Annotated in this window: 100 protein-coding genes and 2 tRNA genes (2 of these 102 only partly in view); 35 read left to right on the top strand and 67 right to left on the bottom strand. The window is 54.0% G+C overall.

The annotated features are described in order from the left end of the window. From Q334_RS0110865 to Q334_RS20615, 9 genes are all read right to left on the bottom strand, one after another. Positions 1–734: the 5' end (the start) of an AAA family ATPase gene (locus Q334_RS0110865; RefSeq protein ID WP_027313228.1), read on the bottom strand. Its footprint begins 2668 nt before the window's first position; only the first 734 of its 3402 coding nucleotides appear in the window; its start codon is at positions 732–734; the stop codon falls past the left edge of the window. Beyond that, a complete protein-coding gene (gene sbcD, locus Q334_RS0110860) occupies positions 725–1969 on the bottom strand; it encodes an exonuclease subunit SbcD (protein ID WP_027313227.1) in 1245 nt (414 codons plus the stop codon). The genes Q334_RS0110865 and sbcD overlap by 10 nt, the downstream gene beginning before the upstream one ends. A 9-nt stretch (positions 1970–1978) precedes the next feature. After that, on the bottom strand, positions 1979–2446 hold the full coding sequence (gene bfr, locus Q334_RS0110855; protein WP_027313226.1) for a bacterioferritin: 468 nt from the start codon (positions 2444–2446) through the stop codon (positions 1979–1981). Positions 2447–2455: 9 nt separating this feature from the next. Continuing rightward, a complete protein-coding gene (locus Q334_RS0110850) occupies positions 2456–3700 on the bottom strand; it encodes a multidrug effflux MFS transporter (RefSeq protein WP_081414425.1) in 1245 nt (414 codons plus the stop codon). Between the two features lie 88 nt (positions 3701–3788). Next, positions 3789–5066 (bottom strand): serine--tRNA ligase, encoded by a 1278-nt coding sequence (gene serS, locus Q334_RS0110845; RefSeq protein ID WP_027313224.1) that lies wholly within the window; start codon positions 5064–5066, stop codon positions 3789–3791. A 15-nt stretch (positions 5067–5081) separates the two neighbouring features. After that, entirely contained in the window at positions 5082–5459 is a 378-nt protein-coding gene (gene crcB / locus Q334_RS0110840) for a fluoride efflux transporter CrcB (RefSeq protein WP_027313223.1), read from the bottom strand. Further along, positions 5456–6814 carry a replication-associated recombination protein A gene (locus Q334_RS0110835; RefSeq protein WP_027313222.1) on the bottom strand — a complete coding sequence of 453 codons (1359 nt, stop codon included), beginning with the start codon at positions 6812–6814 and terminating at the stop codon, positions 5456–5458. Before Q334_RS0110835 ends, crcB begins: the two co-directional genes overlap by 4 nt. Before the next feature lie 7 nt (positions 6815–6821). Further along, positions 6822–7445 carry an outer membrane lipoprotein chaperone LolA gene (gene lolA, locus Q334_RS0110830; protein ID WP_051527722.1) on the bottom strand — a complete coding sequence of 208 codons (624 nt, stop codon included), beginning with the start codon at positions 7443–7445 and terminating at the stop codon, positions 6822–6824. 9 nt (positions 7446–7454) lie between these two features. Further along, positions 7455–10175 (bottom strand): DNA translocase FtsK, encoded by a 2721-nt coding sequence (locus Q334_RS20615; RefSeq protein ID WP_051527721.1) that lies wholly within the window; start codon positions 10173–10175, stop codon positions 7455–7457. Between the two features lie 116 nt (positions 10176–10291). Between Q334_RS20615 and aat the strand changes: the two genes are divergently transcribed. The 3 genes from aat (at position 10292) to infA (ending at position 12031) form a co-directional block, all read left to right on the top strand. Further along, a complete protein-coding gene (gene aat / locus Q334_RS18850; protein WP_081414424.1) occupies positions 10292–11023 on the top strand; it encodes a leucyl/phenylalanyl-tRNA--protein transferase in 732 nt (243 codons plus the stop codon). Then, positions 11013–11717, top strand: a complete 705-nt coding sequence (locus Q334_RS0110815; protein ID WP_035461331.1) for an arginyltransferase — start codon at positions 11013–11015, stop codon at positions 11715–11717. Before aat ends, Q334_RS0110815 begins: the two co-directional genes overlap by 11 nt. Before the next feature lie 95 nt (positions 11718–11812). Next, complete coding sequence (gene infA / locus Q334_RS0110810) at positions 11813–12031, top strand: translation initiation factor IF-1 (RefSeq protein ID WP_027313218.1); 219 nt, start codon at positions 11813–11815, stop codon at positions 12029–12031. Between the two features lie 31 nt (positions 12032–12062). Here the strand turns inward: infA and clpA are convergent, their stop codons facing one another. Then, a complete protein-coding gene (gene clpA / locus Q334_RS0110805) occupies positions 12063–14309 on the bottom strand; it encodes an ATP-dependent Clp protease ATP-binding subunit ClpA (protein WP_027313217.1) in 2247 nt (748 codons plus the stop codon). A gap of 21 nt (positions 14310–14330) precedes the next feature. Then, positions 14331–14678, bottom strand: coding sequence for an ATP-dependent Clp protease adapter ClpS (gene clpS / locus Q334_RS0110800; protein WP_051527720.1), 348 nt, complete (start codon positions 14676–14678; stop codon positions 14331–14333). Between the two features lie 227 nt (positions 14679–14905). On the opposite strand from clpS, the gene Q334_RS0110795 reads away from it, so the two are divergent. Continuing rightward, the gene (locus Q334_RS0110795; RefSeq protein ID WP_342667461.1) at positions 14906–15202 is read left to right on the top strand and encodes a cold shock domain-containing protein; all 297 of its coding nucleotides are present in this window, start codon (positions 14906–14908) and stop codon (positions 15200–15202) included. Positions 15203–15429: 227 nt separating this feature from the next. On the opposite strand, the gene icd is transcribed toward Q334_RS0110795, so the two are convergent. Beyond that, positions 15430–16686: an NADP-dependent isocitrate dehydrogenase gene (gene icd / locus Q334_RS0110790; RefSeq protein WP_027313214.1), complete on the bottom strand. Its 1257-nt coding sequence runs from the start codon at positions 16684–16686 to the stop codon at positions 15430–15432. A gap of 128 nt (positions 16687–16814) precedes the next feature. On the opposite strand from icd, the gene Q334_RS18845 reads away from it, so the two are divergent. The 10 genes from Q334_RS18845 (at position 16815) to Q334_RS0110735 (ending at position 28891) form a co-directional block, all read left to right on the top strand. Continuing rightward, complete coding sequence (locus tag Q334_RS18845; RefSeq protein ID WP_051527719.1) at positions 16815–17528, top strand: pseudouridine synthase; 714 nt, start codon at positions 16815–16817, stop codon at positions 17526–17528. After that, on the top strand, positions 17521–17928 hold the full coding sequence (locus Q334_RS0110780; RefSeq protein WP_245593679.1) for an NUDIX domain-containing protein: 408 nt from the start codon (positions 17521–17523) through the stop codon (positions 17926–17928). The genes Q334_RS18845 and Q334_RS0110780 overlap by 8 nt, the downstream gene beginning before the upstream one ends. Positions 17929–17992: 64 nt before the next feature. Beyond that, a complete protein-coding gene (mnmA, locus tag Q334_RS0110775) occupies positions 17993–19060 on the top strand; it encodes a tRNA 2-thiouridine(34) synthase MnmA (protein WP_245593685.1) in 1068 nt (355 codons plus the stop codon). Between the two features lie 2 nt (positions 19061–19062). Then, positions 19063–19719 (top strand): high frequency lysogenization protein HflD, encoded by a 657-nt coding sequence (gene hflD, locus Q334_RS0110770; RefSeq protein ID WP_027313211.1) that lies wholly within the window; start codon positions 19063–19065, stop codon positions 19717–19719. Between the two features lie 98 nt (positions 19720–19817). Continuing rightward, positions 19818–21185 carry an adenylosuccinate lyase gene (purB, locus tag Q334_RS0110765; RefSeq protein WP_027313210.1) on the top strand — a complete coding sequence of 456 codons (1368 nt, stop codon included), beginning with the start codon at positions 19818–19820 and terminating at the stop codon, positions 21183–21185. Between the two features lie 118 nt (positions 21186–21303). Then, a complete protein-coding gene (locus Q334_RS0110760) occupies positions 21304–22482 on the top strand; it encodes a putative manganese transporter (protein WP_027313209.1) in 1179 nt (392 codons plus the stop codon). A 114-nt stretch (positions 22483–22596) separates the two neighbouring features. After that, a complete protein-coding gene (locus Q334_RS0110755) occupies positions 22597–23769 on the top strand; it encodes a cupin domain-containing protein (RefSeq protein WP_027313208.1) in 1173 nt (390 codons plus the stop codon). A 474-nt stretch (positions 23770–24243) separates the two neighbouring features. After that, on the top strand, positions 24244–25866 hold the full coding sequence (locus Q334_RS18840) for an aldolase/citrate lyase/malate synthase family protein (RefSeq protein ID WP_051527718.1): 1623 nt from the start codon (positions 24244–24246) through the stop codon (positions 25864–25866). Positions 25867–26452: 586 nt separating this feature from the next. Further along, the gene (locus Q334_RS20040) at positions 26453–28507 is read left to right on the top strand and encodes a mechanosensitive ion channel domain-containing protein (protein WP_051527717.1); all 2055 of its coding nucleotides are present in this window, start codon (positions 26453–26455) and stop codon (positions 28505–28507) included. A 63-nt stretch (positions 28508–28570) separates the two neighbouring features. Next, positions 28571–28891 carry a hypothetical protein gene (locus Q334_RS0110735; protein ID WP_027313207.1) on the top strand — a complete coding sequence of 107 codons (321 nt, stop codon included), beginning with the start codon at positions 28571–28573 and terminating at the stop codon, positions 28889–28891. A 54-nt stretch (positions 28892–28945) separates the two neighbouring features. Here the strand turns inward: Q334_RS0110735 and Q334_RS0110730 are convergent, their stop codons facing one another. Together Q334_RS0110730 and Q334_RS0110725 are read right to left on the bottom strand one after the other, a co-directional pair. Then, the gene (locus Q334_RS0110730) at positions 28946–29875 is read right to left on the bottom strand and encodes an electron transfer flavoprotein subunit alpha/FixB family protein (protein ID WP_027313206.1); all 930 of its coding nucleotides are present in this window, start codon (positions 29873–29875) and stop codon (positions 28946–28948) included. After that, the gene (locus tag Q334_RS0110725) at positions 29875–30624 is read right to left on the bottom strand and encodes an electron transfer flavoprotein subunit beta/FixA family protein (RefSeq protein WP_027313205.1); all 750 of its coding nucleotides are present in this window, start codon (positions 30622–30624) and stop codon (positions 29875–29877) included. The genes Q334_RS0110730 and Q334_RS0110725 overlap by 1 nt, the downstream gene beginning before the upstream one ends. A gap of 326 nt (positions 30625–30950) precedes the next feature. Here Q334_RS0110725 and Q334_RS0110720 point away from each other — a divergent pair, with 326 nt between their 5' ends. After that, positions 30951–32588: an electron transfer flavoprotein-ubiquinone oxidoreductase gene (locus Q334_RS0110720; protein ID WP_211249539.1), complete on the top strand. Its 1638-nt coding sequence runs from the start codon at positions 30951–30953 to the stop codon at positions 32586–32588. Between the two features lie 135 nt (positions 32589–32723). Here the strand turns inward: Q334_RS0110720 and Q334_RS0110715 are convergent, their stop codons facing one another. Both Q334_RS0110715 and Q334_RS0110710 read right to left on the bottom strand, forming a co-directional pair. Then, positions 32724–33956, bottom strand: a complete 1233-nt coding sequence (locus Q334_RS0110715; RefSeq protein WP_027313203.1) for a diaminopropionate ammonia-lyase — start codon at positions 33954–33956, stop codon at positions 32724–32726. 22 nt (positions 33957–33978) lie between these two features. Then, complete coding sequence (locus Q334_RS0110710; RefSeq protein WP_027313202.1) at positions 33979–35250, bottom strand: Zn-dependent hydrolase; 1272 nt, start codon at positions 35248–35250, stop codon at positions 33979–33981. A 130-nt stretch (positions 35251–35380) separates the two neighbouring features. Here Q334_RS0110710 and Q334_RS0110705 point away from each other — a divergent pair, with 130 nt between their 5' ends. Then, a complete protein-coding gene (locus tag Q334_RS0110705) occupies positions 35381–35863 on the top strand; it encodes an Lrp/AsnC family transcriptional regulator (protein ID WP_027313201.1) in 483 nt (160 codons plus the stop codon). A gap of 35 nt (positions 35864–35898) precedes the next feature. Here Q334_RS0110705 and Q334_RS0110700 read toward each other — a convergent pair whose 3' ends face one another. The 11 genes from Q334_RS0110700 to Q334_RS0110645 all read right to left on the bottom strand — a co-directional run bounded on the left by Q334_RS0110700 (position 35899) and on the right by Q334_RS0110645 (position 46124). Then, the gene (locus Q334_RS0110700) at positions 35899–36357 is read right to left on the bottom strand and encodes a hypothetical protein (protein WP_027313200.1); all 459 of its coding nucleotides are present in this window, start codon (positions 36355–36357) and stop codon (positions 35899–35901) included. Between the two features lie 86 nt (positions 36358–36443). Beyond that, the gene (locus Q334_RS0110695) at positions 36444–36824 is read right to left on the bottom strand and encodes an immunity protein Imm33 domain-containing protein (protein WP_035461328.1); all 381 of its coding nucleotides are present in this window, start codon (positions 36822–36824) and stop codon (positions 36444–36446) included. Positions 36825–36917: 93 nt separating this feature from the next. Beyond that, positions 36918–36994 (bottom strand) — tRNA-Pro (locus Q334_RS0110690). A 76-nt stretch (positions 36995–37070) separates the two neighbouring features. Continuing rightward, a tRNA-Pro gene (locus Q334_RS0110685) sits at positions 37071–37147 on the bottom strand. Positions 37148–37313: 166 nt separating this feature from the next. After that, positions 37314–38693 carry a class II fumarate hydratase gene (locus tag Q334_RS0110680; RefSeq protein ID WP_027313198.1) on the bottom strand — a complete coding sequence of 460 codons (1380 nt, stop codon included), beginning with the start codon at positions 38691–38693 and terminating at the stop codon, positions 37314–37316. Beyond that, a complete protein-coding gene (locus Q334_RS0110675; RefSeq protein WP_027313197.1) occupies positions 38674–39069 on the bottom strand; it encodes a hypothetical protein in 396 nt (131 codons plus the stop codon). Before Q334_RS0110675 ends, Q334_RS0110680 begins: the two co-directional genes overlap by 20 nt. Positions 39070–39389: 320 nt before the next feature. Beyond that, a complete protein-coding gene (gene prpF / locus Q334_RS0110665; RefSeq protein WP_027313196.1) occupies positions 39390–40583 on the bottom strand; it encodes a 2-methylaconitate cis-trans isomerase PrpF in 1194 nt (397 codons plus the stop codon). 64 nt (positions 40584–40647) lie between these two features. Then, positions 40648–43254 (bottom strand): Fe/S-dependent 2-methylisocitrate dehydratase AcnD, encoded by a 2607-nt coding sequence (acnD, locus tag Q334_RS0110660; RefSeq protein WP_027313195.1) that lies wholly within the window; start codon positions 43252–43254, stop codon positions 40648–40650. Between the two features lie 103 nt (positions 43255–43357). Continuing rightward, on the bottom strand, positions 43358–44488 hold the full coding sequence (gene prpC / locus Q334_RS0110655) for a bifunctional 2-methylcitrate synthase/citrate synthase (protein ID WP_027313194.1): 1131 nt from the start codon (positions 44486–44488) through the stop codon (positions 43358–43360). 54 nt (positions 44489–44542) lie between these two features. Beyond that, positions 44543–45436, bottom strand: coding sequence for a methylisocitrate lyase (gene prpB / locus Q334_RS0110650; RefSeq protein WP_027313193.1), 894 nt, complete (start codon positions 45434–45436; stop codon positions 44543–44545). Positions 45437–45455: 19 nt separating this feature from the next. Next, on the bottom strand, positions 45456–46124 hold the full coding sequence (locus Q334_RS0110645; protein WP_081414445.1) for a GntR family transcriptional regulator: 669 nt from the start codon (positions 46122–46124) through the stop codon (positions 45456–45458). Positions 46125–46656: 532 nt separating this feature from the next. Between Q334_RS0110645 and megL the strand changes: the two genes are divergently transcribed. Beyond that, entirely contained in the window at positions 46657–47853 is a 1197-nt protein-coding gene (gene megL / locus Q334_RS0110640; RefSeq protein WP_027313191.1) for a methionine gamma-lyase, read from the top strand. A 72-nt stretch (positions 47854–47925) separates the two neighbouring features. Here the strand turns inward: megL and Q334_RS0110635 are convergent, their stop codons facing one another. Further along, the gene (locus tag Q334_RS0110635; protein ID WP_027313190.1) at positions 47926–48846 is read right to left on the bottom strand and encodes a DMT family transporter; all 921 of its coding nucleotides are present in this window, start codon (positions 48844–48846) and stop codon (positions 47926–47928) included. Positions 48847–49007: 161 nt separating this feature from the next. Here Q334_RS0110635 and tcdA point away from each other — a divergent pair, with 161 nt between their 5' ends. After that, positions 49008–49784 (top strand): tRNA cyclic N6-threonylcarbamoyladenosine(37) synthase TcdA, encoded by a 777-nt coding sequence (tcdA, locus tag Q334_RS0110630; protein ID WP_027313189.1) that lies wholly within the window; start codon positions 49008–49010, stop codon positions 49782–49784. Here tcdA and Q334_RS0110625 read toward each other — a convergent pair. The 6 genes from Q334_RS0110625 to Q334_RS0110600 are packed head-to-tail and all read right to left on the bottom strand — an operon-like array spanning position 49770 to position 53883. Further along, entirely contained in the window at positions 49770–50243 is a 474-nt protein-coding gene (locus tag Q334_RS0110625; RefSeq protein ID WP_051527716.1) for a SufE family protein, read from the bottom strand. The genes tcdA and Q334_RS0110625 overlap by 15 nt on opposite strands. After that, a complete protein-coding gene (locus Q334_RS0110620; protein ID WP_081414423.1) occupies positions 50244–51485 on the bottom strand; it encodes an aminotransferase class V-fold PLP-dependent enzyme in 1242 nt (413 codons plus the stop codon). A 44-nt stretch (positions 51486–51529) separates the two neighbouring features. After that, positions 51530–51835, bottom strand: coding sequence for a GIY-YIG nuclease family protein (locus tag Q334_RS18830; protein ID WP_081414422.1), 306 nt, complete (start codon positions 51833–51835; stop codon positions 51530–51532). A gap of 10 nt (positions 51836–51845) precedes the next feature. Beyond that, complete coding sequence (ltaE, locus tag Q334_RS0110610; protein WP_027313186.1) at positions 51846–52892, bottom strand: low-specificity L-threonine aldolase; 1047 nt, start codon at positions 52890–52892, stop codon at positions 51846–51848. Between the two features lie 46 nt (positions 52893–52938). Then, entirely contained in the window at positions 52939–53382 is a 444-nt protein-coding gene (locus Q334_RS0110605; RefSeq protein WP_027313185.1) for a GNAT family N-acetyltransferase, read from the bottom strand. After that, positions 53383–53883, bottom strand: coding sequence for a MarR family winged helix-turn-helix transcriptional regulator (locus tag Q334_RS0110600; protein ID WP_035461326.1), 501 nt, complete (start codon positions 53881–53883; stop codon positions 53383–53385). Between the two features lie 85 nt (positions 53884–53968). On the opposite strand from Q334_RS0110600, the gene Q334_RS18825 reads away from it, so the two are divergent. Then, complete coding sequence (locus Q334_RS18825; RefSeq protein ID WP_035461324.1) at positions 53969–54883, top strand: EamA family transporter; 915 nt, start codon at positions 53969–53971, stop codon at positions 54881–54883. On the opposite strand, the gene Q334_RS18820 is transcribed toward Q334_RS18825, so the two are convergent. Both Q334_RS18820 and nhaC read right to left on the bottom strand, forming a co-directional pair. Next, a complete protein-coding gene (locus Q334_RS18820; RefSeq protein WP_035461322.1) occupies positions 54865–55656 on the bottom strand; it encodes a YiiX/YebB-like N1pC/P60 family cysteine hydrolase in 792 nt (263 codons plus the stop codon). The genes Q334_RS18825 and Q334_RS18820 overlap by 19 nt on opposite strands. 174 nt (positions 55657–55830) lie before the next feature. Further along, positions 55831–57330: a Na+/H+ antiporter NhaC gene (nhaC, locus tag Q334_RS0110585; RefSeq protein WP_027313183.1), complete on the bottom strand. Its 1500-nt coding sequence runs from the start codon at positions 57328–57330 to the stop codon at positions 55831–55833. Positions 57331–57708: 378 nt separating this feature from the next. On the opposite strand from nhaC, the gene Q334_RS0110580 reads away from it, so the two are divergent. From Q334_RS0110580 to Q334_RS0110565, 4 genes are all read left to right on the top strand, one after another. Beyond that, entirely contained in the window at positions 57709–58812 is a 1104-nt protein-coding gene (locus Q334_RS0110580) for a branched-chain amino acid ABC transporter substrate-binding protein (protein WP_027313182.1), read from the top strand. A 146-nt stretch (positions 58813–58958) separates the two neighbouring features. After that, positions 58959–61793 (top strand): EAL domain-containing protein, encoded by a 2835-nt coding sequence (locus tag Q334_RS0110575; RefSeq protein ID WP_027313181.1) that lies wholly within the window; start codon positions 58959–58961, stop codon positions 61791–61793. 9 nt (positions 61794–61802) lie between these two features. Then, positions 61803–62543: a DUF4344 domain-containing metallopeptidase gene (locus tag Q334_RS0110570; protein WP_027313180.1), complete on the top strand. Its 741-nt coding sequence runs from the start codon at positions 61803–61805 to the stop codon at positions 62541–62543. After that, positions 62536–63531 (top strand): amidohydrolase family protein, encoded by a 996-nt coding sequence (locus Q334_RS0110565; protein WP_027313179.1) that lies wholly within the window; start codon positions 62536–62538, stop codon positions 63529–63531. Before Q334_RS0110570 ends, Q334_RS0110565 begins: the two co-directional genes overlap by 8 nt. 59 nt (positions 63532–63590) lie before the next feature. On the opposite strand, the gene hutH is transcribed toward Q334_RS0110565, so the two are convergent. Genes hutH through hutI form a run of 4 tightly spaced genes read right to left on the bottom strand, consistent with a single transcriptional unit; the run spans position 63591 to position 69097 of the window. Beyond that, positions 63591–65123, bottom strand: coding sequence for a histidine ammonia-lyase (hutH, locus tag Q334_RS0110560; RefSeq protein ID WP_027313178.1), 1533 nt, complete (start codon positions 65121–65123; stop codon positions 63591–63593). 52 nt (positions 65124–65175) lie between these two features. Further along, positions 65176–66855 (bottom strand): urocanate hydratase, encoded by a 1680-nt coding sequence (hutU, locus tag Q334_RS0110555; RefSeq protein ID WP_027313177.1) that lies wholly within the window; start codon positions 66853–66855, stop codon positions 65176–65178. A 21-nt stretch (positions 66856–66876) separates the two neighbouring features. After that, entirely contained in the window at positions 66877–67863 is a 987-nt protein-coding gene (gene hutG / locus Q334_RS0110550; RefSeq protein ID WP_027313176.1) for a formimidoylglutamase, read from the bottom strand. Then, positions 67856–69097 carry an imidazolonepropionase gene (gene hutI / locus Q334_RS0110545; RefSeq protein ID WP_027313175.1) on the bottom strand — a complete coding sequence of 414 codons (1242 nt, stop codon included), beginning with the start codon at positions 69095–69097 and terminating at the stop codon, positions 67856–67858. The genes hutG and hutI overlap by 8 nt, the downstream gene beginning before the upstream one ends. A gap of 382 nt (positions 69098–69479) precedes the next feature. Between hutI and Q334_RS18815 the strand changes: the two genes are divergently transcribed. Next, entirely contained in the window at positions 69480–70247 is a 768-nt protein-coding gene (locus tag Q334_RS18815; RefSeq protein WP_035461320.1) for a DUF2927 domain-containing protein, read from the top strand. Positions 70248–70251: 4 nt separating this feature from the next. Here Q334_RS18815 and Q334_RS18810 read toward each other — a convergent pair whose 3' ends face one another. The 3 genes from Q334_RS18810 to Q334_RS0110525 form a co-directional block, all read right to left on the bottom strand. Continuing rightward, positions 70252–71196, bottom strand: a complete 945-nt coding sequence (locus tag Q334_RS18810; protein WP_051527714.1) for a LysR substrate-binding domain-containing protein — start codon at positions 71194–71196, stop codon at positions 70252–70254. A gap of 118 nt (positions 71197–71314) precedes the next feature. After that, entirely contained in the window at positions 71315–71545 is a 231-nt protein-coding gene (locus Q334_RS0110530; RefSeq protein WP_027313174.1) for a YdcH family protein, read from the bottom strand. Between the two features lie 90 nt (positions 71546–71635). Next, positions 71636–71950 (bottom strand): BolA family protein, encoded by a 315-nt coding sequence (locus tag Q334_RS0110525; protein ID WP_027313173.1) that lies wholly within the window; start codon positions 71948–71950, stop codon positions 71636–71638. 237 nt (positions 71951–72187) lie between these two features. Here Q334_RS0110525 and Q334_RS0110520 point away from each other — a divergent pair, with 237 nt between their 5' ends. Further along, positions 72188–73240, top strand: coding sequence for a succinylglutamate desuccinylase/aspartoacylase family protein (locus Q334_RS0110520; protein ID WP_027313172.1), 1053 nt, complete (start codon positions 72188–72190; stop codon positions 73238–73240). Positions 73241–73286: 46 nt separating this feature from the next. Here Q334_RS0110520 and Q334_RS0110515 read toward each other — a convergent pair whose 3' ends face one another. The 3 genes from Q334_RS0110515 to Q334_RS0110505 all read right to left on the bottom strand — a co-directional run bounded on the left by Q334_RS0110515 (position 73287) and on the right by Q334_RS0110505 (position 76887). Continuing rightward, entirely contained in the window at positions 73287–74231 is a 945-nt protein-coding gene (locus Q334_RS0110515) for an ion transporter (RefSeq protein WP_027313171.1), read from the bottom strand. Between the two features lie 61 nt (positions 74232–74292). Beyond that, on the bottom strand, positions 74293–75870 hold the full coding sequence (locus Q334_RS0110510; RefSeq protein WP_027313170.1) for a methyl-accepting chemotaxis protein: 1578 nt from the start codon (positions 75868–75870) through the stop codon (positions 74293–74295). A gap of 267 nt (positions 75871–76137) precedes the next feature. Next, positions 76138–76887, bottom strand: a complete 750-nt coding sequence (locus Q334_RS0110505) for a TIGR00266 family protein (protein ID WP_027313169.1) — start codon at positions 76885–76887, stop codon at positions 76138–76140. Between the two features lie 196 nt (positions 76888–77083). On the opposite strand from Q334_RS0110505, the gene cydP reads away from it, so the two are divergent. Genes cydP through cydX form a run of 4 tightly spaced genes read left to right on the top strand, consistent with a single transcriptional unit; the run spans position 77084 to position 80091 of the window. Next, entirely contained in the window at positions 77084–77299 is a 216-nt protein-coding gene (gene cydP, locus Q334_RS0110500) for a cytochrome oxidase putative small subunit CydP (protein ID WP_027313168.1), read from the top strand. Continuing rightward, positions 77292–78854, top strand: a complete 1563-nt coding sequence (locus Q334_RS0110495; RefSeq protein ID WP_027313167.1) for a cytochrome ubiquinol oxidase subunit I — start codon at positions 77292–77294, stop codon at positions 78852–78854. The genes cydP and Q334_RS0110495 overlap by 8 nt, the downstream gene beginning before the upstream one ends. Then, complete coding sequence (gene cydB, locus Q334_RS0110490; protein ID WP_027313166.1) at positions 78847–79965, top strand: cytochrome d ubiquinol oxidase subunit II; 1119 nt, start codon at positions 78847–78849, stop codon at positions 79963–79965. The genes Q334_RS0110495 and cydB overlap by 8 nt, the downstream gene beginning before the upstream one ends. 15 nt (positions 79966–79980) lie before the next feature. Beyond that, positions 79981–80091 (top strand): cytochrome bd-I oxidase subunit CydX, encoded by a 111-nt coding sequence (gene cydX / locus Q334_RS20300; RefSeq protein ID WP_027313165.1) that lies wholly within the window; start codon positions 79981–79983, stop codon positions 80089–80091. On the opposite strand, the gene Q334_RS0110480 is transcribed toward cydX, so the two are convergent. Beyond that, positions 80082–81083 carry an arginine deiminase-related protein gene (locus Q334_RS0110480; protein ID WP_051527713.1) on the bottom strand — a complete coding sequence of 334 codons (1002 nt, stop codon included), beginning with the start codon at positions 81081–81083 and terminating at the stop codon, positions 80082–80084. The genes cydX and Q334_RS0110480 overlap by 10 nt on opposite strands. Positions 81084–81188: 105 nt before the next feature. Between Q334_RS0110480 and Q334_RS0110475 the strand changes: the two genes are divergently transcribed. Further along, a complete protein-coding gene (locus tag Q334_RS0110475) occupies positions 81189–82091 on the top strand; it encodes a LysR family transcriptional regulator (protein ID WP_027313163.1) in 903 nt (300 codons plus the stop codon). Here the strand turns inward: Q334_RS0110475 and Q334_RS0110470 are convergent. From Q334_RS0110470 to Q334_RS0110435, 8 genes are all read right to left on the bottom strand, one after another. After that, positions 82042–82794, bottom strand: coding sequence for an RES family NAD+ phosphorylase (locus Q334_RS0110470; RefSeq protein WP_027313162.1), 753 nt, complete (start codon positions 82792–82794; stop codon positions 82042–82044). The genes Q334_RS0110475 and Q334_RS0110470 overlap by 50 nt on opposite strands. Further along, complete coding sequence (locus Q334_RS0110465) at positions 82791–83162, bottom strand: MbcA/ParS/Xre antitoxin family protein (protein WP_027313161.1); 372 nt, start codon at positions 83160–83162, stop codon at positions 82791–82793. The genes Q334_RS0110470 and Q334_RS0110465 overlap by 4 nt, the downstream gene beginning before the upstream one ends. A gap of 227 nt (positions 83163–83389) precedes the next feature. Next, positions 83390–83719 carry a nitrite reductase small subunit NirD gene (gene nirD, locus Q334_RS0110460; protein ID WP_027313160.1) on the bottom strand — a complete coding sequence of 110 codons (330 nt, stop codon included), beginning with the start codon at positions 83717–83719 and terminating at the stop codon, positions 83390–83392. A gap of 10 nt (positions 83720–83729) precedes the next feature. Then, a complete protein-coding gene (gene nirB / locus Q334_RS0110455) occupies positions 83730–86270 on the bottom strand; it encodes a nitrite reductase large subunit NirB (protein WP_027313159.1) in 2541 nt (846 codons plus the stop codon). Beyond that, entirely contained in the window at positions 86267–87499 is a 1233-nt protein-coding gene (locus tag Q334_RS18805) for an NAD(P)/FAD-dependent oxidoreductase (RefSeq protein ID WP_051527712.1), read from the bottom strand. The genes nirB and Q334_RS18805 overlap by 4 nt, the downstream gene beginning before the upstream one ends. A 675-nt stretch (positions 87500–88174) precedes the next feature. Further along, entirely contained in the window at positions 88175–89896 is a 1722-nt protein-coding gene (locus Q334_RS18800) for a bifunctional protein-serine/threonine kinase/phosphatase (RefSeq protein ID WP_051527711.1), read from the bottom strand. A 15-nt stretch (positions 89897–89911) separates the two neighbouring features. Next, complete coding sequence (locus Q334_RS0110440) at positions 89912–91381, bottom strand: NarK family nitrate/nitrite MFS transporter (protein ID WP_027313158.1); 1470 nt, start codon at positions 91379–91381, stop codon at positions 89912–89914. A gap of 285 nt (positions 91382–91666) precedes the next feature. After that, positions 91667–92140 carry a VOC family protein gene (locus tag Q334_RS0110435; RefSeq protein ID WP_027313157.1) on the bottom strand — a complete coding sequence of 158 codons (474 nt, stop codon included), beginning with the start codon at positions 92138–92140 and terminating at the stop codon, positions 91667–91669. 123 nt (positions 92141–92263) lie between these two features. On the opposite strand from Q334_RS0110435, the gene Q334_RS0110430 reads away from it, so the two are divergent. Beyond that, positions 92264–93070 carry a hypothetical protein gene (locus Q334_RS0110430; RefSeq protein WP_027313156.1) on the top strand — a complete coding sequence of 269 codons (807 nt, stop codon included), beginning with the start codon at positions 92264–92266 and terminating at the stop codon, positions 93068–93070. 62 nt (positions 93071–93132) lie between these two features. Here the strand turns inward: Q334_RS0110430 and Q334_RS18795 are convergent, their stop codons facing one another. Next, positions 93133–95292 carry an NAD(P)-binding protein gene (locus tag Q334_RS18795; RefSeq protein WP_035461317.1) on the bottom strand — a complete coding sequence of 720 codons (2160 nt, stop codon included), beginning with the start codon at positions 95290–95292 and terminating at the stop codon, positions 93133–93135. A gap of 106 nt (positions 95293–95398) precedes the next feature. Here Q334_RS18795 and Q334_RS18790 point away from each other — a divergent pair, with 106 nt between their 5' ends. Further along, the gene (locus Q334_RS18790) at positions 95399–102163 is read left to right on the top strand and encodes a response regulator (protein ID WP_051527710.1); all 6765 of its coding nucleotides are present in this window, start codon (positions 95399–95401) and stop codon (positions 102161–102163) included. Positions 102164–102216: 53 nt separating this feature from the next. After that, a complete protein-coding gene (locus tag Q334_RS0110415; RefSeq protein ID WP_051527709.1) occupies positions 102217–103158 on the top strand; it encodes a diguanylate cyclase domain-containing protein in 942 nt (313 codons plus the stop codon). On the opposite strand, the gene Q334_RS18785 is transcribed toward Q334_RS0110415, so the two are convergent. From Q334_RS18785 to Q334_RS0110390, 5 genes are all read right to left on the bottom strand, one after another. After that, a complete protein-coding gene (locus tag Q334_RS18785; RefSeq protein ID WP_035461316.1) occupies positions 103155–103811 on the bottom strand; it encodes an HAD family hydrolase in 657 nt (218 codons plus the stop codon). The genes Q334_RS0110415 and Q334_RS18785 overlap by 4 nt on opposite strands. An 88-nt stretch (positions 103812–103899) precedes the next feature. After that, the gene (locus Q334_RS0110405; protein WP_027313154.1) at positions 103900–104694 is read right to left on the bottom strand and encodes an ABC transporter ATP-binding protein; all 795 of its coding nucleotides are present in this window, start codon (positions 104692–104694) and stop codon (positions 103900–103902) included. Positions 104695–104719: 25 nt separating this feature from the next. After that, on the bottom strand, positions 104720–105640 hold the full coding sequence (ntrB, locus tag Q334_RS18780; RefSeq protein WP_081414420.1) for a nitrate ABC transporter permease: 921 nt from the start codon (positions 105638–105640) through the stop codon (positions 104720–104722). 118 nt (positions 105641–105758) lie between these two features. Next, a complete protein-coding gene (locus Q334_RS0110395; protein ID WP_027313153.1) occupies positions 105759–107156 on the bottom strand; it encodes a CmpA/NrtA family ABC transporter substrate-binding protein in 1398 nt (465 codons plus the stop codon). Positions 107157–107303: 147 nt separating this feature from the next. Beyond that, on the bottom strand, positions 107304–107906 hold the full coding sequence (locus tag Q334_RS0110390) for an ANTAR domain-containing response regulator (RefSeq protein WP_027313152.1): 603 nt from the start codon (positions 107904–107906) through the stop codon (positions 107304–107306). Between the two features lie 383 nt (positions 107907–108289). Between Q334_RS0110390 and Q334_RS0110385 the strand changes: the two genes are divergently transcribed. Both Q334_RS0110385 and Q334_RS0110380 read left to right on the top strand, forming a co-directional pair. Then, positions 108290–109447, top strand: a complete 1158-nt coding sequence (locus Q334_RS0110385; RefSeq protein WP_081414419.1) for a methyl-accepting chemotaxis protein — start codon at positions 108290–108292, stop codon at positions 109445–109447. A 1-nt stretch (position 109448) separates the two neighbouring features. After that, positions 109449–110285, top strand: coding sequence for a hypothetical protein (locus tag Q334_RS0110380; protein ID WP_027313150.1), 837 nt, complete (start codon positions 109449–109451; stop codon positions 110283–110285). 58 nt (positions 110286–110343) lie between these two features. Here Q334_RS0110380 and pyrF read toward each other — a convergent pair whose 3' ends face one another. From pyrF to cmk, 6 genes are all read right to left on the bottom strand, one after another. Further along, positions 110344–111045 carry an orotidine-5'-phosphate decarboxylase gene (pyrF, locus tag Q334_RS0110375; protein WP_027313149.1) on the bottom strand — a complete coding sequence of 234 codons (702 nt, stop codon included), beginning with the start codon at positions 111043–111045 and terminating at the stop codon, positions 110344–110346. 64 nt (positions 111046–111109) lie between these two features. Further along, positions 111110–112291, bottom strand: a complete 1182-nt coding sequence (lapB, locus tag Q334_RS0110370; protein ID WP_027313148.1) for a lipopolysaccharide assembly protein LapB — start codon at positions 112289–112291, stop codon at positions 111110–111112. Positions 112292–112299: 8 nt separating this feature from the next. Continuing rightward, positions 112300–112605, bottom strand: coding sequence for a lipopolysaccharide assembly protein LapA domain-containing protein (locus tag Q334_RS0110365; protein ID WP_027313147.1), 306 nt, complete (start codon positions 112603–112605; stop codon positions 112300–112302). A gap of 91 nt (positions 112606–112696) precedes the next feature. Next, positions 112697–112990 (bottom strand): integration host factor subunit beta, encoded by a 294-nt coding sequence (gene ihfB, locus Q334_RS0110360; RefSeq protein WP_027313146.1) that lies wholly within the window; start codon positions 112988–112990, stop codon positions 112697–112699. A 125-nt stretch (positions 112991–113115) separates the two neighbouring features. Continuing rightward, entirely contained in the window at positions 113116–114795 is a 1680-nt protein-coding gene (gene rpsA, locus Q334_RS0110355; RefSeq protein ID WP_027313145.1) for a 30S ribosomal protein S1, read from the bottom strand. A 123-nt stretch (positions 114796–114918) separates the two neighbouring features. Then, a protein-coding gene (gene cmk / locus Q334_RS0110350; protein WP_027313144.1) for a (d)CMP kinase crosses the window boundary here: on the bottom strand, positions 114919–115343 show its 3' portion. Its footprint extends 265 nt past the window's final position; 425 of the gene's 690 nt are visible here — the last part of the coding sequence; its start codon lies off the right edge, out of view; its stop codon occupies positions 114919–114921.

Genomic DNA, 115343 nt, shown 5'->3' with positions numbered 1-115343 from the left:
TATTGCTGTTCCAGCTGACGTTGCTGCTGGCTAAGCTGTTGGCGCTGTTGCAGACATTCGGCTACCCGGGCTTGGCGCTGCTGCCGTTCTTCCTCACTTAACAGGGCCAGGGTGCGGAGTTGGGCATCCAGGGTATCGAGTTGTTGGCGCCAGTAACGCTGCTTATCAAAAGCACGTTGGGACAGCTGGGCGTAAATCTCGGTGCCGGTCAGTTCTTCCAATAGCGCTGCCCGTTCATTGGCATCCGCATGCAGGAAGGCGGCAAAGCCCCCCTGGGCAAGTAGCATGGATTTGGTAAAGCGGCCAAAGTCGAGACCTGTTAGCTCTTCGGTCAGGCGCAGCTTATCTTGCACCTTATCCGCCAGGAGCTGGCCATCGGCGCGGGCCAGTTCCACCTGTGGCGGTTGCAGATTGCCATCGGCTTTGCCCCGTGCCCGGCGCTGGCTCCACAGCGCCCGATAACCCTGCCCCTTTACTTCGAACTCGACCTCCGCCAAGCAATCGGCGCTGTGGCGCGTCATCAGTTCATTACTGCTCTGTGACAGGGTGCGCATGCGTGGCGTTTGGTGATAGAGCGCCAGGCAAATCGCATCCAGCAAGGTGGTTTTGCCTGCACCGGTCGGGCCGGTAATGGCAAAGAGACCTGCATCACGCAATGGCGGTTGATCGAAGGCGATTTTCCATTCACCCCGCAGGGCATTGAGATTACGCAAACGCAGACTGATTATGCGCATGGGGACTCGTTCTCGGCGGTACTGGCATCCTGCTCTTCACTGACTTCCTGCAGCAGCTGACAGAACAGCGTGGTTAAACTGGCTTGGCGCTCTGCACTGAGGGTCTCCTGCTGCAAACGCTGGGTAAATACCTGCAGGGGGCTGAGCTCTTGCAAATTCAGTTGGAGGTCCTGGCTAATGCCCCGCTGTTGTTGCTGCACCCGGCGTAGGCGGAGCAGTTCTAGCGGGTATGGGGCGAGGATTTCCTCTACCCGACTGGCGAGGTCACTGAGGTAGTGTTGATCTTCTATTTGCAGATCAAGCCAGGTCAGGGGCTGACTGGGCCAGTCCACTGCAGCCAAGGCCTGGGGGAGCTGTTGCAGGTCACCACGCCAGCTCCATAGAGGCTGCCAGCAGGGAATGGGAATTAGCTCCGCTGCTTGAGGCTGACCCTCCTGCCAGCACTGTAACACCATGGATTTGGTTTGCCGGGCCTCATCAAAACTCAGTGCCAGGGGGGAGCCGCTATAGCGAAAGTGTGGCTTGTCGCCAACTTGCTGAGGGCGATGAATATGGCCAAGAGCAAGGTAATCAAAAGGTGGAAAATGACCAGCATCAAAGGCTTCCAGTGAGCCGATGTAGATATCCCGCACCGAGTCTGAGCGCTGGCTGTTCAGCGTGGTGAGGTGACCTGTGGCAATGATGGGGAGCGGTCGTTTGCTCTGTTCCCGCAGCAGGCAGGCTTGCTGATAGAGCTGCTGGTAATGCTGCGCGATGGCCTGCGCCAGGTTTTGCGCCTTGCTCTCCAGGGATTCACCGGCCTGGCGAACTAACAGGTCGCGGGGGCGCAGGTATGGGATAGCGCAAAGGATGGCGGCCTCTTCGCCCTGACGATTACGCAGGGTAAAGAGCTGCTGGTCAGGTTCGCTTTGGGCCTTGGCAATCACCAGAGTGCCAAAGCTGCGCAGCAGCTGTTGGCTTTCTTCCAGTACTGCTACCGAGTCATGGTTACCCGCCAGAATCACCAGGGTCGTATTGCGTTCCGCCATCCCCTGAACGAGGCGATAGTACAGCTCCCGCGCGTAGCTGGGGGGCGTGGCACTATCAAAAATATCTCCGGCGAGAATGAGGGCATCGACCTGGTGTTGACTGACCTGCTGTAGAGTCCAGTCGATCAGGGCAGCATGTTCAGCTGCCCTGCTCTTACCATAAAAATGCTGGCCCAGGTGCCAGTCAGAGGTATGCAGAATGCGCATAGTGAACAGTTACAACTGGCTTTGCAGGTAGTTCTCCAACCCCATTAGCTTGATTAGCCCCAGTTGTTGCTCCAGCCAATGGGCATGATCTTCTTCGGTGTCTTCCAGCAGCTGGCAGAGCTGATCACGGGTCTGGTAGTCACGTACCTGTTCGCACAGGGCGATGGCATCCTTGAGGGCCTCCCCTACTTCCTGTTCCAGCAACAGGTCATTAGCCAGCATGCTGGGCACGTCCTGGCCAATGCGCAGAGCATCGCGCTGGGCAACGTTGGGCATCCCCTGCAGGAACAGAATGCGCTTGATCAGGATGTCGGCATGGCCTTTTTCATCATCCATTTCATGGCCGATCCGCTCATACAGCTTGGTCAGGCCCCAGTCTTCATACATGCGGGAGTGAATAAAATACTGATCCACTGCGCTCAGTTCGCTTGCCAACAGGCGGTTGAGGGCGGCGATAACATCAGGATGACCTTGCATAAGCTGTCCTTAGTGTTGTTCAGAAGTGTGCAGATGCCAGAGCAGCAGGGCTCCGGCCAGAGTGGCGAGGATGGCATTGCCAACCGCCAGGGGCAAGACAGAACCATCAAAATGCTGACCTATGGCAAAGCCAAGGACGGCCCCGCCGGTGGTGGTCATAAAACCAATGCAGGAGGACGCTGTGCCCGCCAGATGTCCCAGGGGGTCCATCGCTAAGCTATTGAAATTGGAGCCGATAAAACCAAACAGAAACAGGCTAAGCCCCTGGATCAGCATAAAGCCAGGCAGGCTGATCAGACTATTGGCGGCCAGCAGCACAAACACCAGATTAACCAGCCAAAAACCAGCCAGGGCGCCATGGGACAGGCGCTGCAGCCCCAGGCGCACCACCAGGCGGGAGTTCACAAAGGCAGCAATCGACATGCATAGTGCAATCAAGGCAAATAACAGGGTGAAGGTCTCTTTTTGCTCAAACACCTCGACAAAGATTTGCTGGGCGCTGGATAAGAAACCAAACAGGCTGCCGGTGATAGCGGCCATCGCCAGGGTATAAACCATGCTTTGCCGATGTTTGAGTACTTCGGCGTAGCCTGTAGCAATGACGTTAAGGCGGAATGAACGGCGATGTGCCGGGCGCAGGGTTTCCGGAATGCGCCAGTGAGTCCACAGCAGTAACAGCATGCCCGCCAGTAATAACACGATAAACAGGGTGCGCCAGGGGGCAATCCATAAAATCAACTGACCCAGGCTTGGGGCCAGAATCGGGATGGCCATAAAAATCATCAAGGCCAGCGACATCACCTTGCCCATATAGGCACCCCGATAGGAGTCCCGCACCATGGAAATGGTCAATACCCGTGGTGCCCCTGCCCCTATGCCCTGAAGTAAACGGGCCAGCAGCATCAGGGTGAAGTTTTCCGTCAGTGTACAAATCAGGGTAGCTAATAGGAAAATACTGAGTCCGGCCAGCATCACTGGTTTGCGGCCCAAGGCATCGGCCAGGGGGCCAAACAGTAATTGCGACACCCCCACCCCAAGCAGGTAGACAATGATGATGGCCTGGGTGTGGTTGGCATCACTGACTGCCAGTGCCTGGCCAATGTCGGGCAAGGCCGGCAGCATGATGTCAATGGCCAGCGCGTTGATCGCCATGCAGAAAGCGATGTAGATCACAAACTCACGAAAGGACACGCCTGGGTGAGGTGTGCTTTCCAGTGGAGTGGCTGAAGCGGTTTCGCTGCTACTACTCGACATGGCATCCATTCCTTAGCTAGCGGGTGGGTAGAGCAACAAAAGGAGCCGGCGGCTCCTTTTGTCAGAGACGAGGCAAGCGGTGGCTAATTTAAGCCGGCTTGAGCTCGGTCAAACCGCCCATGTAGGGCTGTAATACTTCAGGGATACGCACACTGCCATCCAACTGTTGGTAGTTTTCCAAGATGGCAACCAGAGTGCGCCCCACCGCCAGACCTGAGCCATTCAGGGTATGGAGTAGCTCTGGCTTGCCGCTGACGCTGCTACGGTAGCGCGCTTGCATGCGACGTGCCTGGAAGTCCGTCATATTGGAGCAGGATGAAATCTCCCGGTACTTGTTTTGCCCAGGTAGCCAGACCTCAATGTCATATGTCTTGGCGGAGCCAAAGGTCATATCCCCGCCGCAGAGCACGATCACCCGATAGGGTAAGCCCAGCAATTGCAGGATTTTCTCGGCGTGGCCGGTCATTTCCTCCAGGGCGGCAAAGGACTGCTCGGGGTGAACCATCTGCACCATTTCGACTTTCTCGAACTGGTGCTGGCGGATCATGCCACGGGTATCCTTGCCGTAGGCGCCAGCCTCACTGCGGAAACAGGGGGTATGGGCGGTATAGCGTAGCGGTAACTTGGCTTCGTCAATAATTTCATCACGGACGAAGTTAGTAACGGGCACTTCCGCCGTGGGGATCAGGTAGTACTCCTGGTCACCCTGTAGCTTGAACAGGTCTTCGGCAAACTTGGGCAGCTGGCCGGTGCCATACAGGGAGTCGCTGTTGACCATGTAGGGTACATAGACTTCGGTGTAGCCATGCTCACCGGTATGGGTGTTGAGCATGAACTGAATCAGCGCGCGGTGCAGGCGTGCCAGGGGGCCTTGCAGGGTGGCAAAGCGGGAGCCGGTCAGCTTGACGGCGGTAGCAAAATCGAGCCCCAGACGCTCCCCTAACTCAACATGGTCACGAGGCTCATAGTCGAACGCAGTGGGCTCACCCCAGGTGCGAACTTCGACGTTGTCATCTTCGCTTAAACCAGCGGGCACGGATTCGTGTGGCAGGTTGGGCATCGCCAGCAGCAAGGCATTCAGCTGGTCCTGCACCTGTTGCAGCTCTGCTTTAGCGGCATCCAGCTCTTCCCCCAGGCGCCCTACTTCGGCCATTAAGGGAGCGATATCCTCACCCGAGGCCTTAGCTTTACCAATTGACTTGGAGCGGATGTTACGCTCGTTCTGCAGTTGCTCAGTTTTGATTTGCAGGTCTTTGCGGGATGACTCCAGACGCTGATAGCTATCAACATCCAGGTGAAAACCTTTCTTTTTCAATAAGGTGGCTACGTCCTCGAGCTGGGTACGCAGTAACTTGGGATCCAACATCTTGAAGTCTATCCGTTAGCTCAAAATAAACCGGGTTAAACCCACCCCTAGTGCGGCGGCGAGTACACTGCCAAACACGCTAGCCCCCATATACAGCAGGGCCTGTAGTGGTAGGTGTTGTTCAAACAGAGCCACCGCTTCCAACGCAAAGGTGGAATAGGTGGTTAATGCGCCTAAAAAGCCGGTCATCAGCAGAGGGCGCAGGCTGGCAGGTAATAACCCACGCTCGACAATCAGAACGTAGGCGATGCCTATCAGCAAGGAACCGCTTAGGTTAAGCAGCAAGGTGCCCCAAGGCAACCAGTGGCGCCAATGCAGGGCGAAATAACTACTGACGCCATATCTTAGCAGCGCCCCCAGGGCTCCACCACCGGCAATCATCAGCCAAATCATGGCGACTCCTTATCAGACTCGCTCAGACGTTGGCGTGGACTGGCTTGATCCAGGCTGCGCAGATACTCGAGCTTATCGCTGATTTTGCGCTCCAGTCCTCTGCCGCTGGGCTGATAAAAGCGCTGCTGGGCCAGGGGCTCGGGTAAATAGCACTCCCCTGCCGCATAGGCATCGGGCTCATCATGGGCGTAGCGATATTCGGCGCCGTAGCCAAGAGAAGACATTAACTGGGTGGGGGCATTGCGCAGATGGGCGGGTACTTCCAGGCTGCCATGTTGCTGGACTGCACGCTTGGCAGCTTTCCAGGCGCTGTAGAGGGCATTGCTCTTGGGGGCAACGGCGCAGTACACCGCGGCTTCGGCAATGGCGCGTTCGCCTTCGGCTGGGCCTACCCGCTCAAAAATATCCCAGGCATTGAGTGTGACCTCGAGTGCCCGAGGGTCGGCCAAGCCTATATCTTCTGAGGCGATGGCCAGCAAGCGGCGGGCAACATAGAGCGGATCGCAACCCCCATCGAGTAAACGGGCATACCAGTAGAGTGCCCCATCTGCAGAGGAGCCGCGCACCGACTTGTGGAAGGCGGAGATCTGGTCGTAAAACACGTCGCCTTGATTATCGAAACGGCGTCGGCCTTGTTTAAGCAGCCCATCTAGCAGGCTATCGGCCAGGTAGCGCTGCCCGTCGCTATCCACTTCTGCCAGGTCGGCGGCCACTTCAAGCAGATTGAGCGCACTGCGGGCATCGCCATCGGCCGCCAGCGCCAGACGTTGTAACTGGCTACTGCTCAGCTGCAGGGACAGCTGTCCCAACCCCCGCTCAGGGTCCTGCAGGGCTTGTTGGAGTAAAGTCAGGATGGCGTCCTGCTCGATGGGCTTGAGCAGATAAACCCGCGCGCGGGACAGCAGCGCATTGTTAAGGGCAAAGGAAGGGTTTTCGGTGGTGGCGCCAACAAACAGCAGAGTGCCATCTTCAATATGGGGTAAAAACGCATCCTGTTGCGCTTTATTAAAGCGGTGGACCTCATCGACAAAGAGGAGCGTCTTGCGCCCATGGTATTGACGTTGGCGGGCCTGCTCGACCATCTCACGGATGTCTTTTACCCCCGCCAATACTGCAGATAGGGTAACAAACTCCGCTTCGCCGAGATTAGCTAGTAGACGGGCCAGGGTGGTTTTGCCGACGCCGGGGGGGCCCCACAGAATCATTGAATGCAGACGGCCCTGGCTCAGCGCCTGACGTAGGGGCTGGCCCGGGCCAAGTAGGTGGGTCTGGCCAATGTATTCGTCCAGATTACGTGGACGCATACGGCTGGCCAGGGGTTGCCAGGGTTGTTGGTCGGCAAACAGATCCTTCATGGGCGCCTCAGGGCTGCTCGATCAAATCGACCCCTTTGGGCACGACAAACTCAAACAGTTGCGCGGGCAGCATGGCGTTTTCTTCAACACGCTTGAAGCTGATCCGCGTTTGTTGGCCCAGGGTATCGGCAAACATCATTTCCAGCAGCTTTTCATCTTTAAAACTGATGCGCAGCTCCTGGAACAGGCTCTCGTTATCTTTAGGACGCAACAGGAACATCCATAGCGATTGGCCATCAAAATGACCCTGGATATCGAAGGACTGCTCCAGTGAGCTGACATCATTGCTCAGCAGCAAAGCGGGGGTATGGGTGGCACGCTTATCCAGCGGTTGTTTGGTAACTTGCTCCAGGTCTTTATCGAACAGCCATAAATAGCGGCCATCCGAGACTAATAACTGGGCAAAGGGCTCATCGGTTTCCCAGCGGAAACGGTCAGGTTTTTGCAGGTCTACCCGGCCAGTGGTTTGTTGTAATGGGCGACCATTGGCATCGGCCACCACCTGATAGAATTCGGCAGACAGGGTTTTATGCTGTGCCAGGATGCGCTGAAAGGCCTGTACTGGCTGCTCAGCGGCCTGAACCAACAGGGTGGCGGACATCAGAAGGCCGCCCAGGAATGCTTTAAACACGAACTTACCTCAATATTCTTTCGCGTTAGGAACCATGACTTCGCGGTTACCACTGTGATTGGGACTGGAAACCACACCGGCGGCTTCCATGGCTTCAATCATGCGGGCTGCTCGGTTGTAGCCTATTTTAAGTTTGCGCTGTACCGCAGAGATAGAGGCACGGCGTGATTCAATCACAAAAGCTACCGCCTCATCGTACAGGGGATCCTGTTCTTCTTCATAGTTTCCAGCTGTATCGACCGGACCACTGCCCTCCTCCGGCGTATTGAGGATGTCATCGATATAGTCGGGTTCGCCACGTAGTTTCCATTCCTCTACGGTGCGATGCACCTCATCATCGGCCACAAAGGCACCATGTACCCGCACCGGAATGCTGGTGCCGATAGGGAGATAGAGCATATCGCCGTTGCCGAGCAGGCTCTCTGCCCCGCCTTGATCAAGGATGGTACGGGAGTCAATTTTGGAGGAAACCTGAAAGGCAATACGTGAAGGTACGTTAGCTTTGATCAGGCCGGTAATAACATCCACTGAGGGGCGCTGAGTCGCCAGAATCAGGTGAATCCCTGCCGCCCGTGCTTTTTGTGCGATGCGGGCAATCAGCTCTTCGACCTTTTTGCCAACCATCATCATCATGTCGGCAAATTCGTCGATAATCACCACGATATAGGGTAACGGCTCGAGGATGGGAGGCTCGGCTTCTAGTGACTCTTCGGCTTTCCACAATGGATCCGGCAGATACTCACCCCGGGCGGCCATTTCTTCCAGCTTGCGGTTGTAGCCCTCCAGATTACGTACCCCCGCCGAAGCCATCAGACGGTAACGACGCTCCATCTCCCCCACACACCAACGCAGGGCGCCGGCGGCTTCCTTCATGTCAGTAATGACTGGGCAGAGCAGATGGGGAATACCATCATAAATAGAGAGTTCCAGCATCTTCGGGTCTACCATGATGAGCCTCACCTGCTCTGGCGTACATTTGTACAGCAGGCTGAGAATCATGGCGTTAACCCCGACTGACTTACCTGAACCAGTGGTTCCTGCTACCAGTAAGTGCGGCATCTTGGCGAGGTTGGCCACCACCGGGAAACCACCGATATCGTGACCAAGTGCCAGGGGTAAGGGGGACTTGCTGTGCTGGAAGATATCGTCCTGCAGCACTTCACGCAGGCGTACCATGGCCCGTTTATCATTCGGAATTTCAATGCCGATCACCGATTTGCCGGCAATGACTTCCACAACACGGACACTCATCACGGCTAACGAGCGGGCAAGATCCTTCGCCAGATTGGTAATTTTGCTGGCTTTGACACCAGGTGCCGGATGCACCTCAAAGCGGGTAATGACCGGGCCGGGGTTCACTGCCACGACTTCAATTTTGACCCCAAAATCCAATAATTTGGCCTCAAGCAGGGCGGACATTTCTTCCAGCTTTTCTGCGCTGTAGCCAATGTTTTTGTTGTTGTCGGCGGGATCCAGCACCTCCAGTGAAGGAATGGTCGAGAGGGCTACCCGCGCCGGGGTGGCGGGGGCGGTATGGGCTAGCTCCTCGTCCTCGACATCCAATTGGCGCCCGAGTGGGCTGATGCTAAGGGGGCGGTGCGGCGGCAAACTGTTTTCAGGTGCAGGTGCAGGTGCAGGTGCAGGTGCAGGTGCAGGTGCAGGTTCCAGGTTGACCTGGGGCGGCGGGCTGCTAACTCGTGGCTTGGCTTGCGGTTGCCAATTGAGGGCGGCCTCAACTTCTTCCGCGGCGATGGGGCGCTCACGCCAGCTAAGGCTATTGGCATCGGGTTCATCCGGGGTGTCGTTCAGCGACTCGCCCATACGGGGACTTAACTTGTCATCCAGAGTGGGGTGCGGTTGAACGGCCATAGTGAGGCTGGGCTCATCCAGATTAAAGCGCGGTTCAGTTTTGCCCGGACGTTGAGTGTCGCTGTCGAGGATGTCATCCAATACCGGAATATCCTTAGCGGGTGGGGCTGAGGCCTGATTCCATAGCGTATCAATTTCACTGCTATCGAGTTTGATGTAGTCCGAGTCGCGGGCCTTTTCTTTAGCGCTCGGTGCTTGCTGCCAGAGCTGCGACAAGGCATAGACTCCCTTGCCCAGACGCTCACACAAGTCTAACCAGGAGAAGTTGGTGAGTAATGAAATACCCAGCATGGTAGTTAGGGTCAGCAGGATATTGCTGCCCAGTAAGTCCAGGTAATACAACAGTTGCGGGGCCAGATTTTGGCCCAGTAGGCCGCCGGCGGTATAAGGGTAGCGCAACTGGCTGTTATCCAAGTGTAATGCGGCCAGGCTGGCGACACTGGCAAGCAGCGCCAGGAGCCCGCTGACTCGCAGTGTCAGCATTAAGCCACTGGCCCAGTTAGGCGCCTTCCAAAATTTGAGGATCCAATAGGCTTTGCCGACCACAATAACGGGCAATAAAAAGGCGCTGACCCCAAATAGGGCTAATAAAATATCGGCCATCCAGGCTCCCAGGTTGCCACCGGCATTAAGGGTTTTGCTGTTCCAACCCAGGTGACTCCAACCGGGGTCACCTGGATCAAAGGTAAAGAGGACTAACAGGACAAACGCGCAGAGGCCTACCAAAACTAGCAATAGCCCTTCCCTGGCGAGCTGCCAGAGGCTGTCCCAGAGTTGTTCCCGTTCTTGTTTAAGCGTCTTTTTCGCTTGCAAAATCAGTCCTTTATGGGGCTTGATCGAAATGGCTGTTATTATAGCCATAGTTCGCTTGGCACTGCATGCCCTCCCCCACTGGCTTGTGCTTGGTGGAAAGGATGTTGTCCCACCTGGAATAAGGGACTGGCCCCTTTCCTAATTCGATTGTAGTGGATGCCATCATGTTACCCTGGCTTGATCATCGACTCTGGTTTCCGCCTACGGCAACGGCACTGGATGAGCCGAATGGCCTCTTGGCAGCCGGAGGTGACCTCAGTCCTGAGCGCTTGCTGCTCGCCTATCGGCGGGGGATCTTCCCCTGGTTTGATGAGGACTCGCCCATTTTGTGGTGGAGCCCAGCTCCTCGTTGCGTACTCTTACCTGAGAGCTTACATGTTAGTCGTAGCATGGCGAAGCAGCTGCGCAGAGCAGAGTACGAAGTCAGTGTAAATCGAGCCTTCTCACAAGTGATTGCGGCTTGTGCCAGTACTCCCCGTGAGGGGCAGTCAGGTACCTGGATTCAGCCAAGCATGATTGCGGCTTATCAGCGCTTGCATGAGTTGGGTTGGGCCCACTCTGTAGAGGTATGGCATAACCAGCAATTAGTGGGTGGTTTGTATGGGCTGGCAATCGGGGCGGCATTTTTTGGTGAGTCCATGTTTAGCCACCGCAGTAATGCCTCTAAAACTGCTTTAATTATCTGGACTCGGCAATTACAGCAATGGGGCTGCCAGTTAATTGATTGCCAAATGCGCACGGATCACTTGCTCAGCTTAGGGGCGCAACAATTCAGCCGGCGGGAATTTGAATGCCTATTGAAAGATGCCATTAATGCACACACAAATTTAACAGAGTGCATCGCACAACATCGAGGCTTACGACTGGATCAAGGGGGCAGGCAGGATGCAGTTTGAAGAGCTCAAATTTTATACCACATCCGAACACCCCTGCAGTTACATTGAAGGGCAGCAGGCAAAAACAGTATTTTTGGATCCGGATGCTCGGGTTGATACCGAGGGGTATGTTTACCTCAGTGATTTAGGTTTCCGTCGTAGTGGTAAACACCTCTATCGCCCGCATTGTGAAAGCTGCCAGGCCTGCATCTCTATTCGGGTACCGAGCAAAACCTTTAAGGCACGGCAAAGCCAAAAGCGTTGCTGGCGGCGCAATCAAGACTTACAGGTAAGTTGGGAGCACCCCGAACTGACCGATGAAATCTATTTCCTTTATGCCCGCTATATTGAGGCGCGCCATTGGGATGGTGATATGTACCCGCCCAGTCCCCAGCAATTTCATGGCTTTTTGGTGGAGGGGCGGGAGGAAACGCGATTCCTCTGCTTTCGGGATGGCCAAGGGGTCTTGCTGGCGGTGGCGGTAGTGGATGTGCTGCCACAGGGGCTCTCGGCGGTTTACACCTTTTATGATCCTGATTCAAATCGCGGTCTGGGTGTGTTTGCCATCCTCTGGCAACTGGAATATGCCCGCCAACAGACTTTACCCTTTGTCTATTTGGGCTATTGGGTCAAATCCTGCAAAAAAATGAGCTACAAGCTCGACTACCGTCCGGTGCAGCTGCTTTTGAATGGTCAATGGTTGCAATGCAACTGAACTTTGCCTGTTGGCTCCGCTTCAGGCACAATAGCGCACTTGCTTGAGCCCCCTAGTTTTATTAGTGGATCTGACAACAGATAGAGGAAGGCTGAATGGCCAAAGAAGATTGTATTGAAATGGAAGGTACGGTAGTGGATACGCTGCCCAATACTATGTTCCGGGTTGAACTGGAAAATGGACATGTGGTTACTGCACACATTTCCGGCAAAATGCGCAAAAATTACATCCGCATTCTGACTGGTGATAAGGTCAAAGTCGAAATGACTCCCTATGACCTGACCAAGGGCCGCATCGTTTATCGTTCCCGTTAAGTCCGGCCTGACAAGTTAAGGGAAGCAGCCATCAGGCTGCTTCCACCCTCACCTGAAGTTCATCGCCATCTACACTGACCCAAACCTGTCCACCCTTCTCGCTTAAGGCACCGAACAGAATCTCTTCGGCCAAGGGGCGCTTGAGCTTGTCTTGAATCAGACGTGCCATCGGGCGCGCCCCCATTTTTTCATCATAGCCGTGTGCGGCCAGCCAACTCCGCGCCTCTTCATCGACATTGAGTAGCACCTGTTTGTCATCCAGTTGGGTTTGGAGATCAATCAGGAACTTATCGACGACATGTTTGATGATATCCAGGCCCAAGGCTTTGAACTGCACAATCGCATCCAAACGGTTGCGGAACTCAGGCGTAAAGGTCTTGCGCAGAGCCTCCATGCCATCGGTGCTGTTGTCTTGGCTGGAGAAACCAATGGAGCGCTTGCTTAGTTGCTCTGCTCCCGCGTTAGTCGTCATAACCAGGATGACGTGGCGGAAGTCAGCGGTGCGACCATTGTTATCGGTCAGGGTGCCGTTATCCATTACCTGCAGCAGCAGGTTATAGACATCAGGATGGGCCTTCTCAATCTCATCCAGTAACAGCACGCAATGAGGTGACTTGGTGATGGCTTCGGTGAGCAGGCCGCCTTGATCAAAGCCAACATAGCCAGGAGGGGCACCAATCAAGCGGGATACCGTATGCTGCTCCATGTACTCGGACATATCGAAGCGTACCAGCTCGATACCCAGCATTTTTGCCAGTTGATTGGTAACTTCCGTTTTCCCCACCCCGGTCGGGCCAGCAAAGAGAAAGCAGCCAACCGGCTTATTGGGCGCTTTCAGTCCTGCGCGTGAGAGTTTGATAGCGGAGCTAAGGGTGTCGATGGCCTCATCCTGACCAAATACCACCATCTTCAGATTACTATCGAGTTTGCGCAGCAGATCTTTGTCCGAGGCCGATACGCTTTTTGGTGGGATACGGGCTATCTTGGCAACGATGGCTTCGATCTCGAAGACATCAATCACCTTTTTCGGTTCTTTTTGCAGGCGTTGATAGGCCCCTGCTTCATCCACGACATCAATGGCCTTGTCGGGCATATGCTTGTCGCTAATATAGCGTCCGGCCATCTCTGCAGCGGCTTTCAGCGCTTGATCGGTATAGCTGACCTGATGATGCTCTTCGAAGCGACTCTTCAGGCCCTGTAAAATGTGGTAGGTGTCCTCAACGCTCGGTTCAAGCACATCGACCTTTTGAAAACGGCGGGCCAGGGCGCGGTCTTTCTCAAAAATGCCCCGGAATTCCTGGAAGGTGGTTGAGCCAATACAGCGTAATTCACCCGAGCTCAGTAAGGGTTTGAGCAAATTGGATGCATCCATTGCCCCGCCGGAGGCGGCCCCTGCGCCGATGATGGTATGAATCTCATCGATAAAGAGCACGGCATTTTTTTGCTTTTTCAGCTGGGCTAGCAGGCCTTTCAGGCGCTTCTCGAAATCACCGCGATATTTAGTGCCCGCCAAGAGGGCACCAAGATCCAAAGAATAGATCACGCTACCTTTGATAATTTCAGGAACTTTGCCTTCAACAATCAGCTTGGCTAAGCCTTCGGCAATTGCTGTCTTCCCTACCCCGGCTTCACCAACCAGTAAGGGGTTGTTTTTACGCCGACGACAGAGAATCTGCACGACACGCTCGACCTCAGCATCACGGCCAACGAGAGGATCAATTTTGCCGCGGGCTGCCTGCTCATTTAAATTGGCGGCAAAGCTGGTTAGTGGATTGGCCGGCGCCTCGCTTTGTTCACTACTGCCTTCCGACTCCTGGTCACCATCATAACCACGCTCTTCACCTACTTTGGAGATGCCGTGAGAGATGAAGTTCACAACATCCAGGCGTTCAATACCCTGCTGTTGCAAGATATAGGCAGCCTGGCTTTCCTGCTCGCTGTAGATAGCCACGAGTACATTGGCTCCAGTGACTTCTTTTTTACCGGAGGACTGGACATGAAAGACGGCTCTTTGAATGACTCGTTGAAAGCCCAGCGTAGGTTGGGTTTCACGATTGGGGTCCGCCTCGGGAATCAAGGGAGTGGTGGCATCGACAAACTCCGCCAAGCCGCGGCGCAGTTGCTCGAAATTGGCTCCACAAGCCCGTAACACTTGCGCAGCATCCTTGTTATCCAGCAAGGCTAGCAACAGGTGTTCTACCGTCATGAATTCATGGCGTTTTTCCCTGGCAACCCGATATGCCAGACTGAGCGAAAATTCTAGATCTCGGTTTAACATAAACGCCTCTGCCGTTGCGATTCAGCCTACTTTTTCCACTTCACACATCAGGGGATGCTGCTGTTGGCGCGCATACTGATTAACCTGCGCTGCTTTTGTTTCTGCTACATCCTTAGGGAAAACCCCACAAATACCTTTGCCTTGATGGTGCACCGCTAACATGATTTGAGTCGCTTGTTCCTCATTCATGCTGAAAAACAACTGTAATACTTCCACAACGAAATCCATGGGAGTGTAGTCATCATTCAGCATTACTACTTGGTACATGGGCGGCGGTTGCAATTTAGGTTTCATTACCTGGGTTGCCGTACCCATACCGCCTTCATTGCCCAGATGCTCGTCGTTGTCGCCTGAGAGCCAAATACTCATTACTTCTGAAGCCTCCTTCAAACTATGACTTCATCATACTGCTGCAAACTCTTGGGCTCCACCTTATTAGTGAGTCCCGTAAGCAGGAAGTTCAATACTCTGGCGTGGCTAGGTTCTATTGTGGAATCAAAGTGTTGGTTATCTTTTGTAACCATGATGAAATTAGATAGGGTTAAAAACTTGCATGTTGTTACACATTAAGAAAGTCTCTGTTATACTCACATTTCATGTGCAGCAATGTGACTCGGGAGTTTGAAGAGATGCACACAGGGAAAGTCAAATGGTTCAATAACGCGAAGGGTTATGGCTTCATCCTTTCCGATGGGGATGATGCAGAGGATCTATTCGTTCACTATTCGTCCATTCAGATTGAAGGTTATAAAACACTGAAAGCTGGTCAGTGGGTGCAATATGATACGACCCCAGGACCAAAAGGAGTGCATGCAGTCAATATCCGACCGGTTTCGCTTGAGGGCGCTAGGCAGGTTGGCCAGGGATCGTCTGACACAAGCGAGCAAGATTAACTGCCAGTCCAGTAGTCGGCATGATGTCAATGCTGCCATGTAAGTTGCAGGACGCTATGTAACCTAGCTTGGTACATACTAGCTTGGTACATAGTTGGTAGGGTAAATAGGATAGACTGTTCGTCTGATAGGGTTGTTTACTTTCGGAGCCAGAGGTTAGCAACTTCACTCAGACATAAAAAAACCGAGGCATTGCCTCGGTTTTTTGCTTTCAGTGATTAACTGAATTACATGTGTGCGATGATAGCATCACCAAATTCAGAACACTTCAGCAGCTTGGCGCCATCCATCAGACGCTCAAAGTCATAGGTCACGGTTTTGGCGTCGATAGCGCCTTCGGTGCCCTTGATAATCAGGTCAGCCGCTTCAGTCCAGCCCATGTGGCGCAGCATCATTTCTGCAGACAGGATCACAGAGCCAGGGTTCACTTTGTCCTGACCTGCATACTTGGGTGCAGTGCCATGAGTTGCTTCAAACATGGCAACAGTGTCAGACAGGTTGGCACCAGGAGCGATACCGATACCCCCTACTTCTGCAGCCAGAGCGTCAGACAGGTAGTCGCCGTTCAGGTTCAGAGTGGCAATCACATCATATTCAGCAGGGCGCAACAGAATCTGTTGCAGCATAGCGTCTGCAATAACGTCCTTAACGATGATCTGCTTGCCGGTACGGGGGTTCTTGAATTCCATCCAGGGGCCGCCATCCAGCAGCTGAGCACCGAACTCATCACGAGCAATCTCATAACCCCACTCTTTGAAGGCACCTTCGGTGAACTTCATGATGTTGCCCTTGTGTACCAGGGTCACGGAGCTACGGTCGTTGTCGACTGCGTACTGCAATGCTTTGCGTACCAGACGCTTGGTGCCGGCTTCAGAAACAGGCTTGATACCGATACCACAACCTTCGGTAAAGCGGATCTTTTTCACGCCCATTTCTTCGGTCAGGAATTTGATTACTTTTTCAGCTTCGGGGCTGCCGGCTTTCCACTCTACGCCAGCGTAGATGTCTTCGGAGTTTTCACGGAAGATCACCATGTCGACATCGCCAGGGTTTTTAACCGGGCTAGGTACACCGGTGAACCAGCGCACGGGACGTTGGCAAACATATAGATCCAGCTCTTGACGCAGAGCTACGTTAAGAGAGCGAATGCCGCCACCCACGGGAGTGGTCAGAGGACCCTTGATGCTGACTACGTACTCTTTTACCGCATCCAGGGTTTCTGCGGGCAACCAGGTGTTTTCGTCGTACACTGTGGTTGCTTTTTCACCAGCATAAACTTCCATCCAGGAGATCTTACGCTGGCCGCCATAGGCTTTCTCAACGGCTGCGTCTACTACTTTGATCATAGGAGGAGTAACGTCCACACCGATACCGTCCCCTTCGATGAACGGGATAATGGGGTTGTTAGGGACGTTGAGAGACATGTCGGCGTTAACGGTGATCTTTTGACCCTCGGCCGGAACCTTAATTTTTTGGTATCCCATTCTCTGCTCCAAATAATAATAATGTATCGAAGAAGGAGGCCAGAGTATGCCAGATTGTCGACAACTCTGCAGCAGTAATTTGTAGTTTCACTACAGCTTTATGCCAAAGTCTAAACGGAAAACTAGTAATGTCGCGGGTTTATCTTTTCAACAAGCCGTTCCAGGTGATGTGCCAATTTACAGATGATGCAGGGCGCGCCACGCTGGCTGATTTTATCCAAGAGCCAGGGGTGTATGCTGCTGGGCGTCTGGATTATGACTCTGAGGGGTTATTGGTGTTAACAGATGAGGGGAGCTTGCAGCATGTGTTGACAGATCCACGGCATAAACTGGCAAAAACCTACTGGGTGCAGGTAGAAGGCGAACCTTCGGCGCAGGCGCTTGAGCAAATGCGTCAGGGGTTGCGATTAAAAGATGGACTGACTTTGCCCGCAGAAGTACGCCTCTTACCCAGTGAGATTGAAACATCGTTATGGCAGCGGGATCCGCCGATTCGTTATCGGGCCAACATCCCAACCAGCTGGCTCGAAATTAAGATAAAAGAGGGGCGTAATCGACAGGTCAGAAGAATGACGGCGGCGATTAACCACCCTACTCTTCGCCTGATTCGAATGGGCTTAGGTCCCTGGCAACTGACGGAGTTGGCACCCGGTGAAGGGCGGCTCCTGAGTGAGCAGGAATACCAGACAACGGTTGCCCCACTGTTAGCTAGCCGAGATAATAGGCGCTCATCGTCAGCAGCTAGGAAGCCTGGGCATGTCCCATCAGGTGCATCTCACCGTCGCCGCGCTTATCGAGCGTCAGGAGCCAGGCGCAAAGGCTCCTCAGGTTCTCATGGTTGAAGAGCATTGCGCAGGGCGCTTAGTGTGGAATCAGCCTGCCGGTCATTGGGAACCGGGTGAAAGTGTGGAGCAGGCGGCACGTCGGGAAGCGTTAGAGGAAACGGGTTGGCAGATTGAGCTGACGGCTTTTCTGGGGACTTATGTGTTCACTCCCCTGCCCGGTCATACCTATTGTCGACTTTGCTATCTTGCTCGGCCTCTGCAACGGCTCCATGAAGAGCTTGATGCGGATATCGTGCAGTGCCGCTGGTGGGATCCCGAACAATTGCTAAGCCAACCTGAAATATGGCGCTCGCCCTTGGTGGGTGAGGCCTTGAAAGATTATCTGGCTGGACGTCGTTTGCCCTTGCAAAGCGTCTATGCTGACCCCAGTTTGCTGGACTGTTGCCAGCCTGAGTGAGTTTTGTGGTGGTATGAATTCCGTGACTAAGCAAGTGCCTGAAAACACCAAAGTAATTGTCGGTATGTCCGGCGGCGTCGATTCTTCAGTCTCTGCGTTATTGCTGCAACAGCAGGGATATCAGGTGGAAGGCCTGTTTATGAAGAATTGGGAAGAGGATGATGGCACGGAATACTGCACCGCCATGGATGATTTGGCTGATGCCCAAGCAGTCTGCGACAAGTTAGGTATCCATCTGCATAAGGCCAATTTTGCCGCCGAATACTGGGACAATGTGTTTGAGCACTTTCTGCAGGAATATAAAGCGGGCCGTACCCCCAATCCGGATATTCTCTGTAACCGTGAGATCAAATTTAAAGCCTTTCTCGAATACGCCAAGATGTTGGGGGCGGATCTGATTGCTACTGGGCACTATGTCCGTAGGCTGGATCAGGATGGGCACACCTACCTACTGAAAGGCCTGGATGGTAATAAGGATCAGAGTTATTTCCTCCATGCCGTGGGTGAGCAGGAAATTGCGCAAACGCTGTTTCCGGTGGGAGAGCTGCCCAAGCCGGAGGTGCGCCGTATTGCTGAGCAACATGATTTAGTGACTCACAATAAAAAAGACAGCACCGGTATTTGTTTTATCGGTGAGCGGCGCTTTAGTGACTTCCTCAAGCAATACTTACCTGCTCAGCCAGGGGTAATAGAAACGCCTGATGGGCAAGAATTGGGGCAGCATCAGGGGTTGATGTACCACACCCTGGGACAGCGACAGGGCTTGGGCATTGGCGGGTTGAAAGCGTTCGGCGATGCGCCCTGGTATGTGGTAGGTAAAGACCTGCAGCGTAATGTCTTGATTGTCGCCCAGGGGAGTGACCATCCCCTGCTGTTCTCTGACCGTCTGCGTTCTAACCAACTGTTTTGGGTGCAGGGACAAGGTCCGGCAGACGGCTTCCGTTGTACCGCCAAAACACGCTACCGCCAACCCGACCAGCCCTGTACGCTACGGGTGTTGGCTGATGGTGGCTATGAGGTCGTGTTTGATGAGCCTCAGCGTGCAGTGACGCCAGGACAATCTGTGGTGTTTTATCAGGATCAGGTCTGCCTGGGTGGCGGGGTGATCGAGACAACCTTTAAGGACAATTAACCGTGGCGACCCCTTACCTGCAACAGGCAATGGCTTTGGCCGCAGTACTCCAGGCGGCACGTTTGGTAGATGATATCGCTAAGCGTGCCCACCTAAGCACGACGCCTTTTGAGGCCAGCATCAGCAGCCTGTTTATGCTGCAGCCGCAACAACCGGAGGATGTATATGGTGGGCGTGACGCGCTCAACTACAACCTCAGTCTGGGACTGCGCGAATTGAAGGCCATGTTGGAGAAGGACAGCCAACAAAGTCGGGATGTGATCCGCTACGCGCTGAGCTTGATCCTGCTGGAACGTAAGCTCGATAAATCCCCGGCGATGTTGCAAAAGCTGGGTGAGCGCATGCCTGAAATTGAACGCCAGGCAAGCTTCTTTGCCGACCAGGCTGATCCAGAGAGTTGTCCTTACCTGCATACCAATGTTATTGCCGCCTTGGCCGGTCTTTATCAGGATACCCTGAGCACTTTCAGCTTCCGTATTCATGTATCAGGCAACCCCATTCATCTGCGTGATAACGATAACGTCAATCGTATTCGCGCAGTATTGCTTGCCGGTATTCGTGCCGCACGTCATTGGCGTCAGTTGGGTGGACGCCGCTGGCAGCTCCTCTTATCCCGTGGCCGCTTGCTGCAGGCCTGTGAACAGTTGCAGCACGGCTAACCCTCCTGCTGTCGCGAACGGGCGCATTATTCGGCAAAGTCCGCTATAATGCGCCCGCTTTGTTTTCTCCCCCCACTAGCTAGTAGCGAGACGCTCTGATGGAATTATCAGCCCTCACCGCTGTATCGCCTATTGATGGTCGTTACGGCAGCAAAACCCTGCCCTTGCGTGCCATCTTTAGTGAGTACGGTTTGATTCGTTGCCGCGTAACGGTGGAAGTTCGCTGGTTGCAATGCCTGGCTCAACATCCGCAGATTACCGAAGTCCCTGCCTTGAGTACTGAAGCGAATGCATTCCTGAATCAAATGGTTGCCGACTTCAACCTGGAAGATGCGCAACGGATTAAGGATATCGAGCGCACCACCAACCACGATGTCAAAGCAGTTGAGTACTTTATTAAGGAAAAACTTCAGACTTTGCCTGAGCTGGCTGCCATCAGTGAGTTTGTGCACTTTGCTTGCACCTCCGAAGACATCAATAACCTTTCCCATGCATTGATGCTGGCCGAAGGGCGTGACCAAGTCTTGTTGCCGATGATGAACAAGCTGGTGGAGTCCATTGAAGAACTGGCTCGCCAATACGCTGAACAGCCAATGCTGTCACGTACCCATGGTCAGACAGCGTCCCCCACTACTCTGGGGAAAGAGATGGCCAACGTTGCCTACCGCTTGCGTCGTCAACTGAAGCAAGTACAGGACGTGGCACTGCTAGGTAAAATCAACGGTGCCGTGGGTAACTACAATGCTCATTTGGCGACCTATCCCGAGATCGACTGGCAAGCGAATGCAGAAGCCTTTGTCACCTCCCTGGGAATTCAGTGGAACCCCTACACCACCCAGATCGAGCCGCACGACTATATCGCTGAATTGTTTGATGCATTGGCGCGTTTTAACACCATCCTGATCGATTTTGATCGCGATGTATGGGGCTATATCTCACTGGGCTATTTCAAACAGCGCACTATCGCAGGTGAGGTTGGCTCCTCCACTATGCCGCACAAGGTTAACCCGATCGATTTCGAAAACTCTGAAGGTAACCTGGGGATCGCTAACGCAGTATTCCAACACCTGGCTGCTAAACTGCCGATTTCCCGTTGGCAGCGTGACCTGACGGACTCCACCGTTCTGCGTAACCTGGGAGTGGGTATCGGGCATAGTGTGATTGCCTATGAAGCCAGTTTAAAAGGAATCAGCAAACTGGAAATGAACGCCAAGCGCCTCAATGAAGACTTGGATAATGCTTGGGAAGTGATGGCAGAAGCGATTCAAACGGTAATGCGCCGTTATGGCATTGCCGAACCCTACGAAAAGCTGAAGGCATTGACTCGCGGTAAAGTGATTGATCAGGCATTGATGCAAGAGTTTGTTCACTCACTGGAGCTGCCAGAACAGGCCAAACAAGAACTGCTGACAATGTCCCCTGCCAGCTATATCGGCAATGCTGTCAGCCAAGCCAAGCAAATCTGAGCTTGGCGGCTTCACTTTGGTGGTGATAGGGCGTTCCTATTAACCTTATAAAGTAAATGCAATTGATAACAAGTTGCATTCGTGTCCATAATGCGCCCAATGTCTTAGGAGCCGCATTATGGACGCTTTATTTTCCTCTCTTCGACTCCCGCTTGCCCAATTAGGTGCTAGGCGTAAACGCCTCTGGCTGCCTGCCCTCTTTAGCTTGTTATTGCTATTACCCTTTAGTCAGCCCCTTGTCATGGGGGCGATCGCCGATGCCTTTTGGCAAGTCAGTAGCTTTGTGGCCGCTACCCTTGCACTGTACAAAATGGCAGAACAGCGATGGCTGCAAGCCTTTACACAACGAATGGGACAGTCTCCCTGGCAACAACTGAGTTTTGCCGTGGTGATGGGCGCCTTACCTGGCTGCGGTGGTGCCATCGTTGTGGTAACCCAATATATTCAGGGGCGCATTAGTTTTGGTGCGGTGGTCGCTGTGTTAACCGCAACGATGGGAGATGCGGCGTTCCTACTATTAGCAACCAAGCCCATGGATGGCGTAACCGTTATGCTCATATCGATGGGAGTGGGAGTGATCAGTGGTGCCTTGGTAGATTGGCTCCATCCCCAGGGAATTCGTGAGCGCCAGTCAACCCTACCTCCAGCCGGATGTCGGACTAGCGAGAGCCCAGTATGGTGGCTGCAGACCTCTGACTTAATCTGGATGCTGGTGTTGATGCTGGGCTTAGCCGGTGGGCTCTTGCAAGCACTGCAATATGATCTGGACTCCTTATTGAACTTACCCGCTCCGAGTGCCGAGCTATTTGGTTTTGTTGCCGGCCTGGCGATGCTTTGGCATTGGGCACTGGTGCAAGCAGAAGATGATGACCATGCCTATCAGCACCTAGTCGCGGATGACAGTCAGCGTCCGCAACTGAGCCAAATGGCATTGGTACTGCGGGATACCAGCTTTATTAGTGCTTGGGTCATGGCGGCATTTGTATTGTTCGAAGTAGCCATTGCCCTGACGGGGGTGGATTTGGCTCGTTGGTTTAACCAGGCACCACACTGGGTTCCGTTATTAGGGGTGGCGCTTGGTTTATTGCCAGGGTGTGGACCGCAGATCATTGTGACCAGCCTCTATATTCAAGGCAGTATCCCCTTCTCGGCGCAGTTGGGAAATGCCATCAGCAATGATGGCGATGCGCTCTTTCCAGCGTTAGCGATTGCCCCCCGGGCAGCGCTGCTGGCGACTTTCTACTCGGCTATTCCCGCACTTGCTGTGGCCTACGGCTATTACTGGTTGTGGGAGTGAGGTGAATCAAAGCAGCTCAAGCAAGGCTTTGTTATGATAGGCGCCATATCCGGCCACCTTCGGGGTGGCCGCCTTGTTTACGCCCCTCAGGGCAGTTTAGCGACAGGCGATAGCATGAACACAGCACCCCTTAGCCACCTTGGCCATCTGGACATTGCCACTTTCTTACGTGACTACTGGCATAAAAAGCCGGTTTTACTGCGGAATGCCTTGCCAGACTTTCAGTCCCTGATTAGTGGAGATGAACTGGCTGGCCTGGCCTGTGAAGAGGGAGTAGAGGCACGTCTTATCATCGCTGAGCAACCCGGCCATGATTGGAGTCTTGAGCATGGCCCCTTCGATGAGACGCGTTTCTCCAGTCTGCCTGCAAACCAGTGGACCCTATTAGTCCAAGCCGTGGACCACTGGCTACCAGAGGCTGCGGATTTCCTACAGCAATTTCGCTTTATTCCGAACTGGCGCCTGGATGACCTGATGATCAGCTACGCCGCTGATGGCGGCGGGGTGGGGCCGCACTTCGATAATTATGATGTGTTCCTGGTGCAGGCAGAAGGACGGCGCCGCTGGGAGATTGGTGGCCACTTCAATAGTCACACGCCTTTACGTAGCGGTCTCCCCGTCAAGATCCTGCAACAATGGCAGCCTGAACAGGTATTTGAGCTAGAGCCAGGTGACATTCTGTACGTGCCCCCTTGCGTCGGCCACAACGGCATTGCATTAGGGGATGGCTGTATTACCTATTCGGTCGGTTTCCGAGCGCCCTCGTTACAGGAAGTGCTACGTGACTTCAGCGACTATGTTGGCGAACGTCTGCTGCCGGAAGTGCGCTATGCCGATGCAGACCTGCATCTACCCCAGGCGAGTGCCCAGATTGATGAAGCGGCGATCGAGCGCTTGCGTCAACTGTTGCACTCTGTAGTGGATAACCGCGAATACTTGGCCCAGTGGTTAGGCAAATATATGACTGAGCCTAAGTACGATGAACATGATCCCGCACCAGAGGAATCCTTCAGTGCGCAAGAATGGCCAGAAGTGCTGCAACAGCAAAGCCGGATTCGTCTGAATGAGTCCAGTCGTTATGCCTGGACCGAGGTGGGAGATGGTGGCCTGACTCTCTTTGTCGATGGCGCAGCCATTCCCTGCCCTCCCCCTGCGGCCGCTGGGGTGAAGCGCTTATGTGAAAGCAATGAGGTTGATTTGGCGCAGCTGCCCGGTCTGGATGAGCCCGCTTTACAGGCCATGTTGTTAGTGCTTTACAACCAGGGCAGCCTCTACTTTGTTGACTAAGGTGACCTATCCCGTCACAGAATAAACACAAAGCCACCAAATGGAGTTTTGGTGGCTATTTACCTGATTTTGTTAGCTTTTTCTTTTAGACTTTTTTGGCATTTTGAGATGACAAGATGCGCTTGTAAAAGAATAAGAAAATTAATCAGTGCAAGTGCAGCATGATTAATCACTATATTTTTATTCTTATATATCAAGTTGTTATGATTTTTGTGCGGACTGTTTTGCGGTAAATTTACACCCTCTTATTTTGCGATGCAGCATGTAAAAATATTACATCTGTGGACTCGCCTTGACCCCTCTCATCCTCCTGCCCAATATAGCTTCATCAGGCTGCTACCCCATGACTCCTGCAGGTGATCCCTGCTGCTCATGGTGGATGCTCACCCGGCTTCTTCTGCTCAGCCTAAGGCTGCACCCTATCCTTGGTGTTGGCTCTATGAATGAATATGAATCTTGCTGCCGAGGTGCTTTATGCCACCACTTGCTACTTCTGTTGCGCCAGTGCCGCAGCAGCTACCCAGCTCCCTACAACCTCCGCTTTCAGCACAGCATGGTCATCATCATGATATGGACAGCTGGTTGCCGTTGCAGCAGGCCTGCCCTTTCCTGTTAGCACTATTAAAGCGTTTTGAAAGTGGGCGCCAACAGCTACTTAAGGCCCGTGAGCTTCGTCAGGCCAACTACCGTCAGGGTGCCCGGCCGGACTTCTGTGAGTTAGGCCGGGCAATCCGTGAAGATAACAGCTGGCGCATTGCGGCTATTCCTGCACGACTGCAATCCAGGCAGGTCGAATGGTTACTGGCTGCAGATCAACTACTGGAAACGGAGGTTGCCAAGGCCGCGCCAGATTCACTGATCGTCGATTTTGAGGATAGCTTCTGTCCAACAGCCAAGGCGCTGCAAAAAGCGCATCAAGGATTACGGCAACACTTGCAACAGCCGCACAGCTATTCTGTGCAGGTGCGTGTTCGAGGGTTACACCTAACTCAGAGGCTTTGTTTGGAGCAAGCTAACCTGGTCGCTAACGAGGTCGTGTCGGCGTCATTGTTTGATTTTGCTCTCTGTGTGGTGCCTCATCTAGCGCAGTTGCGGGAGGCAAGCCTTGGCTTTTATCTGCCCAAACTGGAGAGTTATCAAGAAGCGGCATGGTGGGCTGAGGTGCTGGCGTTTGCCGAAGACTTTTATCTGCTTCCACGGGGCAGTATCAAGGTCAGTGTCTTGATTGAGAGCTTATCCGCAGCCTTACAGATGGATGAAATCCTTTACTGTCTGCGCCATCACGTCGTCGCCCTGAGTTGGGGGCGCTGGGACTATATTCATAGCTATATCAAAACCCACGCAGAAGATGGCGAGCGTCTATTGCCAGATCCTCAGGTGGTAAACATGAATCAGGCTTTCCTGGATGCCTATTCGCGCTTGTTAATTCGTACCTGCCATAAGCGCGGTGCCCTGGCGCTGGGTGGTATTGCCAGTTGGCTAGCCCCTGCGGAGCTGACTGAGTTACCCAAGGCATTAGAGCAGGAGAAGCGCCGGGAGATTGACTACGGCCATGATGGTACCTGGGTGGCGAGCCCTCATTTAATTGCACCGGTCAAGGCCTTGTATCAGCTGCACTTGGCGGGCCAACCGAATCAACTGCGGGTATGGCGGGAGCAGGATGAACCTATCGCCGCCAAGGATTTGCTTAATCAATGTGAGGGCAAACGGACGGAGGCGGGTGTACGTCACTGTTTACGTATCGCGTTGGGCTACCTAACCCATTGGTTAAGTGGCCAAGGGGTATGGCAATACCAACAACAACTGGAAGAGGCTGCCAGTGCCGAAATTGCCAGTGCTTGTGTCTGGCATTGGCTCAGGCATCAGGCGCTGTTAGCCGATGGTCGCTGCCTGAGCCACCCGCTATTACGCCAGTGGCTAGCGGAAGAACAAGTATTGCTAGCGTCCTGGGCAGATCGTTACGGGTGGCAACCGAGCCAGTTACGGCAGGCAGCTAGCTGGTTACAGCAGCGTTTGCTTGCCAGTCAGCTCTCTACCAGCCTGTGGCCTGCCCCCATAGCTGAGCAAAACGCTAATAGCGGGAGCCAAGTGGGCTGATCTTGGCCAATAATGAGGTTGTAGTGACTGTCACCAATGGAGATTCCCTTTAGTATGTCTGGCGGCCCGATGGCCGCTTTTTTATCGCTAGTTTTTGTGACGGGACAAGAATTTTTTTTGTTATTTTTACTTGCATAAAAGACCATCCTCGACTTGTTGGGTAGGCTGCAGGCGCGGTAAAAATCTCAAAAACTATGCCACTTTTATCCCCATTGCTGCCAATGCCCGTCGCTATTGGGCTGGCACGCCTTATCCAAAAATCGTGTGGATAACCTTGTGGACACCCTGGCGAATAGCCTAGTTGAGGACACAGAAATGGCAGCTTTAGTTAGATTGATTATTTTTTGATCAGATGTTATCCGTCTAAATAAATCAAATAGTTAGCGTATCTTGTGGCGCAATCCTTATATTTTTAGCCGTCTCTATAGACATCTTGGTGAAAATTCAGTAGCGCATAGCACTAGCAAACAGCCAGGTGGACAACCCTGTAGATGCCGCCATCTTTTTGTCATCATTACCCTTGAACAAAGCGAGACGAATAGCAGCCTTTTGGCTAAGCTTGGCCCACTTCTGTTGGAAGATCAGCATGCGCCGTTTTTGTCAGTTTTTTGTCTTCATTACTAGCTTATCCCTGCCTCTTATCGGGCAGAGTGCCAACGTTTTACCAACCGCGTTAAAAGCACCGGCGGTGGAATACAGCCTCCCCCACCCCAGCCAGTTAAAAGCAGACTGGTGGGAATACTTCGTGCATAAGCCGGAGCAACAAAGTCAGCGTCTTGAACGCTTTAAAGAACAGTTAAGTAGTTTGCGGGAGCCGTTAATCCAAACCGGGGATCAGCACCGTTTGGGTCTGCTGGACAATGCTTTGGCGGCGTTGGGGTTTTACCGGCAGTTACTGCAGCACAGTGTTCCTGAGGCCTCTCCTCCCCTGCCCGAACCGCGCAACCGCTATAGCATGGCGGAGCTACTGGCACTGCATCAGTTGGCAGTCGATTCGCAGCAACGCCTGAGTAATTTAAAGGAGCAATGGCAGCGCATCCAAAGCCAAGAGAAAAACGCCCGCAAGAAGCTGGAGACGGACAAAGCGGCTTACTTGAGTCTGGAAGATGAATCCAGCGAACGCTTAAGTCAGGGACTGATGTTAGTCAGTGCGCGCTTCGAAGTGGAATCCTTGGCCCTGCGGGCGTTACACCTTAAGCAGCAATTCGAGGTTGAGCAGCAGCGTCTGCAGGGATTGCAAAAGGGGTTGGAAGCCGCACTGCCTAATGTAGTGGTGGGAGATGACGAGCAACAAAACTGGCAGCGCCAGTTACAGCGCTGGCAGCAGGAAGAGCAGCAGGCCCGCAAGCAGCTGCAAAAACTGCTCACACGCCCGAGTCAGAATGGCATGCAGGGCGAGTTAGCCCTCGCCAATGTAGAGATGGAGTTGGCAGCGATCGAGCATCGTCGACTCCAGACTCAGCTGATGCTGCTGTATTTTCAGCAGCCCCCTGCCAACGTGGAAACAATGGCAGCGTTAAAAGATCAGCTAAAAGAAGAAAATCGCAAACTCGGTGCTGAACTGGTGCGCTGGAATACCCTGTTGCGCCAAGCCGGCGCAGATAATCAGACGCTGAAACGCTTGGAGCGTTTGGCCGCGCTCGAAGCCAGCCGGATGGATGCAGAGCTGCTGATTCGTATGGTGGAAGGTTGGATTACCGCCGAACAGCAGGGCTTTAATGGTCAGTTACAGCGCTTTTGGAGTGGCCTGAAGGTCGCAGCTGCGTTGGTATATGCCTGGTTTTCGGCCAGTTTATTTTCCATTAATGAAACCCCGGTGACCCCCTTTGGGGTGCTGCGTGTCCTCCTTATCTTGCTGCTGACCTGGCATCTGGCCAAGTTACCACAACGTGCCCTGGCGCGATTCTGGGGGCATCGTCCCAATGTCAACCAGGCCTCCATGTATACCCTGGGTAAGGTGCTACATCATGCCATTATGCTCTTTGGCACCTTCGTTGCTCTTTCCAGTTTAGGTCTGGATTTGTCGAATCTGGCGCTGGTTGCTTCCGCCCTCAGTATCGGTATCGGTTTTGGCTTACAAGCCATGGTCAGCAACTTTATTGCTGGCATGATTCTGCTGTTTGAGCGCAGCCTCAAGGTGGGAGATTACGTTGAGCTGGAGTCTGGGGTGACCGGAGAGGTCAAGCAGATCAATATTCGCAGTACGGTGGTTACCACCAACGACAACGTCGATATCGTTATCCCTAACTCGGAGTTTGTGAATGGTCGCGTCACCAACTGGACTATGAATGACGAGCAACGCCGTATTCTGGTGCCCTTCCGGGTAGCCTATGGGGAGGATAAAGAGCGGGTGCGTCAGGCAGGCCTGGAGGCAGCGGAAGCGGTCAGTTTCACCCTGCGCAATCACCCGGGTCGCCATCCGCAGGTGTGGATGACCGGTTTTGGTGAGTATGGCATGGAGTTTAAGTTGATTGTGTGGCTCACTCCCGAGGGGGTAAAGCGCCCCGGTCAGGTGAATGCTTCCTATACCTGGGAACTGGAGTCCTCCCTACGCCGCCATGGTATTCGTATTCCTTTACCGCAACGTGAGCTATGGTTACACCGAGAGCCTGCTGCAGAAGGACAGGAAGCAGCAGACTAGACTGGAAAAGTTCGCTTATCTTCGCTACAGATCAGGTACGAGTTTGATAATTAAGGAAATATCATGCCCATCGACAATAACAGACTGCTCCTTGAGCTAGAAAAACACCGGCGTGACCTCAATCGAGCCATTATTAATCCGCAGATTCCGGAACTCAGCCTGGATGACCTGGCTCCATTGCTGAAGCTTATCGCCCGGGCACGGGCGGCCTATGTTAAGGAGCTGTTTGATATTGCTGCCTTGGCAGGTGATGAGTTGCCCTCGCGGGAGCAGATTGCTCAGCTAAAAATTCAGCGTGAAACCTTTGATGAATTAGTGGCTGCGATGAATGCACTGGAAACCTGCATACAGCGTGATTATCTGGATGTGAAAACCAAGCGTTAAAGGTTTCTGCAGTTATGAAAACGCCCCGCTAAGCGGGGCGTAAATTGATAAGGCTTAGAGTGAGCCTTCCAGCTCCGGCAGTGCTTGGAACAGGTCTGCCACCAGACCATAATCCGCCACCTGGAAGATGGGGGCTTCTTCATCTTTGTTGATGGCCACAATCACTTTCGAGTCTTTCATCCCCGCTAGATGCTGAATAGCACCGGAGATCCCGACGGCAATATACAGCTGTGGCGCGACGATTTTACCCGTCTGACCCACTTGCATGTCGTTGGGTACAAAACCGGCATCGACGGCAGCACGGGAAGCACCTACAGCCGCTCCCAACTTATCGGCAATGCGATAGAGCATGTCGAAGTTATCGCCATTTTGCATACCCCGACCACCTGAAATGATGATATTGGCGGCGGTCAGCTCCGGACGATCCGAAACCGCTAGGCTTTCATTCACAAAGCTGGATTGAGCGGCCGGCAGCTCAGCATTGACTGTCTCAATGGTGGCCTGGCCACCCTCTGCTGCTACGGCATCAAAAGCGGTGCTGCGCACACTAATCACTTTGATTTCATCCAGGCTCTGTACGGTGGCAATCGCATTGCCTGCATAGATCGGACGTTCAAAGGTATCTGCGCTAATCACCTTGGTAATATCGGACAACTGTCCCACATCAAGTAGCGCTGCTACCCGGGGTAGGAAGTTTTTCCCTGTGGTAGTGCTGCAGGCGAGAATATGGCTGTAGCCCTGCGCTTGACTTAACACGGCTGCCGCCAAGGGCTCTGCCAGTTGGTGAGCCAGGGCAGGCTGATCCAACAGCAGCACTTTACTGACTCCGGCAATGCTAGCTGCTGCTTCTGCGACTGCCTGGCACTGATGACCGGCAACCAGTACATCCACGTCGGCCCCCAGCTGTGCTGCAGCGGCCAGGGTGTTTAGAGTGGCTGCCTTCAGGCTCGCGTTATCATGTTCCGCAATAACCAGTGTACGCATCACAGCACCTTTGCTTCGTTTTTCAGTTTATCGACTAGCTCAGCTACGTTCGCTACCTTCACCCCACCCTGGCGCTCGGCTGGCGGAGTGACTTTTAATTGGCGGATACGGGGGCTGAGATCCACACCCAGGTCAGCAGGATTTACCACCTCTAATGGTTTCTTCTTTGCTTTCATAATATTTGGCAGAGAAGCATAACGAGGCTCGTTTAGGCGTAAATCGGTGGTAATGACTGCTGGCAACTGCAGGGCCAGGGTTTGCAGCCCGCCATCTACTTCCCGGGTGACCTTCACCTGCTCTGCTTCGACTACCACTTCTGAAGCAAACGTAGCCTGAGGCAGATTTGCCAACGCCGCCAGCATCTGGCCGGTTTGGTTGTTGTCGCCATCAATCGACTGTTTGCCGAGGATAATCAGCCCGGGTTGCTCTTGTTCAACTAACTTATGCAGCACCTTGGCTACCCCCAGGGGTTCTGGGCTTTGTTCTGTCTCAACCTGGATCGCACGGTCTGCCCCTAAGGCCAAGGCTGTGCGCAACTGCTCCTGTACAGCTTTGGGACCGATGCTGACGACAACAACTTCTGAGGCAACGCCTTTTTCTTTCAGGCGCACCGCTTCTTCAACGGCAATTTCACAGAAGGGGTTTAAGGCCATTTTGACGTTGGCCAGATCGACATCGCTGTGGTCGGCTTTGACCCGTACCTTCACGTTGTAATCTATGACCCGCTTCACCGCGACGAGAACTTTCATAGACATTTCCTCTGTTATGCCCGGAGCGCCAGGCGGTGCTCGAAAAGGATGCCTGCAGTAGGCATTGAGCAGTCAAACTGCATGACTTGTTCGATACTAGCCAAAGCTTACGTTTACGTAAACATTTATTCCTTGTTATTAATCTAATAATTAGTATATTAGCTGGCAAAACCTAGGGAAAACCCCTAGCATTAGCTCCGTGCGTTGGCTCTGATTCCCCACTACACTGGAATCCGCTAGTCAAAGCGATAGCTAACTATAAAAAGCTGACAATCAGCAGTGACAAAATAACAGAGACCGGAGGGCGAACCGTGGAACGTGAATCAATGGAGTTTGATGTAGTCATCGTAGGGGCTGGACCGGCTGGCTTAGCAACTGCATGTCGTTTAATGCAGCTGGCGCAACAAAATAGCCAGGAGCTAAGTGTCTGTGTGGTCGAAAAAGGCTCCGAAGTCGGTGCCCATATCCTCTCTGGTGCTGTGATTGAAAGCCGAGCGCTGGATGAACTCTTCCCAGACTGGCAGAACATGGGCGCCCCCCTGAATACCCCCGTCAAAGATGACGAAATCTACTTCCTGCGTGACGCCCAAAAAGCGATTAAGGTACCCCACTCCTTTGTTCCTAAGACCATGATGAATCATGGCAATTACATCGTTAGCCTGGGGAATGTCTGTCGCTGGCTGGCGGAGCAGGCTGAAGGCCTGGGGGCAGAAATTTTCCCTGGTTTCAGCGCCCATGAGTTGCTGCTGGATGAAGCCGGTGTAGTACGTGGTGTGATTACCGGAGATATGGGAGTTGCGGCTGATGGCAGTCAGAAAGACAGCTACATGCCAGGTATGGAACTGCGGGCCAAATATACCATCTTCGCGGAAGGTTGCCGTGGACACTTGGGCAAACAGCTAATTAAGCGTTTTAATCTGGCGCAACAGGCTACCCCCCAGCATTATGCAATCGGTATTAAAGAACTGTGGGATGTGGATCCTGCTAAACATCAGCCTGGATTGGTGGTGCATACAGCTGGTTGGCCGCTCGCTGAGGGGTGCTCCGGTGGTTCCTTCCTCTACCACACTGATAACAACCAGGTGGTCTTGGGTCTGATTGTGGATCTCAACTACAGCAATCCCCATGTCAGTCCCTTTGATGAGTTCCAGCGTTATAAGCACCACCCTGTGGTCAGTCAGTATCTGCAAGGTGGCAAGCGGGTTTCCTATGGCGCGCGGGCGATTACCAAAGGGGGGCTAAACAGCCTCCCGAAAATGACTTTCCCAGGCGGCCTCTTGGTTGGCTGTGATGCTGGCACCCTTAACTTTGCCAAGATCAAAGGCACTCATACCGCGATGAAGTCTGGCATGGTTGCAGCAGAAACGCTGTTCCAGGTATTGAGTGCAGGCGATGAGGGTGGCCGTGAGCTGAATGAGTTCACAACGGCATTTGAATCCAGCTGGGCCTATGACGAGCTTTATCGGGCGCGTAACTTTGGTCCGGCACTGCATAAGTTTGGTCCCTACTTAGGCGGCGCGTTCAACTTTATCGACCAGAATATCTTTAACGGTAAGCTGCCGATTACTCTGAAAGATGAGCATGAAGACTATGCTCAGCTGAAGCCTGCCAGTGAGTGTCGCAAGATTGACTATCCGAAGCCTGATGGCGTGCTGAGCTTTGATAAATTGTCTTCGGTATTCTTATCCAATACGAACCACGAGGAAGATCAGCCCTGCCACTTGAAGCTAGCCGATGCCTCTATTCCCATTGCGCATAACCTAGCGAAGTATGATGAGCCTGCTCAGCGCTACTGTCCGGCTGGGGTTTATGAAGTGGTTACTCAGGATGATGGTCAGCAGCGCTTCCAGATTAACGCGCAAAACTGCGTGCACTGTAAGACCTGCGATATTAAAGATCCGGCACAAAACATTACCTGGACAACCCCCGAAGGTTCAGGTGGGCCTAACTACCCCAATATGTAAGGCATCTTTGGCATTGAATACGCCAGCCTTGGCTTGTCACCAGGCTGGCAGGCGTTCTACCCCTGAGAGCGTGGGTTAAGCGCTCTGCCCTTTCTCATTCCCTGTTTTAGCCCGCCTTGTGCGGGCTTTTTTCTGTCAGGTGGTTGCTTCGGCCTGTGCTAACCAAGCTTGTTGGTGGGCGATGACTTCTTCTGCACTACTGCCGACCAACTGCTGATAAAGCGAAGGCGCCGTGGCTCCCTCAGTATTAATCAGAAGTACACGAGCATCAGTATTTAAACCCACTGTGTCAGCCTGCTGGGGATTTGCCAGAAGGGCTTGCAGTGCCGCTAAGCCTGCAGCCCCTGACTCACCGGCGAGGATGGGAATATCACCTGCACTGCCCTGAGCAAGGACTTGCATAGCCATGACTGCTTGCTCATCACTTATCGTGACAAAGTAATCAACCCCTGGTTGTAAGAATTGCCACGCCAGGGGGGAGGCTTCCCCGCATGCTAATCCCGCCATTAGCGAATCGACGCTGCCACTGGCCTGGGTAGCATAGCCTTGGATAGCGCTTTGCTGTAAGCAGTCTGCCTGCTGAGGTTCAACCACAATAAAACAGGGGCGTTGTGCCGCAAAATGCTGCCAGAAATAGCTCAGTACCCCGGCGGCTAAGCCACCTACTCCGCCCTGCAAGATAATGTGGGTTAAGAATGATGTTGTGGCGGTGGTCTGTGCCATTTGCTGCATCACCTCGGCAGCAATGACACCATAGCCTTGCATCACGTCGCAGGGAATTTCTTCATAGCCTGGATAGGACGTATCAGAGATCACTTGCCAGCCCTGTTGCTTAGCCAGACGCGCCGCTTCAACAACGGAGTCATCGTAGTTACCCAAGACCCGGATAATTTTAGCGCCATAGGCTGCAATGGCTTGCTCACGCTCCAGGCTAACATTGGCATGCAGCACAATGACGCACTGGCAACCGGCATCCCGTGCTGCAGCAGCCAAGCTGCGGCCGTGATTGCCATCTGTTGCACTAATGACGGTGTAGTTCTGCAGGGCTTGACGGTAACCACCGCTGAGAATGTGTTCAGGCAGCCAATCTGGGTGCAGGCGCATAATTTGGCCAATGAGTGCTACCGGCGCACCGAGTGCTTTAAAGCTACCCAGTACAGAGCGCACTGATTCATCCTTTAAGCTTAAATGTCCCAGATTAAGCTGGGCGGCCAATTCAGGCAGATGATAAAGGGGAGTAGCCTGAGGACTCACCCCCGACCACTGTGAGAGCCATTGCTGGCACTGGTGAGCGCGTTGTTTATTGAGTAATAACTCAAGTTGTTCGGGATAGTGGTTGAAGATTGCCTGCTTATTGCGGATCAACATGACATAGTCCTGCGGTAGTGAGTTAGCGAGTTAGTGCGATGGGGGCGGCTTGCAATCGCTGTTGCACTACCCGGAGTAATACCTCGGCACCCTGGATCAGCTGCTGATCATCCGTGTGTTCACGAGGGTTATGACTGATGCCTTGCTCACTAGGCACAAAGATCATTGCGGCTGGGGCAATGCGGGCAATCATTTGTGCATCATGGCCTGCTCCCGAGGTCATGCGTAAGGATGACAAGCCAAGCTCTGTGGCAGCCTGCTCGATCTCATCGGCCAGGAGTGCATCAAAAGCCACCGGTTGGAAGCGCACCAGCGGCTCTACTGTAATTGTCACCCCTTCTTGTCGACTGATCTGTTCGATGAAGAGGCGGACTTTTTGTTCGGCTTCCTGTAAACGCAACTCATCAGGGTCGCGTAAATCGAGGGTTAAGGTGGCTTTATTGGCAATCACATTGATCAGGTTTGGCTCGAAGCTGATGGACCCAACAGTGGCGAGGGTGCTATCGGGATGGGCCCCCACTACTTGCTCGCGGACAAAACTGGTAATGGCTGCAGCCACATAACCGGCATCATGGCGCAAGCGAGTCGGCGTCGTGCCGGCGTGGTTGGCAGTGCCTTGAATACTGATTTTTTGCCAGGAGATCCCCTGGAGATGCTCCACTACCCCGATGGCTTTGCCTTCAGCCTGTAATACCGGGCCCTGCTCAATATGCAATTCCAAATACTCAAAGGGTTGGATTGCCCCAGGCTCCATCTCACCTGCATAGCCAATGCGCTGTAACTCCTCACCTAAGCGACTGCCATCTGTCCCAATCGTATTGAGTGCGTCCTCGACGGCCAAACCGCCGGCATACACCAGAGAGCCCATCATATCCGGTTGGTAACGCACCCCTTCTTCATTGGTAAAGGCGGCAATCACAATGGCACGCTCAGGGACAATAGCGGCTGCACGATAGGCACGGGCAATGGCGAGACCCGCCAGTACCCCATAACAGCCATCGAGGGCTCCTGCATGGCGCACACTATCAATGTGAGAACCAATCATAAGGGGGTGTTGATTACCGGCCTCGGTTTTGCTTTCCAGAATGCCGAAGATGTTCCCAATCTGATCAATGCGGACACTTAAACCAAGATCCTCCATCCAGGTAACCAGCAAATCACGCCCGGCTTTCTCTTCATCGGTAAGTGCGATGCGGGTACGCCCAGCACCGGGGCCCTGATCTCCTATTTCACCAAGCAGTTGAATCTGCCTAAGTAGGGTGTGGCTATCAAGTGAGACTGTGGGGGAAGTCATGCTGCCTCCTGAACGGATTGAGTTGCGAGGCTTGAAATAATATCTCTCTATACCTGTTAAAATTTCTTGTTTATGGCTATCTAAATTAAATATTTTATTGTTTTGTGCCGGTTAAATACGGAAAAAACCAGTGACAACCAAGCTTGATAATTATGACCGGGTATTGCTCTCTGCCATCCAGCAAGATGCCCGCGTCCCTCAGAGTGAACTCGGCGAAAAGGCCAGTCTATCGACTGCTGCGGTGAATCGTCGGCTGCGGGTGCTGACTAACAACGGCGTGATTGAACGCTACAGCGCCTGTATTAACCCCAGCAAAGTGGGCTATAACCTCACCATCATTACCGAAGTAATGGTGGAGACAGAGCGAGCGGACTTGTTAGACGAGATGCAAAAACGCTTTAAGGCGTGCCCGCAGATTCAGCAGTGCTATTACGTAGCGGGAGAGTGCGACTTCGTGTTGATCTTTCTGGTGCGTGACATGGCGCAATACGTCACTCTGACCCGCCAGCTCTTTCTCGATAAAACTAATGTCAAAGCCTTTAAAACCCTGGTGGCCATGGAACGGGTAAAAACCGGTATGCAAGTCCCGATTGATAAAGACGGAGCAGCTTAGGTCAATCCCTGCGCTGCTCTGTCAGTGACACGAGGTCAGCGTAGTGAATGGATGCGCTGTACCGCCACTGCCAGCAGACGTATATCGCTATGTTCGCTTAATGACCAACTACGCAGCTGGGGCCAGTGCTGTATGAGGCTGGCCTCTCCTTTGTGGTAATGGAATTGTGCTAACTGTAATTCTTCTTCCAGTAGACACAGGATGATATCGCCATCCTGGGGGCTGAGTTGGGGATGCAGAATCAGCCAATCTCCCCATTCCACTCCTTCCGGCAATTGATGGCTACGCACTTGATAAAGGCTAAGGTTGGTGTTGAGGCCTAATGCCTGTTCCAGGCTAAGGCTGTCCTGCTGTTCCGGCAGTCCCAGGGTACTAAAGACAGCTAATTGCAACTGGGCAGAAGAGAGTTGATAAAGATCTGCTGCTGGTCGTGCGCGACGGCTACGCTTGATACGGCCACCTTCCGGCAGAGTAGAGAATAAACTGGTTTGCATGGCTCACCTCCAATAACTGTATAAATATACACTATTTTATTGGAGGTGCCAGTGGCTGCTTGGTTTCTTAAGCCGCGCTGCTGAGGTCAGGAAAGCTGCTGCTTGGCCTCGTCCACATCATTGCTGATCCAGACCTGTACATCTTCACTGGGTATCTTGAAATCCTGTACACGTTGCCAATCCTGGCCAGGTACACGCTCCCAGACTGTCCCGGCATTGTAAGCAAATAAGGCTTCCAGGCTGGCATCCGCTTTACTCATCGCCACCACAGGGACAACGACCATGGGCTCCGGCTGCTGCCAGAAGTCATCGGTCTCATAGCCAGAAAACAAACGCCAACCGGTGTCATTGAGGTGGGCAGGCACGGTTTTATACATAAAACGAACGGGAAACGGCTCTTGGCCCAGACAAAGGCTGGAAGCCATGCAGAGAAAACCCTGTTTGGTTTGATTGGTCTCGGAGCTCATCGTGGTATCGGTAATTGGCTGACAATGAAGGACTTAGCCTACCACAAAGCGTCTAGAGGATGCGGCAGGAAGCATTCGGAATGGGGAAGTAAATGGTCGGAGAAACAGGATTCGAACCTGCGACCCCTGCCTCCCGAAGGCAGTGCTCTACCAAGCTGAGCTACTCTCCGACTAGCCAATCCTGAATAGCGGGGCTGGATTGGTGGCTGTGTTGGCCATCAGGTGGTGACAGTGACTGAGATAAAGTGGTCGGAGAAACAGGATTCGAACCTGCGACCCCTGCCTCCCGAAGGCAGTGCTCTACCAAGCTGAGCTACTCTCCGATTGTTGCTGTCGCTCTCTTGTCTATTTTTTGTCTGTCATCACCTGCAACCATCGCCTTGCGCGTGGTGGCCGAAAGCGAGGATCAGTATAAGGATTCCGCTTTTAGATGCAAGAGAGAGGGCGAAAAACCTAAAAGGATCAGATAGATAGCCCTCCCCTGCGGTTTTATAGCCCCCCTTGGGTAAGCTTGGCGGGATCCAGTAAGGCTGCTAACTCATCGCGGCTCAGGTGAGTTTGTTCTGCTGCGACATCAATAATAGGCCGCCCCTCGCGATAGGCCTGCTTGGCAATTTCTGCTGCCTTTAAATAGCCAATGCTGGGATTGAGCGCCGTTACCAGGATAGGGTTCAGTGATAGGGCCCGCTGCAGGTTATCTTGGCGCACGTTAAAGCTGGCAATGGCTTTCTCTGCCAATAATGGACAGGCGTTGGCTAACAATTCCAGGCTCTCTAACAGGTTTTTGCCAATCAATGGCAGCATGACATTCAGTTCAAAGTTACCGGACTGCCCGGCAACGGTAATGCTGGCATCGTTCCCCATCACCTGGGCAGCAACCATGGCAACGGCTTCGGGAATCACCGGATTGACCTTGCCCGGCATAATGGAAGAGCCGGGCTGCAGTGCTTCCAGCTCAATCTCCCCCAGCCCAGCCAAAGGGCCTGAGTTCATCCAGCGTAAGTCATTACTGATTTTCATCAGGCTAACCGCCAAGGCCTTAAGTTGAGCTGACAGTGCGACGGCCGTGTCCTGGCTGCCAATGGCGGCAAAAAAATGTGGTGCAGGGGTAAAGCTCACCCCCGTTTGCTGACTGAGCTGCTGGCAAAACACCTGGGCAAACTGAGGATGGGCATTAATGCCAGTGCCGACCGCCGTACCGCCCTGGGCGAGTTGATGAAGTTCACTTTGCAGTTGTTGCAGCGCTTGGCGTCGCTGCTTGATTTGGCTCTGCCACCCCCCTAAAACCTGGGCAAAGCTGACTGGCATCGCATCCATCAAGTGGGTGCGTCCAGTTTTAATGTGTTGTCCGACCGCCTCGCTTTTGGTGGCGATACTCTGTTCCAGCTGCTCCAGTGCAGGCAATAGCTGATGCTGTAACGCCAGGGCTGCGCTGACGTGAATGCAGGTAGGAATCACATCGTTGCTGCTTTGCCCGGCATTAATCTCATCATTCGGGCTTAACTTGCGCCCCAGACGCTGCCCTGCCAGCGTGGCCAAGACCTCATTAGCATTCATATTGGTACTGGTGCCCGAGCCGGTTTGGTAGACATCCACCGGGAAGTGCCGCATCAAGTCGGGGTTGCGCAGCAGGTCATTGACGCTCGCGCTAATCGCATCGGCTACTTCCTGCGGCAACAAACCTAACTGCAGATTCGCCTGAGCCGCTGCTGCCTTGATCTGCAGTAAGGCGGTGATGAAGGAGCGTGGCAGCGGCTGGCCACTGATGGGAAAGTTTTGTACGGCACGTTGAGTCTGGGCGCCATAGAGAGCATCGGTAGGCACAGCCAGGGTGCCCATGCTGTCTTGTTCAATGCGGGTGGTACTCATACTTCTCTCCAGTTTGATCCAGCCAGGCTGGGCAGAAATAATGGCTTAAACGGCTAACCTGATGCTGCAAGCGGATAAAAGCTTGGTGTTCATCGGGTTGGCGACTGTTTGCGGCTAAGCGTAGTAATGGCTTGGCTACCCAGTCCAGACACTGGGCGCGCCAATAGTTGGGGAGACACAGGTCAATGGCGGCTTCCATTAACAGCAGGGTTTCCGCCTCGTAAAGCTGCCAGCTCTGGCAACCAGGCTGTTGACGCAGCTGCTCACCGAGTTGCAGGTAGTCTTTAAATAGTTGCGGGTTATTGGGTTGTTCTGCAAACCGAATGCGATAACCGCAAAGTTGCCATTGCAGTTTTAGGGGGAGATCATCCGTCATACCTGCCTCCATAATGATAATGAATATCATTATCTTCGTGAGCAAAGATGGAGCAAGCCTCTTTACTTATACTGCAGTGACGAGGAGGGGACGGTTGGTGATCTGCTACCTGGCTCAAGCCCAGCAACAAGAACCTTCTGGAGAGGTTATCTATCAGGTCTGGACAGATAAAAAATACCCCACCGAAGTGGGGTAAAACGGTAACAGGCTAAGCCTGTTGGCCGTCAGACAAGCTAAGAACGATATGCCACCCTGCTGACAGGGCGGCGATCTGACTGCTAACCAGTCAAGCGCCCAGTGCTAAGCCTGGACTAGTGGGGTTAGAAACTGCCGGCAGGCACCCGTACCTGCCCTTCCATCAGAATGCGCGCACTGCGGCTCATAATGGCTTTGGTGACGGTCCACTGCCCATCCACGAGTTGTGCTTCGGCGCCCACTCGCAACGTACCGGAGGGATGGCCAAAACGTACGGACTGGCGTGCCCCTCCCCCTGCTGCTTCATTAACCAGGGTGCCGGGAATCGCAGCGGCGGTACCGATAGCCACGGCAGCGGTGCCCATCATGGCATGGTGCAATTTACCCATCGACAGCGCACGCACCAAGAGGTCAATCTCATTGGCAGCAATCTGCTTGCCACTGGAGGCCTGATAGTCTTTAGCGGGGGCGACAAAGGCCACTTTGGGGGTGTGCTGGCGCTTTGCTGCTTCTTCCGGAGTCTTGATCAGCCCCATGCGCAGCGCCCCTGCCACCCGAATGCTTTCCAAACGAGCGAGGGCAGCGGGATCACCGTTAATGGCCTCCTGCAGCTCGGTGCCCTGATAGCCGATTTCTTCCGCACGCACGAATACGGTGGGAATGCCAGCGGTAATCATGGTGGCAGCAATCGTACCAACACCGGGTACATCGAGCTGATCGACCAGATTGCCAGTGGGGAACATCGAGGCACTACCCTCGCCTTCGCCTTCATCCGCTGGATCAAGAAACTCCAGCACGATTTCCGCGGCGGGAAAGGTCACCCCATCCAACTCAAAATCGCCGCTTTCCTGTACCTCGCCAGCACTGATGGGCACATGGGCGATAATGGTTTTGCCAATATTGGCTTGCCAAATACGCACTTCACAGCTGCCATTAGTCGGAATACGGGCTGGATCAACCAACCCTGCGTGGATGGCAAAGGCACCGGCCGCAGTGGATAGATTGCCGCAGTTACCGCTCCAGTCAACGAAGGCGGAGTCAATGGAGACCTGCCCATAGAGGTAGTCGACATCGTGATTGGACTGAGTACTCTTGCTCAGAATCACACATTTACTGGTGCTGGAGGTGGCGCCCCCCATTCCATCGGTGTGTTTGGCATAGGGATCGGGGCTGCCGATCACACGCATAAAGAGTCGGTCACGGGCTTCACCGGGTACCTGGCAAGACTCAGGCAGGTCTTGCAAGCGAAAGAATACCCCTTTGCTGGTGCCGCCACGCATATAGGTAGCGGGTATTTTAATTTGGGCTGGGTAAGACATGATCTTCTCCTGAGTATGCCTAGTGCCAGAAATCCCCCTCCGCCTGGAGGGGGAGGCGTCCGACTTAAGCCTGATTGGCTTCCAGGAAATCCTGGGCGAAGCGTTGTAGCACGCCACCGGCTTCGTAAATGGACACTTCTTCAGCGGTATCCAGACGACAGATCACCGGCACTTGCAATGTCTCACCATTACGACGGTGAATCACTAACTGGAGCTCGGCCCGTGGTGTGCGCTGACCAATAACGTCATAGCTTTCAGTGCCATCAATCCCTAGGGTTTTGCGGTTGGTGCCAGGTTTAAATTCCAGCGGCAATACCCCCATGCCGACCAGGTTAGTGCGGTGAATGCGCTCAAAACCTTCCGCTACGATAGCCTCAACCCCTGCCAGACGAACCCCTTTGGCGGCCCAATCACGGGACGAACCCTGACCATAGTCAGCACCCGCAATAATAATCAGCGGTTGTTTGCGTTCCATGTAGGTTTCGATCGCTTCCCACATGCGGGTCACCTTACCTTCTGGCTCAATGCGAGCCAGCGAACCCTGAATGACCTTACCTTCCTCATCCAAGCACATTTCATTCAGTAGCTTGGGGTTGGCAAAGGTTGCCCGCTGCGCGGTCAGGTGATCGCCCCGATGGGTGGCGTAGGAGTTAAAGTCTTCTTCCGGCAGGCCCATCTTAGCCAGGTATTCACCAGCGGCACTGTCAGGCAGGATGGCGTTAGAGGGCGAAAGGTGATCGGTGGTGATGTTATCCCCCAATACCGCCAGCGGCAGCATGCCTTTCAGCGTGCGCTCCCCTGCCAGGGCGCCTTCCCAGTAGGGAGGACGACGGATGTAGGTGCTCATCGGCCGCCAGTCATAAAGCGGGCTTTTGGCTTCTTCCGCTTTGCCCAGATCAAACATCGGAATGTAGATCTGCTTGAACTGCTCAGGCTTAACGTGAGCGTTGACGATGGCGTCGATTTCCTCATCGCTGGGCCAGAGGTCTTTGAGGGTAATGGGGTTACCCTGGGCATCGTTACCCAGCACATCTTGCTCAATATCGAAACGAATGGTGCCGGCAATGGCATAAGCCACCACTAAGGGAGGCGAAGCCAGGAAAGCCTGCTTGGCATAGGGATGGATGCGACCATCAAAGTTGCGGTTGCCAGAGAGCACCGCTGTGGCATAGAGGTCACGATCAATGATTTCTTGCTGGATGCTGGGATCCAGTGCACCGGACATACCATTACAGGTGGTGCAGGCATAGGCGACGATACCAAAGCCGAGTTTTTCCAGCTCAGGTAATAAGCCAGCCTCTTCCAGATATAGCTTGGCGACTTTGGAGCCAGGGGCGAAGGAGGTTTTCACCCAGGGCTTGCGTACCAGTCCCAATGCGTTGGCTTTCTTCGCCACCAGACCTGCTGCCACCACGTTGCGGGGGTTAGAGGTGTTGGTGCAGGAGGTAATGGCCGCAATAATTACGGCGCCATCGGGGAGTTTGCCTTCGGCCTCTTCCGCCTTGGCTTGTTCCAGATTGACAGCGATGCCGCGGCTTTTCAGTTCGGTGGTGGGCAGACGGCGGTGGGGGTTAGAGGGACCGGCCATGTTGCGTACCACGCTGGACAGATCAAACTCCAACACCCGCTCGTATTCTGCTTCTACCAGAGTATCCGCCCAGAGGCCTGTCAGCTTGGCGTACTGCTCTACCAGCTCAACCTGTTCTGCCTCACGGCCCGTCAGGCGCAAGTAGTCGATAGTTTGTTGATCAATGTAGAACATCCCCGCAGAGGCACCGTATTCCGGTGTCATGTTGGAGATGGTGGCACGGTCGCCAATGGTCAGGGCATCGGCCCCTTCTCCGAAGAACTCCAAGTAGGCAGAAACCACCCGTTCCTTACGCAGGAACTCTGTCAACGCCAGGGCAATATCGGTTGCGGTAATGCCAGGTTGGCGCTTACCCACCAGACGTACCCCAACAATATCGGGTAAACGCATCATGGAGGCGCGACCGAGCATGACGCTCTCAGCTTCCAGCCCCCCTACCCCAATGGCAATGACCCCCAGAGCATCCACGTGGGGAGTGTGGCTATCGGTACCGACGCAGGTATCTGGGAAGGCCACCCCATCACGCACCTGAATCACCGGAGACATTTTCTCCAGGTTGATTTGATGCATGATGCCGTTGCCGGCGGGAATCACATCGACGTTTTTGAAGGCGGTTTTAGTCCACTCGATAAAGTGAAAACGATCTTCATTGCGGCGGTCTTCAATGGCGCGGTTTTTCTCAAAGGCATCGGGGTCATAGCCACCGCATTCTACCGCCAGGGAGTGGTCAACGATCAGCTGGGTCGGCACCACAGGATTCACCTGGGCAGGGTCCCCGCCCTTGGCGGCAATGGCATCACGCAGACCGGCCAGATCCACCAGTGCGGTTTGTCCCAGTATGTCATGGCAAACTACGCGGGCGGGATACCAGGGGAAATCGAGATCACGCTTGCGTTCGATAATCTGACGCAGTGCATCAGTCAGCATCGCCGGATCACAGCGACGTACCAGTTGTTCAGCCAGCACCCTGGAGGTGTAGGGCAAGGTGGCATAAGCACCGGGCTGGATGGCATCCACCGCGGCACGGGTGTCATAGTATTCCAGCTGGGTACCGGGCAAAGGCTTGCGGTATTGAGTGTTCATGGCATCGGCAATCCATCAAGAGGTATCACGGGAGGGAGCCGAAGCTCCCTGGGCGCTGGGCCCTGTTATGGTGGGCACCGGCTTGGGCCGATGCCCGACGAGCTTAGGGGCGCTCGTCGATGGGCAGCCAGGTGGCGCTCTCTGGGCCGACATAATCCGCTGAGGGGCGAATAATGCGGTTGTTAGCGCGCTGCTCCATCACATGGGCGGCCCAGCCGCTCAAACGTGAACAGACAAAGATCGGGGTGAACAGCTTGGTGGGAATCCCCATAAAGTGATAGGCCGAAGCATGGAAGAAGTCGGCATTACAGAACAACTTCTTCTCGCGCCACATCACTTCTTCGCAGCGTACAGAAACGGGGTAAAGCACGGTATCACCGACATCTTTCGCCAGCTTTTCTGACCACTTCTTGATGATGGCATTACGGGGGTCAGAGTCGCGGTAAATCGCGTGACCAAAGCCCATAATTTTCTCTTTACGCTCCAGTTTGCCGAGGATTTCTCGCTCGGCCTCATCAGGGCTCTGCCAATTTTCAATCATTTCCATCGCGGCTTCGTTGGCGCCGCCATGCAAAGGACCACGCAGAGAACCAATGGCACCGGTAATGCAGGAGTGAATGTCTGATAACGTGGAGGCACAGACCCGCGCGGTGAAGGTGGAAGCGTTGAACTCATGCTCGGCGTACAGAATCAAAGAGGCCTGCATCACCTGAACATGGAGTTCACTGGGCTTTTTGCCGTGCAGCAGATGGAGGAAGTGTGCGGCAATGGAATCATCATCGGTTTCGGTGTCAATACGCACGCCATCATGGCTGAAGCGATACCAGTAGTTGATGATGGAGGGAAACACCGCCAGCATGCGATCCACTTTATCGTGCTGTTGGCTGAAGTCCTGCTCGGTTTCCAGGTTACCCAGCATGGAACAGCCGGTACGCATCACATCCATGGGATGGGCGTCTGCCGGAATCTGTTCCAACACGCTCTTCAACGCCGTCGGTAAGCCACGCAGGCTCTTCAGCTTGGCGATGTAGGCATTCAGTTCTTGCCGATTGGGCAATTTGCCGTACAGCAGCAGGTAGGCCACTTCTTCAAAGCTGGATTTATCCGCCAGTTCAGCCATGTCATAACCACGGTAGGTCAAACCGGCGCCAGTTTTGCCAACGGTACACAGAGCGGTTTCACCAGCGACCTGACCACGCAGGCCGGCCCCACTTAGTTGCTTAGCTTCAGCCATGGTTCGTACTCCTTTCGTTGGCCGGGCAGCTAACTACCCGGGCCTGGTTAAGTTTTACTTGTTTTTACCTTGGGCGAAGAGCTCGTCGAGCTTCTGTTCAAATGCGTGGTAGTTGAGGAAATCGTACAGTTCCATCCGGGTCTGCATCAGATCCACCACCTGCTTCTGATCACCCTGCTCGAGGATGCTGGAGTACACCTGCAGGGCCGCCTTGTTCATGGCGCGGAAAGCAGACAGGGGGTAAAGCACCATAGTGGCGCCATGTTCAGCCAGCTCTTGTTTGTTATAGAGCGGCGTGGCACCGAATTCTGTGATGTTGGCTAACAGATGGGCACCACCGATACCTTCGGAGAAGGCCCGGTAATCATCCAGAGTGTGCACGGCTTCTGCGAAGATGCCATCGGCACCGGCTTCCAGGCAGGCGCGCGCGCGCTCAACAGCCTTATCCAGCCCTTCCTTCTGGAAGGCATCGGTACGGGCAATGATAAAAAAGGAGTCATCGGTACGGGCATCGGCAGCGGCCTTGATGCGGTCGACCATTTCCTCTTGCGAGACAATTTCTTTATTCGGACGGTGGCCACAACGCTTTTGCGCCACCTGATCTTCCAGGTGAATCGCTGCCGCGCCAGCACGGATCATTTCTTTAACGCTGCGGCTGATGTTGAAGGCGCCACCCCAACCAGTATCGATATCTACCAACAAGGGCAGTTCAGTTGCAGCGGTAATGCGGCGCACATCTTCCAGTACATCATTGAGGGAAGTCATCCCCAGATCAGGTAAACCATAGGAGGCGTTGGCAACACCGCCACCGGACAGGTAAATCGCTTGGTGGCCAATACGTTCGGCCATCATGGCACAGTAGGCATTAATGGTTCCGACAACTTGCAGTGGCTGGTTCTCAGCCAAAGCTTTGCGGAAGCGCTGTCCTGGTGTCAGTTTGTCGCTCATGGCGTCTCCCCTTATATGGTTAAGACTCGGTTTGAGTCATTTCCTGCAGCTTTCGCTCAATATTTTTACGGGAGTTGCTGACGTGGCGGCGCATCAGAATTTCTGCCAATTCACCGTCGCGCTGGGCGATGGCTTCAGCAATCAAACGATGCTCCTGCAGGGCTTGTTTGGGCCGGTTGCTCGACATGCTGAACTGGTAGCGATACATGCGTACCAGGTGGTACAGCTCGCCGCCCAGTAACTCCATCAGTTTGGAGTTCTTACTGCCTTGCACGATGCGGTAGTGGAAATCCAGATCCCCTTCTTTTTGGAAGTAAGAGCGGTTCTCCAACAGATCCTTACTTTGCTCGTGCTGATCAACCAGCTGGCGCAGGCCCTCTACCTCCTCGTCGCTCATGTTTTCAGCTGCCAGACGGGCAGCCATTCCTTCCATGGCTTCGCGGATGTAGTAGATCTCCAGCAACTCTTTTGTCGACAATGAGACAACTCTGGCGCCCACATGGGGAATGCGTACGACTAAGCGTAAACCTTCCAGGCGACGGATCGCTTCTCGCAAAGGGCCACGGCTAATACCGTAGGTTCTGGCCAGCTCAGGCTCGCTAATCTTATAGCCTGGCGGGATTTCTCCCTTAACGATGGCAGTGGCTATCTGTTCGCTGACCCGGTCGGCGAGAGTACGAGACTCCAGTTTGATCGGTTCCAGACCTGCCTTACTCACTCTGATCCACTCCAGATTGTCGACAATGTTTTCTGTTTTCAACCTTACGCCCCTCAAAATTGCTGGTCAAGCTCAAATACTGAAAAAAGTGTCAACATTTATACGAAGGTATAGCGAAGCAGTGTGCTTTTGGCGTTGATGCTGCTTGAGTAACGGCTTTTTAGGCAGATATGGCTTACACCAAAGTCAAATGTTGGCAATCTACACATTAGAAAGCTATTTAACCCCATTCTGGCGTGCTTTGCCCAGTCTAATGTTGACACTTTGACGGTTAAGGTCGCTTTCAGGCTAATCCCTGAGCTCACAGATAGAGGAGGTTCATCCTGGCCTGAGGGGGATCTTTTCTTTGTGCTCGCTACTCGAGGGGATTCTTGCTAACCGCAAGCAAAACCTCATTAAGAAGGCAACTTTCCCCTGTTTGAGTCGGCGTAACCTAGGGGTAACTGGAAAGCAGTTGCTACCAACCCCACAAAAATAACAAAGGGCCCATGAGGCTACGCCTATGAACAAGCACGATACTGAAATGGGTTTTGCCACCCGCGCCATCCATCTGGGTTATGACATCCAGCAACATGATGGTGCCCTAACCCCTCCTATTTACATGACTTCCACCTTTGCCTTCGACAGTGTTGAGCAAGGGGGGGCGCGTTTTGCCGGTGAGCAACCAGGCTACATCTATAGCCGTCTGGGTAATCCCACCCAGAGTTTACTGGAGACCCGCCTGGCCAGTCTGGAAGGCGCAGAGGCAGCGCTGACGACCAGCTCTGGAATGGGGGCTATCAGCGCTACCCTCTGGACCCTGTTACAAGCCGGTGATGAGGTGGTGGCAGACATCACGCTCTACGGTTGTACCTTTGCCTTAATGGAACATGGCCTACGTAAATTCGGCATTACGGTGAAGTATGTCGACTGCACTGATTTGGCGGCGGTCAAGGCTGCACTCAGTGCCAAAACCCGGGTGCTGTATTTCGAAACACCTGTGAACCCCACTCTACGGGTGATGGATATTGAGGCCTTGAGTGACCTGGCGCACCAGCAGCCAAACTGTCAGGTCATTGTCGATAACACCTATCCCAGCCCTGCCCTGCAGAACCCTCTTCGTTTTGGTGCGGACTTGGTAGTGCATTCTGCTACCAAGTATCTGGGTGGTCATGGTGATCTGATTGCTGGGGCGGTGGCAGGTGGTGCGGAGTTATTACAACGCATCCGTTTCGAAGGTTTAAAGGACATGACCGGCGCCGTCATTTGCCCGATGACCGCCTTTTTGATTTTGCGCGGTTTGAAAACCCTGCCCCTGCGGATGGAGCGGCATAGCCAGAATGCTCAGGTGATTGCCGAGTGGCTAAGCCAGCAAAAACAGGTGGAGCAGGTCTACTACCCTGGTTTGGAAAACTTCGAATATCGACAACTGGTCGATAAGCAAATGCGTTTGCCGGGGGGCATGATTGCCTTTGAACTGCGCGGTGGTTTACAGCAGGGCAAAGCCTTTATGAATAAGCTGCAGCTGATTAAGCGTGCAGTGAGCTTGGGGGATGCGGAGACCCTGTGCCAGCATCCCGCCAGCATGACCCACTCCACTTACACCCCAGAAGAGCGACAGAAGCACCTGATCAGTGATGGCCTGGTGCGGCTCTCTGCTGGACTGGAGGATGTCGATGATATCCTGGCCGATATCGAGCAGGCTCTACATGGCCTGTAAGGCTATGACAGTGGTTGATTGCTAATAAAAGCAAACGGGGCCCTGATGGCCCCGTTTTGTTTAATACCCTGCTCAGGTCGTGGCGGGTTCTGCACTTTTCTTACGCTTGAACAGTAGCGGTAAACTGAACTGCGAGAGCAGCATACCTGCGAGCATCAGACTGCAGCCCAGGGTGCCGCGTAGACCTAACTCTTCACTTAACAGGAGCCAACCACCCAGCACAGCAAAGACGGCCTCCAGGCTGAGGATAATGGCGGCATGGCTGGCGGGGGCTTCACGCTGGCCAATGATTTGTAGGGTATAGGCTACCCCAACGGACAGAATCCCAGCATAGGCAATCGGCTGCCAGGCCGCTTGAATGCCAGCCCAATTAAGATCCTCTCGCACCAGTGCTACTGCCAAGCTTAGCAGCATGCAGACCACAATCTGGACTAAGGATAGCTTCAGCACATTCACCTTAGGGGAAAGCCAGCCGATCAAGAGTACATGGCCCGCCCAAAACACCGCGCCGATCAGCTCCAGCAGATCGCCGTACATGATGGTAAATTCTTCCGTCACACTAAGCAGATAGAGCCCGCCTACTGCTAGCAAAGCACCAAGCCAGGTATTGCCGTGGGTCTTCATCTTCCATAACAGCCCTAAAATGGGCACAAAGATCAGATATAAGCCGGTAATAAAGCCTGCCTTGCCCGCGGTGGTATAGAGTAGCCCCACCTGCTGAAAGGAAGAGCCAATAAATAGCAATAACCCTGCGGCCAGGCCTCCACCATACAGGTACGCCAGGGGGCGCTCGGTGCTAATACGTGGTTCCATGCGCTTGCCAAATAGCCAGAGCACCGGCACAAGCGAGAGTGCACCGAGTAAAAAACGGGCAAAGTTGAAGCTATAGGGGCCTAAGTGCTCAAGTCCCAGGCGCTGGGCCACAAATGCCAGGCCCCAAATGGCGGCGGTAAACAGTAATAAGCCATCGGCTTTTAAGGTGCTGGTACGCATTAAGACATTCCTGTCGCAGAAATCATGCTGGGCGCTCACTATAACGATTTCGCTCCGGACGAGTGATCAAATTTGCTAATCCCTGATAAGGGCTGACGAGTACAGCACTTTGCATTAAGCTTGGCGCCCTTCTTGTATGACTGGGTTAAGGCAGTAAAACCATGACGGATACAGCACTCAGATTTGGCGGTATTGCCCGTTTGTATGGTCAACAGGCATTGGCTCGCTTTGCCACGGCCCATGTCTGCGTGGTGGGGATTGGCGGGGTGGGCTCCTGGGTGGCTGAGGCCCTGGCGCGCTCAGGCATAGGTCAATTGACCCTGGTGGATATGGATGATATTTGCGTCTCCAACGTCAACCGGCAGATTCATGCATTGGATGGTCAGATCGGCCTGCAAAAAATTGATGCCATGGCGGCGCGAATCAAAGCGATTAACCCTGAGTGCCAAGTGCAGTTAATCGATGATTTTATTAGTCCGGATAACCTGGATGAGTACCTGTCCCAAGGGTTTGATTATCTGGTTGATGCGATTGATAGCGTCAAAGCCAAAGCGGCGCTACTGGCCTACTGCAAACGCCACAAGATTAAGGTGGTGACCACCGGCGGTGCCGGCGGCCAGCTCGATCCTACCCAAATTCAGGTAACGGATCTGAGCAAAACCATTCAAGACCCCTTAGCTGCACGAGTGCGTACCTTATTGCGCAAGGACTATGGATTCCCTAAAGCGGGTAAAAAATTCGGCATTGAATGTGTTTTTTCCACTGAGCAACTGCGCTACCCCCAGGCCGATGGCAGCGTCTGTGCGCAGAAGCCCAGTGATCAGGATGGCCCGGTGCGCCTCGATTGCGCCAGTGGCTTTGGTGCCACCACGGTGGTAACCGCCACCTTTGGTCTGGTGGCCGCGTCACGGGTGCTGAACAAATTAGCTGGGCTGTGAAAGCTCGCTAATAGCCGCCTGAATTCGCTGGCGAATCAGGCGTAGGCCATTGCCTCGGGAGGGGCTGAGGTGACGCTCCAGCTGCAACGCAGCAAAGTCTTCCGCCCCATCCCACGTCTGTAATTGTGCCAGCGGCTGACCATTAACCTGCAGCAGCAGGATCGCTAATAGCCCCTTAATAATGCGGGCATCACCATCTAACCAGCAGTAAAAGCGCTGATCTTCTGCCAGTCCGTAAACCCAATTGACGGCACTCTCGCAACCTTGGATAGGCTCCGCTTGTGCCAGCAGGGTGGCAGGTAAGGCGGGTAGCTCTTTACCCAGACGCATCAGCTCGCGGTAGCGCCCCTCCCAACCATTGGCCTGCATGAGGGGTTGCAGCAAGGTTGCACGGGATTGCTCAAGCCACGGATGCTGGCGCAACTGCATCAACGCATCCGCTTGTGTAATTGCAGTCATTTAAAACTCCGTTAAGGCGCGCTCCAGTGCCTGGAGAAAACCATCCACTTCTGCTTCGGTGTTATAGAAAGCCAGCGACACTCTTAGCAAACCATTGCAGTTGAGTGCTTGCAGCAAAGGCATGGCACAGTGATGGCCTACCCGCACGGCATAGCCCTGCATATCCAGCAACGTACCGATATCCTGAGGGTGTGCATCGCGAAAGCTCATCGCCAAAATGGAATTAGGCTGTTGCAACTGATAACAGGCAGGCAGGCGCACATCAGCCAGTGCTCGGCAGCCCGCTAGCAAACGCTGGAACAAGCGTTGTTCATGCTGCCAGAGCGCGGTGCGGGGTAAGCTCTGCCAGTAGCTCAGGCTGGCGGCAAAGCTTATCACTTCGGCGATAGCGGGGGTGCCTGCTTCAAACCGCAGGGGCGGTGGTTGAAAACGGCTGCCAGCAGACAGGCTGACGCTCTCAATCATCTCGCCCCCCCCTTGCCAGGGCGGCATCTGCTCCAGTAGCGCGTAGCGGCCATAGAGCACGCCCAGACCAGTGGGGCCGTAAAGTTTGTGTGCCGAGCAAACGTAAAAGTCACAGTCCAGTGCTTGCACATCCACTGGCCCGTGCACCACGGCCTGGGTGCCATCAAGCAACACCGCTGCTCCCTGTTGGCGTGCGGCCGCAATCAAAGGAGCCAGCTGTGGCTGATAACCCAACACATTCGACATCTGGCTCAGCGCCAGTAATTTAGTGCGGGGGCCAATCATCGCCAACCCTTGCTGCAGGTCCAGCTCGCCGCTGGTCTGATCAAGGGGAATGGCTTTGAGCACCAGCCCCTGACGGGCCGCCAACAACTGCCAGGGGACAATATTGGCATGGTGTTCCAGCACGGAAATCAGGATTTCATCACCGGCTTGCAGCTGGCTGGCGGCATAACTGTTGGCAACCAAGTTGATTGCCTCGGTGGCGCCACGGGTCCAGATGATCTCTTCTGCACGCGCGGCATTTAAGAAAGCAGCGACTTGCTGGCGGGCTTGCTCAAATGCCTGGGTCGCCTCGGCTGCCAACTGGTGAGCAGCACGATGCACGTTGGAGTTTTGCTGCTGATAAAAATGGCGCTGAGCATCCAGCATGGCCTGCGGCTTTTGTGCCGTAGCGGCATTATCCAGGTACACCCTGCCCTGTTCCGCTTGTGCTTGCAGCAACGGAAACTGGGCGCGGAGGGCATCCATATTCAAGGGTTGCGGGGTGGCGTCCATCACTTCTCCGGCAGCCAGGCTAAAAGGCAGGGATTATAACAGAGTTAAAGCAGACTGAATTTGTCCGCTGGGTGACTGGCGCACTGAAGCTGTTGTTGCCAGTGGGCTATCAGCTCCTGTTTGGCGGCGCGTTTTAGTTGTTTGAGCTGATATTCGCGCCGACTGGCGCTGGCTCGGTCAGCATGACACTCCAAATAATGCAATTGCAGTGGCTGACGGCCACGGAAAAACTTCGCTCCCTTGCCCTGGCAGTGGGCGCGCCAGCGCCGCAGCAAATGATTGGTAATGCCGGTATAGAGGCTGCCATCGCTGGCTTCGATGATATAGAGCCACCAGGTTTCAGTTGTCACGCCTGACTCGCTAGCTGTTGATGCCACTGTGCGCTAACGCTTTGGCAAAGTGGTCGACAATGTAATCCAGTGCCTGTGCGGGAATATCCAGGTGTGTAACCAAGCGCAAATGGCGGGCAGCGCTGATTTTGATACCTGCCTCCGCCAGCTGTTGTTGCAGTTTCAGCGGATCAATCTGTTCCGCCAAGTTGAGGTAAAGAATATTAGTGGCAACATAATCCAGGCTCACCCCCGGCAGCGTTGCCAGGGCTTGGGCGAGATAAGCAGCATGCTGGTGATCCTGCTCCAGCCTGTGCCAATGATGGGTAAGGGCATAATCTCCCGCCGCGGCCAGAATACCGGCCTGGCGCATGCCGCCCCCCAGCATTTTACGCCAGCGCCGAGCCTGTTGAATGAACTCCGTCGAGCCACTTAGCACCGAACCCACCGGTGCCCCCAGTCCTTTGGATAAACAGAGGGACACGCTATCAAAGGGGGCGCAAAGGGTGTTGGTTGGTAATTGCAGGGCAACAGCCGCATTAGCTAGTCGGGCACCATCCAGATGCAGGCGCAATTGATAACGATCGCACAGTGCGCGAGCCTGTTGCAGATACTCCAGGCCAATGACTTTGCCACCCTGGGTATTCTCCAAACTCAGTAAACGGGTGCGGGCGAAATGAAAGTCGTCCGGTTTAATCGCGCCAGCCACCTCATCCAGATTCAGGCTGCCATCTGCCTGCACATTGAGAGGCTGAGGCTGGATACTGCCCAATACAGCAGCACCCCCCGCTTCATATTTATAAGTGTGGTAGCTTTGCCCAACCAGATATTCATCACCCCGTTGGCAATGACTGAGTAAAGCCAGTAAGTTGCTTTGCGTGCCGCTACTGACATATAGCGCCGCCTCTTTGCCTGTCAGCTCCGCCACCCGCTGCTCCAAGGCCTGTACGCTGGGGTCTTCGCCGTAAACATCATCCCCTACTGGTGCTTGCTGCATCCATTCACGCATGGCTGGGGTGGGTTGAGTGACGGTATCACTACGTAAGTCGAGAGGGTTGGGCCAAGTGCGGTTATGCATTTTCCATCCTTAGTATGTATTTCGTATTTTTAATATCTTTTGGCAGTTAAAGCGGTTCGCAATGCAGTGAATCTGGCTGGAGCACTTTACGCAGATAGTAGCGTTTGCCAGTGAGTGGATAGTCTTCTAACACCGTATCCACCTGATAGCCCTGCTTTTGATAAAAGCCAAGTGCTTGAAACGCCAAGGTATCCACCCAAGCCATCTGGCAACCACGCTGAATCGCCTGTTGCTCAAGTGCGCTCAGCATTTGCTCTCCCCAGCCCTGCCCGCGTAAATCCGGATGCAGCCAAAGGTAATCAATCATCAACCAGCGGCCAAAGGTTTTGGCGCTGATACCTCCCTGGGGTTGCCCCTGTTTGTCCTCCACCATTACCGCCAAGGCTGGCCGCTGCTTGACTTCAAAGTGGGCGGCGTTGAACTCCACCAGGCGTTGATGAATCCACTCCAACTGCTCTGTGCTGGGTTGCGTAAAAACCTGTAGCTGCATTTAGGCTTGCTCTGGTTCCAGGGCACAGACCCACGTACGCAATAAAGCGGCTAACTGATCCCGTTCAGCGGGGGCAAAGTGGGCTTGTAGTTGCTGCTCTAGTTCGAGATGCGCCTCAATGGCACGGTCAATGCGCTCCAATCCCGCTTCTGTCAGGCTAACCAGGGTACTGCGCCTGTCAGCAGGATCAGGGCTGCGGGCAATCAAACCTGCCTTTTCCAACCGATCAAGACGATTAGTCATCGCCCCTGAGGTCAGTAAGGCACTTTTAAATAGTGCGGTAGGGGTGAGCTGAAAAGGGGCACCGCTGCGTCTCAGGGTGGCAAGCACATCAAACTCGCCAACGCCGAGCTGAAAGCTTGCATGCAGGTCACGCAAGGCTTTATCCAGATGAATGTAAATCCGCGCCACCCGGGCAATGAGCTCAATCGGCGTGGGGTCTAGCTCGGGGCGTTGGCAGCGCCATTGAGCCAACATAGTGTCGATATGATCCTGTGGCATATTTATCTTTATATTGAGATTGTTTATAGAGAGATAACTGGCTAAAATTTATCTTAATCCAAAGATACTCGACTTTGAGGTCATTATGCACACTTTATTATTGGCAGCCATTGCGCCCATGCTCTGGGGGACCACTTATTGGGTCACCCAGACATTTATGCCTGCCGATACCCCCCTCTGGACCGCTACCCTCCGCGCACTACCCATTGGTTTATTGTTAGCCTCTCTGGCGCGTCGTCCGTCTTGGTTGTGGGTCGGACGCAGTCTGCTCAGCGGCGGTTTGAGCGTAGGCCTGTTTTTTGCGCTGTTGTTTATCGCGACTTACCGCTTGCCAGGGGGAGTGGCCGCAACCCTGGGGGCCACCTTACCGCTGATGGCCATCTTGGTGGTTTGGTTGGTGCAAAAACAAAAACCGCAAGGTTTACAGTTAATTGCCTCTGTCGCTGCTGTGCCAGGAGTGGGATTGTTAGTGCTGTCAGGGCAGGCGGCACTTGACTGGATCGGTGTGTTAGCCGCCCTCGCCTCCTGCTTAGTCTTGGCGCTGGGCACCTTATTAACGAAACGCTGGGGCAAGCCACAGGGCACGCCGTTGTTAGTCTTCACCGGCTGGCAGCTGACCGCTGGCGGCTTGGTGTTATTGCTGTTGGCCTGGGTATTTGAGGGCCATCCTCCTGCCTTGAGCGAGAAAAACCTGCTCGGCAGTCTCTGGCTTGGCTTGATTAATACTGGCCTGGCTTACGTCATCTGGTTTCGTCAGATGCCGAAACTTAATCTGGTGCAATTGGCATTTTTGGGTTTGGGCAGTCCCCTGACCGCCGTGATCTTGGGGCAAACCCTGGCAGGGGAAGCCTTTACCCCCTGGCAATGGCTTGGGGTGGCGGTCGTGCTAGGAGCGATGCTGGTCAGCCAGTTAGGAAGTAAGCTTGGCTTTGGTAAAAAGTGGCGTGCGAATCGCGCTGCACCGCTGCAGGCACCGGCCAGTCAGTGCGTGTCGGACTGATCATGGGGCGCCCCCTGACTGCTCCATTGCAGGTTATGGGGGTCAAAACCCTGCTCGATAGCGGGTTTAACAACGCGAAAAAAGGGCGACACATCAAAATCCCGCGGTGCAATCAAACTATGATGACGACGATGCAGTATCGAGTGGCTGCGTAACCGACCACGTTCATCGCGGTACTGCGCCACGGAGATGATGGGCAGTACTGGATAGTTCACAGTTTGAAAGGCTTGAGCGATTAACGAAGAGCAAATCGCCCGGCTGGGGTCCGCACTGCCAATTTCCATAAAACTTCGGCGCCAATGTACTGGGATAGGAGGGGCTGTAATCATATAGCGCGCCAAATCAAAGATATTCTTCAGATCGTACTGCATGCCCAAACGTTGTACGGCAAACTGGATCACCTGCTCGATTTCATCATCATGCAACCCTACCGGGCGGCAAATGCGGGTATGCAGAGTGGAATAGAGACTGAGGGGAACAGCCCTGACGCCTTCATTAATATCCGCCTCTACTAAAACCTTGGCTTCTTGTCCTTCTTCTACCGGGCCAAGGCTATCCCCCACATAGAGCGCCGCATGAGACCAAGTCGATTGAGTCAGGTACTTAATGGCGGCACTGATACGGCTGGTACCTTCTACCAACAGCACGTCGCCCTTGCGTAGCGTCGCCTGTAATAACTCGGGGCGACTGGTGGCAACATGTACATCCTTGTCCCGGGGCTCACTTAAAAATTTGGCCAGATGATGACCGACTTTATCCAGCTTCCAAAACATAACTCAATCCACCTACCCGACTTACTGCTAAAACTAGCAAACTTTAAGCACGACTGCAGGGGCTGACTCAGGAAGGTGCAAGCTTGGCATCGCTCGGTACGAAAAGATAAAAAAAGGCGACCCGGAGGTCGCCATCAACGTGCTTGCTAGTGCAAAGCGATAGTGTAGAGAGGGTTAACGCCCAGCCGTCACCGCCTCAGCATTCGACTCGGCTGCAGGCTGGTTTTCCTGGGTCGGCTCACGCAATACCTGGAAACCTACCATGGCATAAATCACCGCCAAGGCGAGGTTGATCAGGTTAAAGAAGGCGAATGGCAGGTATGCAAAGGTAGCAACCCCCAGAGTGGCTGCCATGTAAGCACCGCAGGTATTCCAGGGAATTAAGGGCGAGCTGATGGTACCGGCGTCTTCCAGACTGCGGGACAGATTGACTGCCGCCAGACCACGACGCTTGTATTCATTACGGTACATGCGACCAGGCAGAATAACGGAGATGTATTGGTCCGCGGTGACAATGTTGGTCGATACACAGGTCCCCAGGGTGGTGATAATCAACGAGCCGGTGCTGCGGGCCAGTTTCAGAATTGAAGCCACCAGGCGCTCAAGCAGGCCCAGACGCTCCAGGATGCCACCATAGGTCATGGCGCACATGATCAGCCACACGGTATTGAGCATGCCGCTCATGCCACCCTTAGAGAGCAAATCATCCATCACTGCATTGCCAGTGTCAGAGGCATAGCCATCGAAGAATGCCATCCAACTACCCTTGATCAACAGCTCCAGCTGAGACTGACCTTCAGCCGCACCTGCCAGGCGCAACACCGCATCTTGCTGGAAAATCAGGGCAAATACGGCGCCGACGACAGCACCGGTAAAAATGGTGGGAAACGCAGGAAAACGCTTAACCGCCATAAAGAGCAAAATAAACATTGGAATCAACAGATGGATGCCCAGGTTAAACTGGCTTTCCAACGCCTGCAGCACTTGCTCCAACTCACCGGCAGTGGCGGCCGTTTCGGCATTAAAGCCAAGAAACAGGAAAAGAATCAGTGCCAGGAACAGGCTGGGAATGGTCGTCCACAGCATGTGGCGGATATGGCTGAATAGGTCTGAACCGGACACCGCAGGCGCCAGGTTAGTGGTATCCGACAAGGGCGAAAGCTTATCGCCAAAGTAGGCACCGGAGATCACCGCCCCGGCTGTTACTTCAGGTGAGAGTCCCAAACCTGAAGCAATCCCCATCAGACCGATGCCCAGGGTACCGGCCACGGTCCAGGAGCTACCAATGCTCAACGCCACCAGAGCGCAAACGGCGCAAGACGCTGCATAGAAATAACTCGGCGACATCAATTTGAGGCCGTAGTAGATCATGGTGGGTACGGTACCGGACAGTATCCAGGTGCCGATGAGAGAACCGACGGCTAACAGAATCAGGATAGCGCCCAGGGAAATCTGGATGCCTTTGTTAATCCCTTCTTCGATATCACTCCAACTGTGTCCATTTTTCAGGCCAATCAAACCGGCGATGGAGGCTGCCAATAACAGCGCAATCTGGTTAGGGCCATAAGAGGAGTTATCGGCGTAAAAGTATACCGCCAGTGACAGCATCACAATTAGGGTGATCACGGGGATCAGGGCATCGAGCAGGCTTGGCTTGCGAATATTATTATGCATAGAACGTCTTTCCCAAAAAGCAGCCCTAGGGGCAAAGGTTCGACTCTTACTCATCCACCCAGGCGGATTAAGCAAAATTCGCAGCACTCTACCCAAAAGCCCTGCACTTGACGCTCTTGACAGCACCAAGCTGTCACTTGATCAAAATCTGAGGTCGCCTGGATAAAAATTTTATGACAAAGACGGATGAAAAAGATCGCCCCTCCCCTATCGCATTCTCAAAAGTCTGTGCTAGTTTTAGGATCGTTTACGGGGCGTTGAATATGTTTTAACCCCTGTGAAGGCTTATCTGAACCTCAGATATCCGACCCTGTAGCGGTACAGGGTCAACCGAAGTCCGAATCCAACTAAGAAACACAATAAATCGGAGTCCTTACAATGAAACTATGGAAACGTTCCGTCGTCGCTGCTGCCGTTGCCATGGCTTTCAGTGGTGCCGCTTCCGCTGAAACCATCAAAATCGCCATTGCCGGCCCCCAGACTGGCCCAGTAGCTCAGTATGGTGATATGCAGTTCAGTGGAACCCACATTGCCATCGAAATGATCAACAAAGCGGGCGGTATCAACGGCAACATGCTGGAAGCAGTTGAGTATGATGATGCCTGTGAACCCAAACAAGCCGTGGCAGTCGCCAACAAAATCGTTAACGATGGCATCAAGTTCGTCGTTGGTCACCTGTGCTCCGGTTCTACTCAGCCTGCAACCGATCTTTATGAAGAAGAAGGTGTACTGGCTGTAACCGCTTCCACTAACCCCGCCATTACCGAGCGTGGTTATCAGCTGATTTTCCGCACCATCGGTCTAGACTCTGACCAGGGCCCTGCAGGTGCAAAATATGCGCTGGCTAACTACAAGCCTCAGCGTATTGCCGTTATCCATGACAAGCAGCAATACGGTGAAGGTGTAGCAACCTCCTTTAAGGATGCCGCTGTTGCCGCCGGTGCTAACGTTGTTGCCTTTGAAGGTATCACCCCTGGAGATAAAGACTTCTCCGCACTGATTGCCAAACTGAAGAAAGACAACGTCGACTTTATTTATTACGGTGGTTACCACCCTGAGTTGGGCCTGATTCTGCGTCAAAGTAAAGATGCAGGCTTCGCTCCTCAGTTTATGGGCCCTGAAGCGGTAGGTAACAAAGAAATCTCCGCGATTGCCGGTGATGCCGCAGAAGGTCTGTTGGTGACACTGCCTTCTCGCTATGACTTGAACGCTGAAAACAGCGCCATCGTAGAAGCGATGAAAGCGAAAAACCAAGACCCCACCGGTCCTTTCGTATGGACCAGTGTGGCAGCGGTACAGTCTATGGCTTATGCCATTGGCAAAGTAGGCGCGGATGATGCCAGCAAGGTAGCGGATATCCTGCGCACTGAGACCATCAACACCTCTATGGGTCCGCTGAAGTGGGACGAGAAAGGTGATTTGATCGGCTTCGAATTCGGCATCTTCAAATGGCATGCCGACGGTAGTTCAACTCCGATGTAATTTTTTTGCCTTTGGCAAAAAACAGGCACTTTAGGGCGACATTAGTCGCCCTTTTTATGTCGGGCATTAGTAGGCTATTTAGTTGGTAGCGTAGGCTGGGCTGTAGAGTAGGCTATAGTTGCTTGGTATCCCTCAAGGATCATTCAATGAAGCAAAGTCTCCGAGCTCGACTAATCTGGATTTTAGCAGCAGCCTTTTTGCCCGCTGCTATTTTCTTGGGCTGGCAATGGTGGAATAACGCTCAACTACGTTTGCAAAACTTTCAACAACAGAGCCTGGCTCTGTCCCAGCAACTGGCGAGCCGCCAGGGTCAGCTAATCGAACAGTCCAAACCTTTATTGAAACTGCTTGCTTCCGAAGCCCGCTTTTATGTTCGCGATGTCAGTACTTGTGAAGCCTGGCTACGTGAATTACTAAAACAAGATTTCCCTTATTCCAACTACGGCACACCGCAAGCCGATGGCACCTTACTCTGCACCGCGCTCCCTCTTCCCGGGCCAGTGAATGTGGCAGATCGTCCTTATATTCAGGCAGCTTTGCAAAGTCAGGATTTTTCCATTGGTGAGTATCAGATTGATAGGGTTGCCCATCATGCCAGTATCAATATGGCTTACCCAATTAAGCTGGATGGCAGCAATATTAGCCATTTAATGGTCGCCGTCTTACCACTGAAGAAGCTACAAGAAATACTGGCGCGCTTATCACTAGGAGAGCAATGGCAACTGAGCTTGCTGGATAAGAACTTTGATCTCTTGGTGCAGTTACCAGAGTCCAGTAACTTAACGCTAGGTAAGCCACCCTTAGCAACAGAGCAGCTGCAAGCCCTACAACATGCTGCAGCACAAGCTCAGCTATACCAGTATCAGCAGGATGGACGGACGTGGTTAGCAACCTTGGTCCCCCTCCCCTTACCCAGCTCACAACCCGCCTTGTACTTATTAGCGCAAACACCCAGAGAGCACTTATTGGCCCCGGTACTACGGGAATTACGTAATAAAGGGCTCTTGCTACTGACCACTTTGGTGGGTTGTTTTTTACTCATTGGCTGGGGAATGGAGCGTGGGGTATTGCGCCATGTAAGAGCTTTGCACCAACAGGCAGATCATCTGTCTCGCCGCTATACCGGCAGCGAGTTACCTAGTCCTTCGAGCGGTAACGAAGTTCATCAGTTACAGCGTCACTTTCAAGCATTGGTAAAGCGAATTGAGCTGGAGTGGGATCAACGTAAGCGCCAGGAACAACTGACGGATCAGCTCAGCCAAATAACGGCATTAGCGTTGCGGGCCAATAACCAGCACGAATTATTAGAAGGGATTGGACAGATTCTGGTGCAACAGCCACAGGGTATTGTGGCGGTGCTGTTTAGCTCCTCCGACCGATTGCCAGGCTATGCGCCTATTCAGGCCTGTTATTACAAACACTCCCCCAACCAGCAAAGCATGCAGTTATCGTTGTTGGGTGTTCCGACACATCAACCGCTCTTTATTAAAGCCATGGTGAATGAAACGCTACTCGCCTTAGGAGAAAGCCAGGGGGCGGAGGCGTTCGTGATTGTGCCCGTGCGTCACCATGCCCTGCAGTTGGTTGCTTTGGCGGAACATTATCAGCAACTCGACCGGCCTATTCTGCGGATGTTGGAGGATATTTGCGCCAACTTGGAATTAGCTCTGAATCAATTGGCGCAGGCAGAAAGTCTGAATCAACAGCTAAGCGGTGACCGTTTAACCGGCCTGCTTACTAAACGCGGTTTCTTGCATCATCTGAGCCTAGTACATGCCCACTCGCCACTTTTGGTGGTGGTCGCACGGGTGGATAACTATGCCGCTTTACTAAGCCTTTTAGGTTATGCCGGCATAGACGACTATGTTATTCATCTCAGCTTGCAGTTACAGGGGCTGAAGCCACGCTTGCTAGCACGTTTACACCAGGATAGCTTTGCGTTGGCGTTTGCGATTGAACGCACTCCTGAGCACACCCTGGCACAGATTCAGCAAGCTTGGAGTGGCCAAAACTGGCGCAGTTTCGAAATCCATGGACAGCTCTGCTACCCCAATCTCGTGCTGGGAGTCAGTACCGATTTGGCTTGCCAAGAGCCAGAACGCATGTTGTTACGGGCTGAAGCCGCCGCTGCTCAGACCCGTAATCAAGAGCAGGATTTTCCGCTACATTGCTACAGTGAAGAGCAGGTTCGGCAGCTAGGCGAGCAAGAGCGTTTTGAAACAGAATTACGTCAAGCACTCGAGCAGGGCCAGTTAGAGCTGTATTACCAGAGCATTCACAGTGCGATTGATGGCCAAATCAAAGGCTATGAGGCCTTACTACGCTGGCAGCACCCTCGTGAAGGGCTAATCTCTCCGGCAATTTTTATCCCGTTAGCCGAGCGTAATGGTCTAATTCATCCTCTTGGCCGTTGGGTGATTCAACGCCTGTTAAGCGAATTACCTGCTTTAGCGGGTTTACACTCAGATCCCATTAGCCTGAGCTTTAACCTGGCCGCCCCACAGTTACTGCACCCACAATTACTCGCTCATTTAGAGGAAATGCTGAAGCAACATCAGCCGTTACCAACCCATGTCAAACTGGCAGCGGAAATCACTGAGACCTCATTAATCAGTCACTTTGATCAAGCCTTACCGGTGCTTGAGCAATTACGCGAACTAGGTATCGATATCTATCTGGATGACTTTGGCTGTGGCTACTCCTCACTATCTTATCTACATCGTTTTCCGTGCGACCAGGTCAAGCTGGATATGAGCTTTATCCGCGACCTACCCCACCAAGCACGGGTAGGTGCCATCGTGCAGGGTATGATTGGCTTGGTGCACAAACTGGGTCACCCTGTCGTGGCGGAGGGCGTGGAGCATGAAGCCCAGCGCCTGTGGCTAGCTCAGCAACATTGCGATGGCATTCAGGGTTATCTCTTTGCCAAACCTCAACCGCTGGCTACACTCCTTGTCAATACCCCTTCAGCCCTAGAGTGACAGCCGTTTATGTTACGTACGCTTTTTCTTGGCTTAGGTTTAACCCTGAGCAGCCTAAGCCAAGCCGCTGTTTTTCAGTTTGCCTGGCAACCCAGCCAAGACCCTCAACTACAGCAACATTTGCAGCAGCAGTGGGCGCCTAAGCTGGAGCAATTACTGCAAGGTCAACTGCAGCTAAAGCAAGCCATCAAGGTCTCCATGGGGGCAGAAGAGGGACCCCAGTATGACCCCAACAGTGGCTTGATTGAGTACCCCTATCAGGATTGGCACGATATCCAACAGTTATATCAACAAGGAACGGACTATAGTGCGCAGGAGATTGCTACCTATACCCAGGAAATTATGACCTTCACCCTGCTGCATGAATTAGCCCATGCCTTGGTGCACCAATTGGAAATACCGGTACTGGGCAAGGAAGAAGATGCAGCGGATACCCTGGCGGCACTATTGTTGCTGGAGCGTGACGATACCCAGGCGCTACTGAGCAGCATGGAGATTTTCGATCTCTGGTCACAACAAAAAGACAGCCTGGAAGCGGCTGACTTTATGGATGAGCACAGTCTGGATGATCAGCGTTTTTATGCTCTGGCCTGCTTGTTAGTGGGCTATGATCCTGAAGGCATGGCCGAGTTGGCCGGTGAACTGGATATGGATGACGAACGAGTCGATTTCTGTATTGAGGAATATGGACAAAAACGGACAAACTGGCAGCGCTTGCTCAAGGGATACTGGACTCCTCGTCATGATTAAAGCGCTTGGAGTAATCCTGCTAAGCCTTGCAGTTGCCAGCCATGCCAGTGCGCGCACCTATAGTTATGCCGATGCACACCAGCATTACGTCGATTTTTTGCAGCAAAGTCAGGGCATTGAGGCGCTGGTGCAGGCCATGGATGAGGCGGGTGTCAGCTCCAGTATGCTGTCAGGTTTGAGCGTGGTGAAAAAGTGGGATGCCAATGAGCCCAAACGACCTATTTATTACATGGGGGATGACGCCGCACTCTACTGGTACAGCCTGACGGATGTGATGGTGGCCCGGGCGATCCAAAGTCTGCCCCCGTTACAGCAGCGGCGCTTCCATCCTTTTATTACCGGCTTTAATGCCACCGACTTAAATGCCATTGACCATATCCGCCGCATGCTTGAATGGTACCCCGGTTTTTGGCAGGGCATCGGCGAGGTCTTTACCCGTCACGATGACTTGACCGCCCTGACCTACGGCGAGCCTGGCCGGGCCAACCATCAAGCCATGGATGCGATCTATGCCCTGGCAGCCGAATATGATCTGCCAGTCTTGGTTCATGCCAATATCACCTCGACCCGGATGCCGGAACCACTGTATCTAGCCGAGTTTGAGCAAGCGTTGGCCATGCATCCGCGCACCAAGATTATTTGGGCGCATGCGGGTACCAGTGGGGCAATTAATCGCCGTCAGGTGCTGCCTTTTCTGGAAAATGAACTGGAGCGTTTACTCGGCCGCTATCCGAACCTCTATGTTGACCTGTCCTGGAGTGTGCTGCGTCCTTATATCCTCGATCAACAGGGCCGTCCCTCCCCCCGTTGGCTGCAATTGATCAAGAGTTATCCGGATCGTTTTATGCTGGGGTCGGATTTGGTAGGTACCTTCACCCCCTTGAAAGCGACGCTGGAGGAGTTCACCCCTCTGCTTGATGCCCTCCCCCTGCAGGTGGCACAGCGACTTGCAAAGGATAACTTTTTGGCGCTGTTGCCAAAGCGCTGATAGCTAAGCCGGATATGACAACGCCCCGAAAGAGGCGTTGTCGACAAGCTACTGATGAATTACAGGCTGGGCAGTAAGGTGTCAGGCAGCAAGGCGTTATAGTCACCGCTTTGAATCAATGCCTGGGCCTTGACGATATCGGGTGAGAAGTAACGGTCTTTATCATAGAAGCTGACAACCTCGCGCAGCATCGCATGGGCCCGTTGCAGTGGCTCAGAGGGCTGATGCGGACGGCGGAAATCCACCCCCTGGCATGCAGCCAGTAATTCCACCGCCAGAATACCTGCGGTGTTATCCCCCATTTCTTTCAAACGGCGCCCGGCAAAGGTGGCCATGGAGACATGGTCTTCCTGGTTAGCCGAAGTTGGCAGGGAATCCACCGATGCCGGATGCGCCAGAGATTTGTTCTCCGAGGCCAGGGCCGCGGAAGTCACCTGGGCAATCATAAAGCCGGAGTTGACCCCGCCATTTTCCACCAGGAAAGGCGGCAATTTGGACAGATGGGTATCAATCAGCAAAGCCATCCGCCGCTCAGACAAGGAGCCTATCTCGGCAATCGCCAGGGCCAGATTATCGGCCGCCATCGCCACCGGCTCGGCGTGGAAGTTACCGCCTGAAATGATGTCGTTGTCATCGGCAAATACCAGAGGATTATCGGAGACGGAATTCGCCTCAACCAGCAGCACCTCCGCCGCCTGGCGAATCTGCTGGAGACAGGCACCCATCACCTGAGGCTGGCAGCGCAGCGAATATGGATCCTGCACCTTTTCACAACCCTGGTGGGAATCACCGATGGCGGAGCGCTCTTGCAACAGATGACGATAAGCGGCAGCGGCATCAATCTGGCTGCGATGGCCACGTACCTGGTGGATACGATCGTCAAAGGGACGACGACTGCCCAGCGCGGCTTCCACCGACATAGCTCCCGCGACGGTGGCCGCAGCATAGAGATCTTCTGCGGCGAACAGTCCTTCCAAGGCAAAGGCGGTGGAGGCTTGGGTACCGTTGAGCAGTGCCAGTCCTTCTTTCGGTGCCAGGGTAATAGGTTCTAGACCCGCCCGTTTTAAGCCTTCTGCTCCACTTAGCCGTTCGCCCTTGTACAGCACCTCGCCTTCACCCAAGAGCACAGTGCTCATGTGGGCCAGGGGCGCCAGATCACCGGATGCCCCCACGGAGCCTTTTTGGGGGATGCAGGGATAAACTTCAGCGTTGACTAACTGGATCAAGGCTTCAATGACGCTGCGGCGAATACCGGAGAAGCCGCGAGCCAGGGAGTTGATCTTCAGCACCATGAGCAGGCGTACCGTTTCCGGGCGCATCAGCTCACCAATGCCAGCAGCGTGGGAAAGGACGATGGAGCGCTGCAACAGCTCTAAATCTTCTGCCGCAATACGGGTATTGGCTAACAAACCAAAACCGGTATTAATGCCATAGACCACCCGCCCCTCTGACAGTACGCGGGATACGGTAGCCTGGGAGGCATCAATAGCATCATAGCAACTGGCATCCAGGCTTAGCTGCAGACTGTGGCGGCTAACCATACGCAAGTCTTGCAAGCTGAGCTGACCAGGACGAATCACGAGGGTTTGCATAATCTTTTACTCTGGCAAAACGGGAGCCCGCAGGCTCCCAAGGCTCAAGGGATTACAGATCCAGCAGAGGCAGGTCAAGGCCCTGCTCTTTGGCACAGTTAACGGCAATGTCATAGCCGGCATCGGCGTGACGCATCACCCCAGTTCCTGGATCGTTACGCAACACACGTCCCAAACGCTTGGCGGCAGCCTCGCTGCCATCGGCAACAATCACTACCCCAGCATGCTGGGAGAAGCCCATCCCGACTCCACCACCGTGGTGCAGGGAAACCCAGGTAGCGCCCCCGGCGGTGTTAAGCAAGGCATTCAATAAGGGCCAGTCGGATACTGCGTCCGAACCATCCAGCATGGCTTCCGTTTCCCGGTTGGGGCTGGCGACAGAGCCGGAGTCGAGGTGATCACGGCCAATCACCACCGGTGCTTTCAGCTCACCCTTAGCCACCATTTCATTAAAGGCCAAGGCCAGGCGGGCCCGATCCTTCAACCCAACCCAGCAGATACGTGCAGGCAAGCCCTGGAAGGCAATACGCTCACGGGCCATGTCCAGCCAGTTATGCAGATGGGGGTTGTCTGGAATCAGCTCTTTAACTTTGGCATCGGTCTTGTAAATATCCTCGGGATCACCTGACAGAGCTGCCCAGCGGAAAGGCCCAATCCCCTCACAGAACAGAGGACGAATATAAGCCGGTACGAAGCCGGGGAAGTCAAAGGCATTATTGACCCCTTCCTCTAACGCCATCTGGCGAATATTGTTGCCATAATCGAGGGTCGCCGCTCCCCGCTGTTGCAGAGTTAGCATAGCCTTGACCTGCACCGCCATGGATTGTTTGGCTGCTTTAACCACAGCAGCCTCATCTTGGCTACGCATGGTTTTGGCGTATTCCATACTCCAACCCTGGGGCAGATAACCATTTAACGGATCATGGGCAGAGGTTTGATCGGTCACTACATCGGGGGTGATATTACGTTCAACCAGTTCAGCAAATACATCGGCGGCATTGCCTAACAGGCCGACGGAAATCGCCTTGCCTGAACGGTTGGCCTCTTCGATGATTTCCAGCGCTTGATCCAGAGTAGTAGCTTTGTAGTCGACATAACGAGTGCGCAGACGGAAGTCGATACGGGTTTCATCACACTCGACAACCAGTACGTTAAAGCCCGCCATTACCCCGGCCAGAGGCTGAGCACCACCCATCCCCCCCAGGCCACCGGTCAGAATCCATTTGCCTTGGGCATTACCAGCAAAATGCTTTTTCGCTACTGCCACAAAGGTCTCGTAGGTGCCCTGCACAATGCCCTGGGAGCCGATGTAGATCCAGGAGCCAGCCGTCATTTGGCCGTACATCATCAGGCCTTTCTTATCTAACTCGTTGAAGTGTTCCCAGTTGGCCCAATGTGGCACCAGGTTGGAGTTGGCGATCAATACCCGGGGGGCATCAGCGTGAGTCTTGAAGACACCAACGGGTTTACCGGATTGGATCAGCAGGGACTCGTCATCCTCTAAACGCTGCAATACTTCGATGATTTTGTCATAGCAAGCCCAGTTACGTGCCGCTCGGCCAATGCCACCGTATACCACCAGGCTTTGCGGATGCTCGGCTACATCGGGATCAAGATTGTTCATTAACATGCGCATCGCCGCTTCGGTCAGCCAGCTTTTGCAACGCAGTTTAGAACCATGGGGGGCGCGAATAACGCGGCTGCTATCAAGGCGTGAGGCTTGTGTTGTCATCGTTATATCACTCAGTTGTTATTAATAATCAGCAGGCTGCTCGGTGGCAGTGGCTAATTGGGTTAGTAAACGGGCGGCAACCTTGGCGGTACGGCCATCGAGATCGAAACTGGGGTTGTATTCGGCAATATCCGCCAGCCACAGAGGGCAAATCCCCTGCTGATGGGCTTCGACGATATCCGCAATCAGCACTTCAATGAGTTCAAGCGCTACACCTCGGCCTGCTGGTGCACTAACCCCAGGTGCGGTGGCGGCGGGGAGTACATCCAAATCAATACTGAGATAGATCCCATCACACTGGCTGATAAAGGAGGCCAATTGAGCGCGGATATCCGTCAATTGCCAGCTGTTCATCTGACTATCGAGGCGGTACCACACTCCTAACTCCTCGGCGCGTTGAAACAGCGCTTGGGTATTGGCGCCGGGATTCACCCCTAAGCAGGCATAGCGGAATGGATGCCCCAGGCTTTGGCAATGTTCGGCGATCTGCCAAAAAGGCGTACCTGAGCTGCCTTGTCCCTGCCCTACCCGCAGGTCGAAGTGCGCATCGAAATTGATGATGCCGATTGTCGGAAATGATTTATTTCGGTTTTGCTCAGCAAGATAACGGTATAAACCCTGATAGCTTGCCCAAGCAATCTCGTGTCCGCCCCCTATCAACAAAGGTAATTGCCCTTGCTGTAATACACGGTGCAAACGGGCACCCACTTGTTCTTGGCTAGCTTCTAAATTGCCATCTGCACAGCGTACTTCCCCTGCATCCCATACCGGGGTTTGTCGATGCCAGGCCTGATTAGCCAAGGCTTTCAATACCTTGCCTGGGCCTTCAATCGCACCTGGCCGGCCTTGATTACGACGCACCCCTTCATCGGTGGCAAAACGCAGCAAACATACCCCTGCTGCCGCCTGTTCATGCCAGGGCTGAACTTGCTGATGCCAGCGTAATCCGAGCTGCCCATCTTCCGGGTCCACTCTGCCCTGCCACACACTTGGATCAAAGTCATACATGGGTGATTTCCCCCTGCCATACCCGCTGTACTAAGCGCTGGCAACCAAATTCATAAGCCAATTGAGCGGGATGCTCGATCTGCCACACCAGTAAGTCGGCCTGCATCCCCACCCGCAACATTCCCAACTTACGTTGCCAACCCAGTGCCTGGGCAGCATGTTTAGTTACCCCTGCCAGGGCTTCTTCCGGAGTCAAACGAAACAGGGTACAACCCATATTCAGCATCAGCTGCAACGAAGCCAGCGGCGAAGTACCGGGGTTAAAATCCGTTGCCAATGCCATCGGTACGCCATGCTTGCGTAGGCTTTCAATGGGAGGCAACTTGCTTTCCCGCAGGAAGTAAAAAGCGCCAGGCAGCAACACCGCCACGGTACCCGCCTCAGCCATGGCCTTTACCCCGGCTTCGTCCAGGTACTCTAAGTGATCGGCAGACCAGCCTTGATAACGTGCCACCAAGGCAGAGCCATGTTGATTGCTCAGTTGTTCGGTATGTCCTTTCACCGCCAGCCCTAATGCAGTGGCGGCCTGAAATAAACGCTCAGACTGCGCCGGGCTAAAACCAATCCCCTCACAGAACACATCTACCGCATCCGCCAAACGTTGCTCTGCCACTAACGGCAAAATGTCTTGGCAAATATGCTCGATATAGGCATCTGCCTGGCCATGAAACTCCGGTGGCAGTGCGTGGGCAGCTAGCAAGGTAAAAGAAGCATTAACGGGATAATCTGCGACCAGTTTGTGGGCTGCGCGCAGCATCTTGATTTCATCAGCCAGAGTTAGGCCATAGCCAGACTTAATCTCAACACTGGTAGCCCCCTCACGCAGTAGGGCCTCCAAGCGCGGCCTTGCCGCCTCAATAAGTTCCTCTTCACTGGCTGCTCGTGTGGCACGTACAGAACTCAAAATGCCACCGCCCTGTTTAGCGATTTCGCTATAGGGCACACCTAATAAACGCTGCTCAAATTCATTGGCACGATTGCCAGCAAAAATCAGATGGGTATGGCAATCAATCCAGCCTGGGGTGATCCATTTACCCTTTACATCAATCACCTCTGCCCGTTCCAGATCGACTCCAGCCAGACTGGCCATGGGGGCGATGACACTGATGCGGCCCTGACTAACCCCCAAGGCGTATTCCTTCAGTGCGCCATAGGGCTCAGTCACAGAAGGATCCAGAGTCGCCAAATGGGCATTAGTCCAAATTCGTTCGCAGCCAGTAAAAAGACTTTCCATCGGATCTGCTCACTCTCTCGTTCAGGCCTTAAATGTATATACATATATAGCGATAAAAGCACCTCTTGTGAAGTGGCAGACTTAAATGACTATACATTTATACTAATGGCACTCATTGATTACTTATCCACCTTTGTCTCCATCTTGTCGGAAAGAGTAAGAAAGTGGTTGCTAAGCCAAGCAAGCTGTTACTGTGAACCAGGGGTTAACCGCAGGAGCTAAATCAGCGGGTGGGCATACCTGACCTGTGATTGTTTTTTAGCCATAGATGACGCCTTAAGTGGCGATGAAGCAATGTCCTGTTGCTCAAGCACTCGCCACAGCGCTGCAGGCTCTCTAGAATCAGACCAGCCTCTACCGGCTAATTATTAAGAGCTTTGCCATGCCTGCTATTGTCTATTATTGCCTTCTGCTGTTGTTTAGCCTGCCCACCCAAGCCGCAGACTGGCAGCAGCCAGCTTATTTACAACAAGCCTTTATTGAGATCGCCCTCGGACGTGAACATGAGCAAAGTAGTGCGGGGATACTGCTGCGTTGGCACACACCGATACGCTACCGTTTACATAGCGAGGGCTTTACCCCCACCTCCCAGTTGCAACAGTTGGTTGATGTCCATATGCAACAACTGGCCAGTATCACCCAGCACCCTATGCAAGCGGTCGAGCATCATGCCAATCTGGATATTTTTATTGTTCCCAGCCAACACCAGCACAGATGGTTAACCAAGATACTGCAACGCTCTCCTTTCTCTGCCGAGCTACTTAACAACAATCTCTGCCTGGGGCAGTTTAAGGCCAAGCAACAGGGGATTTATGCAGGCATTGTGTTGATTCCCCTAGATCGGGTGATGGCAAAAGGACGCCTGGCCGACTGCATTATTGAAGAGCTTACCCAGGTAATGGGGCTGCCAAATGATTCGAACCGAGTGTTTCCCTCAATCTTTAATGACAACAGTATTGATCGCTATTTAACTGGCTTGGATTGGACCTTGCTGAAGATGCTTTATCACCCACAACTGCGTGCGGGGATGACAACTGAGCAAGTTCGCCCTCTGCTGCCCAATATTATTCAGCAATTACAACAGCAGGGGGTTTTAGAACGTGCCGAGAGGGAAGCCCGGCGCCAGGGGTTATTCCCCTTGATAGAGTAACACCTTAGCTAGCCAGCGCGGCTGACTCCTGACAGCAGGCGTCCAGATCAAAAGGCAGCTTTCCTACCTCTGAATGTAGCCAGTCGGTGAAAGTGCGGATGCGTTCAATCCGTGGCGAGTCTGCCCGGTAAGCCAGGTAATACGCCTGCTCTAATGGCATCTCCTCGATAAAGGGTTGTACCAACTGGCCCGTGCTGAGCAGGTGCTCAACCAGACTGCGGCGGCACACGCAGACACCGTGTCCAGCCAGAACAATATCTAATCCCATACTGGCATTTTCCAACTTCAGCATACGGTTCTGCTGGAAGCGCTGGAGATCAAGTTCATAGCCGGCATAATTCAGCCAGGTCTGCCAGTTTTGTACTTTTGTTTCTAAGCCATCAATTAAAAGAAAACGGTATAAGTCATCAATACGCTCAATCTTGGCCGCAATTTGCGGCGCACAGACAACTAATAAGGAGTCTGGCATCAAGAGTTCCGTCTGGGTGCCAGGGTAGCGCCCCAGGCCAAAACGGATGCCTAAGTCCATACTGCCCTCACGCATATCCACTACCTCACCACTAGTAGAGATACGGACTTCGATATGGGGATACTGATGGGCAAAGCGCCACAATCTTGGCATCAACCACCGGGCGGCAAAGGAAGGCAGTACGGAGATATTCAGCACCCCCGAGTCCTGCTCCTGGCTAATCGCATCAAAGCCCAGTTGTAACGCCTGAAAGGCTTGCTCAACGTAGACATAGAAGCGCTCACCTGCAGGAGTTAGCACCATATGTCGCCCTTGCCGGGCAAATAGCTTTACCCCTAGCACGGTTTCTAGATGACGGATTTGCTGGCTCACCGCTGCCTGGGTGACATGCAGGGTTTCAGCAGCCTGGGTGTAACTTTGTAGGCGCGCTGCTTCGGCAAAGCAACGTACTGCACCAAGGTGGGCGAAACGTTTATCCATGACGTTATCTCTTGGTGAAAGACTGTCTCTGTCAGTGAAACAGCATAGGAAGGCGACAGCCCTATAGCCGTCGCCACTCAATAAGTAGAACTTATAGAAGAAGGTTTTGTACTGACTGTCAAGCAACCAGCATAGCGTAGAGTTGATCCTTTAACTGCAAGCGCTTGCGCTTGTACTCTTCTTCTGTGTGAGTCGCAACAGGTGTCACCTCGGCAGCCATATTTTCTACTGCTTTGGTTAACTCATGATATTCATCAAAAAGTTTTTGGAAGTGGCGATCTTCCATTTTTAACTGATGAATACGCTCACGTAGTTCAGGAAATTCATGGACTAAATCATGGTGTTCCATACCAGGCTCCGATGTCACTCAACATTAGTTTCACTTAAGGAGCCTTTAGCCTAACCAAGTCCAGTTAAGGGCATATTGACCCTCGTCAACTTAGCCAGCCTTACTCCCGCCACGGCAATTCGGAGACAGCGGGCTTTGCTCACCCCGGGCCTGCCACTCTTCTGCGGTATACAGATGCAAAGCCAGGGCATGAATCGGATTATTAAGTAACTCAGCTACCTGCTGGTACACCAGTTGATGACGTGCCACTAAACGCTTGCCGTTAAATGCCTCACTTACCAAGGTCACTTTAAAATGCGACTCAGTCGCCGGCCCACTATGCATATGGCTTTCATTCTCAATGGCTAACACCTGGCAGGCAAAACCCTGTTGCAGTAACTCAGTTAAGCGTTGCTGTACTGACATATCCTCACCCTAGCCTCAGCGGGAACCGCGTCCCGAACCGGAATTAATCACGTTACCTCTGGCTGACTTAAGAAAGCGTGCCAGCCGCCCTGCATACTAACGAATGCAGCACTCTTTTTGCTAATCAGCGCAGCAAAATCGAAGCTGTCACCCAGGTAAAGTTATTTTTATACTGGTTTAAGTTTGTTTTCCTGGGACAGCGTATTCCGCACACCCCACTTTGCAGGAGCCCTGCTTATGGCAGTACAAGGCAATCAGATTCGAATTGGTGAGACTGAGGTTAAACCTGGCAGTCAAGCCAGCATTGCCCTTCCCGTCGCTAAGCTCTACACCCGTGAAGAGGTCGCCATGCCTGTGCAAGTCATTAATGGCAAGCGTCCGGGCCCTCGCCTATTCGTCAGCGCAGCCATTCATGGTGACGAACTAAATGGGGTGGAAATTATCCGCCGCTTACTAAGGCTGCCAGCCTTAAAAAATCTACAAGGCACCCTGATTGCCATTCCCATTGTTAACGTCCATGGCTTAGTCAATCGCTCACGTTACTTACCTGATCGGCGCGATCTTAACCGCAGCTTTCCTGGCAGCGAAAAAAGCTCTCTCGCAGGGCGTATGGCTAACCTGTTTTTAAACGAAGTGGTGGCCAAGTGTACCCACGGTATTGATCTGCATACTGGTGCCCTGCACCGCTCTAACTTGCCACAGATCCGCGCCAATCTGGACGATGCACAAACACTAGAGTTGGCCCAGGCCTTTGGCACTCCGATTTTGCTGAATGCCAATCTCCGTGATGGTTCCTTGCGTCAGGCCGCGGCAGAGTGCGGTATTCCCATGCTGCTGTATGAAGCAGGCGAAGCCCTGCGCTTTGATGAGTTCTCCATCCGCGCCGGGGTTCAAGGCATTCTCAATGTGATGCGCCACCTCGGCATGTTGACCAAAGGCCGTAGCCATCGCCCACCGGCGGAACCCCGTATTGCCCAGGGCAGCACCTGGGTGCGGGCACCAGAAAGCGGCATTCTGCGGGTGTTAGTTCCCTTAGGACGCGAGGTACACAAAGGCGATGTACTGGCAATGGTATCCTGCCCCTATGGCAATGAGGAACATGAGGTGCGTGCCCACAAAAGCGGCGTCATCATTGGCCGCAGCCATTTGCCATTAGTCCATGAAGGAGAGGCGCTGTTTAATATCGCCCTTTTTAATGGAGATCGTCCTGAGGATGCCAGCGAAAGTGTCAGCGACTTTCAGCAACAACTGCAAACTGCACCGCTGTTTGAGGAAGAAATTTTCACCTGATCAAAACGAGACTAACCTCGTTAACCCCTTTTGCGGCAAAGAGCGCTTAAGGCAACTCAGCGCCGCAATGGGGGCAACTGCAGCGGTGCTGGCGGCGTTGCCACTTCTGTTGCAAGAGCGTCACCTGGCTCTCTGATAGTCCGAGCTCCTGGCGTAGTTCTTCCAGCTCACTGGCTTCACTGTGGCTCATGTGGCCGTCCTCCAGTGCTTCTGACAGGGCCTGCTGGTACTCCTGCCGACGTCGATGCAATTGATCTGAAAAGCCAGAGGCTAAGATGCCCGCCGGCAATGCCACCATGCCCATCCCGACCAGGGTAATGCAACCGCCAAAAAAACGCCCCAAAGGGGTAATCGGCGTCACATCGCCATAGCCTACCGTTGTCAGTGTCGCCATCGCCCACCACATGGCTGCAGGTATACTGCCAAAGGCTTCGGGCTGAATTTGATGCTCAATCAGATAAATACCGCTGGAGGCTAATATCATCAGGATAAAGAGCACAAAAAAAGCCGCCCCCAACGGGCCTGCCTCTTCGCGAAACACTCCCAGTAGCATCTGCATCGCGGCAGAGTAACGAGTGAGTTTAAATACCCGCAATAAACGCAGTACCCGTAAGAAGCGTAAATCCAGGCTGAAAAACACACTCAGATAGAAAGGCACAATGGCGATCAAATCCACCAGTGCCATAGGTGAACGCAAATAGCGCCAACGTGCTTTGCCCGGAGAGAGGGGGGGAAGATCCTGCTGTTCCGCATGGGTATCAGGCGCACACCATATACGCAGGCCATACTCCAGGGTAAAGATCAGCACCGATACCCGCTCAAACCATAGCAAGGCTTGGCGATGCTCCGCTGCAAACCAACTGACCGACTCCAGAATCACCGCCACCACATTAGCGGCAATCAGTAAAATCAATAGCCAGTCGACCAACCGGCCACTCCAATGGCTACTTCCTTGGGGTTCTAGCAGTACAGCCAGACGCTGACGTAACATCCTCTATCCTTTTCGACCATGACAAACGGCGCCGCAGCTTAGTACTACCGCGCCCTCAAGCTTAGCGCTTATTCCAGAACTGTGCAGACAGCTCCTGCAACCCCCGCGCCTGTTGCTGCATGGTGCGGCTGGCACTACCACTGTGCTCAGCCCGTTCACGGGTGTGCTGGGAAATATCACGGATATTGACGATATTGGCATTCACCTCATCCGCAACCGAACTTTGCTGCTCTACTGCGGTGGCAATCTGACCACTCATGTCGGTAATGGTGCCAATAGCCCGATTAATAGCCTCCAGTACTTCAACGGTGTGAGCGACCTGGGCAACCGTTTCCTCTGCCTGAGTTTGTCCCGCCTCCATGGTCGAGACTGCCGAACGTGCCCCAGCCTGCAGGCTGGTCAACATGTTTTGAATTTCCTGGGTGGACTCATGAGTACGGTTGGCCAAGGCACGTACCTCATCGGCCACCACCGCGAATCCCCGCCCTTGTTCACCGGCACGGGCGGCCTCAATGGCTGCGTTTAGCGCTAATAGGTTAGTTTGCTCGGCAATCCCACGGATTACATCCAGGATGCTGGTAATACTGGTGGTATCGTTTTCTAACTTCTCGATCACACTGGAGGCCTTATTGACCTCTTCTGCCAAAATGGCAATCCGCTCACGGGTTTTCATCACCGCGGTGCTACCACGATCTGACTCCATCCGCGCCTGAGCAGCGGCCTCTGCGGTGCGCCCGGCATTCTCTGCCACTTCCTGAATGCTTACCGACATTTCATTGATAGCCGTGGCCACCATATCGGTTTTATTAAATTGGTTTTCTACCCCAGAGGCAGTGTCGTCCACCGCCCGTTTCAAGCTGTGGGACTCTTTGCCCAGGGTATTCGCTGAGTCGGCGATACGTCCCACAATCGCGGCGGATTCTGATTCAAGGGACTTCAACGCCAGTGCAATTTGGCCGAGATCATCATTGCGCCCGGTATACACATACTGTGCGACGGGGTCTGTACGTACAGCCTTGGACTTTTCCACCAGACTGGTCAAGGGGCTTAACTGCCAACTGATCAAGCCTAGTCCCAGCAACCAACTCACTCCCCCTATTGCCGTAATCACCATCCAGCTGTCACTGGCTACGCCAGCCAATAGCGCAAAACTCAGCAGCCACAGTAATGAAAAAACGCATTGCAATTTGAAGCTCAGGGAAAAGCCTGGCTTGATTGCGGCTGGAGTTTTGCCATCCATTAATTGCGGGTACAGCCATTCAGCTCGCTTGACGCTGTCACTGTCCGGTTTACGACGAATGGATTGATATTCCGCTACCTTACCGTCCCGCTCGATCGGAGTGGCATAGGCATGTACCCAGTAATGATCGCCATTTTTACAACGGTTTTTGACCAACCCCATCCAGGAGTCACCCTTTTTCATCGCATCCCACAACATCTTGAAAGCCGCTGGCGGCATTTCAGGGTGACGAACAATATTGTGGTTTTTACCCAGCAATTCCTCTTCAACGAAGCCACTGATTTTGATGAAGTCTTCGTTAACGTAGGTGATTGCCCCTTTTAAATCCGTGGTAGAGAGAATGTTGGCTTTATCGGAGTAGCTGATTTCTACTCCACTGATGGGGAGATTCTTTTTCATTAAGGTGGCCCTGGCTCGCACAGGCATAAGGAAATTTATGGTTATTCGCCTGCATGTAAGTAGTTTATTGGATAGAAAGTGCCGAAAACTCTATTCCAGCTCCAGCAGGGCAAGCAGTCTATTCGTCACAGATTTGCACTTTTTGACGCCAGTTAAGTTTTAGCCAAATAACTGGCGTCAAATCCCACCATAATGACGCCAATGGTCACCACAAGCGCCGTTTTACGATTCCATCAACGCCATCAAAATGCCCCTGCCATTACAGGCTTAACGCTCATCCTGCTTGCTGCCGCCCACACTCGGCGCATGGGCCAGGATACGATCCGCCAGGCGGGAAAAAGGCAGACTCTGCAACCACACCTCACCGCTTCCTTCCAGGGTGGCCATAAACAAGCCCTCACCACCGAACAGCATCGACTTCAGCCCCTTGGACAACTCAATGTTGTAATCCAGCCCAGGGCTAAAGGCGACCAAACAACCGGTATCGACTCTCAGGGTTTCATTATTAAGGCGCCGCTTAACCAGGGTGCCGCCAGCATGGACAAAGGCCAGCCCATCCCCGCTAAGTTTTTGCAGGATAAAGCCTTCCCCGCCGAAAAAGCCGGCCCCTAAACGGCGGCTAAAGGTGATATCAATCTTGGTGCCCTTGGCGGCTGCCAGAAAAGCATCCTTCTGGCAAATCAAGCCGCCGCCCAGCTCCGCCAGATTGATCGGCTCAATCATGCCCGGATAAGGTGCCGCCAATCCCAAACTGCGACGACCACTGCCCTCATGGGTAAAGTGAGTGATAAACACCGACTCGCCACTGACCCAACGTTTACCAGCGGCAAAGAGCTTGCCCAGTACACCCTGATCAGGGTCAGAGCCATCCCCCAATCGGGTCTCAAAGCGAATCCCCTCTTCCATAAAGGTCAGGGCACCGGCTTCCGCGATCACGGTTTCCTGCGGGTCCAGGGTGATCTCCAGCATCGGCATGCTGGCACCTAGAATGCGGTAATCAATCTCATGGGAACGCATCGCTTTCTCCTTTCCTGGGCGGACGCTAAAGCGGGTCAGTCTGCCGGCTTTAGCCGGCTCAGGCAAATGGCCTGCCTTTACCCCACTACCCTCACTGCCACCTTAATCTGCGTCATTTTGTCACAGTTTTTTGCAAGCTAAAGCCAAGTAGACTACCTCCCTTCTGGCATGAAGGAAGAATTCAGGAGCCTCCACCGTGCCCATTCAACGCCTTATGACCGCCTGGCGCGGATTTTTGCGTCGCCATCGCCTCACCCGACATTTGCTTTGGGTCTTGCTGATCAAGCTAACGTTACTGCTGGCCCTTAAACAGCTGTATTTTAGCCCCGATCCTCACGCCCCCAGCGCCCCTCTGGCTGAGCACCTGCTTGGCCCCACGCCTTCGCTAACACAGGAGCCTAACCATGATTAGCGATGAAGTGGTTGAACTGTCGCGTTTACAGTTCGCCATCACTGCGCTTTACCACTTCTTATTTGTGCCCTTAACCATGGGGTTGTCCTTCCTCTTGGCCATTATGGAATCGGTCTATGTGATGACCGGTAAAACCATCTACAAGGATATGGTCAAGTTTTGGGGCAAGCTGTTCGGTATTAACTTTGCTTTAGGGGTCACCACCGGCCTCACCATGGAGTTCCAGTTCGGCACCAACTGGGCTTATTACTCCCATTATGTCGGCGATATTTTTGGGGTGCCGCTGGCGATTGAAGGCTTTATGGCGTTCTTCCTGGAGTCGACCTTTATCGGTCTGTTCTTCTTCGGTTGGGAGCGCTTAAGCGCCCGTCAACACCTGCTGGTTACCTGGCTGGTGGCATTGGGCTCCAATTTCTCAGCACTATGGATATTGATTGCCAATGCCTGGATGCAAAATCCGGTGGGGGCGGAATTCAACTACCAAAGTATGCGGATGGAGGTCGCCTCCTTCAGTGAGCTGATCTTTAACCCGGTGGCCCAGGTGAAATTTGTCCATACCGTGGCGGCAGGTTACGTCACAGGCTCCGTCTTTGTGCTTTCTATCAGTGCCTGGTATCTGCTGAAAAAGCGCGATTTGGCCTTTGCCCGCCGCTCCTTTTCCATTGCCTCGGCCTTCGGTTTGGCCTCTATCCTGTCCGTGATTGTGCTGGGTGACGAATCCGGCTATGAGCTGGGGGATGTGCAAAAAACCAAACTGGCGGCGATAGAAGCGGCTTGGCAAACCGAGCCCGCCCCCGCCAGTTTCACCCTGTTCGGCTTCCCCGATGATGAAACCGAGCAAACCCGCTATGCCATCCATATTCCCTACCTGCTCGGTATTATCGCCACCCGCTCACTGGATAAGCAGGTGCTGGGCATTAACGATCTGAAAATCCTGCACGAGCAGCGCATCCGCGAGGGCATCAAGGCCTACGCCCTGCTACAGCAGCTACGCAGCGGCGATCAGTCCGAAGCTACTCGCCAAGCCTTTGATCAAGTCAAAGATCACCTTGGCTATGGTCTGCTGCTGAAACGTCACCATGAGCCGGTGGTGGGGGCTTCCGAAGCCCATATCCAGCAAGCGGTGGATGACAGTATCCCCAAGGTAGCACCGCTGTTTTGGAGTTTCCGTGTCATGGTCGGCAGTGGTTTGTTAATGCTGCTGGTGTTTGTGATGGCTTTCTATTACTGCGCCAAGCAGCAACAAGAGCAGCATCCGCGCTTTTTGCGTCTCTGTGTGGCAATTCTGCCCCTGCCCTGGCTGGCAGCCGAAGCCGGCTGGATCGTTGCGGAATATGGCCGTCAGCCCTGGGCCATTGGCGGCATCCTGCCCACCCACCTGGGTGCCTCCAGCGTCAGTCTGGCGGATGTGCAGGGCAGCCTGACCGCCTTAATCCTGTTTTACAGCCTGCTGCTGGTGATTGAGATGTACCTGATGATCAAATTTGTCCGTCTTGGCCCCAGTAGTCTGCACACCGGCCGCTATCACTTTGAACAGGAAGGCCAACATGCTTGATCTCCATACCTTACAGATTATTTGGTGGGGCATTATCGCCCTGCTGCTGATCGGCTTTGCCCTGACCGATGGCTTCGATATCGGCGCGGCGATTCTACTGCCCTTTTTGGGCCGCACGGATCAGGAAAGACGCATCATCATCAACAGCCTGGGCCCCCATTGGGAAGGTAATCAGGTGTGGTTGGTGACCGCCGGCGCCGCCCTGTTTGCCGCCTGGCCGCCGGTGTATGCCACCGCCTTCTCCGGCCTTTACTGGGCCATGCTGCTGGTGCTGTTTGCCCTGTTTTTACGCCCGGTCGGCTTTGACTATCGCAGTAAGCTGGACAACCCGCGCTGGCGGCAAAGCTGGGACTGGGCGCTGTTTAGCGGCAGCCTGCTCCCGGCGCTGCTGTTCGGGGTGGCCTTTGCCAATCTGTTTTATGGCATTCCCTTTCGCTTGGATGAGTTCCTGCGCCCCAGCTTTGCAGGCAGCTTCTGGCAGCTGTTACACCCCTTTGCCCTGATTGTGGGGCTACTGAGCCTGAGCATGTTGGTGCTCCATGGAGCCGCCTGGCTGGTGCTGCGCACCACGGGTGAGCTGGCCCAACGGGCCCTGGGCTATCGCCGCTGGGCGGCGGTAGCGACACTGGCCTGCTACCTGTTGGCAGGTGGATGGCTGCTGAGCCAAATCAATGGCATGAGCCTGATCGGCGAGGCCACAGCCGGCAACCCTACCCTGAAACAGGTCAATCTGCTTAACCCCGGTTGGCAGGCAAACTATCATGCTCACCCCCTCAGCTATGGGCTGATCCTGCTGGCGGGGCTGGGCCTGCTGTTAGCCAGCGGTAAGGGACGTTGGTTGGGCTTTCTCGGCAGCAGTCTCAGCATTATCGGCATTATGCTCAGTGCAGGCTGGGCACTCTTTCCCTTTGTGCTGCCATCCAACCTGGTCATTAGTCATAGCCTGACCCTGTTTGATGCCAGCTCCAGCAGCAAAACCCTGGGCTTTATGCTGATTGCAGCCGCCATCTTTGTGCCGCTGATTCTGGCCTACAGTCTGTGGTGCTATAAACGCATGTGGGGCAAGTTGGATCAGGCCCATATCGAAGCCCACTCCCATAGCCTCTATTAAACAGGAGTTCAGACGATGTGGTATTTCGCTTGGCTACTAGGGGTACTGCTGGCCTGCAGCCTTGGCATCATTAATGCCCTGTGGCTGGAGGCCAGAGAGTTTCAGGATCAGAACGATCAACCCTGACGGGGTAAAAACACCTCCGCCAGCATACAACGGCAACTCCCTCCCCCCACCTGCTCCAGGGTGGGGATGGGGTTGATCAACGGCTCACCATAACGCTCTAACATCCGCTGTTGCGCCGGGCTAAAGCCCTGCCAAGCCGAGGCGGACATCACCCAATAAGGCACCCCCTGGCGGCTTTGCATTTGCAGCACGTTGGCACAGAAATGCTGCTCCATTTGCGCCATCGACAATTCCAGAATGTGATGCTGCTCAGCCAGTGCAGCCTGCACCTGCTGGCGCTGCTCAGGCACCACCGCCTCCAGGCAGATAATCGCCAACTCCCGCCCCAGGCTCATCATCACATTGGTGTGATAAATCGGCTTACCCTGGCTGGAGCGGGTATCGAAGGCAATCACCTCCTGTAACCCGCGCATCCGCGCATAGTTATGCAGCTGCGCCCGCTGACAACGCTGGGACAAAGCAGCAAAGACCCGCTTGCGCGGATGATCAAAAATCATCACGCCGGTGCCTTCCAGGATCTGCTCCTGCTCTAACGGATGGCCCACCCAACTTAGCTCATTCACCTGGAAGCCATGCTGCAACAGTAGCGGTAGTAACTCCTGCACCCGCCGCTCCTGGCGTCGGTTTTCAGTAAACATGGGGTAAACATGCACCACCCCCTCGGCACTGGTGGTAAACCAGTTATTGGGGAATACCGCATCCGGGGTCGGGTTAGGATCGGCATGGCCATCCAGCACCAACACCTCAATTCCAGCCTGCTGCAGGCGCGCCACCATGGCATCAAACTCCGTCAGGGCGCGGCGGGTAATCTCAGTCGGCGCCAAATCCAGACGCTGCTGGAACTCATTATCGACGCCGGTTTGCTCGTTAAAGACGAAATCCAGCGGACGCACCATCACCACCGCCTCGGCTAATTGCGGATGCAAAAGCGGCGCTTGCCAGGGGTGCTGCGGATCAACATATAGCGGACGGGAAGCGAGTGGGCTGGACATCAATCTCTCCTGGCGGAAGCTGAAAGTACTGATATAGTAAGCAGCCTCCATCCAAAACAAAAAGTTCCATTTTTTAGACAAATCCAAAACCATGAGTAATGAATTATGCAGCTAGCCGCCCTCCGCGCCTTTGTGGTGGCCGCTCGGGAGCAATCCTTCTCCCAGGCCGCTGAGCTGTTACACCTGACCCAGCCCGGCTTAAGCAAACGCATTCAAGTGCTGGAAACCGAACTCAACGTCAGCCTGTTTGACCGGGTCGGACGCAAAACCCTGCTGACCGAGGCGGGAAGACTGTTCCTGCCCCATGCGCAACGGATGCTGGAGCAGGCCGAGCAAGCGCAACAGGAGTTAAAAGCCCTGCAACAGGGCATTGGCGGTAGCCTGCATTTGGCCACCACCCAGCATATCGGCCTCTATTACCTCAAGCCCTTATTAGCTGAGTTCGCCAAGGCCTACCCCCAGGTTGAGCTGGCGGTGGATTTCAAAAAGTCGGCAGAGGCCCATCAACAATTACTGACCGGTGAGCTGGAGCTGGCCTTTATCACCGACCCGCCGCTGCATGAGCACAACCTCTGCTATCAACCACTGTTTAGCGAACGCCTGTGTTTCTGTGTGAGCCCCGCCCATCCACTGGCCCAACAAAGCCACCTAAGCTTGAGTGACCTGAGTCACTACCCTGCCCTGTTGCCCGGTAACCACACCCACTTGCGCCGTGCTCTGGAAAGCCTGTTTAACGAGCATCACGTTGCCCTGCAATTGCGTCAGCCGTCCAACTATCTGGAGGCGCTGAAGATGTTAACCGAGGTGGGTTTAGGTTGGAGCCTGTTAGCTGAGGCCATGCTTGGGCCGGAACTGGTGCGTTTGCCCCTGCAACAATATGAGATCAACCGCACCATCGTGGCCGCCTGGCACAAAAAAGTCCGTCTCTCGGGTGCGGCCACGCGCTTGCTGCAACAAATCAGGCAGGCCAGGGCAACTGACCCTGGTGTTCAAACTGACTCAGACTGAAGTGATAGAGCTGGGATTGCCCCACCGCCTTAAAGCTGACCCGCTCCTGGCTCAGCTCACATAGCCAGGGGGCTAACATGCTGGGTTTATTTTGGGCCAAGGCCGCAGGGGTAAAGAGAGCAACACAGCTGCCCCCTTGCGGATGGCGCGCCGAGGTATATTCAAAGGCTTCCACCCCCGCCTCACGCATCGCACTGCCCAAAGCCTGAGTGGCTTGATAATCACAGGGGTGACAGAGCAGTGCCCGATGCTCACTAAAAGGCGGCTGCTGTAACTGCACCCCGCGCTCACAGCGATAACCTACGGCAAACAACGAATGTTCGGTACGCAGGCTCGCTTTCGGCGCTGGCCCCTGCATTGAGTACCAAAAGATAAAGCGGTAATAGGCCGACTCCGCCAGGGTTACCTCCACGCTGGCGCCGCCATACAGCAGACTCGGCTCATGCACACGGCCAAAGCGCGAACCCCACTGCAGCGGGGGATAACGAAAAGGACTTTTCAGCAGGTAATGCAGCTCACCTACATTGGGCTCTAAATGGCGCGGTTTAACCTGTTCCAACAGGTCTTCAAGCAATGCCTGCTCTGCCAAGGTATCCACATAGCCGAGGGTCGCGACCTGCTCCTGGCTCTCCACCAGCCGATACAGTCGGCCATTCAGGGGGCGAATCTGCTGTGCGCCCGCACACTGCTGCCACAGATTCACACCTTGCCCCGAATGGCATCGACAAACTGCAGCACCTGGATCAGCCCCTGGATACTCTGCACCTGCTCCGCTGGCACCCCGCCGGTGACCCGATTCACAGTGCGCATAAAATGCTGCATCCACTGTTGATCCCCCCCAGCCAAGGCAAACAGCGCCCGGGCCAGGCGAATCAACAATAGCGCCAGCTCCCCCTGCTTGGAGGCAGGGCTCAATGCCGGGCTTTGTTTCAAACGGCTAACCGCAGTGCGATGCATACCCAGTACCGCCCCTAACTCCGCTTGCTTCAACCCCAGTTGCTCGGCGGCGCGCAAAACCGCCTTGGCCAATACGGCCTCCGCTTGGGGGGGGTGTTGTAACAGTGCTGTCATGACAATGACCTATTAGCTAGCAGGCTTAAATGTGCAATATGCACAAATATTAGATCATATGTGATAATTGCACAAACCAACCTTTCAACCTGCTTCCCTCATAGGCAAGGTTCCACGATAGTGAGTGCATAGAACAAGAAGTGAATAGACTTGCCACACTGCCACAAGCGGATAAAAAACACCCCCGACTAGCGGGGGTGAACTCCAAACCCGTGAGACGGGAAGGGTTAGATCAGAATCTGCACCTGGCCGTTGTCTAACCGCGCAGGCCATACCTGCAGGCTGAGTTCTTCTTTATCCAGACACTGGCCACTGTGCAGGTCGTAATGCTGTTTGAGTAACGGTGCCGCGACCGCCAGGCGCCCTTTTACTTCCGCAATCAGGCCACGGCTGATCACATTGGCTCCGGTCACCGGGTCCTGGTTCGATAGGGCAAACACCTGCGCCGTCTCAGCCAGATAGAACAGGGCGATCTGTTGCTCCTGTACCAGGGCGGCAACGCCCGCATCTTCCACCAGGTCCTGCTGGCTGCATACGTTGATCCATTGTTGCTTCATCTTGACTACCTCAACCAACTTTACGCATAGGAATCAGCGCTTGTTTTTCTTCCGCCGTGGCCGGGCGCGGCTGACCACGCTCCTCCACCATCACGATGCCGGCATCCTTGGCTTCAGGCGCATTAACGAAGGGGCGGAAACGCTTGAGCTTTTCCGGGTCTTCAATGGTGGCTTTCCACTCGCAGACAAAGGTATCCACCACCGCTTGCATCTGCTGCTCCAGCTCCGCTGCTAACCCCAGGCTATCGTTGATGATGACCTCCTGCAGGTATTCCAGCCCGCCTTCGAGGTTGTCACGCCATACAGAGGTCCGCTGCAAGCGGTCGGCGGTCTTGATGTAGAACATCAGGAAGCGGTCGATGTACTGAATCAAGGTCTCGGAGTCGATATCACTGGCAAACAACTCGGCATGGCGCGGCTTCATTCCGCCGTTACCGCAGATATAGAGGTTCCAGCCCTTTTCGGTGGCGATCACGCCCACGTCTTTACTCTGGGCTTCGGCACACTCACGGGTACAGCCGGATACCGCAAACTTCAGTTTGTGCGGAGAGCGCAGACCCTTGTAGCGGTTCTCGATGTAGAGCGCCATCGCCACCGAGTCCTGCACACCGTAACGACACCAGGTGGAGCCGACGCAGGACTTCACCGTCCGCACGGACTTGCCGTAGGCCTGACCGGTTTCAAAACCGGCATCAATCAACTGACGCCAGATTTCCGGCAAGTCTTCCAACCGTGCCCCAAACATGTCGATGCGCTGTCCACCGGTGATTTTGGTGTAGAGGTTGTACTTGGCGGCCACCTGGCCAATGGTGATCAGCCCCTGGGGAGTGATTTCCCCTCCGGCGATGCGCGGCACCACCGAGAAGGTGCCGTCCTTCTGCATGTTGGCCAGAAAGGTATCGTTGGTGTCCTGCAGGCTGACATGCTTCTTATCCAGTACCTGCTCGTTCCAGCAGGAGGCCAGAATCGATGCCACGGCGGGCTTACAGACCGTGCAGCCATGGCCTTTACCATGCTTGCTGATCAACTCTTTAAAGGTTTTGATGCCATCCACCCGCACCAGGTGATAGAGCTCCTGGCGGGTATAGGCAAAGTGTTCGCACAGATCGGTACTTACCTCGACACCACGGCATTCCAGCTCGTAGTTGACCACATTGGTCAGCAGCGCGGTACAGCCGCCACAGCCGGTGGCGGCCTTGGTCGCCGCTTTCACACTGGCGACATCACAGCAACCGCCTTCCACCGCGGCGCTGATATCCGCTTTGCTCACCCCATGACAAGAGCAGATTTGCGCGGTGGCGGGCAGAGCCGCTGCCCCCAATGCGGGTTTCTCCCCGGAACCCGCCGGCAAAATCAGCGACTGAGGCTGTTTCGGCAGCTCCATGCCATTCAAGCAGTACTGCAACAGGGTACCGTATTCTTCCGCGTCGCCGACCAGGATGGCGCCCAGCAGGTAAGTGCCGGTCTCATCCACCACAATCTTTTTGTATACCTCCGCCGGTTCATCGACATAGACATAGCTGCGGCTGCCCTGGCTACGGCCATGGGCATCGCCAATGCTGGCTACATCGACCCCCATCAGTTTGAGCTTGGTGCTCATATCGGCGCCGGTAAACTGCTCCTCGCCGCCGAGCAAGTGACTGACCGCCACCTTGGCCATCTGATAGCCGGGGGCGACCAGACCGAAAATCTGCTTGTTCCAGAGCGCACACTCACCAATGGCGTAAATCGCCGGGTCAGAGGTCTGGCAGTAGTTATTGACGACGATACCGCCACGTTCACCTACCTCCAGCCCACTCTGACGCGCCAGGGCATCCTGCGGACGTATCCCGGCGGAGAACAACACCAGATCCGTCTCCAGGGCAGATCCATCGGCAAATACCATTTTGTGGCGGCACTGCTCGCCATCTTCGATCACCTGGGTGTTTTTGCTGGTATGAACCTGTACCCCCAGGTCTTCAATTTTACGCCTCAGCATCTGCCCGCCAGCTTCATCCAGCTGTACCGCCATCAAGCGCGGGGCAAACTCCACCACATGGGTCTGCAAGCCAAGATCGCGCAGGGCTTTGGCCGCTTCCAACCCCAGCAAACCGCCACCAACCACGGCGCCAACCTTGCCATCTTTGGCCGAGGCGACAATCGCCTCCAGATCCTCAATGGTGCGATAGACCAGGCAGTGCTCGCGCTCATGGCCTGGCACTGGCGGCACAAAGGGATAGGAGCCGGTAGCCAGAATCAGGGCGTCATAGCTTAGCTCTACGCCGGAGGCCAGGCTCACCTTGCGGGCCTGACGGTCAATGCTACTGACCGGCGAGCCGAGGTATACCTGCAAGCCCCAGGCATCGTATTGGCCGGGGGCCACCATCGACAGATCCTCAGCGCTCTTACCGCTGAAGTACTCCGACAGATGCACACGATCATAGGCCAGCCGAGGTTCGCCGCTGATCACGCTCACCTCAAACTGCTCCAGCCCCCCTTGTTCTGCCAGTGACTGCAAGAACTGGTGGCCCACCATACCGTTGCCAACCACCACAAGCTTTGCGCGTGTCATTGCTGTTCTCCTGTTAGTGCTGACCCGCAATAAGCGCGGCCAAAAATCAGTTGTTCACCCAAGGCAGTTACATCTGCCTGTTGCTGCAGCAGGTCCAGATACCAGTTGCCATCCTCCACATCCCCATAGAGCACCAGGGATTGGATCTTGCCCTGGCTAAGGTTGAGGCAACGGTAGAAACCCAGTTCACGGTCTTCAAAAGTCAGGCTGTAATCGCAGCCTTGTTCGATGGGCCCGGCGGATACCAGATCGATGCCGGACACCTTTAATTTGGTTGCGCTGTCTTGATAGGCGTAACTGGCCGTCTCGCCATGCAGGCTGGCGGCCAGCACCCGTGCCTGATCCCAAATCGGGGCGACCAGGCCAAACACCTGTTGACGCCATTGGCAGCACTCCCCCAGGGCAAAAATATGAGGATCACTGGTTTGCAGCTGATCGTTGACCAGAATGCCGCGGCCACACTCCAGCCCCAGTTGCTGGCCCAGCTCGGTCAGGGGTTTAACGCCAATGGCAATCACCACCAGCGTGGCATCCAACAATTCGCCATCCTCCAGCAAGACCCCCGTCACCTTGCCCTGCTCGCCGATAAAGGCTTCCGTACCGGCATCCAGACGCAGCGCCAGTCCCCGCTGTTGCAGATGCTGGGCCAGATAACCACCGGCGACCTGATCCAATTGACGATTGAGTAACCAGGGCGCTTTATTGACCAGGGTGACGCTCATGCCCTGGCGCAGCAGACCATAGGCGGCCTCAATACCGAGCAAGCCACCGCCAATCACGACGGCGCGGGCGCCGGGCTTGGCCACCGTCTGCATACGTTGGACATCTTTGATGGTACGAAAGGCCATCACCCCTTCCAGCTCTTCACCGGGCAAGCCCAGCATGATGGGGGCCGAGCCAGTGGCCAGAATCAGCCGGTCATAGCCCAGGCAGCGCCCTGTATCGGTTTGCAGGGTGCGGGCCTGACGGTCACCGCCAATCACCTTCTCACCTTTGATGACTTCAATGCCCTGCTGCTGATACCACTCGCCCTGTTTCAGGCGGATAGAATCCAGGTCTTCTTCCCCCGCCAGCAGCGGTGAAAGCAAAATACGGTTGTAGCCGTCCGCCGCCTCATCCCCGATCAGGGTGATTTGGTAGGGGCTGTGCGGATAGGCCTTGAGTTCATCGAGCAAACGCCCGGCGGCCATGCCGTTGCCTACTATGACTAAGCGCTGGGTACTCCCCATGCTCACCTCGCATAAAAAAAGGCGCTCTCCCAACGGAAGAACGCCTTTGTTCAAGAAAAACCTGTTGCCACGCCCCCTGCACAAGAGGCGCTGATCGACTCCCCACACAGCCAGGTCTCAGGCAATCGCCTATCGCCATTGCCTACGACTGTTGTCTGCGACAACAAAAGGGGTTGAATGAAGCCAAAACCAGAGTGGAACCCTCGCCCGCCATTGGTGGAGGACTCGGTTCGGGCTTCGCTCTGCTCACTCACCAGCCTGAGCAGATCTTTGCTTACCCTGCCCACCTTTCTGAGGTAAGCGGGCAAGCCTGACTCCTTGGTTAACACTGCACCTCCGGTGCGGTGGTCACCGCGCCCAGGCTGGCTGACTCCTGTCAGTCACGCCCCCGACGCTCCCTGATCCTTTACCTGCCGGCTATCGGTCTGGCCGCTAGCCAAGAGGAATCATCACCCGTTAAACAAAGCAGAATCTATGCCAAGTTTCTGGTTCCCCCCAGGATGCTGCTCTGCTCGCCGCTTTGCCCACTTTTGCCTGCTTTGCCTTGGCTGTAGGCCCCTTACCACTGTCTTTTGCCTGGACGCATGGCAGGCACGCAAGAACCGAATCAGCGCAGCAGCACGGTGATACGCACCAATTTGGCGCACCACTTTAGCGCACTGACAGCCCCTCCACTTACCCCTGGAGCCACCAATACAGCCACTGCGCCACCTGGGCAGCGGCCAATACCCCACAACTGAGTTGCCAGAAGCCTAAAGGATTACGCTCAATCAAGGGGGCCTGCTCAAAACGTGCCTCCAGGGTCCGGTTAGGCACCTGTAAATCCTGCTCAAATTCCGATAGTGCCTCATAGCGCCATTTAGGATTGGGCATTAATGCCTTATGCAGGCAGGCCTCCACCCAGGGTGGAATATCGCTGCGCTTATGGCGGATGGGCTGGTATTTCCAGGCACTAAAATGACGGGGACTGGCATAGGGATCGGCGGTTTGTTTAAACGGCAGGCTGCCACAGAGCATCTCATAGACAATCACCGCTAGGGAGAACAAGTCCGCCTTAAAACTGGGTTGCCCACCTAATAGGTATTCAGGGGCCACATAGTTTACCGAACCCTGGGGCAGGGTACGATCCAGCGGCGAGACCGACTCCGCCACCCCTGCCACCCGCACGGTGCCAAAGTCGATCACCTTGATTTGCCCCTGGGGGGTCAGCATCAGGTTTTCCGGCTTTAAGTCCTGGTGCACCATGTCCAGTCGCTGGAAAGCCCGCAGCGCCTTAATAATCTGCCCAGTCAGTTGACGCACCTCCGCCAGGCTGGGCTCAGGGTGGTCATGCATCCACTCCCGCAGGGTTTGCCCCTCAATGTGTTCGGATAAATAGTAAAGCCCGGTTTTTGCCCGCGAGCTGGTCAACACTCGCATCACATTAGGGTGCTGAATACGCTTCCCCACCCACTCTTCACGGATAAAACCATCCAGATAGACGGGGTCATCACGGAAGTTGACCGAGGGAGCCTTGAGGGTACAGCGCAGCCCGCTCTCGTCATCCTCGACCAGATAAAGATGACTGCGGGTGCCATTGAAGAGCACTTCCTTAACCCGATAACCATCCAGTTTTTGCCCCACTTCCAGCACTGGGGGGATAGGTAACTCGGTCAGTTGACGATGTACTTCATCCAGACTGGCCTGGGGCAGACTCACCACCTCCACCAGCAGGCAACTGAGGTTGTCATCACTGCCACTGGCAAAGGCCAAATCCACCAATTGGCGGGCACGCTGCTCCAAACTCAGGGCATTATTGGCCGCCACCGCCTGAATATGACTGGGGGACACCCACTCATGCACGCCATCACAGCTCAGCACAAAGATATCGCCGCTGTTCACCTCCACCCTGCGGTAGTCCACCTGCAAATGGGCGGAACCACCGAGGGCACGACTCAGGTAGGAGCGCCCCCCCTCCTGCAGGTGGTGATCCTCCGTCAGGCATTCCAACAGCCCGTCACGCAGCAATTGAATGCGGGTGTCCCCGACATGGAAAAGATGGGCGCTCTGGGATTTCAGCACCAGGGCGCTAAAGGTGGTCAACATCGGGTCTGGCAAGGCGGCCCGTCCCTGTTGGTGCAGCCAGGAATTCAGACTCTCCAGCACCTTCACCACTGACTTCTTCACCCCCCAGGCATCGGGGGTACTGAAATAGTCATGCAGGAAGGAGGTCACACTGGTTTGGCTGGCCTCCATCGCCCGCGCGCAACTACTCACCCCATCGGCAATCACCGCCACCGCCCCCTTGAAATCGCGGCTCACCGGCTCCGCCAGACGGGCAGCAAAGGCATCTTGATTCTCTGCTTTACGCCCCGCGCTGGAGTAACCACCAAAGTGGACTTCAAGGGATAGGCTCATGGCGTCTTCTCGTGATCAGGTTACGTTAATCAGCTGTACGCTGCCGTCTTCACCGACTTCGGCAATCTGGCCGCTGGGCTCTTCCATGCTCAACAGCACCAGGAAGCCCAGCAAAGCCGTCGCAGCAATCACCATAAAGAAGGTGGAGTAGCTGACTGATGCCAGTACCGCCAGGTAGAACACCGCACCGACGTTACCATAGGCACCGGTCATCCCGGCGATTTGCCCAGTCAGACGGCGCTTGATCAAGGGCACTACGGCAAACACCGCCCCCTCTCCCGCCTGCACAAAGAAGGAGCAGGCCATCGCCGCCACTACCGCCAGCACGAGCGGCCAGCTGGAGTCGATCAGACTCATGGTGAAGTAACCCGCCGCCAGACCCGCTGTCAGAATCAGCAGTGTCTTCTTACGGCCAAAGCGATCGGAGATCCAACCGCCACCGGGGCGTGACATCAGGTTCATAAAGGCATAGGCCGAGGCCACCAAACCTGCCACTACCGGCTCCAGGCCAAAGGTTTCGGAGAAAAACAATGGCAGCATCGACACCACCGCCAGCTCGGAACCAAAGGTAGAGAAGTAGAGCACATTGAGGACCGCCACCTGTTTAAACTTGTAGCGGTGCAGCTCAGGGACCGGGGTCACAAAAATCTCTTTGTTGACCTCATAAACCTTCCAGCTGTCATAGGCATAAATCAGTGCCAGTACCAGGTAAATAATCAGCTCGGCTTGGCTGGAGATCAAAGAGACGCCCTTGGGAGATAGCTTCCAGGTCAAGAGTGCCAGGGCGGCATACATGGGAATCTTCATAATCAGCAGGAAGAAGAAGTCGCCCTTGGAGGTCACTTCCATGCCACCGATTTTCTTCGGGCGGAAGTAAGTGGAGCCTTTGGGGGTGTCAGACACATTGAAGTACCAGACAAAGCTGAAAGCCAAGCTCATCAGACCGGATACGCCCACGGCATAGCGCCAGCCATCATCGCCACCAAACCACAATGCCAGGGTGGGCAAGGCCATCGCCGCGGCGGCTGAACCAAAGTTGCCCCAACCGCCGTAGATACCTTCTGCGGTGCCCAGTTCATTGGCCGGGAACCATTCACTGACCATGCGAATGCCAATCACAAAACCTGCACCAATAAAGCCCAGCAGGAAGCGTGAAATCGCCGCCTGGGCAAAGTCGGTGGAGAGGGCAAACAGGAAGCAGGGAATGCTGGCCAAAAATAGCAATGCCGCATAGGTAATCCTCGGGCCGTATTTGTCGGTCAACATGCCAATCAGCACCCGGGCCGGAATGGTCAAAGCGACGTTAAGAATCAGCAGGGTTTTTACCTGCGGGCTGGTCAAGCCCAGGCTGCTGCCAATCGCTGCCAGCAGCGGGGCATGGTTAAACCAGACCACGAAGGTAATAAAGAACGCCATCCAACTCAGGTGCAGGATTTTCATCTTGCCGCTGAAGGAGGCCAGATTGAACTTCTCAACTTGGCTCATCACTTGTCTCCGCTAGGCTTATCACTTGTTAAAAGTGCCCCGCAATAAAAAAGGCGTCCCTCCCGAATGGGAGTGAACGCCTTTGTTCAGTCGCGAGTTGTTAAGCGCTATCAAGCAAAGAGCAGGCCAATCTATTAAAACAACCTATAGGATGCAGGATAGCCGCCATGCAGGGGAAAACAGTCCCCCCCTTTTGAGCCTATCTGGCTTTGCTACGCACCATTTTGCATCCTGCACAGCAGCCTAATCTCACCACTGCACCCTATTAGCGCAGTCGGCGATAACTCACCCCTCCCCCATTTCTTCCCGCATAAAGGTGGCAAAACGCGTCTGTATCTCCTCCGGGGAAACATCTTCAATATGGGTTGCTAGGCTCCACTTGTGGCCAAAGGGGTCTTCCAATGTGCCCATCCGATCGCCCCAGAACTGATCCATCACCGGTCTCACCACCGTTGCCCCAGCGGCAAAGGCCTGATCAAACAGGGCATCGACGTCCTCGACATAAAACATCAGTCCAACGCCGGCGCCCCCCAGGCTAGCGGGGCTTTTGGCTCCCATGTCCGGCATTTCTTCCGACAACATAAAGTGCGCCTCACCAATACGCATTTCTGCATGCATAACACTGCCATCGGGAGTGGCCAGGCGCATGGTTTCCACTGCACCAAAGGCTTGTTGATAGAAACGCATCGCTTCTGCCGCATTGCGGATATACAGATAGGGGGTAATCCCGGCAAAGCCAGGGGGGATTTTTGCAGTCATCGCCATACTCCTGGGTAGTCAATCTATTTAACAACTGCACAATTATTGACCACGACTAACCAGCTGGCGAATTCTGCACGAGCTTCTAGGCTATATCCGCTTACCTAACAAAAGGATGTTTACATGCCCAGCTACCAAGAGTTGGTGATTGAAGCCCAGGCGCTTTGCGCGCTGATTGCCGACAATCCTCAAGCACGGCTCGCTTCCCGCCAGGCGTTTTATCAACGCTATGGTTTTAGCAGTCAGGATGGTTTCAGTTATGGCGATTCAGAACTGGCGTTCTTGAAATGGGAAATCCGCCGCGGGGTACTCAACCCTATGAGCGCCAACCCTGCGGGCAGCCACTGGTGGCGCAATGTGAACCTGGATTTTATCTTCCATTCCGAACTCGCCGGCTTAATGGATCAGCAGGATGTCAGCCCCACCGCAGAAACCCCTGCCGCCACCCTGGCCTGGCTAAACTTTTTAGCTCACCCCACCCCTACGAACTGGTATCGCGCCCATAACACCACCATTCTGGCGGGGTTTGAAGCCAAACAGGCCTATATGGCCGATGAAATTGCGTTGGAGCGGGAGTTTATCAATATCACCCTCTATCGCCTGCTGTTTGCCCAGGCGCTAGTGGAGGACGCCACTATTTTTGGCAATATCGGCAAATGGATTGCCGATCCACGGGGCTTTGCCGTTGACTTTATTGTGCACCTGACCAATTTCTACCCTAACCACTACCCCTTAACCGAAGCAGATCGCCCGCTAATTGAAGGGACGGGTCACAGCATTCAGGCGCTAGAGGTCAGAATTCTCGATAGAGACATTATTCTGCCGCATTTGAGCAAGCTGTATCAGGCCGCCGCACAGTGGAATAACTCACCCTTTTTATTGACCTATGAGCAGGATGGAGTGCCTGTTTATCCGCCTTCCCTGCCATAAGGCAGATTTGCAAGAGCAAGCCCTTTAACAGGGCCTGCTCTTGAGTAGCAGGGAGCGCTTGCTTAGCGAGGAATAAATAGATCCTCTAAGGGAATCACTTCTGTACTGCCACGTATTGCCCGGGCGGTTTGCAATCCAGACAGGGTGGCCGACTCCACACAGCCCATATTGAAACCATTACCGATCCAATCGCCAGTCAGATAGAGGTTAGCGAAGATCGAACCCTCGGTTGGCAACCGCGTCTTCGAGCTGTTAGGTACAGATTGCACATAACGCTCGTAGGGATCGACATTGGCACGCCAATACTGACTATTCAGTCTGGCTTCTCCTTTACCGCCCTGGGGGTCCACCAGCAAATCCCAGTTAAAGTGCCCATCCAGCCCTGCCTCTTGCCACAGCTGCAATAGGGGCTGATCTAGCAACTCCTTAAAGTAGGCTTTGGCCTTGGCTTTTTGACTGGCTGGATAGGCCGGATTCGGCCCTGGCGGAGGGGGCGTATCCTCATCAAAGACACCACAGAAGTAGCTGATGTCTTTAGGTGCATCATCCTTTGACCAGGTTTCCCGCTCGACCAGATAGCTGACATCTGCCCAGGAGTCCATCGCCGCCTGTTGGGACGGTTTGAACTTGCCACTGCGCCAGTCGGGATAATTAAAGCCCAGAATTTCCGGAGCTTCTTCCCCGGCGTGATAGCCAATCCAACCCAATTCTTGAATATTACGGTTCAGCCACAGCTGGCCGGCCTGGGTCGCCACCGTCTGCACCGTATTGACCATGGTGTTGAGGTTTTTGTCCTGCGCCAGCAACTTGGGAGCAATGATCGGCAAGGTTGCAATCGAGGTACCCAGTACCACCAGATCAAAGTCTTTACCTTGCTCCAGCACTATTTCTGGCTGCTGATAATAGTTGGACCAATCCGTCCAGGAGGACTCCAAATCAATTTGGTGTTGTTGTAACAACTCCGCGACATCCTTGCGGATCAGCTCATATTTGGGCGTGGAGGGCCAGCAGGGCAGGCCCTTAACCGGCACCAGCGGATCATAGCCTTCTTCCGGCTTGGCCAGCGGCACCTGCTCAACCAGTTTAATCTTGTCGATAAAGAAGCTTTCCGCATTTTGTGCCGGTATCAACTCTTCCACTTTATGGAAGAACTTAAACGTCACACCACGGCGCTTCAGCACCTCATAGTAGGGGCCAAATACCACATCCCCCATTCCTGCCTGCATCCGCCAGATAAAAGACTCTTTAGAGCAGCTCACTGCCGTCAAGCCTGCACGCATCAGGGTGCCGGTTTCCACCCGTGGTTGACTGAGCTTGCCCCCTTGATATGCAAATACCCCACCATAAATCGAGGCCACCAGTGGCCCTTCACAGGTCAAACGAGAGGCGCCATGCTTCTCGAGCCAATCGACAAAGTTAGTATCATTCAGGGAGTCAAACCCCTTGGCATAGACCTCATCCACCAGCATACCGATCAGGGCGGTCAACCCCAGATCGAGAATCATCCATAGCCGTGCAATTTTAATGTGATGGGCCACAAACGGAGCAGTCAGCAAATGAGCTGTTTGGCGGACACCTTGGAGTAGATCAATCAAGCCTTGATGAGGTAGTGCCGCCTGCAGTCCCTGTAATACCTGCTGCAACCCCTGACGCAGTTGCCCAAGCAGCGCTGTATCAAGGTGCTCCGTCATTTCCTGTTCTAAGCGCTGCAAAAAGGGCAAGCCACCATGCTGGCCCTGGGTGTCCATACCAGTATGCTCCAACAGCCAAGCCACCAGTTTGGCCAACGCGTCCATCAGGGGTTCCGGATTCCAGCCCTCCCCCACCTTGCCAGGTAAAGCAAAGGTCTCAATCGGCCACTGCGCCCAGTTTTTCTCAAAGTGCTGTGCAAAGGCTGTGCTATGGTGCGGAACAAAAGCCTCCTCTAGGGTTGCTAAGGGCGCATCCGCTGGGCGTCCCAGCTCTTCATAACAAAGACGCATGTTGTGGAAAGCGTTGTAATAAAAGCCAAACCAAACATGAATACCATGCTCCTCGATGCGATCATGATCCTGCAGATTGCGTCCACTGGCCCCCTTCCCGCCAATCCGCCAACCTAACTGATACAGGGTGATGTCGTATCGATCGCGCCAATTTTTATCACTGGTTAAAGAAAACGCGGCGGTGATTGCAGAAACGCCACCACCCAAAATCGCGATTTTCTGTTTGTGCTGGGTATCCATGTTTCCATCCCGATGGTAAAAAGACAGTTACAAGTTAGAACAAAAACAATGGGCTGCCAGCTTAATTACTCTTTGCCCCTCTTGTCTGTGAAAAGGAGCCGCCACGGTGGTCAGTGTTCCCGGTTATCAGTTTGCGCAAAAAATTCATGAAGGTCGTCACTCGCTGATTTACCAGGGGACTCGAATCAGCGATGGCGAGCCCGTCATTATGAAGGTGCTCAAGCATGAGTACCCCACCCCTGAGCAGCGCAAACAGTTCCAGCGGGAGTTCGCTATCAGCCGCCGCCTGCATGACAGTGGCGCCGTGATCAAGGTGTTGGACCTGTTACCTTATGACAACACCCTGGTGATGGTAACGGAAGACATTGGTGGGCATGCTCTGGCCGAAACACTGCAAGCGCGCCGTCCCAGTGTGGAAGAAGGCTTGGAGCTGGCACTGAAAATTGTTGAAGCCCTGGGTAAGATTCACCAAGCTCAAGTTACCCATAATGATCTCAACCCACGCAATATCATTTGGAACCCCGCCACCCAGGAGCTGCGTCTGGCTGATTTTGGTGTGGCGTCTGAACTTTCTCTTGAAGTTCCCCTGGTCACCAACCTCAACCACTTGATTGGCTCTTTGCCTTATATGGCTCCGGAACACACAGGGCGGGTCAATCGTGTACTGGACTACCGTGCGGATTACTATTCACTGGGGGTGACTCTCTACGAGCTTTTCAGTGGCCAACTGCCTTTTACCAGTCATGACCCCATGACCTTGGTACATAGCCACCTGGCCATTACCCCAGCCGCTCCACAGCAATGGAACCCCACTATTCCTAACGCTTTAGGGGCCATTATTCTCAAACTGATGGCCAAAGCACCGGAGGAGCGTTATCAAAGCCTCTACGGGCTCAAAGTGGATTTGCTTGAAGCCAAGCGTCAGCTGCAGGCAGCTGGTACCGTGACAGACTTTGCTTTGGCCAGCAAAGACGTGGCAACCCAGCTCTTACAACCCCAGCACCTTTATGGCCGTGAGGCGATGCTGGAACACTTGCAACAAGAGTTCCAATTGGTGAGTCAGGGTAGCTGTCGTCTCGTGATGATCAGTGGTTACTCCGGCGTGGGTAAAACCGCGTTGGTCACGGCCATGCAAAAGCCGATTTTGGCTAAACGCGGGCGTTTTTTAAGCGGCAAATTTGATCAGCTGAAACGTGATATTCCCTATCTGGCCTTCCAACAGCTGGGGGGCGAGCTACTCCAAAGCATCCTCAGTGAAGATGAGCAGGAAGTCTCTCTGTGGCGCGAGCGTTTGCAGCAGGCCCTCGGCAACAATGCCAAGCTCATCACCGACCTGTTGCCAGAACTGGCATTGCTCCTGCCTGATAGTACTGAGGTGCCACCCTTGCCACCCACAGAGGCGCAGAACCGCTTCCATTACGTGGTACAGCAGTTTATCCGCTGTTTCTGCAGCGCCGATCATCCCCTGGTGATTTGTCTGGACGATCTACAATGGGCCAGCAGTGCTTCACTTAAGCTGATTGAAGTTTTAATTACTGACCCGCAACTGCATCATTTGCTGATTTTAGGCACCTATCGGGTTAATGAAGTCGATAGCCGCCACCCCCTGCAGCAACTCATTCATCAATTGGAGGAGCATCAACACGCTCCTCGGGTGCTGGAGTTGGGGCCGCTGGCATTAGAGAATGTGCAGCAACTTGTTGCTGATACCCTACACAGCAGCAAAGTCGAAATCGCCCCTCTTGCCCAATTGTGCTTTGAGAAAACGCTGGGTAACCCGTTTTTCCTCAATCAACTGCTACAAACCCTGGTCAAAGACAAACTGATCTACTGCGACCAAGAAGCAGGCCAATGGCGTTGGGATTTAACCGGCATTCGCGACTGGGATGTGTCCGCCAATGTCGTTGACTTAATGACCCGTAAAATTCGTCAGCTCAGCCCTGCGGCCCAACAGGTTTTACAGCTGGCCGCCTGTATCGGTAACCGTTTTGAGCTTGCTACCCTGGCTCACTTGCTCAAACAACAGCAACTACCGCTACCCACTCTGGAGGAATGCCTAAGGGCCGGGGTGCTAGTCCCTTTAGACAGCCAGTTCTATCTGGAAGAAAACCTCCAGCAGGTCAAGGATCCCCATAGCCAGTTCCGCTTCCTGCATGATCAGATTCAGCAAGCTGCCTACGGTCTACTAGCCGAACAACAACGGGCTGAAGCTCACCTCTGTATTGGCCGTTATCTGCAAAGCCAGGCCCAAGCAGGCACCGAAGCCCTTTTCACCCTGACTAATCACCTGAATGCAGCACGTTCACTGTTAGATCAGCAAGCAGAACGCATTGCCCTGGTACAGCTAAACCTTGCTGCCACCCTGAAGGCTAAGCGCAGCAGCGCGTTCGAGCCGGCCTTGCACTTTAGCCAAACCGGGATGGACATGCTGACCAGCACCGATTGGCAGCAGCACTATAGCCTCTGTTTTGACCTGCATCTGCAGCGGGCGGAATGCGAACATCTTTGTGGCCAAACGGAAGCAGCCTATGCCTTTTGCCAACAAGCCCTGACACATGCCGCCAATGAGTTAGATAAAGCTGGAGTCTATAGCCTCCTCACCCAGCTCTACTCCACCCATGGTCGCTTCCATGATGCCCTGCAAATTGCCTGCACCGCGATTCGCCAACTAGGCGAAGACTGGCCCGAAGAACCGGCGGCCATTGAGGCCAAAATGGCCCAGGAAACCAGCAAGATTGAAACCTATCTGGCTAACCATCCAGTCGCCAACCTGCTGACCTTGCCCGCCATGCAGGACGCCAAGGCGCAGATGTTGCATTTACTCTATTGCCAACTGTGGCCCGCCGCCTTGAATGTCAATCTGCCCATGAGCACCTTAGCGGTGGTCAAGATGGTCAGCCTGGCGATTGAGTCAGGCAACTCGCCAATTTCACCCTTTGGCTATGCCAACTATGGCACCCTGCTCTCCGCCTTCTTTGGCCGCTATCAGCAGGGTTATGAATTTGGCCAACTGGCGGTAGATTTGGTCGAACGCAGTCATAACCTGCCCTTCAAGTGCAAGGTTTACACCATGTTCGCTGTGACCAATAGCCCTTGGTCCAGCCACTTGCCCAGCAATATCCCGCTACTGCAAACCGCCTTACAAGCGGGGCTAGAGACCGGCGACAAAATCTGGATAGGATACTCGGCCTTTCATATTCTCAAACATCGCCAACATGCAGGTACCCACTTGGGGACCCTGGCACTGGAGTGTGAGCACTATCGCCCCTTACTGGAGCAAATTGGCGATCCCAACACCCTGGAAGTGCACCGTATTTTGGTGAAGTCCATCCAGGTGTTACAACGCACACCGCCACAAGGCATCGACTGGGAGGCAGAAGGACAAGCTGAGACAGACTTTGTCAGTACCATGCAGACCGGCGGCCGTGTACTTTGCCTAAATTACTATCAGTACAACAAAATGCAGGCGGCCTATTTACTCGGCGACTACTCCACCGCCTTACACTGGAGTGAGGAAGCCGAAGCCACTCTGGCCGCAACCTTTGGTTGGTTCTCCATTGCCGAACATGCCTATTATCAGGCCCTGATCCTGGCCAAGCTCTACCCCGCCGCCAATACCGAAACTCAAGCGCTATATTGGCAGCGGATGCAGGCCAACCTGAGCAAGCTACAAACCTGGGCTGCTCATTGCCCGCAGAACTTTGCCCATAAAGCCCTATTGGTTGCGGCTGAACTCGCCCGTTTACAGCACCAAGCTGAGCAAGCAATGGATTACTACGACCAGGCAATCGAGTCTGCCCAACAGCAAGGCTTCAGCCAGCACCTGGCCGAAGCTAACGAATTGGCAGCGCTATTCTGGCTTAGCCTGGGCAAACACAAGGTTGCCCGCACCTATATGCTTGATGCCCACAACGCCTATCTGCAGTGGGGCGCGCAGGGCAAATTACACCTGTTAGAACAAAGTTACCCCCAGTGGTTACTGCGCAATCCAGAACAACCAAGCAGCCTGGGCAGTTTCAGCAGCCATGTATTGTTCTCGGAGTACGGTTCTGTCTCCGCTAAACAAGGCGCTAATCTGGATATGATGGCGGTGCTCAAGGCACTGCAGATCATCTCGACGGAACTGGCCCTGGATCAACTGCAATACAAATTAGTGCGTACCCTGATGGAAGAAGCCGGAGCCCAGGCCGGTGCTTTGGTACTGTTACGTGAGGGTCGTTGTTATTTGGAAGCCTATGGCAACCTGGATGAGGATTGGGTCAAAGTCTGCCAGGGCATCAGCCTTAATCTGTCTGAAAATGAACAGGGACAGTATCCATTGCCCACCAGCTTATTAGCCTATAGCTTGCGTACCCGTAAGCCGGTGATTCTGGATGAGGCGCTCGCCCACCCACAGTTTGGACAGGACCGTTACATCCAACAACAGCAGCCGCGCTCACTGCTGTGCCAGCCGATTATGCGCCAAGATACCCTGCTCGGTTTGCTGTATCTGGAAAATAACCATATCGATGCGGCCTTTACCCCGCAGCGATTGCACTTGCTCAGTATTCTTGCTGCCCAGGCCGCTATCTCAATTGAGCACGCCCTGCTGTACGCCACCCTGGAACAACGGGTAGATGAGCGTACTCAACAGCTAAATGAAGCCAAACTCAAAGCCGAAGAGGCGAGCCGTGCGAAGTCACTGTTCCTGGCCACCATGAGCCACGAAATCCGCACCCCCATGAATGCGGTGATCGGTCTCAGTCGCTTGGCGCTGAAAACCCCCTTAAATGATGAGCAACGCGATTATCTGGATAAAATCCGGGGTGCGGGTGAACTGCTGCTCGGCGTCATCAACGACATCCTCGACTACTCCAAAACCGAGGCCCATAAGCTGAGCTTGGAACACATTCGCTTTGATTTGCATAAGGTGCTGGAACGCAGCCTTAGCCTTTGCGCGCTCAAAGCCTGTGAGAAGCGCCTGGAGTTGATTCTTGACCTCAGCCCGGCCCTACCACGCTTTTTACAAGGGGATCCACTCCGTCTACAGCAAATATTGGTTAACCTGCTCAGTAATGCCATCAAGTTTACCGAGCAAGGCGAAGTCATCCTGCGCGTCCATCCGCAACACCTTCGCCAACAATTTTGGCTGCAGATCAGTGTAGAAGACAGCGGTATTGGCATGAGCAGTGAACAACAACAGCTGTTGTTCCGCCCCTTTACTCAGGCCGATAGTAGTATCACCCGGCAATTTGGTGGCACCGGCTTGGGTCTGGCTATCTGCAAACAGCTGGTGGAACTAATGGGCGGCCATATTGAAGTCGCCAGTGCACTGGGCCAGGGCTCAACCTTTAGCCTCTACTTGCCCCTTGCGGAGAATCTAACCTCCGCCTATCAAGGTGATGAGCTACTCGGCTTAAGCCTGCTGGTTGTCGATGATAACCCCCACGCCAGCCTGATCCTGCAACAGCAACTCTCCGCGCTGGGAGCCAAGGTACAGTGTCTGGAAAGTGGTCATGCTGCGGTCAAGCATCTCCAGCAGCATCGCGCTTATGATGCTGTCCTGCTGGATTGGCACATGCCCGGCATGGATGGCATCCAAAGCGCCAGTAATCTCCACCAGATCTTACCTGACCTCCCCATCGCCCTGATGGTGTCGCCCTTTAGTGCCGACAAAGTCAAAGCTCAGCTGGCCAACCAGAGCCATAACAGCATTCATACCCTGCTGGATAAACCCTGGCGCCTGGATGGGATAATCCAGGCCATCCAAACCTGCCTGGCGCCTGAACAAATCCAACCCCACTTGCCAGCAGCCACCAGTGCTATCCCTAATCTGCAGGGCTATCGCCTCTTACTGGTGGAAGATAATCCGATTAACCGTCAGGTCGCATTGGGCTTTTTAGAAGATACCCACGCCGATATTGATGTAGCTGAAAATGGCCTGGAGGCGGTCGAGAAAATCCTGGCCTCCCAGTACGATCTGGTATTGATGGATGTGCAGATGCCCAAAATGGATGGCCTCAGCGCCACCCGTCTACTGCGCGAGGAGCACAACAGTACTCAGCTCCCCATTGTCGCCATGACGGCTCATGCTCTGGAAGAAGACCGACAGCAAAGCTTAGCCGCCGGCATGAACGCCCATCTCAATAAACCACTGCATCCGGATGAACTGTACGAGTGCCTGCACGGCCTGCTCGCCCCCAAACAACCTGCAGCGCAACCCTCTCCCGTGCCAAATGGGGATTTAGCCGATCCCCGTCTTAATCAGTTGGCACAAAGTCCGTTGTTTGACCTCAACAGTGCATTAAAGCGGATCAAAGGGCGGCAAGCCCTATATTGGCAACTGCTGCGTGACTTCCATCGTGAGTACCAGGATGCGCCCCAGCGCTTTGCCGACATGGCGCGCCAGCGTCAATTAGACAAGTTGCATATTCGTATCCATTCGCTAAAGTCTAACGCCGCTTACCTGGGCGCCATGGAATTGCATCACCGTTGTGCTGAGCTAGAAGATGCCCTCGCCAAAAACCAGTTACCGCAAGAAGCTTTTGCTCAAGTTTGTCATCAAATCGCCGCTATAATCAGCGCCCTGGCGCCCTGCCTAGAGGAAGAAGAGACGACAAATGTCACTGTTACTAATGGGGTTAAGCGAACCTCGTTTGATATACAGACCTTTGTAGATCTGTTAAAACAGGCACAAGCTTTGCTTGAAACATCTGACTTTGCTGTCGAGGATCACCTCACTAAATTAGATGCGATGGGCCTCCCCGAGCCCTACCAAGGAAAGATTGAACAACTGCGTCAATGGATCGACGAAGTTGAATTTGAGCGAGCAACCACCCTCATTATTGACATGCTCGCCACCCTGACCGAGGACACTCCCAATAAGCAGTAGGTCAAGCACGCGCCCCTCGGCAAAGGCTTACCGTTAATAAGAAGAGTGAAAGTGTGATTAACCAAGCTCAAACCGTCCTAATTGTGGATGATGAAAAGAGCAACCTTAAAATTCTTAGCGATTTACTCAGGGACGAGGTTAAGGTTGTACTGGCGAAAAGTGGCGAACAAGCCCTCGCCAAGGCCGCATTATTAAAGCCTGATCTCATTCTGTTGGATATTGTTATGCCGCAGATGGACGGTTTTACCGTGATTCGCCTGCTGCAACAGCGGGCGGAAACCAGTGCTATTCCGGTTATTTTCATCAGTGCACTGGGGGATGTGGGTAGCGAAATTAAAGGCTTTGAGTTAGGGGCTTGCGACTATATTCATAAACCCTTCCAAGCCACCATTGTCAAAGCACGGATTAAACTTCACCTGCAACTGGCTAAACAGCGGCGCATGTTGGAAGAGCTGGCCAATATTGATCCCCTCACTGCCGTTGCTAACCGTCGTCGCCTTAATGACAAATTAGCCGAAGAATGGCAGCGCTGCCTGGTCGCTCACCTGCCCTTCTCCGTCGCCATGCTGGATATCGATTACTTTAAACAGTACAACGACCACTATGGTCATGCTGCTGGCGACCATGCCCTCAGTAAGGTGGCACAAACCCTGGAAAAGCACCTGCAGGGTGAACATGACTTTGTCGCCCGCTACGGTGGCGAAGAGTTTTTACTGGTTCTGCCCGGCAGTGATGCAAACACCGCCCGACAACGGCTAGAAACGTGCCTAGCGGCAGTAAAGGAACTGCAACTGCCCCATGAAAGTATTAGCGCCCACCCCTGGCTGACTCTGAGTGCAGGAGGCGCCAGCTGTTTACCCGGCAATCGCCAAGTCAATGCGGAACGCCTCGTTCAGCTGGCCGATGGCAGTCTCTATGAAGCCAAGCAAGCAGGGCGTAACCGCTTGATTTGGCAAGGAGATGACAACACTAAGCGGCTGGCACAGTCAGGCTAAGCCGCAAGCCAGGTTTGTAACTGCTGATAATTTTCCAGACAGGCATCTGCCCCGGCCTGCACTAACACCTCTGCATCAAAGCTGGTGGTCAGCCCTAATACTTGGCAACCCGCCCCTTTCGCCGCCTTGACGCCGTTAGGGGTGTCCTCAATCACCAACACCTGCTGGCCCGGTAACTGCAATTGGGATAAAGCCTGCAGATAGGGGGCTGGATCAGGCTTATGCTGTGTGCAATCGTCACGGGTGACAATGACATCAAACCAGGGACGCAACAGGTATTTACCAGCAATCAAATCAACATCATGGCGGGTTGACGAGGTCACCAGACCTAACTTGCCATAACGCTGACGTAACGCACGTACAGCGTGCAGGCTGCCATCAATCAGGGCCACTTCATCCCACAAGGCCTGGTAAAAACGGTGTTTCTCTTCCAACAGCGTAGCAATCGATACCGGCAAGGTCATCTGCTCAGCCAACCATTCGAAATAAGCTGAATCCGGCCGCCCGACAAACGCCTGTACACTTCCAGGCGGACATTGCAGTTGATACTGCTCCAGCGTCAGTGCCTTTGCCTCCGCATGCACGGGTTCGGAATCCACCAAGACACCATCAAAATCAAAAATACAGGCACGAAATTGCGCAAAGTCCAGCATCCGTTTACTACCTTAACCAAGGGCAGGCAAGCACCTTAGCGCCCTCCCTAGTCCGGCGCAAGGCCGAGCTAAGGAGGACAAACCTCGGTTAAGCCGCAGATGGCTTGCGCTGACGCTCATAGAGGAAGCGAATCACTTCAGCCCGGTAGTGACTGTAGGCCTCGCTTGCCGCTAACTGCAGGCGCTGACGGGGGCGCTCCAGCTGTACCCTTAACACCTCGCCGATGGTGGCGGCTGGGCCATTGGTCATCATTACAATCCGATCCGACAACAGCACCGCCTCATCCACATCGTGGGTAATCATGATCACGGTGTTATTCAGGCTGGCCTGAATCTCCATCAACGCATCCTGCAAGTGGGCCCGAGTCAGGGCATCCAGTGCGCCAAAGGGTTCATCCATCAACAATACCTTGGGTTGCATGGCCAAAGCCCGGGCAATGCCTACCCGTTGTTTCATTCCCCCGGAGATTTCGTGCGGGCGCTTATCCAAAGCATGATCCATCTGTACCAGTTTGAGGTTATGACGAGTCCACTCGTCCCGCTCACTGGCACTCTTACTGGCGGTAAAGACCTTATCCACCGCCATCCGCACATTGTCGTAAACACTCAACCAGGGTAAAAGCGAATGGTTCTGAAACACGATGGCGCGATCCGGCCCAGGCTCACGGATTTCTTTCCCTTCCAGTATGACCCCTCCTTCGCTTGACTCCAGCAAACCTCCGACAATATTCAATACCGTGGATTTACCGCAGCCGGAGTGACCAATGATGGAGACAAACTCACCCTGCTCAATTTTCAGATTCACATCCTGCAACGCTCGGAAACTGCCACTTTGGCTGTTAAAGCAGATACCGACCTGTTCCAAACTCAGAAAACTTGCCATCTCACTCTCCTTAACCGCTCACTTCTTAGTGGCTGTTGTAGTTGAAGCGACGCTCCAACCCACTCATCAGGCTCTCCAGCAGGATTCCCACCACCCCGATAATCAGGATAGCGACAATAATGGAGCTGACATTGAGGTTGTTCCACTCGTCCCAAATGTAGAAGCCAATGCCAATGCCGCCGGTCAGCATCTCTGCAGCAACGATCACCATCCAGGCTACCCCCAGTGATAACTTCATACCGGTGATGATGGCCGGCAGGGTTGCTGGAATCAGAATGCGTCGCGCAATTTCCAGCCGCCCCAGCCGTAACACCCGGGCAACGTTCATATAGTCATTGGGGATCGCCTCGACGCCGGCAGCCGTATTGACAATGACCGGCCAGATCGCGGTGATAAAGATGACAAAGATGGCGGAGGGGTCGACTGCTTTAAACAACAACAGGCCGATAGGCAGCCAGGCCAGCGGTGATACCGGCCGCAGAATCTGTACCAAGGGCAACCAGGCGCGTTTGCACACCGGACTCATCCCCATTAAAAAACCCACGGGGATACCCACCAGTACCGCCAGCCCAAAGCCCAGCATGACCCGTCCTAACGAATACAGAACTTGCCAGCCAATGCCCATATCATTGGGGCCTGCTTGATAAAAAGGATCGGCAAACAGCTCCAGGCTCTGTTGCCACACTTGTGCCGGGGTGGGCAAATCGGTGGCCAGGTGTTGCTGTACCATCACCCAGATCAGGACCAATCCGGCAAAGGTCAAAAATGGCAAAATCAAACTCTGCAGCAGGGGGCGCATGGACTCCAGCATCTGCTCAAAACGCTTGTCCTCCGCAAATCTTTCTTCGGACTTTGTCTGTGCGGCAGCGTTAACAGGTACTTTATTTGTCGGGGTGGTGGCCAGGGTAGCCAGCTTGGCGATCCCTGAGTGCTCTAGGGTGCTCATCGTTACCTCTCATCCTACCAATCTGGTCAGGCTCAGCGCAGGCTGCCTCGGCACCTGGCTGAGCAAAATGTGTGGGGCGCTGTCGGCTATCCTTCACCACAGCCCCCGTGACAGTGGATTAATTGGCCGCTTTCAATGCCGCCAGATCGACCGCCAGCTTCTTAATGGCAAAGCTGTCGATATAACCCACCAAGTCCGCCGGGTTGAAAGTTTTGCCATCGAAGAAACGATCCGCTCCCATTTGAATAGGCGCGCTGGCATCCGTCAGCTGCCAATTTAAGCTGTTGTTCCCCTCCTGCTTGTGATCCACCAGCGGATAGGCGATACCCAGCTCCTTCGCCGCTTCCCGATAAAGATCAGGGCGATAAATTTGCGCGGCAGCCTCACGGATATTGATCACTTGCTCAATCTGTCCCCAGCGGTACATCTGGGTGATGAACCACTCGGCATGGGAACGCCAGGGGAAGGTCGCGGCATAACGGAAGAACACGTTGAAATCCGGCAGCGGCTTGGGCTGATCGTTGGCGGCATAGTGGAAGGTGCCGGTCATCGACATTTTCACCACTTCTTCCGGCGCATTCACGTAGGATTTCTGACTAATAATTTTCACCACTTCCATGCGGTTTTCTGGTTTATCCATCCACTGCGCGGCTTCAATCAACGCCATTAGCAGGGCTTTATGAGTATTGGGATACTTGTCTGCCCATTCTTGATTTACCCCAAATACCTTTTCTGGATTGTTATTCCAGATTTCATAATTGGTGATCAGGGTACGACCGATACCCAGCTTCACCGCCCGCTCGTTCCAGGGCTCACCGACACAGTAACCAACGATGTTTTTCGCCCGCAGGTTTGCCACCATCTGCGGCGGCGGAATCACAATCAGGCGCACATCGTTATCAGGATCGATCCCGGCTGAGGCCATCCAGTAGCGCAGCTCGTAGTTGTGGGTGGATACCGGAAACACCATGGCCCAGGTCATCGGCTCTTTGCCGGCTGCTTTATCCGCATCGATCACCTTTTTCAATGCGCGGGCAGAGACAGGGGACTCCTGCATGGCGGCAGGATCGGCCTCCAGCATCCGCTCATAGAGCTCATTGGAGACCGTAATGGCATTGCCGTTTAAATCCATGCTGAAGGCGGTAATGGTGGGCTTTGCCACCGCGCCCACCCCCAGGGTGGAGGCAATCGGCATCCCCGCCAACATGTGCGCACCATCCAGCTCACCAATGGTGACCTTGTCGCGAATATTGGCCCAGGATGCCTCTTTGGAGGGGGTGACGTTCAAGCCATACTTTTTAAAGAAGCCTTTCTCATATGCCACCACAATGGGAGCACAGTCAGTCAGTGGAATAAAACCCAGGGTTAAGTCGGTTTTTTCAAGCCCTTCCGAGCCAGCAGCATAGGCGGCGGATCGTAAAAAGCTGGGGGCGGCACCCATCATCATGGCTCCTCCTGCCAAGGTGGTTGAGGCCTGTAACAACTGGCGACGTGTCATTTTGCATTTATCTTGCATAGCTAGACTCCCTTGCTTGGGTAAGTTTCAGGCAATAAAAAAGGCGTTCACGGCAAGGCAACCTGCCTTGTTGTGAACGCCCTTGTTCGGGATAAGCAGGCAAGCCTTGCCAACCTATCCGCACTGTTTTCTCGTTTTCTTGTCTACTTAAGTATTCAACAGCTCCAGTACCTGGGTGACACTGCGTGCCACATCGACCAGTTTGCGGTTTGAACTCATGGCCATCGACCGCAAGGCTTTGTACGCCTCGTCTTCATCCATGCCTTTGTGTTTCATCAACAGGCCTTTGGCCTTATCCACGATACGCCTGGACTCCAGCTGGTCGCGGGTTTTCTCCAACTCATCCTGCAATGCCCGGTATTCCCGGAATCGCGCCGTTGCGACCTGCAGAATGGAACGCACCCGCTTAGGCTGCATACCATCCACCACATAAGCACTGACCCCCGCCCTGATGGCACTTTCAATCACTTCAGGACGATCATCCTCAGCAAACATCACCACCGGCTTAGGCAGGTGCTTATGCAACATGGACATGTGTTCCAGGATGTCACGATCCGGCGCATTAATATCGATGATGATGATATCCGGTTGAATGTCATCCACCGCCTTAAGCAATCCCAGGCCGGTACGGATACGTCCCACCACGGTGTAGCCCTGGTCGGCCAAGGCCTGCTCCAACATGGCCGAACGGCCACGCTCATCATCAATAATTAATACCCTGGCAGCCGCGCTAGGCTTGCTATCTTGCATACTGGCATTCCTGGTACTGCAGTGATCACTGCCACTAGCATTGCAACCCCTGTGCCAAGACTAAATTCAGCCCTGCTGTATCAGTTGCACAGCATCCTGCTATGCCAGGAACCATCAGGCTTAGCCATTTTTTACTGAGCTACTTAACAGGCCACTGAGTGCTGTTTTTTAGTACCTGCCTGGTATGGCCTACCCCTCCTCCCCTGTCTAAGCTGGTGCACGCCGATTGTGCAGGTGCACCATTTACACTCACTACCCGCCACCTAACCGCTAAAACAGCCCCTTTAAACTGGCACGCTTTCTGCTGGTAGCTACCCCGTGATCGGCCATAGCCCCTGTTGTGCTATCGCCATCGCGTTGTTCGATCGATAAAGGATGCTTCCATGCTAAGGCTAATGTCTCTCCCCCAGAGCCTGAGTGCCATCCTGATCCAGGCACTCAATCCCAAACGCTGGACTCAGGCACTCACCCTATTGACCTTATTGGCATTAGCCCTCAGTAGCTGGCCTATCAGCCAAGCGCTGGGATTGAGTTTGCTGGTACTGACTTGCCTGCTCAGCATCCTGCTATTAGCCGGCCTGGCCAACCAACGGGAGCACTTACATGCCTGGCTTAAAGCTCCGCATATTCGTCCATTAGAGGCACTTGAACCCGATCGCCGCACCCTGACCCAAGGCTTTAATGAACACACCCGCCGCTTGCAGCGTAATCAAGAGTTAATTAGCCAATTAGCTCTTGAAACGGCCCAAAGCGCTGCATTACTCGAACAGGCCTCCGCCGAAGTCGAACAGTTGCATTTACGTCAGCAGGATGCGCTGGGCACCTTAGTCAGCTCCAGTGAGCAGATGGAGGTCAGCGTCAATAGCCTGGCGGATATGGCCGAGCAAAGCCGCGAGCGCGCCAGTCATACCCATGCGTATAGCCAGGAGGGCTTCGCTTACGCCCAGCAGAGTCAACAGCAAATGGAACAGGTATCGCAGCGCCTGCAGCAGCTGGAACAGGCCATGGGTCAGCTGGCTCAGCATACCGAAGCGATTCGTGGTTTTGCCGAAGTCATCGAAGGGGTCGCAGCACAAATCAACCTCCTGGCACTGAATGCCGCCATTGAGGCCGCCCGTGCCGGTGATGCCGGGCGGGGGTTTGCAGTGGTTGCCGCCGAGGTGCGCTCCCTGGCGCAGCACTCTGATCAGGCCTCCCGGGATATCCGCCAGCTCACCAACAGCCTGGCCGAGGATGTGCATCAGGTTGATGCCGAGCTAAAACACAGCCGTCTGGATTTAAACCAATGCGTCCTCCATACCCAACAGTTGGCCGAGGATCTTGGCAGCCTGAGTGAGGATGCTAAGCAAAGCCTGCTGCAGGCTACCCTGTCACACCAAGCCATTCGCGAGCACCGCTTAGCCAGTCAGGATAATCAACAACGCTTCCTGGAACTGGCGGAGGTCGCCGAACAACTCAATGCTCACCTACAGGATACCCTCGACATGATTGGCTATTTACGCCAGCTGTCGCAACGCCTCAACCAGTTTAAGGAGCCTTAATATGACCTTGAGTCTGATCCTCACGACCCTGGTTTTGCTACTGCTAAGCACCCTGATTTATCAAGGCCGACAGCAACACAAGCTGCGCTCATTACGGTTACAAGGATTAGATCAGGTGCAGAGCCTGCTAGAAAGCCTGCGCTTGCTGCAGCAGCATCGTGGTCTGGAGCGTAATCTGCTGAATGGTCGCCCGGTACGTGCACAATTACTCGATGTTCGCCAACAGCTGGAGCGTATCGTCCGCCAGATCGACCCGGCGATGTTGGAATCCTTGCCACAGATCTGGCCACAATGGTGCGCGGATTGGCATTCCCTATGCCAACAGGATGGCCAGCTCAGTCTGCAGGATAGTTTTCATTGCCATACCGGGCTGATCAACCGCTTACTCGACATGGTTTGGCGCATCGCCGATCTGCATGGTTTAACCAGCCATCCGCAACCCTGGGTACGTCAACAGGCGCTAGCCACCCTGCAAGTGTTACCAGAACTGGCTGAATGTCTGGGCCAGCTACGTGCCCTGGGCAGCCAGGCGGCCAACGACAGCAAACGCCCTGCGCTATTAAGACTAACCCTCTGCCTGTTACTGGCGCGCAGTCGTCGTCTGAGTGAGCAGGCCGCGCTTGAGCACAGCCTACAGCGCGATATTGATCAGCTGTTGCTCGTCATTGAACAACTGGGTCAAAATGCCAGCACGCGACTGGAGGGGGAACACCTATTTCAGCAGGCCACCCAGGTCATCGACGCACTCTTACAAAGCACCCGGCAGCGGCTGCATGACTTGCAACTACAGGTTCAACAGCCCCAGGGACAATCGCCACAACTGCTGGAACAGCACTAAAAAACAGGCGCAAGGGTCAATCCTGCGCCTGTTATCACAAGTAGAAGAGGAGGCTGGATTACAGCCCCAGACTCGCTTGAATCTGCGCCAACACCTGCACAGGTTCAGACGCCTGGGTAATAGGACGTCCAATCACCAGATAATCACTACCTGCTGCAAGGGCTTCAGCCGGTGTCATAATCCGGCGCTGATCACCAGCAGCAGAACCTGCAGGGCGGATTCCAGGAGTCACCAGTTTAAATGCCGATCCCAGTTCGGCCTTCAGCAGGCTGGACTCCTGTGCCGAACACACGACCCCATCCAAACCAGCCGCTGCGGTCAATGCGGCTAAGCGCTTCACCTGCTGCTGAGGTTCAATATCTAAACCGATATCAGCTAGATCTGCCTGCTCCATGCTGGTCAGCACCGTCACCGCAATCAGCAATGGCTTGTTGCCTTGTCTTTTATCTAGCTCGTTACGCGCTGCTTCCAGCATTCTACGTCCGCCGCTGGCGTGCACATTGACCATCCACACCCCCAACTCCGCCGCGGCTTTTACCGCCATGGCCACCGTGTTGGGAATATCGTGAAATTTCAGATCCAGAAAAACCTCAAAGCCCTGCCGTTGCAGCGCTTCTACCACCGCCGGCCCTGCAGCGGTAAATAGCTCTTTACCGACCTTAACCCGGCACAGTTGGGGATCTAAACGGGCTGCAGTCGCTAATGCAGCAGCCTGATCGGCATAATCCAATGCCACCACGACGGGCTTAGTTTCTTGCATGTTCAATGCTTACTCACTCACTCTGTCATCGCTTTATCAATACAGTATCGGGGAGGGAGAAAGACTAGTCCCCCTCTACCCCACGAATAGGCTTAACGCTACCCCACTCTTTGCACTTGGGGCACTGCCAATGCAACTGGCGACCTTGAAAACCACACTGGCGGCACTGGTAAATGGCACGACTCGCCTGCAATTGCGCCATCATCGTGCGCAGTACCTGCAAACTCTCTTTGGTTTGGCTATTGGCGTATACCAGATGCAAGTCAATTAAAAAGAGCATGCCCTTAATAGTAGGCCGATGCTTCAGTTGTTCCGTTACATAGAAACCCGCTGGGAAGTCCCCCTGACGACGCTGCATCAACTGCGCTATCGCCAGCATAATGGTGGTAGATGGGGTTTGCTGCTGCCACTCTTGCAGATGCTTCAGAAGCGCCTTTTCCTGATCCTGGCTCAGATAAATCTGGCTCAAAAGCTCTACCGCCTCACTGAGCATTTCCTCGCCATGCTGACGGAACTGACGCAATTGTTTCAATGCCGAGCGAGGATTGCCTTCGTTAAAATCCAACCGTGCCAGCAACAACCACGCTCGAGCACAGCTTTTATCCAGCTGCAAAGCTTGCTGTAAATACTGGCGTGCACTGGCACGCTGACTACCCTGGAGCGCCTGTTCCGCTAACTCACAGGCATAATGGGAGAGATGGCGACGTACCCGTTCATCCTGCGGCATCAAGTTCAATAATTGCTGCCCGGTAAAGAGTGCATTTTGCCAGTCGCGCTCCTGCTGATAGACCCCCATCAGCAGTTGCAGAGCTTCCCGCTTAAAGCGCCCTGGTTGCTGCAATACCTCTTTGAGCAGATTTTCCGCACGGTCTAACAAACCGCTATAGAGATAATCCTTTGCCAAACCTAACTGTATCTGCTGCGAATGGCTGGCAGACAAATCGGGTCTGGCGAGTAAGGTTTGATGTACCTGTACGGCCCGTGCCACCTCCCCACGACGGCGGAATAATTCTGCCAAAGCAAGGTGTGTTTCCACTGTATCGCTGTTTACTTCCAAGGCTTTGATAAAGGTTTCAATCGCCTCGTCAGTACGCTCCGTTAGCAGGTAATTCAGCCCGAGAAAGTACTCCTGCTGTAGCCGGTTGGCTACCTCTACCAAGCGTTTCTTGCGCCAGTCTTTACGCCCCAGCCACCAGCCACAGGCAATAGCAGCAAGGAGCAGAAGAAGGAGTCCGAAATCGGGCATCGAGGGTATCAGCTATCCTGCTTGATCACGGAAGTACGGAGTTTGCTCAACTCCGTATTGGATTGATTCAGCTGGCGGCGCAACGTCAGCAAGCGTGCTTTCATTTGCAGCAGCATAAAAATACTGAGCGCGATACCCAATAGGCCACCGCTAAAGAAACTGATCATCAACCACAAAGAAGCGCTCAGCTCTGGTAATTTGAATACGACCAAATCCAAGGCCAGGGGTTGGGTATTGTGAATGGCAAACATGATGCCGATAAAAAGCACCGCCAGGGCCAGCGCCCCCATAATTAATCCTTTGATTAAACGCACAGGCTGCCTCTCTCTGTTATTGCCGATCAGGGGGCATTGTAGAGGCTTTAACCAAAGGGGCCAATAGACGCAAAGTGGTAGTCACGCCCTTTTAGTGCGTATTCTCGTCAGTATTGACCTGATCACGCAGCTCTTTGCCCGGTTTGAAGTGCGGCACATATTTCGGGCCTAAAGGCACCGATTCACCGGTTTTAGGATTGCGTCCCATCCGCGGTGCGCGGTAATGCAGGCTAAAACTGCCAAAGCCACGGATCTCAATACGGTCACCCCGCGCCAAAGCTTCGGCCATTTGTTCCAGAATGGTCTTAACCGCGTTTTCGACATCCTTGATAGGAATATCCTGATGACGGGCGACCAGGCGCTCAATCAACTCAGATTTGGTCATGGCACGCTCCTTAGTGGCCAAAAGCCTTCGCCGGACTGATCAAAAAATATGCATACAGCAAAGATAAAAAAAAGAGTGAGTAAAATCAATTACTCACTCTTTTTAATCAAAGGCTTACAACAGTATTACTGCTGGTTTTTCATTTGCTCTTTGATCAGGTCACCAATGGTGGTGGGGCCAGCGGCATCACTGCTTTGTTGACGCATCTGAGCCATCACATTCTTTTCATCGGCAACTTCTTTCGCTTTGATCGACAGGTGAATTACCCGATTCTTACGATCAACATTCTGGATGCGGGCCTCAACCTGCTCGCCTTCTTTCAGCACATTACGTGCATCTTCGATGCTATCACGGCTGATTTCAGAGGCTTTCAGGATACCTTCAACGCCCTCACCTAAATCTACCACGGCAGCTTTGGCATCAACGGAGGTAATGGTGCCCGTTACCACTGCACCCTTGTCATTGACTGACAGGAAGTTCTGGAAAGGATCGCTGTCCAGCTGCTTCAGCCCCAGAGAGATACGCTCACGCTCAGGGTCGATCGCCAGAATAACGGTTTCCAGATCTTCGCCTTTCTTGAACTGCTTAACGGCTTCTTCGCCGCTTTCATTCCAAGAAATATCAGACAGGTGTACCAAACCATCGATACCACCTTCCAGACCAACGAAGATACCAAAATCAGTAATCGACTTGATCTTACCGGCGATGCGATCGCCTTTGTTGAAGTTACTGGAAAAGGCTTCCCAGGGATTCTGCACGCATTGCTTCATACCCAGGGAGATACGACGACGCTCATCATCGATATCCAGAATCATCACATCCACTTCATCGCCAACCTGGACGACTTTGGAGGGATGGATATTTTTGTTGGTCCAGTCCATTTCTGAAACGTGCACCAAACCTTCGATTCCTTCTTCGATTTCAGCAAAGCAACCGTAGTCAGTCAGGTTAGTGACCCGCGCTTTGACAATGCTGTGTTCAGGGAAACGAGCTTTGATGTTAGCCCAGGGGTCTTCACCCAGCTGCTTCATCCCTAAGGAGACACGCTGACGTTCACGATCGAACTTCAGCACTACCACTTCGATTTCATCACCGACATTCAGCATTTCGCTGGGGTGACGAATACGTTTCCAGGCCATATCGGTGATGTGCAGCAGACCGTCCACACCCCCTAAGTCAACGAAGGCACCGTAATCTGTCAGATTCTTAACGATACCCTTAACATTCTGGCCTTCTTGCAGGTTAGCCAACAGCGCATCACGCTCAGCACTGTTTTCCGCCTCCAGCACAGCACGGCGACTGACCACCACGTTGTTACGCTTGGCATCCAGCTTAATCAGTTTGAAATCCAGCTCTTTACCTTCCAGGTGAGTGGTATCACGCAGTGGGCGCACATCGACCAAAGAGCCAGGCAGGAACGCACGAATCGTGTTGATTTCAACAGTAAAGCCGCCTTTCACACGACCTGAGATCACACCCTTGATCATGCCATCTTTAGCAAAGGCTTTTTCCAGCTCGACCCAGGCTTCTGCACGCTTGGCCTTCTCGCGGGACAAGCGGGTTTCACCGAACCCGTCTTCCAGCGCCTCAACAGCAACCTTAACCACATCGCCAACTTTCAGGCTGAATTCACCCTGATCGTCGAGGAACTGGCTCAACGGAATAATACCTTCAGACTTCAACCCAGCATTAACGGTAACCCATTCTTTATCGACGGCAATAACCGTACCTTCGATGATGGAACCTACCTGCAGGTCTAAATCCTTCAGGCTTTCTTCAAACAGTTCAGCAAAACTCTCGCTCATGTTGATTCCTGTGACTCTAGTGCCTTAGCACCATTCCGCATACCAGCCCATGCGGGTGGATTCTACTTTTCATCAAGCACCTGCATGGCTGGTGCAAGGAACCTGATGCAATACGTTAAGGAATTAGGCTAGTGCCAAGCGCTGCAGATGAACGTCAATTTCATCCAACACCTGTTCAATGCTGAGCTGGCTGGAATCAATAATAATGGCGTCATCTGCGGGCTTAAGAGGAGCAACGGGACGTTGCATATCCTGGGCATCTCGCGCCTGAATATCCTGCAAAATCTTATCAAAGCTAGCACCCACCCCCTGGTTTTGCAACTGAAGCAGGCGCCGTTTGGCCCGCTCTTCAGCACTGGCCGTCAGGTAAATTTTTAAAGGTGCATAAGGAAAAATGACCGTTCCCATATCCCGCCCATCTGCAATCAAGCCTGGGGCATTAGCAAATAAACGTTGGCGTGAGGTCAGCGCATCCCTCACCCGTGGAAAAGCAGCGACCTGGGAAGCCAGACGCCCCACCTCTTCCATGCGAATCGCGCGGGTAACAT

It is taken from the genome of Balneatrix alpica DSM 16621, assembly GCF_000619885.1.
In the GTDB taxonomy this organism is placed as follows: Bacteria; Pseudomonadota; Gammaproteobacteria; order Pseudomonadales; family Balneatricaceae; genus Balneatrix; species Balneatrix alpica.
Note: the sequence above shows the minus strand (reverse complement) of the source record. Positions and strands in the feature narration are given on the sequence as shown.

Bases quoted from the DNA above. Each gene is read 5' to 3' on its own strand.
- serS (WP_027313224.1), bottom strand. From the start codon at position 5,066: ATGTTGGATCCCAAGTTACTGCGTACCCAGCTCGAGGACGTAGCCACC.
- Q334_RS0110835 (WP_027313222.1), bottom strand. From the start codon at position 6,814: ATGAAGGATCTGTTTGCCGACCAACAACCCTGGCAACCCCTGGCCAGC.
- purB (WP_027313210.1), top strand. From the start codon at position 19,818: ATGGAATTATCAGCCCTCACCGCTGTATCGCCTATTGATGGTCGTTAC.
- nirD (WP_027313160.1), bottom strand. From the start codon at position 83,719: ATGAAGCAACAATGGATCAACGTATGCAGCCAGCAGGACCTGGTGGAA.
- prpF (WP_027313196.1), bottom strand. From the start codon at position 40,583: ATGTCTTACCCAGCCCAAATTAAAATACCCGCTACCTATATGCGTGGC.
- lapB (WP_027313148.1), bottom strand. From the start codon at position 112,291: ATGCCCGATTTCGGACTCCTTCTTCTGCTCCTTGCTGCTATTGCCTGT.
- Q334_RS0110565 (WP_027313179.1), top strand. From the start codon at position 62,536: ATGATTAAAGCGCTTGGAGTAATCCTGCTAAGCCTTGCAGTTGCCAGC.
- hutI (WP_027313175.1), bottom strand. From the start codon at position 69,097: ATGGAAAGTCTTTTTACTGGCTGCGAACGAATTTGGACTAATGCCCAT.
- Q334_RS0110780 (WP_245593679.1), top strand. From the start codon at position 17,521: ATGGTTGAAGAGCATTGCGCAGGGCGCTTAGTGTGGAATCAGCCTGCC.
- prpB (WP_027313193.1), bottom strand. From the start codon at position 45,436: ATGAGCGACAAACTGACACCAGGACAGCGCTTCCGCAAAGCTTTGGCT.
- Q334_RS0110395 (WP_027313153.1), bottom strand. From the start codon at position 107,156: ATGCAAGATAAATGCAAAATGACACGTCGCCAGTTGTTACAGGCCTCA.
- Q334_RS0110730 (WP_027313206.1), bottom strand. From the start codon at position 29,875: ATGCGTACACTGGTTATTGCGGAACATGATAACGCGAGCCTGAAGGCA.
- Q334_RS0110755 (WP_027313208.1), top strand. From the start codon at position 22,597: ATGAACACAGCACCCCTTAGCCACCTTGGCCATCTGGACATTGCCACT.
- sbcD (WP_027313227.1), bottom strand. From the start codon at position 1,969: ATGCGCATTCTGCATACCTCTGACTGGCACCTGGGCCAGCATTTTTAT.
- Q334_RS0110380 (WP_027313150.1), top strand. From the start codon at position 109,449: ATGACCTTGAGTCTGATCCTCACGACCCTGGTTTTGCTACTGCTAAGC.
- cydX (WP_027313165.1), top strand. From the start codon at position 79,981: ATGTGGTATTTCGCTTGGCTACTAGGGGTACTGCTGGCCTGCAGCCTT.
- Q334_RS18795 (WP_035461317.1), bottom strand. From the start codon at position 95,292: ATGGATACCCAGCACAAACAGAAAATCGCGATTTTGGGTGGTGGCGTT.
- Q334_RS0110475 (WP_027313163.1), top strand. From the start codon at position 81,189: ATGCAGCTAGCCGCCCTCCGCGCCTTTGTGGTGGCCGCTCGGGAGCAA.
- Q334_RS18840 (WP_051527718.1), top strand. From the start codon at position 24,244: ATGCCACCACTTGCTACTTCTGTTGCGCCAGTGCCGCAGCAGCTACCC.
- Q334_RS0110715 (WP_027313203.1), bottom strand. From the start codon at position 33,956: ATGTTGATCCGCAATAAGCAGGCAATCTTCAACCACTATCCCGAACAA.
- Q334_RS0110390 (WP_027313152.1), bottom strand. From the start codon at position 107,906: ATGCAAGATAGCAAGCCTAGCGCGGCTGCCAGGGTATTAATTATTGAT.
- Q334_RS0110480 (WP_051527713.1), bottom strand. From the start codon at position 81,083: ATGTCCAGCCCACTCGCTTCCCGTCCGCTATATGTTGATCCGCAGCAC.
- Q334_RS0110675 (WP_027313197.1), bottom strand. From the start codon at position 39,069: ATGACGGATGATCTCCCCCTAAAACTGCAATGGCAACTTTGCGGTTAT.
- Q334_RS18845 (WP_051527719.1), top strand. From the start codon at position 16,815: ATGTCGCGGGTTTATCTTTTCAACAAGCCGTTCCAGGTGATGTGCCAA.
- Q334_RS0110580 (WP_027313182.1), top strand. From the start codon at position 57,709: ATGAAACTATGGAAACGTTCCGTCGTCGCTGCTGCCGTTGCCATGGCT.
- Q334_RS0110495 (WP_027313167.1), top strand. From the start codon at position 77,292: ATGATTAGCGATGAAGTGGTTGAACTGTCGCGTTTACAGTTCGCCATC.
- ihfB (WP_027313146.1), bottom strand. From the start codon at position 112,990: ATGACCAAATCTGAGTTGATTGAGCGCCTGGTCGCCCGTCATCAGGAT.
- Q334_RS0110760 (WP_027313209.1), top strand. From the start codon at position 21,304: ATGGACGCTTTATTTTCCTCTCTTCGACTCCCGCTTGCCCAATTAGGT.
- Q334_RS0110430 (WP_027313156.1), top strand. From the start codon at position 92,264: ATGCCCAGCTACCAAGAGTTGGTGATTGAAGCCCAGGCGCTTTGCGCG.
- bfr (WP_027313226.1), bottom strand. From the start codon at position 2,446: ATGCAAGGTCATCCTGATGTTATCGCCGCCCTCAACCGCCTGTTGGCA.
- Q334_RS0110795 (WP_342667461.1), top strand. From the start codon at position 14,906: ATGTGCAGCAATGTGACTCGGGAGTTTGAAGAGATGCACACAGGGAAA.
- Q334_RS18820 (WP_035461322.1), bottom strand. From the start codon at position 55,656: ATGTTTTGGAAGCTGGATAAAGTCGGTCATCATCTGGCCAAATTTTTA.
- Q334_RS0110520 (WP_027313172.1), top strand. From the start codon at position 72,188: ATGGCAGTACAAGGCAATCAGATTCGAATTGGTGAGACTGAGGTTAAA.
- Q334_RS0110735 (WP_027313207.1), top strand. From the start codon at position 28,571: ATGCCCATCGACAATAACAGACTGCTCCTTGAGCTAGAAAAACACCGG.
- Q334_RS0110815 (WP_035461331.1), top strand. From the start codon at position 11,013: ATGCAGTTTGAAGAGCTCAAATTTTATACCACATCCGAACACCCCTGC.
- infA (WP_027313218.1), top strand. From the start codon at position 11,813: ATGGCCAAAGAAGATTGTATTGAAATGGAAGGTACGGTAGTGGATACG.
- Q334_RS0110850 (WP_081414425.1), bottom strand. From the start codon at position 3,700: ATGTCGAGTAGTAGCAGCGAAACCGCTTCAGCCACTCCACTGGAAAGC.
- Q334_RS0110575 (WP_027313181.1), top strand. From the start codon at position 58,959: ATGAAGCAAAGTCTCCGAGCTCGACTAATCTGGATTTTAGCAGCAGCC.
- crcB (WP_027313223.1), bottom strand. From the start codon at position 5,459: ATGATTTGGCTGATGATTGCCGGTGGTGGAGCCCTGGGGGCGCTGCTA.
- Q334_RS20615 (WP_051527721.1), bottom strand. From the start codon at position 10,175: ATGGCTATAATAACAGCCATTTCGATCAAGCCCCATAAAGGACTGATT.
- Q334_RS0110435 (WP_027313157.1), bottom strand. From the start codon at position 92,140: ATGACTGCAAAAATCCCCCCTGGCTTTGCCGGGATTACCCCCTATCTG.
- pyrF (WP_027313149.1), bottom strand. From the start codon at position 111,045: ATGCAAGAAACTAAGCCCGTCGTGGTGGCATTGGATTATGCCGATCAG.
- Q334_RS0110405 (WP_027313154.1), bottom strand. From the start codon at position 104,694: ATGGCAAGTTTTCTGAGTTTGGAACAGGTCGGTATCTGCTTTAACAGC.
- Q334_RS0110635 (WP_027313190.1), bottom strand. From the start codon at position 48,846: ATGCGTACCAGCACCTTAAAAGCCGATGGCTTATTACTGTTTACCGCC.
- megL (WP_027313191.1), top strand. From the start codon at position 46,657: ATGAACAAGCACGATACTGAAATGGGTTTTGCCACCCGCGCCATCCAT.
- ntrB (WP_081414420.1), bottom strand. From the start codon at position 105,640: ATGAGCACCCTAGAGCACTCAGGGATCGCCAAGCTGGCTACCCTGGCC.
- Q334_RS0110700 (WP_027313200.1), bottom strand. From the start codon at position 36,357: ATGCAAACCAGTTTATTCTCTACTCTGCCGGAAGGTGGCCGTATCAAG.
- Q334_RS0110440 (WP_027313158.1), bottom strand. From the start codon at position 91,381: ATGAGCCAAGTTGAGAAGTTCAATCTGGCCTCCTTCAGCGGCAAGATG.
- Q334_RS0110525 (WP_027313173.1), bottom strand. From the start codon at position 71,950: ATGTCAGTACAGCAACGCTTAACTGAGTTACTGCAACAGGGTTTTGCC.
- Q334_RS0110725 (WP_027313205.1), bottom strand. From the start codon at position 30,624: ATGAAAGTTCTCGTCGCGGTGAAGCGGGTCATAGATTACAACGTGAAG.
- Q334_RS0110600 (WP_035461326.1), bottom strand. From the start codon at position 53,883: ATGCCACAGGATCATATCGACACTATGTTGGCTCAATGGCGCTGCCAA.
- clpA (WP_027313217.1), bottom strand. From the start codon at position 14,309: ATGTTAAACCGAGATCTAGAATTTTCGCTCAGTCTGGCATATCGGGTT.
- rpsA (WP_027313145.1), bottom strand. From the start codon at position 114,795: ATGAGCGAGAGTTTTGCTGAACTGTTTGAAGAAAGCCTGAAGGATTTA.
- Q334_RS0110505 (WP_027313169.1), bottom strand. From the start codon at position 76,887: ATGCGTTCCCATGAGATTGATTACCGCATTCTAGGTGCCAGCATGCCG.
- clpS (WP_051527720.1), bottom strand. From the start codon at position 14,678: ATGAGTATTTGGCTCTCAGGCGACAACGACGAGCATCTGGGCAATGAA.
- ltaE (WP_027313186.1), bottom strand. From the start codon at position 52,892: ATGCATAACCGCACTTGGCCCAACCCTCTCGACTTACGTAGTGATACC.
- Q334_RS0110510 (WP_027313170.1), bottom strand. From the start codon at position 75,870: ATGAAAAAGAATCTCCCCATCAGTGGAGTAGAAATCAGCTACTCCGAT.
- aat (WP_081414424.1), top strand. From the start codon at position 10,292: ATGTTACCCTGGCTTGATCATCGACTCTGGTTTCCGCCTACGGCAACG.
- prpC (WP_027313194.1), bottom strand. From the start codon at position 44,488: ATGGCTGAAGCTAAGCAACTAAGTGGGGCCGGCCTGCGTGGTCAGGTC.
- Q334_RS18815 (WP_035461320.1), top strand. From the start codon at position 69,480: ATGCCTGCTATTGTCTATTATTGCCTTCTGCTGTTGTTTAGCCTGCCC.
- hutH (WP_027313178.1), bottom strand. From the start codon at position 65,123: ATGCAAACCCTCGTGATTCGTCCTGGTCAGCTCAGCTTGCAAGACTTG.
- Q334_RS18805 (WP_051527712.1), bottom strand. From the start codon at position 87,499: ATGGGGAGTACCCAGCGCTTAGTCATAGTAGGCAACGGCATGGCCGCC.
- hutG (WP_027313176.1), bottom strand. From the start codon at position 67,863: ATGTATGACTTTGATCCAAGTGTGTGGCAGGGCAGAGTGGACCCGGAA.
- Q334_RS18825 (WP_035461324.1), top strand. From the start codon at position 53,969: ATGCACACTTTATTATTGGCAGCCATTGCGCCCATGCTCTGGGGGACC.
- Q334_RS0110605 (WP_027313185.1), bottom strand. From the start codon at position 53,382: ATGCAGCTACAGGTTTTTACGCAACCCAGCACAGAGCAGTTGGAGTGG.
- Q334_RS0110530 (WP_027313174.1), bottom strand. From the start codon at position 71,545: ATGGAACACCATGATTTAGTCCATGAATTTCCTGAACTACGTGAGCGT.
- Q334_RS20040 (WP_051527717.1), top strand. From the start codon at position 26,453: ATGCGCCGTTTTTGTCAGTTTTTTGTCTTCATTACTAGCTTATCCCTG.
- Q334_RS0110570 (WP_027313180.1), top strand. From the start codon at position 61,803: ATGTTACGTACGCTTTTTCTTGGCTTAGGTTTAACCCTGAGCAGCCTA.
- Q334_RS18785 (WP_035461316.1), bottom strand. From the start codon at position 103,811: ATGCTGGACTTTGCGCAATTTCGTGCCTGTATTTTTGATTTTGATGGT.
- hutU (WP_027313177.1), bottom strand. From the start codon at position 66,855: ATGACAACACAAGCCTCACGCCTTGATAGCAGCCGCGTTATTCGCGCC.
- Q334_RS18810 (WP_051527714.1), bottom strand. From the start codon at position 71,196: ATGGATAAACGTTTCGCCCACCTTGGTGCAGTACGTTGCTTTGCCGAA.
- Q334_RS0110465 (WP_027313161.1), bottom strand. From the start codon at position 83,162: ATGACAGCACTGTTACAACACCCCCCCCAAGCGGAGGCCGTATTGGCC.
- nirB (WP_027313159.1), bottom strand. From the start codon at position 86,270: ATGACACGCGCAAAGCTTGTGGTGGTTGGCAACGGTATGGTGGGCCAC.
- nhaC (WP_027313183.1), bottom strand. From the start codon at position 57,330: ATGCATAATAATATTCGCAAGCCAAGCCTGCTCGATGCCCTGATCCCC.
- Q334_RS0110620 (WP_081414423.1), bottom strand. From the start codon at position 51,485: ATGGACGCCACCCCGCAACCCTTGAATATGGATGCCCTCCGCGCCCAG.
- Q334_RS0110695 (WP_035461328.1), bottom strand. From the start codon at position 36,824: ATGAGCTCCGAGACCAATCAAACCAAACAGGGTTTTCTCTGCATGGCT.
- cydB (WP_027313166.1), top strand. From the start codon at position 78,847: ATGCTTGATCTCCATACCTTACAGATTATTTGGTGGGGCATTATCGCC.
- acnD (WP_027313195.1), bottom strand. From the start codon at position 43,254: ATGAACACTCAATACCGCAAGCCTTTGCCCGGTACCCAGCTGGAATAC.
- Q334_RS0110720 (WP_211249539.1), top strand. From the start codon at position 30,951: ATGGAGTTTGATGTAGTCATCGTAGGGGCTGGACCGGCTGGCTTAGCA.
- mnmA (WP_245593685.1), top strand. From the start codon at position 17,993: ATGTCCGGCGGCGTCGATTCTTCAGTCTCTGCGTTATTGCTGCAACAG.
- Q334_RS0110710 (WP_027313202.1), bottom strand. From the start codon at position 35,250: ATGACTTCCCCCACAGTCTCACTTGATAGCCACACCCTACTTAGGCAG.
- icd (WP_027313214.1), bottom strand. From the start codon at position 16,686: ATGGGATACCAAAAAATTAAGGTTCCGGCCGAGGGTCAAAAGATCACC.
- Q334_RS0110680 (WP_027313198.1), bottom strand. From the start codon at position 38,693: ATGAGTACCACCCGCATTGAACAAGACAGCATGGGCACCCTGGCTGTG.
- tcdA (WP_027313189.1), top strand. From the start codon at position 49,008: ATGACGGATACAGCACTCAGATTTGGCGGTATTGCCCGTTTGTATGGT.
- Q334_RS0110515 (WP_027313171.1), bottom strand. From the start codon at position 74,231: ATGTTACGTCAGCGTCTGGCTGTACTGCTAGAACCCCAAGGAAGTAGC.
- Q334_RS18800 (WP_051527711.1), bottom strand. From the start codon at position 89,896: ATGAGCCTATCCCTTGAAGTCCACTTTGGTGGTTACTCCAGCGCGGGG.
- Q334_RS0110385 (WP_081414419.1), top strand. From the start codon at position 108,290: ATGCTAAGGCTAATGTCTCTCCCCCAGAGCCTGAGTGCCATCCTGATC.
- Q334_RS0110625 (WP_051527716.1), bottom strand. From the start codon at position 50,243: ATGACTGCAATTACACAAGCGGATGCGTTGATGCAGTTGCGCCAGCAT.